Here is a 111,499-nt window from a genome sequence, read left to right as displayed (position 1 = left end):
CACGCACTGTCGGCGATCCATCTCGCGGCGCCCGCCCTGCGGCGTCACCGCATCCGTGTCCTGCTCGCCTCCCCCGTCGTGCGCGACATGGCGGCGAGGATCGCCGCGGCGGACGGCCTCGACATCGGCGCGGAACCCTGGATGCCCAATCACGCGGCGGCGCTGGCCCGGATGGGCGCGGCGCGCATGATGGTTTCCTGCGGCATCTCCGACGGAATCGGCACGACGCTGCTGGAAGCCATGGCCCTTGGCGCCTTCCCGATCGTCTCTGAGAGTTGCTGCGCGCTCGAATGGCTGGAAGCGGAACGGGATGGCTTTGTCGTCTCGCCCCACGATGTCGCCGGCCTGGCCAAGGCGATCGCCCGCGCAGCGGCGGAGGATGCCCTGGTTGATGCCGCAGCGCCGCGCAACCGCGCCACCGTCGAGGCCCGCTGGGACATCGGCGCCAATGGCGGCAGGGCGAAGGCCGCCTATCGCGAGGTGATCGCCGCCGCGCCGGGGAGGAGCGCCGCGTGACCCGTGAACTGGTCTCGATTGTCATCCCGGTCTTCAACGGTGCCGATTTCGTCGCCGAGGCAGTCGAGAGCGCGCTCGCGCAGTCCTGGCCGGAGACGGAGGTCATCGTCGTCGACGACGGGTCGGATGACGGCGGCGCGACGCAGCGCGCCGTTGCGCTCTTCGGCGATTCCGTGCGGCTGATCGCGCAGCCGAACGGCGGTGTCGCCGCCGCGCTCAACACCGGCATCGCCGCCATGCGCGGGGACTGGTTCGCCTGGCTCAGCCATGACGACCTCTACCATCCCGAACGCATCGCTCGGCACGTCACGGCACTGATGGCGCGCCCCGTTCCGATGGTCTCCTTCGGCGATGCCGATCAGATCGACCGGGCCGGCCGCTTTCTCGGGCGCGCCAGGCATACCGACGGCTTCGCGGATGACGGGGAAGTCGGCAACGGAATCTGGGCGGTCCTCGAGGGACGGCTCAACGGCTGCACCATGATCGTTCCCCGCCGCAGTTTGGAGGAAGCCGGCGGCTTCGACCCCGGGCTGCCCACAACGCAGGACTATGCGCTGTGGCATCGCCTCGCGCTGCGCCATCCCTTCCTGCCGGTTCCCGGGGCGCTGGTGCGGCAACGCCAGCACGGCGGCCAGGGCTCCCGCATGGCGCGGCATATCGAGGAAGCGAGCCTGCTCTGGGTGTCGCTGCTCGAACATCTGGAGAGTCTCGGCGGTACGCCGGCCGATCGGCTGAGGCGGCTTCGCAGGGCCGGCGCCACGCTGCGGCACGCACCATATCACGGCGCGCGGCGCTTCCTGGAGGCGCGCCTGCGTTCCGCGATGGGCGCCTTCGGCGCCGACCTGGTGGTGCGCCGGCCGGCCGGGCCCGACGATGTCGCCCGCGCGATGCGGCTTGTCCTGGACGCTGGTCTTCGGCCGGGACGCGTCACGGTCACGGATGAGCGGCACTACAGTGCTCCCGCCCTGTCCGTCGAATGCCCAGGAACGGCAGCGACTGCCACGGTCGTCCGGACCGGGGAGCATCCGAGCGCGGCGCTGCTGCTGGAAGCCGCGCTCGGCAGCGGCGAGGAAAGGCTGTCGGTCATCCTCGACGCACAGGGACTGCCGCCCGGCGCAGAACTCGTGGAAGGCCTGCGCGCCGTCGCAGCGGGCGCGTCGGAAGCCTGGATCGCTCCGCCCGGGCCCGGCCTGTGCGCCGCGGTCTTCGACCGGGATGCGCTGAAGGCGGCATATGCCGGGCCTGCCGCGAATGCTGCCGCCACCGCCGCGGTCTTGGCGCGCCTTGGCCGGACCATCGGGCCATCCGACGTTCCGCCGGCGCCTGCCCTGCCCCGGTCGATTCCGCGCCCCCCGGTGCCTGCCCCGCTTCGCATGCACATCGCTGATCGGCCCGTGCTGGCAAGGATGCCCGATCCGCGACGCCCCACGATCCTGATGCTGCTGCACGACTGGGGCGGAGGAACCCTGCGGTATGTCGAGACGCTCGGGCGCTGGCTCGGTGAGAGGGTGAACCTCCTCTACGGCTGGGGCGTGGACGAGCGGCTGTTCCGGCTCGGCTCGCAGGCGCCGGACATCGCGGAACTGGAATGGGACGTCGCGTCGGAAGGCCTCGACGCGCCGGTCATGGCCTTGCGCGCCCTCGGAGTGGAGCGCGTCCACGTGCTGCACACGATCGGCTTCGACCGCTGGATCGAGGATTTCCTCGATGCCATGGCGGTGCCCTTCGACGTCACCCTCCTCGACTACCACCTCGTGGCGAACGGCGCGCATCTGACGGATGAGGACGGCCGGTTCGTCGGTGACGCGGCATTGGAGGACCCGGACCATCCGGCGCGGCGCCGCGGTCCGCCGCGCCTGCTCCTGCGCAAGGCGGACCGGCGCATCGCCTGCAGCCGCGACCTCGCCTGGCGTGCCGGGCGGCTGTCGGGAGGGCTGCCGATCATCGCGGCCCAGCTGCCGGAGCCGGGCAATCCGCGCAACTTCGCCATCCAGGCGCCGGACCTCGCCGACGGCGAGGCGTTGCGCGTGCTGTGCCTCGGTCGTCTCGCCCCGCACAAGGGCATCGAGGACATCGCGGCGGTCGCCCGGCTGGCCGAGGCGCGGGGCCTGAAGCTGCAGCTGCTCTGCCTCGGCGAAGACCTCGCGCGCCTGCCCGTGTCGCTGCAGAGCAGCGGCACGATCCGCCTCCTCGGAGGCTTTGCGGAGGAGATGCTGAATCCGCTCGTCTGCGAGCTCCGGCCGCATCTGGCCTGGTTGCCGTTTCGCGCGCCCGAGACCCACAGCTTCGCCTTGTCCGACTGCATGCTGCTCGGCCTGCCGATCCTCGCGACCGGAGTCGGCGCGATCCCCGAGCGCGTCGAGGGGCGGCCTTCCACCTGGCTGATGCCCCCCGAGCAGGCCGATCCACGGTCCGTCGTGACGTGGTTCGAAACCCTGGTGCGGGACAGGATGCGTACCGCGCCGCGTTGGCTTCCGACCGGGCATTTGCCGGCATGGGACGAGGATTTCTACGCGCGGAGCTTCCTGAGGTGATCGCAGGCCTGGCCTGATACCAAGGGCCGCGATTCGCGACCGATGGTATCCGGCTTCTCCTGCCCTCAGACGCCGGGCGCAAACCTCCGGCTTGCCTGGCTTCGCCGGACCACCGGCGAGCCGCGTTCGCGGCCTCGGCACGAGTCAGGAACTCGTGCCGCTCGTATGATGCCGACGTAGGCTGGCGCGTGGCCCCGGACGCACTGGCCGCGCACCAGGCGTCGACCGCGGTCAGGCGTCGTTCTCCCTGGCTGCTGCCGGTCCGTCCCCCAGTCGAGCAAGTGCGCGACCGGAAACACGCCCATCGTCCACGACACGTCCGGCTGCGAAGCATGCCGCACGGCATCGCGGGGCCCGGGATGCAGCAGCCGGCGGACCTTTCACCGCAGGAGGGAAACTGTCACGTCGAATTCAATGCCATGACATGTATCGCTGCTACTGCTCGGCCTGATTGCCCGAACTGCGGCGATCGTTCGCGAATCAAGAGGATTTCGAATGTCAGAACAGCACGTCGTATTCGTCGGGATCGACGGCCTGCAGCTGGAACAATTCCTGCTGCTCGGCCTGCAGGGCGAAGCGGAAGCACTCAACAGCCTCGATATCGTCGAGAGCTACACCGGCGGGGCCGAAGGGACCTCCACGGAACAGCCAACGGTCAGCGGCCCCGGCTGGTCCACACTGCTGACGGGCGTCTGGGCCGAACAGCACGGCGTCACCAGCAACAACGGCCAGGCGATCGACGCCGAGGTCGACAGCATCTTCGAGATCATCGACGGTGCGCTTCCCGACGCGACGATCGCCTCGATCGTCCATTGGGACGACATCAACACCGGGCATTTCTCGGCCGATGTGGACGCCGGCATCATCGACTATGCGATGAGCGGCCTGTCTGACCAGGCAGTCACCGACGAGGCGGTGGACCTGATCGACACTGTTGCCCCGGATTTCATGTTCCTGCAGCTCGACGACGTGGACGGGGCTGGGCACAGCTCCGGCTTCGGCGAGGCCTACAACCAGTCGATCATCACCGTCTCCGCGCAGCTGGCCGAGATCCTGGCGGCCGTCGAGGCCCGCGAGGCGGCCAACCCGGATGAGGATTGGCTCGTCATCGTCTCCACCGATCACGGCCGCGACCCGGCGACCGGATCGGGGCATGGCGAGCAGACGGACATGGAGCGGCGGACCTTCATCGCCGCCAATGAGGAACTCGCGACCTTCTCGGACGCCGTGCCCGCGACCTCCGTGCTCACGACGATCCTCGACTTCCTGAACATCTCCTTCACGCTGAACGCGGATGGGCTGCAGAGCGGTTCGCTGCTCGAAGGTGCGGCCGACCCGCTGCCGCCCACCATCGACGCCATCCTCACGCCGGTGGACGGCGCGGCGCGCGTGACCCTCGACACCGACCTGTCGATCCGCTTCAGCGAGGAGGTCCAGATCGGGACGGGCACGATCACCGTCCATCGCGCGGAGGACGACAGCGTCGTCGCCACCGTCGATGTGACCTCGGGCGCGGTCACCGTCAGCGGCGACACGGTCACGATCGGCCTGCCCGTCACGCTGGCGGCGCTGACCGACTACTACGTGAAGATCGACGAGGGCGCCTTCACGGACGGCACCAACGCCTTCTTCGGCATCAGCGATGAGACCACCTGGAACTTCACCACTGAAGCCGATCTGGCCGCGCCGCAGGTCGTCGCGCTGACGCCGGCGGATGACGCGGAGGCGGTTCCGACCGGCGCCGATCTCACCATCCGCTTCGACGAGGACGTGGTCGCGGGTGAGGGCGACATCGTGGTGCGGCGCGCATCGGACGACAGCGTGTTCGAAACCGTCGCCATCACCGATCCGCGCGTCACCATCGACGGCGACACGGTCACGGTCGACCTGGCCGGCACGCTGGAGGCCGGGGCGGAATACTATGTGCAGGTCGATCCCGGCGCCCTGCGCGACACCTCGAACCTGATCACGCTGTTCACCGAGGATTTCGAGAGCGTCGGGCTCGGGCCCTTCGTGAGCCCCACGGAAGGCGGTGGCGATGGCACCGACTTCAGCAGCACCCCGCCGGCGGGCTGGACGCAGGACAACACCACGACCCCTGCGGGCGGTCCCGTGGAGTTCTTCGGCTGGACGGTGATGGACAAGAACTCCTGGATCACCACGGCGGGTGACCAGAGCCGCAGCAGCTTCACGAACGCATCGGGCGCGGTGCTGGTGGCCGATCCTGACGAGTATGACGACGGCAGCGCGGATGTCGGCTCGAACCTCTTCAATGCCTACATCTCCATGCCGACCATCTCGCTCGCGGGCGTCGAGGCGGGCACCGCGACGATCACCTTCGATTCGAGCTGGCGCGCCGAAGGGACCCAGAAGGGCAATATCGAGGTCTCCTACGACGGCGGCGTGACCTGGACCGAGGTTCTGGCGTTCGACTCCGATTCCAGCTCCGCCGACTACAAGCCCAGCGCGACGAACGAGACGGTGAGGGCCCAGCTCGACAACCCGGACGGCGCGAGCGAGGTCATCATCCGGTTCGGCATGATCGAGGCCGGCAACAACTGGTGGTGGGCCATCGACGACATCGTCGTGCAGGGTGAAGGCACCGCTGCCGGCACGACCGGCAACGCCTTCGCCGGCATCACCGACAAGACGAGCTGGACCTTCACCGCGGCCGCGACCGAATCGAAGCTGCTGGAGGGGACGAGCGGCGCCGACAGCCTGACCGGCGGCGACGGCGATGACACCATCGCCGGCCTCGGCGGGGCGGACAGCCTCGCGGGCGGCCTCGGCGACGATACGATGTCCGGCGGCGAGCGCAACGACAGGCTGGATGGCGGTGCCGGCAACGACACGCTGGACGGCGGCATCGGTGCCGACGTGCTGGATGGCGGCGCAGACGACGATGTCCTTCGCGGCGGCAACTGGCACGACCAGCTGCAAGGCGGGCTCGGCAACGACCTGCTGATGGGCGAGAAGGACAATGACAGCCTGAAGGGCGGTGAAGGCCAGGACACGCTGCACGGCGGCCACGGCTTCGACCTGCTGGATGGCGATGAAGGCGACGACCTGCTCTTCGGCGAGGATGCGCCTGACGCGCTTCGCGGTGGCGCCGGCAACGACACGCTGGATGGCGGCGGCAGCGAGGACACCCTCGCGGGCGGCGAGGGCGACGATGTCCTGATCGGCGGCAAGAGCGCGGACATCTTCGTCTTCGGTCCTGGCGGTGGCAACGACATCGTCGTCGATTTCCGGAAGATCGATTCGATCCGCCTCGATGGCGGCCTCAGCCTGGAATCCTCGCGCATCGAGCATGTGGGCGGCGACAGCTGGGTCGACACCGTCCTCGTCTTCGACGACGGCAGCACCGTCACCCTGCTCGACTTCAGGACGACGACGCCCGAACAGTTCCTCGTGGCCTGACCAAATGTGTGGGGCCGCGTCCGCGTGGCCCCACCACCCTCCGGCTGGTGCAGCGGATCCAGCGTCGGCGAGTATCCTGTGCAGCGTGTTCACAGCCGCGCGAAGGAAGGATTCAATCCATCGCCGAGGGCGACAAGCTTGCGACCGCAAGGCCATGACACGACCGGCGATCGGCACATCCATCGTCGCATCGCGGGAGGGGCCTCGCGGCCGGAGCGTCTGAAAGACCAACGCTCTCGCGTCCATTCATGGACAAGCTCGCGAGTTGCCGCCGCACAACACCCCGATCAGTTGCCATGATTCCACCGCGCATGTACGGAAGCGTCAGTTGAACGCAACGACGGGGGAAACGTGCTCGATCTCACAGGCAAGGCGGCGATCGTCTCCGGCGCCGGATCGGTCGGCCCGGGTTGGGGCAACGGCAAGGCCACGGCCGTCCTCTTCGCCCGCCAGGGCGCCGCGGTCTTCTGCATCGACAACAACGCGGAGGCAGCCGCAGAAACGGTCGCGCTGATCACCTCAGAGGGCGGCCGCGCCATCGCGCATACGGCTGACGTCACCAGAAGCGACGAGGTGAAGGCCGCCATCGAGGCCGCCGTTGCGGCCTTCGGGCGGCTCGACATCCTCGTGAACAATGTCGGCGGCTCGCACCCCGGCAGTGCCGAGACGATGAGCGAGGAGGTATGGGACAAGCAGTTCGACATTAACCTGCGGAGCGTCTTCCTCGGCTGCAAGCACGCCCTGCCTCATCTGCGCCGGCAAGAGACGGCGGCGATCGTCAACGTCGCCTCGATCGCCGCGCTCCGAATGAGCGGCGACCGGCCGCACATCGCCTACTCGGCCTCCAAGATGGGCGTGATCGGCCTCTCCAAGTCCGTGGCGATGGACCAGGCGCGCAGCGGCGTGCGCTGCAACACCGTGATCCCCGGGCTGATGCACACGCCGCTGGTCGAGAACCGGCTGCTGCGCCAGCTCGGCGCCAATGACGCGGCGACACTGATCGCCAGGCGCGACGCGCAGGTGCCCACCGGCAAGATGGGCACCGGATGGGACGTGGCGCATGCGGTGCTGTTCCTTGCCTCCGACGAGGCGCGCTACATCACCGGAACCGAGATCATCGTGGATGGCGGCATCAGCGCCATGATGCCGGGGGCGGCATGAGCGGCCGCTTCCCTCCGCTGCCGCGGGAGGCGCTGGACGACGCGCAGCGCGCGGTGTTCGACGCCATCGCTTCCGGTCCGCGCGGCGCCGTCGGCGGGCCCTTCACCGTGCTGCTGCGCGCCCCGGCGATGGCCGATGCCGTGCAGCACCTGGGCGCCAGCCTGCGCTTCGCCGGACTGCTCGACGACCGGTTGCGGGAGATTGCGATCCTCACGGTCTCGCGCCACTGGTCGGCGCAGTACGAATGGTTCGCGCACCACCCGATCGCACTGAAGGCCGGCGTGGATGCGGAGGCGTTGGGGCGCCTGCTGCAGAGGCAGGATCCGCAATTCGCGGATGTGACGGAGCAGCTTGTCTGGCGGATCTCTCAAGCGGTACTCGAGCATGGCCGGCTTGACGATTCCGAGTTCGCTATGGCGCGCGACACCCTCGGCGAAGCGCGGCTTGTCGAACTGCTGGGCGTGCTCGGCTATTATACGCTGCTCTCCTTCATCCTGAATGTCGGGCAGGTGCCGGTGCCATCGCCGCTGCCATTCCCTGAAGCGCCCTGAAGGTCCACCCGGAGGAAACGAAAATGAACTTCACCATGCCGCGCCGGGCTTTGCTCGGCGCCGGGCTCGCGACGTTCGCGGCGCCGCGACTTGCCTCGGCGCAGGGCAGCCTCGCCGGGCGAACCATCACTCTCGTCGTGCCGTCCCCGGCCGGAGGCGGCACCGATTTCAGCGCGCGGCTGGTCGCGGATTCCTTCGGCCGCGCACTCGGCGCCACCATGGTGGTGGAGAACCGTCCCGGCGGGAACGACGTGGTCGGGCTGCAATCCGTCCTGCGCGCTCCGGCGGACGGCACGACGCTGCTCTGTGGCTACTGCGCGACGATGACGGCGCGCCCGGCCATCGGCGGCCTTGGCGATATCGTGCCGACGCGCGACTTCCAGGCGGTCGGCCAGATCACCGACACGCCGCAGCTCTTCGTCACGCACCCGACCGTGCCGGCAACGACGCTGCAGGAATTCATCGCGCTGGCAAAGCGGCGGCCGGGTGAGATGACCTACGCCTCGGCCGGGATCGGCTCGATGCACCACATGGGGACCGAGTACCTCAAGCATCGTGCGGGCATCGACCTGCTGCACGTGCCCTATCGCGGCACGGGCGAGACGATCCGCGACCTCATCGCCGGGCGCATACAGTTCTACATGAACTCGCCGCCGCCGCTGACGCCGCTGGTGCGCGACGGCAAGCTGCGCGCGCTGTGCGTTAGTTCCGACGTGCGGCATCCCGGCCTGCCGGATGTACCCTCCGCTGCCGAGCAGGGCATGCCCAACCTCGGCCTGAACGTCTGGTTCGCGGTTTTCGCGCCGCGTGGCGTGCCGGCGCCGGTGGTACGCCTGCTGTCGGAGAAGCTGAACCAGGTGCTCGCCGACCAGGCGATCCGTGACAGGGCCTTCGCGGCCGGCGCGCTGGTCAGTCCCAGCTCACCGGAGGCACTCTCCGACCGTGTGGTGCGGGAGACGGAATCCTGGACGCGCATCGCGCGCATGGCGGGCATCTCGGTATCCTGACAGTGCCGCAGGCGGTGTCGTCGATCAGGTCTTCGGCAGCAGTCCGAAGCAACCGACGACATCCGCCACGGCACCACCGGGCAGACCCATGACGAAGGCCTCCATCCTGTCATAGGCGATGGAGGGGACACCCTCCTCGGCACCGATGCGCCGCACCAGTTCCATCGCGCGCGCGTGGTCGTAGCTGTAGTCGGCGGCGGTCATGCGCTGGTCCTGGATGAGCTCGCCGCCATCCGCAAGGCGCACGGAGATGACGGCGGAAAGCGTCGGCACATCGGCGTCCGCCACGACTTCCACCGCCTGCATCAGACTGTTCACGTCAGCGTTGTCGTAGTCCTTCATGATGCCCATGGTCGGTGTGCCGCGCAGCAGGGTCGCAGCGATGCAGAAGGGGATGGACATCAGCGTGCCGGAGACGGTGCCGAACGGCCCCTTGCTGTCCATGCCGGCATAGCCGACCTCATAGGGATTCATGCGCACGGCCACGCTGGCGATGGCGCGGCCACCGATGCGATCCTTCAGCCGCAGCGCCGCAGTCACCGGCGTCTGGTTGAAGGCGCAGACCGGGAAGGGCTTGAAGGCCACGCGCATGGTGGACCATTCCTGGCCGAGCTTTGCGGCGAGCCCCGCCGCATCCGGCGCGACACGCGCGAAGGCGCGGATGTAGCCGGCACTGCCCTCGAAGGCATGCGGCGCGGCGATGGCGCCCTGGCGCGCGAGCTCGGCCGCCATCAGCCCGTTCACGCCCGCCTGCCCGACCTGGTAGCGCCATTCGTCGGTGCCGTCCGCGAAGGACTGCAGGATGCCGCCGGCGAAGTGCGCACCGTAGGACAGCGCGGCGGCGATGCGATCGGCCGGCAGCGCCATGGCCTTCGCCACGGCAGCGGCCGCAGCGACCGTGCCATAGATCGGGGAGGCACGCAGGCCGGCGGGCGTGGTGTGGCCGGCATGTGCCTTCTCGAACAGACCACCGGCCTCGTAGCCCGCGACCAGGGCGGGCAGCAGCCGATCCAGCGGCAGGCGTCGCACCTCGAAGAGCGCCGTGAGCAGGGGGATGAGAATGGCGCCGAGATGTGCCGCGCCGCAGGCATCTTCCTGCGCGCGGCCGTGGGAGAGCGCGGCATTGGCCAGCGTCGCGCCGACGATGGTGGTGCGCCGGCCATCGCCCCAGAGCGTCGCTCCGTCCGCCTGCTCGCCTTCCATGGCGATCGCGGCGGCGCGCGCGACCGGTGCGAATTCCGTCGCATGGCAACCCAGCGCGATGCCGTAGCCGTTCAGCAGACAGGCGCGTGCCTTGGCCTCGACCTCGGGCGGGATCGTCGCTGCACCCAGCCCGTCGATGAACTGCGCCAGCGCGCGGGCGAGCGGAACGGTATCGATCATGGCGCGGTTTCCTACCCTAGCTCCTGTGCGCGAGTTCCTCGCGCAGCACACGCTTGAGCACCTTGCCCGAGGGATTGCGCGGCAGCGCGTCGCGAAGTTCAAGCGCCTTCGGCACCTTGAATCCCGCGAGATGCGCCCGGCAATGCGCCTGCACCGCCGCAAGGTCGAGCGTTGCGCCGTCGCGCAGAACCACGACGGCGACGGGCTTCTCCCCCCAGCGCGGGTCAGGCACGCCGATGACCGCCGCCTCGCTGACCTCGGGCATGGCATAGAGGACGCGCTCCACTTCCGAGCTCGCGATGTTCTCGCCGCCGGAAATGATCATGTCCTTCCTGCGGTCGGTGAGGAACAGGAAGCCGTCGGCATCGAGATAACCGACGTCGCCGCTGCGGAACCAGCCGTCCGGATGGAAGGATGCCGCGGTCTTCGCCGCGTCCTGCCAATAGCCCCTGAACACCTTCGGGCCGCGCAGGCAGATCTCGCCCTCCTGGCCGGCCGGCAGCATCTGCCCCGCATCGTCGCGGATGGTGATCTCGACATGCGGCGTGGCGCGGCCGGTGGAGCCGATCTTCGCGATCTCCCATCCCGCCTCCATCAAGGTGTCGCCGCTGCAGGTCTCGGTCAGGCCGTAGGCGTCGATGTAGCGGCCGTTCGGAAAGAGGCCGGTGAAGGCGCGGATGCGGGCCTCCGGCGTCTTCTCGCCGCCGCCGACGCACCAGCGGAGCGAGGACAGGTCGAGCCCATCCGGGTTGCCGTGCTCCAGAGTGCGGGACAGCATCACCGGGGCCATCCACGCGCCGGTCAGTCTCTCATGCGCGATCGCGGCGACGGCGGCGGCGGCGTCGAAGTCCCGCAGGATGCAGAGCGTGCCGCCGACCCAAAGCACGCCGAGGCCCGGCAGGTCGAACGCGCCGACATGGTAAAGTGGGCCGACCACGAGCAGCCGATCTGCCGCCGTCAGGCCGAGTGCGACGACATGCTCCATGCACTTCCAGTAGAAGTTGCCATAGGAATGCATGACGCCCTTCGGCCGGTCCGTCGTGCCGGAGGTGTACATCAGGCGGAACAGATCGTCTTCCTGCCGTGCGACGGGTGATGGTATGGGCAGGCCCGGCGGCACCAGCCGCGTAGGATCCTCCTGCGCATCGGCGTCGAGCAGCACCAGGCCCGGCAGGCCGCCCACCACGGGCGCGAATTCACTGTCGGAGAAGACCAGGCGCGCGCGAGCATTCTCCACGATGTAGGCCACCTCCTCCCGCGCCAGGCGGAAGTTGATGGGCAGGAAGACCGCACCGACGCGGCTGGTGGCGATCGCCAGTTGCACGAAGGCGGCGGAATTCTTCATGAATGCCGCGACGACCTGTCCGGCCTCGATGCCGCGCGATGCGAGGAGCGCGGAAAGCGCCTCGGTCCGTGCCTGGAGGGCGGCGTAGGTGACGCGCTGCGCGCCGTAGACGATCGCCAGCGCGTCCGGCCGCTGCCGTGCGTGGAAAGCAACGAAGGCTGACAGGTTGAGCATTCTCAGCCCCCCTCAGTAGCCGCGCGGCATACCCAGATCGTGCACGGCGATGAAATTCAGCACCATCTCCTCGGAAACCGGCGCGAAGCGGAACAGGCGCGCATCGCGCCACAGGCGCTCGACGTCGAATTCCTTCGCGTAGCCCATGCCGCCCATCGTCTGCATGGCGCGCTCGGTCGCCTGTGCCGCAGCCTGCGCAGCCAGAAGCTTTGCCTGGTTCGCGGCCGAACCGTACGGCTCCCCGAGGTCGCACAGGGCCGCCGCCTTGTGGTTCAGCAGCCGCGCGGCCTCCCCGAGCGCGTGCGCCTGCGCAAGCGGGAACTGCAGACCCTGATAGGACGCGATCGGCTTGCCGCCGAACACCTTCCGTCCCTGCGCATAGGTCACGGCACTGCGGATCGCGAGTTCCACCGTGCCCACCAGCCCAGCGGTGGTGACGATGCGCTCCGTGTTCAGCACGTCGAGCAGCGCGGACCAGCCATCATCGAGCGTGCCGACCAGGTCGTCGGGTTCGACGCGCACCTCGTCGAAGAAGACCGAGGACGATGGCAGCGTATTGGTGCCGAGCTTGTCGATCGGGGTGTGACCGACGCCGGCGCGATCCGGCTCGATCATGAAGAGGCTGATCCCCTGGGTGCGTCGCTGCACCTCCTCGACCTTCCTGGTGCGCGCGACGACGAGCATCTTCGTCGCCTGCGGTACCGCGGTGATCCAGACCTTGCGGCCGTTGAGGCGCCAGCCGTTTCCGTCGACGCGCGCGAAACTGCGCACCTCCAGGCTGTTGGTGCCGGCATCGGGTTCCGTCAGCGCCATGCAGAAGGTGATCTCGCCGCGCAAAAGGCCCGGCAACAGCGCCTTCTTCTGCACCTCGCTGCCGAACTTCGCGATGCTCACGCCGCCGAAGATCGGATTGAGCATGAACATCTGCGCAAGGGTGGACCCCGCGCCGCCAGCCGTCAGGGCCTCGATTGCCAGCGCCAGTTCCAGCATGCCGAGGCCGGAGCCACCATATTCCTCCGGCAGGGTGATGCCGCAGAGGCCGGCGTCGCAGATCGCCGCCCAGGCCTCCGTCGGATAGGCCTTACGCGCATCGAGGTCGCGCCAGTACTCGGGGCCGAAGCGCTCGCCGACCTTGCGGGCGGTCTCGACCAGCAGGCGCTGGTCTTCGGACAGCCGGAACTCCATGGATCAGGTCCTTTCTTCGGCCGGCGGGCGCAGCAGGGCGAGCGGCCTTTCCAGAAGCGCGACGATACGGGCGAGAAAGGCGGCAGCGGCCGCGCCATCGAGCACGCGGTGATCGGCGGAGAGCACCAGCGTCACTTCCCGGCGCAGCGCGGGCGCGCCGTTGGCATCGGGGCGGAACAGCGATTCCACGGCCCCGAGGCCGAGGATCATGGACTGCCCCGGATTGACGATGGGAACGAGGAAGCGCGCGCCGAACATTCCGACATTCGACAGGGATATCGCGCCGCCTTCGAGCTCGTCGGTCGAGAGACGTCCGGCGCGGGCACGGTCCACGAGCGCATTCGCGCGTTCGGCAAGCGTCTCGAGCGGCAAGCGCCCGGCATCGCGGAGCAGCGGAGCGAACAGTCCGCGCGGCGTGTCCACCGCCAGCCCGACGTCGGGCGAGGCGAGGCGTCGCCAGCCATCGCGATCCCACACGCGGTTGAGCGCCGGCGCGGCGAGCAGCGCCCGCCCCATCGCCGCAAGCACGGCATGCGTGACTGTCAGGCGCGGCGCGTCGGGGATCTCGCGCCACTCATCGCGCAGTGCGAGCAGGCGGGAGATCTCGGCGGCGGCGCCGACGTAGAAATGCGGCATCTCCTGCTTGGCCTGGGTGAGACGCCGCGCCGAGGCGGCGCGCACGCGGTCGAGCGGGATGAACTCGCCGAAGGCCGGCGCGACCGTCTGCACCGGGCGCGTCTCGGTCACGTCCCTCGCCTTGATCCGCCCTCGCGGGCCGCTGCCGCTGAGGCTGGCGAGATCGACACCGCGCTCCCGCGCCAGCCGTCGTGCCAGCGGCGTGGCGAGGACGCGTCCAACCGGCGCAATGCGTGGCGGTGCCTCGGTCGATGCCGATTGCGGGTCCGCCGCGGCGAACGGCGCCGGCGCGCCGGCGACGGCGCCGGTCCAGCGCGCCACCGGCGTCCCCACCGCCACCGTGCTCCCGGAAGGGACGAGCAGCTCGATGATCTCGCCCTCGCCGCCTGCCTCGATATCCGTCGCGATCTTCTCCGTCTCCACGACGAAGAGGATGTCACCGGCGGAGACGCGCGCGCCGGGCTGCACGCGCCATTCGGCCAGCAGCCCCTCGGTCATGGTGAGGCCGAGCTTCGGCATCACGATATCGGCGAGCGCCATCATCGCATCATCGCCCGGTGAAGTTCGCGGGCCGCTTCTCGAGGAAGGCGCGGCAGCCCTCATGCGCGTCCGCCGCGTCCAGCACCAGGCCGATCATCGCGTGTTCATGCGCGAGTGCCTGCGGCAGCGGCATCTGCGCGCCCTGTCGCAGCGTGCGCTTCAGCAGCTTGAGGATCAGCGGCGACTTGGAAGCCACGCGCTCGGCGAGCTTCATCGCCTCGACCATCAGCTCCGCCTTCGCCACGACGCGGTTGCACAGGCCGAGTTCCACCGCCTCCTGTGCCGTGATCTGGCTGCCGGTGAACATCATCTCCCGCGCGCGGCAAGGGGCGATCTCGCGGATCAGGCGTTGCGTGCCGCCGGCGCCGGGGAAGAGCCCAAGATTGATCTCCGGCAGGCCAAGCCGCGCCGTGTCCGCAACCAGGCGCATGTCCGTGCAGAGCAGCAACTCCGTCCCGCCACCCAGGGCGAAGCCGTTCACCGCGGCGATGGTGGGCTTGTCGCACGCCTCGACGCGATTGAAGACGCGGTGCAGGTCCTCGCCGAATTCGATGTAATGCGGCAGGCCCTGGCGACTATCGAGGTCGCCGATATCGCCACCCGCAACGAAGGCCTTCTCGCCCGCGCCGGTGATGACGATGACATGCACCGCCCGATCGGATTCCGCGGCGATGAAGGCCGCCTCAAAGGCCTTCAATGTCGCGGCGTCGATCGCGTTCAGCGCGGCCGGGCGGTTGAAGGTGAGCACCGCCACGGCGCCCTTGGTCTCGGAGAGAATCACTTCGTCGGCCATGGGGGGTGTCCTCTAGTCCAGCGTGCGGCGGACGGCAGCGGCAATGCGCGCGGCGTCGGGGCGATACGCGCTCTCCAGTTCCTTCGCGAAGGGCACCGGGGTGAAGGGCGCGCCGACGCGCAGGATTGGGCCGTCCAACTCGTCGAAGCCGATATCGGCCATACGCGCGGCGATCTCCGCACCGACGCCGAAGGCTTCCACGGCTTCCTGCGCGATGACCAGGTGATGAGTGCGCGCGAGGCTCTCGAGCACCGTCGCCTCGTCCCAGGGCTGCAGGCTGCGCAGGTCGATGACCTCGGCTTCGATGCTGTCCCGCGCGAGCGCGGTCGCGGCCTCCGTCGCCCAATGCACCGCGGCGCCGTAGGCGACGATGGTGGCGTCGCGGCCCGGGCGGGCGACCCGCGCGCGGCCGATCTGCAGCGGCGCCGGCGCGTCGTCCACCTCGCCCTTCATGGCGTAGAGCGCCTTGTTCTCCACCATCACCACCGGATCCGGATCGGCGATCGCGGCGCGCAGCAAGGCGTGCGCATCGGCTGGCGTCGCCGGGCAGACCACCTTCAGGCCGGGTATGTGGCAGAGCCATGCCTCCAGGCACTGCGAGTGCTGTGGTCCCGCGGAGAGGCCGCCGCCATGCGGAGTGCGCAGCACCATCGGTACGCCGCGCTGGCCCCCGAACATGAAGCGCGCCTTCGCCGCCTGGTTCACCAGCGCGTCCATGGCCAATGTGATGAAGTCCATGAACATGATCTCGGCGACCGGCTTGAGGCCGGACAATGCGGCACCGACGGCAGCGCCGATGATGCCGGCCTCGGAGATCGGCGTGTCGCGCACGCGATCGGGGCCGAACTTCTCCTGCAGCCCGCGCGTCGCGCCGAAGGGACCGCCGGCGGCGCCGATGTCCTCGCCGAGCAGGATGACGGTGTCATCCTCGGTCATGGACTCGGTCAGTGCGCGATTGACCGCCTGCACCATGCGCAGTTCTGCCATGGCCTATGCTCCCGCTGGTGCGTAGACGCCGGACAGCGCGGCCATCCAATCCGCCGGTGGCGCAGCACGTGCAGCGGCGATGGCGGTGGCGACGGCGTCGCGCGCCTCGGCTTCCGCGACCTCCAGGGTGGCGGCGGGAGTACCGGCGTCGAGCAGTGTGGCGCGGCTCCGGGCGATGGGGTCGTGCTCCGCCATGCGGGCGGCCTCCTCCGGATCGCGGTAGCGCTGGGGGTCGCCTTCGAAATGGCCGCGCCAGCGATGGGTGCGCGCCTCGATCACGCGCGGACCTTCCCCGTGCCGCTGTGCGGCGACCGCATCCTCCGCGGCCGCGGCGACGGCGGACGCGTCATTGCCGTCCACCTCGACATGGCGCACGCCATAGGCGGCCGTCCAGGCGCCGAGCTTCGCCGCAACCTGAGTGTCGCTGCGGCTGAACTCGGCCCAGCCGTTGTTCTCGCACACCATCAGCAGTGGCAGGCGCCAGATTGCCGCCATGTTCAGAGTTTCATGCATCGCGCCCTCGGCCAAGGCACCGTCACCGAAGAAGGCAACTGCCACGCCGTCCGTGCCGCGCGTACGCTGCGCCAGCGCGGCACCGAGCGCGATCGGTGCACCGGCGCCCACGATGCCGTTTGCACCGAGCATGCCACGCTGCAGGTCCGCGACATGCATTGAGCCTCCACGGCCGCCGCAAAGGCCGGTGGATTTCGCCATCACCTCCGCGAAGAAGCCTTCGAGGGATATGCCGCGCGCGATGGCGTGACCATGGCCCCGATGCGTGGAGGCGACCGAATCCTGCGGTCCCAGCGCCGCACAGACGCCAGCCGCCACCGCCTCCTGCCCGACCGACAGGTGGATGAAGCCGGGCACCTCGCCATCCGCAAAAAGACGTGCGAGAGCGAGCTCCGCCTCGCGGATCGTCAACATGGTGCGGAACAGGATGAGCGGGTCGGCCATGCGGGTCATACCTGGAGATAGCGGGCCTGGATCGAGGGATCGGCGCGGAACTGCTCCACGCTCCCGCGCCAGACGATGGTGCCCTTGTCGATCACAGCGACGCGTGTCGCCACGCCGAGACAGAAGCGGCTGTTCTGTTCAGCCAGTACGATGGTGGTGCCCATCTCACGCAGACGATGGATCAGCTCGCCGATCTGCGCGACGATGAGCGGCGCGAGTCCCTCGGAGGGTTCGTCCAACAGCAGCACAGCCGGGTTCCCCATGAGGCTGCGGACGATGGTGAGCATCTGCTGCTCACCGCCTGAAAGCTTCCCCGCCATCCGCTTGCGCAGCGGCACGAGGAGGGGAAACACCTCGAAGGCGCGCTCGATGTTCCAATCTCCGCCGCCGGGGCCCCGCTTCTGCGCGATCTCGAGATTCTCCTCGACCGTATGATCGGGAAAGACCTGGCGGTCTTCTGGCACGAAGCCGATCCCGGCGCGCGCGATGCGGTACGGCTTCGCGCCCGCGAGATCCACCCCACGCAGCAGGACGTGCCCGGCGCGCGGCGGCAGCAGGCCGGCGATCGCCTTGAAGGTCGTGCTCTTGCCGGCGCCATTGCGGCCCATGAGGGCGAGGGTCTCGCCACGCTCAATCTCGAAATGCACATCGAACAGGACCTGGCTCGCGCCGTAGGCCGCATCGAGACCGGCCACCGAGAGTTCCGCGGTCATGCCGCGTCGCCATCCAGCGCGTGCTCGGCGCCGAGATAGGCCTTGATCACTGCGGGGTTGCGGCGGACCTCCTCCGGCGTGCCCTGCGCGAGCACGGCGCCATAGCGAAGCACGCGCACTGTCTCGGCAATCCGGAAGACGATGTCCATGTCGTGCTCGATGAAGACCAGCGTCATGCGCCGCGCCTCCCACAGCCGGTGCACGCGCTCGATCATCCGCCAGCGCTCCTCCGGCCCCATGCCGGCGGTCGGCTCGTCCAGCAGCAGCACTTTGGGGTCGAGCGCTAACGCGAGCGCGATGTCGAGCAGCTTCTGGTCGCCGTGCGAGAGGTGCTTCGAAGTCACGTCGGCCAGGTCGTGAAGTCCGCAAAGCTCCATCACCTCCGCGGCGCGCGCGGCGACGTCCGCCGGAGGGAATGCGCGCAACAGGCTGGCAGTGCAGCCTTCGTGGGTGAGGATCGCCGCGGCCAGGCTCTCCGCAACGGTGAAGCTGGGAAAGAGATTCGCCACCTGGAAGGCGCGGCCGACCCCATGCCGCACGATGTCCTGCCGGTCGAGGCCGGTGACATCCTTCCCATCCAGCAGCACGCGCCCGGAGGTGGGCTTGACGCGGCCGCTGATCAGATGGAAGAGCGTCGTCTTGCCGGCGCCATTCGGGCCGATGATCGCGGACAGCGAGCCCGCGGCAAAGTCGAGCGAGACATTGTCGGTTGCCACCACGCCGCCGAAGGTGCGGCGCAGGCCCTGCAGTTCGAGCCGTCCGCCTCTCATTTGCCGTTGCCCCGTGGACCGGGCAGGCCGCCATAGGTGGCCCAGGACCCCGCTACGAGCCAGCCGGCATCGACCGGCAGGTTGATGCCCGTGATGGCACAGGCTGCGTCGGAGCAGAGGAAACACACGGCTTCGGCGATGTCCTCCGGCGTCACCATGCGCCCGAGAGCGCTGCCGCCTTCGAGCAGGGAGACGACGCGTTCGCCCCTGTCGATCGCCTCCTGCAAGGCGGGCGTGCGGGTGAAACCCGGTGAGACGGCATTCACGCGCACGCCCGAACGCCCCCATTCGGCGGCAAGACACCGCGTCATCTCGATCACCGCCGCCTTGGCCGGCGAATAGGCATGCAGCGGCATCGATCGGATGCCGGCGATGGATGCGATCGTCACGACTGCCCCAGATCCGCGCACTGCCATGCGGCGCCCGAAGGCGACAGCCGAATTCCAGGTGCCGATCTGGTCGATTCGGACAACGTTCTCGACATCGCGTTCCGGCAGCTCCTCGGCCCGCAACGGCCGTTGAATGACCCCGGCGGATGTCACGAGGATGTCCACCGGGCCAAGCTGCGCTTCCACCGCCGCGGCGGCCGCATCGTTCGCGGCCTTCGTCGAGACGTCGAGCGCGAAGGCGATGCCGCCGACCTCCCGCGCCACCGCTTCGGCGCGCGCCAGATCAAGATCTGCCACCGCTACCCTCGCGCCGCGCGCGGCGAGCAGGCGGCAGCATGCCGCGCCGATGCCGCTCGCTCCGCCGGTGACCGCGGCCACCTTGCCGGCGAAGTTCTGCTCGCTCATGTCCGCTTCTCCTGACGCTCACGCCAAGCATCCACGACAAAGTCCAGCAGGCCCTTGCGGAGTCCGAGCACGAGTACGAGCAGAATGCTGCCCATCACCAGCCCATGGTGCTCCGTGATGTTGGTGATGCGGTCGTTCAGTACGAGAAAGATCGCCGTGCCGACCAGCGGCCCCAGGAAGACGGTGATCCCGCCCAGCATGATCATGAAGATCGCCTCGCCTGAGGTGGTCCAGTAGAGGAAGGTCGGAAATGCACCGGAGACGTAGAGGCTCATCAGCACGCCCGCGAGCCCGGCGAAGGTGCCGGCGATGACGAAGGCCGCCAGCCGGTAGCGGAAGATGGACAGGCCGACGAAGGCCGCACGCTCCGGATTGTCGCGCAGCATGCGCAGCGCCGCCCCGAAGGGCGAGCGTACGATCTGCCGCAGCGCCACCACCGAGACGAGCAGGCAGAAGGCCGAGAACATCGCCAGGTGCCGTGCATCTCCGAGGTCGATGCCGAGGAATGGCGGCTTCGGCACGCCACCCATCAGGCCCTGGTCGCCGCCGGTCAGCGACACCCACGAGATCACCAGCGAATGGATCAGCATCTGGAAGGCGAGCGTCAGGAACGCGAAGTAGATCTCGGACAGCCGCACGCAGAGCGTGCCGATCGCCAGCGCGAGTACTGCCGTGAAGGCCATTGCCGCCAGGATCGCGGCGGGCACCGACCAACCGCCTGACTGCATCAGCAGCCCGAAGGCGTAGGCGCCGGATCCGAAGAACGCGGCATGGCCGAAGGAGACGAGGCCCGTGGTGCCGATCAGCAGATTGAGCGACATCGCCAGCAGGCCGAAGATCGCGAAGCGAACTGCGAAGTCATGTACCGAAGAGACGCCGAGGGCGAAGGCCGGCACCGCCAATGCGACGAAGGCGAGCGCCGCGACCAGCACATCCCCGCGCCAGGAGAGCGCCGTCCTCATGCCTGGCTCTTTCCGGCGAGGCCGCTCGGCTTCAGCAGCAGGACCAGCGCCATCATCAGGAACATCATGCCCTCGGTGAAGAGCGGGAAGCCGATCGATCCGAAGGAGCGCGTGAAGCCTATCAGCAGCGCCGCGATCAGGGCGCCCGAGATCGAGCCCATGCCGCCGATGACCGTGACGATGAAGCTCTCGATCAGGATCGAAACGCCGGCGCCCGGCACCACGGACCGGATCGGTGCGGAAAGCGCGCCTGCCAGCCCCGCGAGCAGCGAACCGATGCCGAACACCGCGGCGAAGATCGCCGCAGTGTTGATGCCGAGCGCGCCGACCATGCCGGGATTGACCGCCGCGGCACGCACCGTGCGCCCGAAGCGCGTGCGCCCCATACCGTAGGCGAGCGCCACCGCGATCGTTGCCGTGATGCCGAACAGGATGAGGTAGTAGTAAGGAATGATCCCGCCCGCGATGATCACCGGCGGTTGCCGGAATGCATCGGGCAGGTCCATCTTCAGGAAGTCGCCGCCCCAGATGATCTTCACCAAATCATCGACGATCAGGATGATGGCGTAGCAGACGAGCAACTGCATGAGAACGTCGCTTCCGTAGATGCGGCTGAGCAGGAAGCGTTCCATCAGCAGCCCGACGATGGCGACGCCGAATGCGCCGGCCGCCATCGCCGCCAGGAAGCTGCCCGTCGCGCCGTAGGCGGTCAGCGCGAAGTAGGATCCCAGCATATAGAGCGTGCCATGCGCGAAGTTCACCAGGCCCAGCACGCCGAAGATCAGCGTCAGCCCGGAGGCGACCAGGAACAGCAGCAGCCCGATCGTCAGCCCGGCTGAGACCTGGGTGACGAGGCAGGAGGCCGAGCCGAGGCAGGAAGAGAGTTCGCCGAGGTCCATTGATCGCTCCGGGCAGGCGTGCGCGCCTGCGTCAGGCCCAGCCCTTGGAACGCTTCCAATCCTGCTCGTGGCGGAGGATCGTCGCCCAGTCGGCCTTGGTCATGTTCTCGACGAAGGGATCGGCGGAGATGGTGGTGCCCCAGCCGATCGCGTAGCCGACCAGCGTCTGATCCTCGGCGCGCATCGTCACCTTGCCGTCGGCGCCGAAGGGGCTGTCGATGGTCATGCCCTTGAGCGCGGCAGCGAGCTGGCGCGGATCGGTGCCGCCGACCTTCCTGAGGGCTTCGACCAGCAGGCTCACCGCGGTGGCGGATTGCCAGGCCCAGTTGGTCGGAAAGGTCTGATAGCGGCGGTTGTATTCCTCGGCGAAGGCAAGGTTGCCCGGCACCGCAGGGAAGGTCTTGAGGTAGCGGTTGCCCGAATGCATGCCGCGCGGCAGCGCCTTGATCTGCTGCAGCGTGGTGTAGTCGGCCAGGTTCACGCCGAAGAACTGCGACTGGTTGAACAGGCCGTAGAGCGAGGCCTGCTCGACGAAGGTCACCAGGTCACCGGCCCAGAGGCAGGAATAGATCGCCTGCGGGCGACCCTGCGTCAGACGCGTCACGTTCTCGGTGTAGTCGGGCTGGAAGAGCCGCGGCCAGGTCTCGCCGATCACCTGCACATTGGGTGCGAAGGCCTTCAGGTACTCGACGAACTCGGCCGTGGTGTCGCGGCCATAGGCGTAGTCGGGGGAAACCGTCATCCAGCGCGTCAGGTTGCGTGCCTTGACGATCTCCGCCGCGTAGGCGCCGCCGGCGATCGAGTCATGGATGCCCTGCCGTGCCACGCGGAAGGCATTCCAGAAGCGCTGCCGGGGGTCGGCCGTCAGCGAGGAGGTCTCGGAGTTCAGGTGCAGCGTCAGCGTGCCGGTCTCGCGCACCACCTCATGGACGGCGAAACCACCGGCGGAGGCTTCGGCGTCGAAGATCAGGTCGACGCGGTCGGAGGTGATCATCTCCCGCGCGATGCGGGCCGCTTCCGCGGGCACGCCGCGGCTGTCGCGCACGATCACCTCGATCGGCCGGCCATCGAGCCCGCCGGCGGCGTTGAAGCGCTCGACCTCCATCATCACCGCATTGCGGGAGGAGACGCCGAGCTGCGCCACGCGGCCGGAGAGGATGGTCGGCATGCCGATCTTGATCGGCTGGCGCGCCTGGCCGCGCGCGATCATCGGGAAGCCGGCGATGGCGGCGGCGCCTAGCGCGGCACCGGCCGCCAAGGTGCTGCGGCGGCCGATGCCGCCCCGGTCGTGCTGGGACATTGCTTCCTCCTGTTGGGGCCATGGTGCCTGCCCGGCGCCCTTGGCGGGAGTCTTAGGGCCCTCGCCGCGGCGTGGTCAATGTGAATATGACTTCTGAATCAGGATTCATTTTATGATAGCGCAAACAACCCCCCGCGCGCGGACCGTCAGTCGCGCGCAGCCCCCGAAAGACCGTGCCGGATCAGCTTCGCATAGGCACGCATCAGGCTCTCCGGCGGCGCCTTGACCCGCCCGCCTCCGGCCTGGGCGTAGCGCAGGCTCGTGTAGCTGCGCGCGGCCATCAACAGAAAGACGAGCGGTTCGATCTCGTCCTCCGCGAAGCCCGGCAGCGCGCCGCGCCCCTGGGCACGTTCGAGGGCCTGGCGGTATCCGGCGGCAATGTTGGCGAAGTGCTGGCGGAAGCCGCGCGGCGCATAGACCTCGGCCTCGTTCAGGATGCGCAGGAAGGCGGGGCGCTTCTGCAGGAAGGCGAAGAAGGCGCGGAAGCGCTTCTCTTCCCGCATGAACTCGTCGCGCTCGTCCCGCACCGCCGCAGCGATGTGCGCCAGCATTTCCTCACCCATCGCAGGCAGGAGCTGGTCCAGCAGATCCTGGCGAGAGGCGAAGTAATTGTAGAAAGTGCCCTGCGCGACGCCCGCGAGCGTGGTGATGCGCGAGATGGAGGCGCCGGCATAGCCATGCTTGCCGACGACGCGCGCCGCCGCGTCGAACAGGGCCTGGCGCACCTGCTCGGCCTTCTCCTCCCGGCGCAGGCGAACGCGTCGGGTAGTCGGCTTCGCCGTCGAAGCGGGCGTGGTGCGGGCGGTTCTGGCCATGGCGTGCGGTACGCAGGCTGTCATGCCGGCCGCCCCGCCGTCAAAGACGGGAAGGCCATCACGCCGTCAGTCCGCGCGGATGCCGGCGGTGGCGATGACGCCGCGCCAGGTCTCGGTCTCCGCGCGAATCCAGGCTTCGCTGGCCTCCGGTGTGCCGGTCGCGGGCTCCAGGCCCATGGCGGCGAGGCGCTCGCGCGTCTCCGCCTCGGCCAGTATGGCGTGCAGTTCCGCATTGAGACGCTGGATCGCCGGCGCCGGCGTGCCGCGCGGCGCGAGCAGCCCGTACCATCCGGAGACCTCGAAGCCGGGCAGGCCGCTCGTCGCGATCGGCGCCACGCCGGGCGTCAGCGCACTCGCCTGCGCGGTGGCGACGCCGATGGCACGGATCCGCCCGCCCTCGATGAGCGGCCGTGCGGCCGCAACGCTCGCGAAGACCGCCGCGACGCGCCCCGCGGCAAGCTCGGTGAGTGCAGGCGCCTCACCCCGGAACGGCACGTGCACGATGTCGATGCCAGCCTGGTGCTTGAACAACTCCATCGCGAGGTGGGAGGTCGTGGCATTGCCGGCGGAGCCGTAGCTCAGCGTGCCCGGCTGCCGCCTCGCCGCTGCGATGAAGCCGGCGGCGTCGCGCACCTCCATGGCCGCGGGCACCGTCAGCAGGATGGGAAAGCGGCCAACCATGCCGATGCCGCTGAAGTCGCGCAGCGTGTCGTAGGGCAGGTTCCGGTGCAGCACCGGGTTCACGCTGGCGACGCCCTGGTAGACCAGCACCAGGGTCGATCCGTCGGGTGCGGCGCGGGCCGCTGCCTCCATGCCGATGATGCCGCCGCCGCCAGGGCGGTTCTCCACCACGAAGGACTGGCCGGTGCGTTCCGACAGGCGCCGGGCGAGCAGACGTGCCAGCCCATCCGTCAGGCCGCCCGGTGCGATCGGCACGATGATGCGGACCGGCCGGCCTGCATCCTGCGCTGTCGCCAGTCCCGGCCAGACGCCGAGGGTGGCGATGATGCCGCGCCGCGTCGCGTGCGGTTCACGTGGCATCGATCTGAACTCCCTCGCGACGCACCACCGCGCCCCATTTCTCGATCTCGGCGCGAATGAAGGCGGCGAACTGCTCCGGCGTGCCGTAGGCTGGGACGCCGCCCATTTCCGCGAAGCGGGAAATGGTGGCGGGCGCATCGAGCAGCGCCTTGATCTCCAGGTTCACCGTGCGCAACGCATCGGCGGGCACGCCGGCCGGGGCCATGATGCCGAACCAGGTGTTGACCTCGTACTCCGCGAGTTCCGGCATCGCTTCGCGCATGGCAGGCAGCTCGGGCAGTTGCGGATTCCGCTCGGCGCTCGTGACCGCCAATGCCCGCACGCGCCCGCCACGGATGTGCGGCATCGCGGTGGAGAGGTTGTCGAACATGAACTGGATGTTGCCGCCCAGCAGGTCGAGCATCGCCGGCGCCGAGCCGCGATAGTGCGAGGGCACTGCCTGCGTGTTGGTCAGTTGGAGGAACCAGGCGGCGGAGAGATGCGGTGACTGCCCGACGCCGGCCGTGCCGTAGGTCAGCTTCCCCGGATCGCGCCGCAGCAGCGCAACCAGCTCCGGCACCGTGTTCGCCGGCACCGAAGGATGCACCACCAACACATTCGGCCCGCGGATCATGCAGGAGACCGGCTGGAAGCTCTCCGGCCGGTAGGGCAGGTTGCGGAACAGGGAATAGGCGATGCTGCTCGGGCCGATATTGGTGCTGAGCAGGTTCAGCATGTCGGGTGCGGCGCGCGCGATCTCCGCGGTGGCGATGGTGCCGCCGCCGCCGCCCTTGTTCTCGACCACCACGGTCGCACCCCAGCGCTGCTGGAGATGCGCGGCCAGCATGCGTGCCATGATGTCCGTGGTGCCGCCGGGCGCGGCGTTGACCAGGATGCGCATCTGCCCGGACGGCCGCCAGGATTGCGCCGCGGCCTGGCGCAGCGGCATCAGCGTCGCGAGGGGTGCCGCCAGGACGGCCCGGCGGGATATCGTGCTCATTGGGGTGTTTCCTCCTGCTTCGTCATGCCGGTTGATCCGGCTTCCGCGCCACACTGCCGGCCGGCCAGGCGGTGCCGATGATCACGTCGTCGCCGGCGCCATTGCGGACCCAGACGTCGTAGGCGCCGTCCTTGCGGCGATGGCCTCCGGCGGTGACCCGAGTGTCCTGCAGGACCGGCCGCACGAACCGCACATCGAGCGCGATCGGCATGGCCTGCCCGAAGGCGCGGCGCAGCGATTGCCACACCAGGTTCAGCGACAGCATCCCGTGCGCGATCGGCTTGCCGAAGGGCGTGCCGGCGGCGAAGGCCTCGTCCACGTGCAGCGGGTTGTAGTCGTCGGTGATGGCGGCGTAGGCGAGGATGGCGCTGCGATCCACCATCCTGCTCACCTCGGGCAGGGTGTCCGGCATCATGCGGCCCACAGCACCGTCATGCGGCCGCGAAAGGCGGGGCCTTCCGTGCCGGCGGTGTCCATGCCGAGCGTCACCCGGAAGCGGCCCTTGCGCACTTCCTTCTCAAGGCAGGTGATGGTGGTGGTCAGGTGCTCGCCGACATGCGGCAGGCGCAGCAGGTCGAAATGCTGCGCGGCGTGGACGTTGCCCGGCGGGCGCGGTTGCAGCACCTCGGCATAGGCACGCATGGCGATGGCGGCGACCATGCCGTGCGGCATCGCGCCGCCCAGGTCGTCCTCCGGGAACAGCGCCTGCCAGGCCTGCAGCTTCGCGGCATCGAGCACCGCCTCGCTGCGCCCCATCACCTGGCCGGGGGTGAAGCTCTCGTAGGTGATCATGGCGCCTCCGCGGCGACGGCATGCGGCAGGGCAATGCCATTTGGGCCGGCCGGCGGGTCGAAGCCGATGCACACGGCGTCGTCGATCTGCGGGTCATCCGCCGCCGTGCCACGCAGGTTCACCATGATGCGCGGCCCTTCCTCCAGCGCGACCAACGCGACGACGTAGGGCACCTCCGCCTTGAAGGCCGGCGAAGGCGGGCGATGGACGCGCGTATGGCTGACGATGCGGCCGCGGCCGCTCGCCTTCTCCCACGCCGGGGAGGGCGCGTGGCAGCGTGCGCAGAGCGCGCGCGGCGGGAACTGCGCCGCGCCGCAGGACAGGCAGCGTTGCAGGCGCAGCTCACCCTGCGCGCAGCCTTCCCAGAAGGATGCGGTGTCGGCATTCGGCACGGGCCATGGCTTGTCGGTCATGTCACTGCCTCCCGAGCACCAGCGAGCAATGGGCGGAGAGGATGCCGCCATCGCCATGCACGAAGGCGAGCTCCGCATCACGCACCTGGCGCGCCTCGGCTTCGCCGCGCAATTGGCGCACCGCCTCGACCACGTGGAACAGCCCGCCGGCGGCGCCGGAATGGGCGTAGGACATCAGCCCGCCATGCGTGTTGCACGGCAGGCTTCCGCCGAGGTCGAGCGCGCCGGCGAGCGCCGCCGGCCCGGCCTCGCCCTTCTGGAAGAAGCCGATCGATTCCAGCTCGACCAGCAGCGTGATGGTGAAGCTGTCGTAGATCTCCGCCACGTCGATGTCGGCGGGTGTGACGCCGGCGCGGCCGAAGGCCTGGGCGGCGCTGTCGCGGCAGCCGAACTCCGTCAGGCTGGGCGCGGCGACCAGATGCTCATGCGTGTTCTTCTGCCCGGTGCCGAGCACGGCAATCGCGCGCTTCGCCGTGTCCCTCGCCGCATCCGCCGCGCTGACGACGATCGCCGCGCCGCCATCGGAGATCAGGCAGCAATCGAGCAGGCGCAGCGGCTCCGAGATGAAGCGGCTGGCGAGCACATCGGCCACCGTCATCGGCTTGCGCATCTGCGCCTTGGGGTTGCGCGTCGCATGGGTGCGGCTGGCCACGGCCATCGCCGCCAGGTGTTCCGGCGTGGCGCCGTATTCGTGCATGTAGGCCTGCGCCACCAGGCCATAGAGCGCGGGGATCGTCACGCCGAAGGGGCGTTCGAACTGCGGGTGGCCGACCTCGGCCAGCGCGGCCACGGCCCTGTCGCGCGACAGGCCGCTCAGGCGGTTGTCGCCTGCCACCACCAGCACATGGCGGCAGATGCCGGACTTCACCAGCGCGGCGGCCTGCATCGCCATGACGCAGCCGGTCGCGCCGCCCGCATGGATCGCAGCGGAATAGGCCGGCTGGATCCCGAAATACTCGCAGAAGACCGAGGCGAGCATCAGGTGCGGCTCGGTGAAGGAATAGGCACAGAGCACGCCGTCGATGTCGGAAGGCTTCAGCCCGGCATCCGCCAGCGCGAGCGAGGCCGCCTCCGCATGCAGCCCCATGCAGGTGGAACCGGGCAGTTCGCCGACCGCCGTGTCGGCCGCACCGGTGATGATGGCGCGCTGCTTCATGCACTCGCCTCCTTGGCCATGCGATCCCAGTCGAAGGCCAGTGGCTGCTTGGTCAGGAAGCGCTGCACCGCCTCGTGATGATAGGCGCCGGCGATCGCCATGCCCTGGGCATAGGCCTCGATCTCGCCGAGCGCCCGCTGATCCAGGTTGAAGGACTGGTTCAGCGCGTGCTTCGCCATGCCGAGCGCCGTGGTCGGCGCGTTCCGGAAGCGAGCGGCGAAGGCCATGGCGCGCTCGGCCAGCGCTTCCTGCGGATGGATCTCCAGCACGAAGCCGAGCGACTTCGCTTCCTCCGCATCCACCGTGCGCGCCGTCATCACCAGCTCCTTCGCGCGCTGCAGGCCGAGGATGCGCGGCAGCAGCCAGAAGGCGCCGAGGTCCGGCACCAGGCCGACGCGCGCGAAGACCGCGCAGAAGCGCGCGCGCGGGCTCGCCAGCACGAAGTCCGCCGCGAGCGCCAGCATGAAGCCGGCACCGAAGGCGGCGCCGTCCACCGCGGCGATGACAGGCTTCTCCAGGTTGATCAGCTCCGGCAACCAGACATGCAGGGCGCGGATGCGCTCGCGCGCCGCCTCGACGCTGGATCGCGTCTCGCCCAGCGCGGCGAGGTCGCCGCCGGCACAGAAGGCGCCGCCCGCGCCGGTGATCAACAACGCCTTCACCGCCGCATCTCGCCGCGCGCGCAGCACGACGTCGGCGATCTCCTCCCGCATGGTCACGTCGAGCGCATTGCGCTTGTCCGGGCGGTTCATGGTGAGGACGCCGACGCCGTCCTCCACCCGCCAGGTGATGGCCTGGTAGTCGCTCACAGTCCGAGCCCCCGTGCGATGAGGTTGCGTTGGATCTCCGATGTCCCCTCGCCGATGACGTAGACGAGGGAGTCGCGATGGATGCGCCCGACCGGGTAGTCCCGCATCAGCCCGGCGCCGCCATGGATGCGGATCGCGGCTTCGGAGACGCGCACCGCGCATTCGGAGGCGACGAGCTTCACTTTCGCTGCCGTCGCCGCATCCAGCGTGCCCTGATCCACGCGCCAGGCGCCGTAGTAGACGAGCCAGCGCGCGGCCTCGATCTCGGCCGCCATATCGGCGAGCTTGTGCGCGATGGCCTGGAACTGCCCGATCGGCTTGCCGCGCACCAGGCGCGTCTTCGCGTAGTCCAGCGCCGCTTCCAGCGCCCCCTGCGCCATGCCGAGCGCATTCGCCGCGACGCCGACGCGGTTCTCGACCAGGCTCTCCAGCACCACCGGATAGGTGCCGGTGCGTTCGCCGAGCAGACAGTCATCGGGAACGAAGGCGTCCTCGATGTAGAGCAGCCCGGTATCCGATCCGCGGATGCCTTCCTTCTTCAGCCGGGTGATGGTGATGCCCGGGTTGGGCAACTCCACCAGGAACAGGCTGATCGCATCCGGCGTCAGCTCCGGCCGGGTGCGCGCGGCGAGGGTCAGGAAATCGGCGATCGGCGCATTGGTGATGTAGAGCTTCGATCCCTTGAGCCGCCAGCCGCCCTCGACCTTCTCCGCCCGCGTGCGCATGGCGCGGATGTCGGAGCCGCCATCGGGTTCCGACAACGCGAAGCCGGCGATCTTCTCGCCCGTCAGGCCAGGGCGGAAGAAGCGCTCCTTCTGCGATTCGGTGCCCGCTTTCCAGATCGGCCAGATGCCGAGATGGCTGTGCCCGGACCAGGAGGAGGAGAAGGCCTGGCAGACCCGCGACATTTCCTCCCGCAGGATGCAGTCGGAGACCTTGTCGAAACCCGCGCCGCCATCCTCGGCGGGGTAGCGCACGCCGATCAGGCCGAGCTCGCCGAAGCGGCGGAACAGGTGCTTCGGAAAGATCTCGGTGTCGTCGGCCTCGCGCGCCAACGGGGCGAGTTCGGTCTCGGCGAAGCGGCGCACGGTGTCGCGCAGCGCCTCCTGCTCGGGGGTGAAGGTGAAGTCCATGCTCTCCTCAGGCGGCTGGCAGGATGGCGGCGCCGGTCGGTCGCGCGCCGAGGGCGCGGCCGACCTCCTCGGCCGCCGCGGCGAGCGCGGCACCGAGGCGGCGGGTGGTGGCGCGGCCGAGCCGGGCCGTGAGATCGACGGCCGAGATCGCCATCACCGGCTGCCCCGCACCGTCGCGCACCGCGGCAGAGACGGTGGTGATGCCGGAGACGAAGTTGTTCACGTCCGCCGCGTAGCCGTCGCGCCGCGCCTGCGCGACCTGGCGCAGGAAGGTGGCGAAGGGCGGCAGCGCGTCGGATCGCAGCAGCGCGTAGCGACGCGCCAGTTCCTCCTCCGGCAGGCCGGCATGGGCTGCCATGCAGCGGCCGAGCGCGCCGATCAGCAGCGGCAGGCGCTGGCCGATGTTCATGTGGATGCGGACCATGGCGCTGCCTTCCGCGCGGTCCACCAGCACCACGCGGTCCGGGCCGGCGCGCAGCCATAGCGTCATGGTCACGCCGAAACTGTCGGCCAGCGCCTCCAGATGCGGCCGCACCACGCGCACCGCGCCGACGCCGTCGAGCGCCGAGGCGGCGAGCTCCGCCAGTCCCAGCCCGGGCGAATAGGTCTTCGCCGCAGGATCGAAGGCGACCAGCCCCTCGGCCGCGAGGGTGCGCAGGATGTTGAAGCAGGTGGAGGGGTTGAGCGCGAGCGATCGCGCCACCTCGGTGACGCCCGCCGGGCGGCGGTGCGTGGCGAGGAAACGCAGGATCCGCGTGGCGGCGATGACTGCGCCGACTTCCTTGGCCACCGGGACGTCTTCTCCATAGAGAATAGAATTTTCGTTAGAGAGAACCCTAGGCCGGCGGTCGCACTCTGTCAAAGCCCATGCCCATCGGTCCGAGCCGCGGCATCCGGTGCTGTGCCTCGGTATCGGCCCGGTGGCGCGTCATGTTGCGTTGCAATATGTGCCTTGACGGAAATGGGAAACTCATTAGTTTCCAAGATCGGAAACTGACTGGTTTTCTCATATGGAGCCCGGTATGCCCCTCGCCGCCGCCTTGCCCGCACGCGGGACCCGTCGCGTTGTCGCGGCGCTGGGGCTGCTCGCCCTCGCCGCCTGCGACGACAAGCCGCCTGGTGCGGCCAATGCCGCGCCCGCGCCGCCCCCGCCGACCGAGGTCACCGTCGTCACCCTGCGCCACCAGCCAGCGCCGGTGACCACCGTGCTCCCCGGCCGCACCGCGGCCTACCGGGTCGCCGAGGTTCGCCCGCAGGTCGGCGGCGTGCTGCGCGAACGCCTCTTCACCGAAGGGGAGGAGGTCACGGCCGGGCAGCCGCTGTTCCGCATCGATCCCGCGCCCTTCCAGGCGGCGCTGGAAACCGCCGAGGCGACCCTCGCCCGCGCCGAGGCCGCGGCCCATTCGGCCGAGATCACCGTCAACCGCTACCGCCCGCTGGTGCGCGCACGCGCCGTCAGCCAGCAGGATCTCGACGTCGCGGAAGCCACGCTGCGCCAGGCGGAGGCCGATGTCGCCTCGGCCAGGGCGGCGGTGGACACGGCGCGGATCAATCTCGGCTACACGGTGGTGAACTCGCCGATCGCGGGGCGCACCGGGCGATCGTCCGTCACCGTCGGCGCGCTGGTCACGGCGAGCCAGGCAAGCGCCCTCGTCACCGTCACCCAGCTCGATCCGATCTACGTCGACGTGACGCAGCCGAGCGCCGCCCTGCTGCGCCAGCGCCGCGACGTCGCCGAGGGCGTGCTGCGCCGCGATGCCGCCGACCGCGCATCGGCGGTGCTGATCCTCGAGGACGGCACCGAATACGCCCGCCGCGGGGAGATCCAGTTCTCCGAGGTCATCGTCGACCAGGGCACCGGGTCGGTGACGCTGCGCGCCGTCTTCCCCAACCCGGACGGGTTGCTGATGCCGGGCATGTTCGTCCGGGCCCGCGTCGAGGAGGGTGTGATCGACCAGGCCCTGCTGGTGCCGCAACAGGCCGTGCTCCGCACGCCGCGCGGCGAGCCCATGACCTATGTCGTGAATGCGCAGGGCGTGGTGGAGCAGCGCGTGCTGAAGACCAGCCGCGCCATCGGCACCAACTGGCTGGTGACGGAGGGCCTCGCCGCCGGCGACCGCGTGGTGCTCGAAGGCGTGCTGCGCATCCGGCCCGGCGCGCGGGTGAATGCCTCCGAGGCTCCGGCCCGACCCGGCCAGGTCGCCGACGCGCGCACCGGCGGCTGAGGCACGCGACATGGCCCGCTTCTTCATCGACCGCCCGGTCTTCGCCTGGGTCCTTGCCATCGCCATCATGCTGGCCGGCCTGCTGTCCCTGCGGGCACTGCCGGTCGCGCAGTATCCTTCCATCGCGCCGCCGGCGATCTCCGTCACCGTCACCTATCCCGGCGCTTCGGCCGAGACGGTGCAGAGCACCGTCGTGCAGGTGATCGAGCAGCAGCTCACCGGCATCGACAACCTGCTCTACTTCTCCTCCAATGCCAGCAAGGACGGCAGCGCCACCATCACGCTGACCTTTGCCCAGGGCACCAACCCGGACACGGCGCAGGTGCAGGTGCAGAACAAGGTGCAGCTCGCCGTGCCTCGCCTGCCGCAGACCGTCCAGCAGCAGGGCATCCGCGTCGCCAAGGCGACCAACAACTTCCTGATGGTGGTGGGCTTCGTCTCGTCCGACGGGCGGATGACGAACTCCGACATTTCGGACTTCCTGACGACCAATGTGCAGGACCCGCTGAGCCGCACGCCCGGCGTGGGCGACTACCAGGTCTTCGGGTCGCAATACGCCATGCGCATCTGGCTCGACCCGGCGAAGCTGGTGAATTTCGGCCTGACGCCGGGCGATGTCGCCGATGCGATCCGCGCGCAGAACGTCCAGGTCGCGAGCGGCGAGATGGGCGCGTTGCCCTCGGTCGAGGGCCAGCAGCTCAACGCCACCGTCATCGGCCCGTCCTACCTGCGTTCGCCGGAGGAATTCGGCAGCATCCTGCTGCGCGTGCGCACGGACGGGTCGCAGGTGAGGCTGCGCGACGTTGCCCGCGTCGAGGTCGGCAGCGAGAGCTACGCCATCGGCTCCCTCTACAACGGCCGGCCCGCCGCGGGCATCGGCGTGAAGCTGGCGAGCGGCGCCAATGCGCTCGACACCGCCGCGGCGGTGCGCGCCACCATCGACCGGCTGCGCCCGCTGCTGCCATCGGGGCTCGAGGTGGTCTATCCCTACGACACGACGCCCTTTGTCGTGCTGTCCATCACCAGCGTGGTGCACACGCTGATCGAAGCCATCGGCCTCGTCTTCCTGGTGATGTTCCTGTTCCTGCAGAATTTCCGCGCCACGCTGATCCCGACCATCGCCGTGCCGGTCGTGCTGCTGGGCACCTTCGCGGTGCTGCAGGCGGCGGGCTTCAGCATCAACACGCTGACCATGTTCGGCATGGTGCTGGCGATCGGCCTGCTGGTGGACGACGCCATCGTCGTCGTCGAGAACGTCGAACGCGTGATGGCGGAGGAGCATCTCTCCCCTGTCGAAGCCACGCGCCGCTCGATGGACCAGATCACCGGCGCGCTGATCGGCATCGGCATGGTGCTCTCCGCCGTCTTCCTGCCGATGGCCTTCTTCGGCGGATCAACCGGCGTCATCTACCGCCAGTTCTCCATCACCATCGCGACCGCGATGGGGCTGTCGGTGCTGGTGGCGATCTTCTTCACCCCGGCCCTGTGCGCCACGCTGCTGAAGCCGCACAAGCCCGGCCATGGCACCTGCGGCTTCTTCGGCTGGTTCAACCGCGGCTTCGACCGCGCCAACCGCGGCTATACGCGCGGCGTCGGCGCCAGCCTGCGGCGGCCCTTCCGCATGCTGGTGATCTATGCCGCGCTGCTGGCCGGGCTCGGCGTGATGTTCCTGCGCCTGCCCGGCGGCTTCCTGCCGGATGAGGACCAGGGGATCGCCTTCGTCCAGGTCGTCGCGCCGCCGGGCGCGACCGCCGACCGCACCCAGCGCGCGCTGGACGAGGTGACGCGCTACCTGCTCGAGGAGGAAGGCGGCGTCGTCGCCTCGGTCTTCGCCATCAACGGCTTCAACTTCAGCGGCCGTGGCCAGAATTCCGGCATGGCCTTCGTCAAGCTGCGCGACTGGAGCGAGCGCCCCGGCGCCGCCAACAGCGTGCAGGCGCTGACGGGTCGCATCATGCGGCGCTTCGGCACCTACCGCGACGCGATGATCTTCGGCTTCGCCCCGCCGGCGATCACCGAGCTCGGCAACGCCACCGGCTTCACCTTCCAGCTCCTCGACCAGGGCGGCCGCGGGCATGAGGCACTGATGGCCGCGCGCAACCAGCTCCTCGGCCTCGCCGCGCAGAGCCCGATGCTGGTGGCCGTGCGCCCCAACGGCCTGAACGACGAGGCGCAGTTCCGCCTGGTCATCGACTGGGAACGCGCGAGCGCCCTCGGCCTGTCGGTTTCCGACATCAACACCACGCTCTCCACTGCCTGGGGGTCCACCTACGTCAACGACTTCATGGATCGTGGCCGGGTGAAGCGCGTCTATCTGCAGGGCGAGGCCGGCGCGCGCATGCTGCCGGGCGACCTCGACCGCTGGTTCGTGCGCAACGCGACCGGGCAGATGGTGCCCTTCTCGGCCTTCGGGCACACCGAATGGGTCTACGGCTCGCCGCGGCTCGAACGCTTCAACGGCATCGCCTCGCGCGAGATCGCCGGCGCGCCGGCGCCGGGCTTCACCACCGGCGACGCCATGGCGGAGATGGAACGCCTCGCCGCCCAGCTCCCGCCCGGCTTCACCCATGCCTGGAGCGGCATCTCCTACGAGGAACGCCAGTCCTCCGGGCAGGCGCCGGCGCTCTATGCGCTGTCGCTGCTGGTGGTGTTCCTCTGCCTCGCCGCGCTCTACGAGAGCTGGTCGATCCCGGCCGCGGTGATGATGGTGGTGCCGCTCGGCGTGCTCGGCGCGGTCGGGGCCTCGCTGCTGCGCGGGTTGTCCAACGACATCTACTTCCAGGTCGGGCTGCTCACCACCATCGGGCTGTCGGCCAAGAACGCGATCCTCATCGTCGAATTCGCCAAGGAGAATTTCGACCGCGGGATGGGATTGCTGGAAGCGGCAGTGGACGCCGCGCGCCAGCGGCTGCGGCCGATCGTCATGACCTCGCTCGCCTTCGGCCTCGGCGTGGTGCCGCTCGCCATCTCCACCGGCGCCGGCGCGGGCGGGCAGAACGCCATCGGCATCGGCGTGCTGGGCGGCGTGGCCGCCGGCACGCTGCTCGCCATCACCTTCGTGCCGGTGTTCTTCCTCGTCGTGCTGCGCCTGTTCCGCACCAAGCCGAGGACCACCGAAACCGCCACGCCGGTCCCGCTGCCGGCGGCCGGGGAATGACCATGCATCGCCTTCCGACCCTGACCCTCGCGCTGCTGCTCACCGCCGGCTGCAGCCTGATTCCCGACCGGCCGGCGACCGATGCCTCGGTGCCGGGCGGCTGGCCCGACGGGCCTGCCTACCGTCGCACCGCTGCTGCGCCGGCGCCGGTGGATCCGGTGCGGGACGCCGACGCCATCGGCTGGCGCGACGTCTTCACCGATGCCCGCCTGCACCGTGCCATCGAGGCGGCGCTCGCCGGCAACCGCGACCTGCGCATCGCCGTGCTGAACGTCGCGCTGGCCGAGGCGCAGTTCCGCGTGCAGCGCGCCGACCTCTTCCCGCAGGTCGGCGCCACCGGCAGCCTGGAGGCCAGCCGCACGCCGCTCGCCGTCGGCTCGTCCTCCGTGCCGATCGACAGCACCGCGGGCATCACCCGGCGCATCTACGGCGCGGGCATCGGCTTCAGCGCCTATGAGATCGACCTCTTCGGCCGCGTCCGCAGCCTCAGCGCCGCGGCCTTCGAGCGCTACCTCGGCTATGCCGAGACCCGACGCAGCGCCCAGATCAGCCTGGTGGCGCAGGTGGCCAATGCCTGGCTCGCCGTCGCCGCCGACCAGGAGGCGATCGACCTCACGCAGCGGACGCTCGCCAACCAGCAGGAGGCGCTGTCCATCACCCGCGCCGCCTATGAGGGCGGGACGGCGACGGAACTCGCGCTCCGCCAGGCGCAGACCTCGGTCGAGACCGCGCGCGCCAGCCTGGAACGCTACACGCGCCTCAAGGCGCAGGACGTGAACGCGCTGGCGCTGCTGCTCGGCGGCCCGGTTCCGGAGGACCTGCTGCCCGCCTCCCTCTCCGCCCGTGCTCCGGCGGTGGCGGAAGTCTCGCCCGGCATCTCCTCGGAGATCCTGCTGCGCCGGCCGGACGTGCTGGCGGCGGAGCGCAACCTTTCCGCCGCGAATGCCGAGATCGGCGCCGCCCGTGCCGCCTTCTTCCCGAGCATCACCCTGACCGCCAGCGCCGGCACGGCGAGCGCCGGCCTGTCGCAGCTCTTCGGCGCCGGCAGCGGCACCTGGACCTTCGCGCCGCAGATCAACCTGCCGATCTTCACCGCCGGCGCCCTGCAGGGGAGCCTCGATGCCGCCCGCATCCGCACCGACATCCAGGTCGCAACCTATGAGCGCACGGTGCAGTCCGCCTTCCGCGAAGTGGCGGACGCGCTCGCCGCGCGCGGCACCTACGACCGGCAGATCGCCGCCCAGCGGGCGCTGGTCGCGTCCTACCAGGACGCCTACCGGCTCTCGCTGCTGCGCTTCCGCAGCGGGCTCGACAACTACCAGGCCCCGCTCGATTCCCAGCGCCAGCTCTTCACCGCCCAGCAGGAGCTGATCAGCCTGGAATTGCAGCGACTCCAGAACCGCGTTTCCCTGTACCGTGCCCTCGGGGGCGGCTGGCAGGAGAGGAGCGGGGCCATGGCGCAATCGGGGAGGTCATGAGCGCGACGGCGGAGCTCCTCGCGCGGCGACGGCTGACGGAGGCGGACCGCGCGCGCGTCCTGCGGGAGGCGGCCGAGGCGGTCTTCCTGCGCGACGGCTACGCCGCCGCCCACATGGATGAGGTCGCGCGCGTCGCCGGCATGTCCAAGCGCACGCTCTACCAGCACTACCCGTCCAAGGAGGCGCTGTTCGAGGCGGTGATGCAGGAATGCCTCGCGCCGATCGGCGTCGATCCGGAGATGGAGAACCTGCCGGACCTCGCCGCCGCGCTGCGCGGCATGCTGATGTCCTTCGTACGACAGCTCTTCGAGCCGCGGCAGATCGCCATCTTCCGCCTCGTCATCGCCGAGGTGAAGCGTTCCCCCGAACTGGCGGACGCCTTCCATCGCGCCGGACCGGGGCGGGGGGCGAGTTCCCTCGAGCGCAGGCTCGCCGTCGAGATGGAACGCGGACGCCTGCGCCTGCGCGACGCGCGGCAGGCCGCCCGGATGCTGTTCACCATGGCCCTCGGCGCGGCGCATATGTGGCTGCTGCTCGGCCTGCAGGACGCGCCCGACGAGGCCGCGATGGAGCGGGTGGTCAACGAGGCGGTCGAGGTCTTCCTCCATGGCGCGCTGGCGGCGCCGACGGCCTGACGCGGGCCGGGAGGGTTGCGCATTCGGCGAGGGCGGTGAACCATTCGCTCCATGCCCGATCCCGATGCCTTCGATCCCATCAGCCTCGAGATCCACTGGTCGCGGCTGATCTCCATCGCCGACGAGGCCGCCACCGGCCTGTTGCGCACCGCCTTCTCCACCATCGTGCGCGAGTCCAACGACTTCGCCACCGTGCTGATGGACAGCAACGGCGACAGCGTGTCCGAGAACACCGGCGGGATCGCCTCCTTCTCCTGCATCCTGCCGAAGACGACCAAGACCTTCCTCGAGCGCTTCCCGGCCGAGACCTGGCGACCGGGCGACTGCGTCATCACCAACGACCCCTGGCTAGCGACCGGGCATCTGCCCGATTTCACGGCCGTGACGCCGATCTTCGCCAAAGGCGTGCTGGTCGGCTTCGCGGGCTCGATCTCGCATTCGCCGGATGTCGGCGGATCGCTGTGGTCGGCGGATTGCCGCGAGCTCTTCGAGGAAGGCATCCGCATCCCGCCGTCGCGGCTCTACCGCGAAGGCAAGCGCAACGACGACCTCGTCGAGGTCCTGCTCTCCAATGTCCGCGTGCCGCGGCAGGTGATGGGCGACCTCGAGGCGCAGGTCGTCGCCAACCAGGTCTGTGCGGCCGGGGTGGCGGAATTCCTCGCCGACACCGGCCTGCCAAATCTGCAGGGGCTGTCGACGGCGCTGTCGAAGCGCACCGATGCGGCGATGCGCCGCGCCATCGCGGCGCTGCCCGACGGCACCTGGCGCAGCGTGATCGAAGCGGACGGCTTCGATGAGGCGATCACCCGCATCGCCTGCGAGGTCACCATCCGCGGCGATACCATGCACATCGACTACGCAGGCACCTCGCCGCAGGTCGATCGCGGCATCAACTGCGTGATGAACTACACCCATGCCTATTCGGTCTATCCGGTGAAATGCGCGCTGGATCCCTTCACGCCGCGCAACGAGGGCTCCTACCGCGCCATCGCCGTCGCGGCGCCGGAGGGCAGCATTCTCAACCCGCGCTTCCCCGCGCCCTGTTCCGCGCGGCAGCTCACCGGCCATCTGCTGGCGGGCGCGATCTACAAGGCCCTGGCGCCGGTGATGCCCGACAGGATCATCGCCGAATGCGGCGGCGCGCCGACCATGCGCGCCCTGTTCAGCGGCATGGACCGGGAGGGCGACCGGTTTTCCCAGGTGCTCTTCGCCTCCGGCGGCATGGGCGCCTCGCCGCATCGCGATGGCCTGCCGACCACCGCCTTCCCGACCAATGTCGGCGCGGGCTCGATCGAGGCCTATGAGAGCGTCGCGCCGCTCGTCGTCTGGAAGAAGCAACTGCTGCCGGATTCCGGCGGGGCCGGGAAGTTCCGCGGCGGCCTCGGGCAGGAAGTGGAGATCGAGGTGCGCGCACCCGAGGCGGTGCGCCTCTCCCTGCTGTCCGACCGGCGCGACCATCCGGCGCAGGGCGTGCTCGGCGGCGGGCCGGGCGCTGCCTCGGTGATCGAGCTCGCCGACGGCACCAGGCCACATCCGAAGTCCCGCACCACGGTGGCCACGGGCGCGCGGCTGCGCCTGCACTATGCGGGTGGCGGGGGGTACGGGGATCCGGCGGAGCGCGACCCTGCCGCTCTCTCCGAGGACATCCGCAATGGCTACGTCACGCCCGAGGGCGCAGCGCGGGACTACGGGGGGCGACATGATCGCGGCTGAGGAAAAGGGACGGGGGGAAGGGAACTTCCCCCCGCGCCCCCCAACCTTTTTTGGCATTTGGGAACTGACAGCGGTGGCCAGCACCAATAGACAGAAGAAAGGGATGGGGGTGCGGGGGAAGGTTCTCCTTCCCCCGCGTGCAGCATGACCGCCACCGCCCGCATCGGTGTCGACGTCGGCGGCACCTTCACCGACTTCGTCCTGCACGACCCGGCGCGCAACCTGGTCGCCACCGGCAAGCGCCTGACGACGCCCGACGACCCGTCCGAGGCGATCGTCGGCGGCATCGCCCGCCTGCTGGAGGAAACCGGCCTGCCGCCCGGCGCGCTGCATTCCGTGGTGCACGGCACGACGCTGGTGACCAACACCATCATCGAGCGCACCGGCTGCAAGGTTGGCCTGCTGACGACCGAGGGTTTCCGCGACTCCATCGAGATCGGCAAGGAAACCCGCTACGATCTCTACGACCTCTTCCTCGAAGCCCCGCCGACGCTGGTGCCGCGCCATCTGCGGCTGGAGGTGCCGGGCCGCCTCGACATCCATGGCGAGGAGCTGAAGCCGCTGGACGAGGCCGCGGTGCGCCGCAATGCCGATGCGCTGGTCGCCGAAGGCGTCGAGGCCATCGCCATCGGCTTCATGCATGCCTGGCGCGATGCGCGGCACGAGAAGCGCGCCGCGGAGATCGTCCGCGCCGCGCATCCGGGGATCGCGCTGACGCTCTCCTCCGCCGTGGCACCGGAGATCCGCGAGTTCGAGCGCATCTCCACCGCCTGCGCCAATGCCTACGTCCAGCCGCGCATGCTGCGTTACCTGGACCGGCTGGAAGCGCGGCTGGCGACGCTCGGCGTGACCGGCGCGCTGTATGTGATGCTCTCCGGCGGCGGCATCGCTTCCGTCCAGGAGGCGAAGGACTTCCCGATCCGGCTGATCGAATCCGGGCCGGCGGCCGGCGCCATGGCGGCGTCCTGGCTCGCGCGGCAGGCGGGGCTCGAGCATGTCGTCTCCTACGACATGGGCGGCACCACGGCGAAGATGTGCCTGATCGAGAACGGCGCGCCCGACCGCAAGTTCGAGTTCGAGGCCGGCCGCGTGCGCCGCTTCCAGAAGGGCTCCGGCCTGCCGCTCAAGGTCTCGGTCGTGGACATGATCGAGATCGGCGCCGGCGGCGGTTCCATCGCCCGCGTGGAGGAAGGCTCCGGCCTGATGAAGGTCGGCCCGCGCAGCGCCGGCGCGAAGCCCGGACCGATCTGCTACGGCCGCGGCGGCACCGAGCCGACGGTGACCGATTCCGACCTCGTGCTCGGGCGTCTCGACCCCGCCTACTTCCTGGGTGGCGAGATGGCGCTCGACCTCGATGCGGTGAAGCGCGCGGTGACGGACCGGCTCGCGACGGCGCTGCACGTCACGCCCGACGACGCCGCGCTCGGCATCCGCCGCATCGTCGACGAGACCATGGCGGCGGCGACGCGCATGCACCTCGCGGAGAAGGGCCGCGACCCGCGGCGCTACACGCTGATCGCCTTCGGCGGTGCGGGGCCCGTTCATGCCTGCGAACTGGCGCGGCTGCTCAAGATGCAGCGCGTGGTGGTGCCGCTCGGCGCGGGTGTGGCCTCCGCGCTCGGCTTCCTCGTCGCGCCGCCGGCCACCGACCTGGTGCGCAGCCTGGTGGGGCGGCTGGAACGGCTCGACTGGGGCAAGGTCGCCGCGCTGTACGCGGAGATGGCCGAGGAAGCCCGCACGCTGCTGACCGGTGCCGGCGCCGATCCCGCGACCATCGCCTTCAGACCGGCGGCCGACATGCGTTACGTCGGCCAGGGCTTCGAGATCCCGGTGCCGCTGCCGACGATGACGCCGACGGCGGCCGACCTGCCGGCGATCCGCGAGAGCTTTCTCGCCGCCTATCGCGAGCGCTTCGGCCGCGCGCTGGAGGACCTGCCGGTCGAGGCGCTGACCTGGCGCCTCGCCGCCGCCGCGCCGGGGCGCGACATCGACATGAAGGGCGCCAACGTCGTCGAGGGCCGCGTCGCGGAGCGTGGCACACGGCGTGCTTTGTTCGAGACCGCCGGATGGCAGGACTGCGCGGTGATCGACCGCTACGCCCTCGCCCCCGGCGCGACCTTCGCCGGCCCCGCGCTGGTCGAGGAGCGCGAATCCACCTGTGCCGTCCCGCCGGGCGCGACCGTCACGGTCGACGCCTTCCGCAACCTCGTCATCGACCTGCCCACCCCACAGGAGGCCACGACATGACCGCGCTGCACCGCCGCGCCCTGTTCGCCGCCACGCTTGCCGTGCCCGCGCTGCGCGGCGCCGCCGCGCAGGGCACCTGGCCCACGCGGCCGGTGCAGATGGTCAATCCCTGGCCGGCCGGCGGGTCCTCCGACACCATGACGCGGCTCTTCGCGCAGCGCTTCACCGAGGTCTTCGGCCAGCAATTCGTCGTCGAGAACCGTGCCGGCGCCTCCGGCACCATCGGCCACAACCACGTCGCCCAGCAGCGGCCGGATGGCTACACGCTGCTGTTCGCCACCAACAGCACCTACGCCATCGCGCCGCATCTGCTGCCGCAACTGCCCTACGACAACCGCGCCGCCTTCACCGGCATCAGCCTGGTGGCGCGCACGGCGCAGTCGCTCTGCGTGCATCCCTCCCTGCCGGTCGCGAACATCGCCGAGTTCCTCGCCTATGTGCGCACCCACCCGGGGCAGGTGAACTTCTCCTCGGCGGGGATCGGCGCGACCAGCCATCTGGCGACCGAACTGCTGATGGCGGCGGCGAACCTGGACATGGTCCACGTGCCCTATCGCGGCGGCGCACCCTCCGCCCAGGCGGTGCTGGCGGGGGAGACGAAGGTCTCCTTCATCGATGCCGTCACCGCGCTGCCGCACCGCGCGGCCGGCACGCTGAAGATGCTGGCGGTGTCCACCTCGGCGCGCACGCCGCTCGCACCCGATGTGCCGACGCTGCAGGAAGCCGGCGTGGCGGGCTTCGAATCCTCGACCGACATGGCGCTGATGGCGCCCGCGGGCCTGCCTGCCGCACTGACCGACCGCCTGGCCGAGGCGGTGCGCGCCGCGGTGAACGATCCCGCGTTCCGCCAGCGGATCGTGGCCCAGGGCGCCGATCCGGTCGGCGGCACGCCGGCCGAATTCGCCGTCTATTGGACGCGCGAGAGCGAGAAGTGGGGCACTCTCATCCGCGCGCGCAACATCCGCGCGCCGACCTGATCAGCGCATGGGCGGCGCCGTGCCGCCCATGCCCGCCGGCGGCACCGTCTGCGCGACGGAGGGGCGCGCCTGCGCCGCGTCGAACAGGTCCGACAGGGCAGGCCTTCCCTGACGCCAGTCGAACATCGTGTGGCGCCGCTCGCAATATCCGAACAGCGAAACCAGCGCGAGAAAGGCCGCATCCTCCGCCACGAAGACGCCCGCCGCCACGTCGCGCTCCAGCGCATCCGCGACGCGCACGGCGCGCAACGCCTCGAGGGCGATGACGCCCGGCGAGCGTTCATGAGGAGGCCGCCGCAGTTCCCGGTTCCACACCGCGATGCCGTCCATCATGCCAAGGACACGCCCGTAGGCGGCCAGAGCGCGCGGGCGGTCCGGCCCCGGCAGCAGGCGGCGCGCGGGCTCGACCAGGCTATCCAGCATCATCAGCACCGGCGTCGTCTCGGTGATCGTCGTGCCGTCGTCCAGCACCAGGGTCGGCACCCGGCCCACCGGGTTGAAGGGCAGCAGTGCGGAGAAGGGGTCGCGCAGCGTCGCCTCCTGCACTGCAACACGGTCCTGCAATCCGAGTTCGATCACCGCCATGCGGGCGATGCGGGCATAGGGGGATCCGGCGGCGTGGAACAGGCGCATGGGGGCCACGCTACCACCCCCCGTTGACGCCGCCAGCCCGCCGGGCGAAGCCGGACGCATGACCGACACCCCCGCCCCCTTCGACCCTGTCGCTGCCGGCTGGAAGCCGTTCCGCTGGCACGCCGACGGCTTCCCCACCCTGGTCGGCCCCTTCTGGTCGAAGAAGGAAGGCGACGCCTGGGCCTACGGCCTGCTCGCCGAGGAGAAGCACGGCAACGCGCATGGCATCGTCCATGGCGGCATGCTGGTGACCTTCCTCGACCAGATCCTCGGTGCCACCTGCTGGGAAGCGGCGCACCGCGCGCCGGTGGTGACCATCCAGCTCAATACGCATTTCGTCTCCGCCGCGCGGGCCGGGGATTTCATGGAGGCGCGCGGGGAAGCGGTGCGCGCGACGAAGTCCATGGTCTTCGTCCGCGGCCAGATCACCGTGGGGGACCGCATCGTCGCCACCGCCGACGGGGTGTGGAAGCGGCTGGGCGCGCCCTGACCGCTTCGCTACCCTGTCGGGAACGCCACGGCAGGGAAGGGAAGCGCCATGCGCAGCGCCGTCATCGTCTCCACCGCGCGCACGCCGATCGGGCGTGCCTATCGCGGCGCCTTCAACGACACCAACGCCCAGACGCTCGGCGGGCACGCCGTGCATGCCGCGGTGCAGCGCGCGCGGGTCGATCCGGCCGAGGTCGAGGACGTCATCATGGGCGCGGCCTTGCAGCAGGGTTGCCAGGGATCGAATGTCGGGCGCCAGGTGGCACTCGCCGCCGGCCTGCCGGACACCGTTCCGGGGATGAGCCTCGACCGGCAATGTTCCTCCGGCCTCATGGCCATCGCCACCGCGGCGAAGCAGATCATTCACGATGGGATGCAGGTCGCCGTCGGCGGCGGGCTGGAATCCATCTCCCTGGTGCAGAACGAGAAGGCCAACTGGTTCCGTCGCGCCGACCCGGCGCTGATGCAACGGGTGCCGCAGCTCTACATGTCCATGCTGGAAACCGCTGAGATCGTCGCCGACCGCTACGGCATCAGCCGCGACGCGCAGGATGAATACGCGCTGACGAGCCAGCAGCGCACCGCCGCCGGCCAGGCCCGCGGCGCCTTCGACGATGAGATCGTGCCGCTGCGCTCGGTGATGAAGGTGGCCGACAAGGCCAGCGGCGAGGTGCGCGACGTGCCCACCACCCTGGGGCGCGACGAGGGCAACCGCGCCGATACGACGCTCGAAGGCCTGAAGTCGCTGAAGCCCGTCTTCAAGGATGGCTTGGCCGTGAAGGAAGGCCGCTTCATCACTGCCGGCAATGCGAGCCAGCTCTCCGACGGGGCTTCCGCCGCCGTCCTGATGGAGGAGCGCGAAGCCTCCCGCCGTGGTCTGCAGCCGCTCGGCATCTATCGCGGCATGGCGGTGGCGGGCTGCGATCCGGGAGAAATGGGCATCGGTCCCGTCTTCGCCGTGCCCAGGCTGCTGAAGCAGCACGGGCTGAAGATCGACGACATCGGCCTGTGGGAACTGAATGAGGCCTTCGCCTGCCAGGTGATATACTGCCGCGACCGGCTCGGCATTCCGCAGGACCGGCTGAACGTGGACGGCGGCGCGATCTCGATCGGGCATCCCTATGGCATGTCGGGCGCACGCATGACGGGCCACGCGCTCATCGAAGGCAAGCGGCGCGGGGCGAAGTTCGTGGTGGTGACGATGTGCGTGGGCGGCGGGCAGGGGGCCGCCGGGTTGTTCGAGGTTGCTTGAAGGTCGGGGGAGGAGAACCTCCCCCGATCCCCCTCCCTTCCTTGTCATTTGGGAACTGATGCCGCCGAGCCTTGCTGCGGACCTGTCGGCGGCGAGGCACGGCGGCATGGCGCGCGGGGTTGGTGTGGCGGCTGCGCGCGAAAAAAACGCTCAGACCGATTCAGCCGAAAGGCTGGCCGGTATGACAGCCGCAGGCGGCGCCAAAGGCCAAGGAAGGTTGAGGGGGTGCGGGGGAGAAGTTCTCTTCTCCCCCGCGTTCCGTCAGTACCGGTACTGCTCCGCCTTGAACGGCCCCTGCGGGCTGACGCCGATATACGCCGCCTGCTGCGGCGACATCTTGGTCAGCGTCGCGCCGACCTTCGCGAGGTGCAGCGAGGCCACCTTCTCGTCCAGGTGCTTCGGCAGCACATAGACCTTCTTCTCGTACTTGCCCGGGTTGGTCCACAGCTCGATCTGCGCCAGCGTCTGGTTGGTGAAGGACGCCGACATCACGAAGGAGGGATGGCCGGTCGCGTTGCCGAGGTTCACCAGGCGGCCTTCGGACAGCAGGATGATGCGCTTGCCGTCCGGGAACTCGATCTCGTCCACCTGCGGCTTGATGTTGTCCCACTTGAAGTTGCGCAGCCCGGCGACCTGGATCTCGGAATCGAAGTGGCCGATGTTGCAGACGATGGCGCGATGCTTCATCGCGCGCATGTGGTCGACGGTGATCACGTCCACATTGCCGGTCGCCGTGACGAAGATGTCCGCCTGCGGGGCGGCCTGCTCCATCGTCACCACCTCATAGCCTTCCATCGCGGCCTGCAGGGCACAGATCGGATCGACTTCGCTGACCATGACGCGGCAGCCGGCATTGCGCAGCGACGCCGCCGAGCCCTTGCCCACGTCGCCGAAGCCGCAGACCATGGCGACCTTGCCGGCCATCATCACGTCGGTGCCGCGGCGGATCGCGTCCACCAGCGACTCACGGCAGCCGTACAGGTTGTCGAACTTCGACTTGGTGACGCTGTCGTTCACGTTGATGGCGGGGAAGAGCAGCTTGCCCTCCTTCGCCATGTTGTAGAGGCGGTGCACGCCCGTCGTCGTCTCCTCGGACACGCCGACGATGGACTTGGCGAGCTGCGCGAACCATCCCGGCTTGGCGGCGAGGCATTCCTTGATCAGCGCGAAGAAGACCGTCTCTTCCTCGTTCGTCGCCTTGTCGAGGAAGGCGGTGTCGCCCTGCTCGGCGCGCAGGCCGTAATGGACCAGCAGCGTCATGTCGCCGCCATCGTCCAGCAGCACGTTCGGCGTGCCGCCATCGCCCCATTCCAGCGTGCGCCTCACGTACTGCCAGTACTCCGGCAGCGTTTCGCCCTTCACCGCGAAGACCGGCGTGCCGGTGGCGGCGATGGCCGCGGCGGCGTGGTCCTGGGTCGAGAAGATGTTGCAGGACGACCAGCGCACATCCGCGCCGAGTGCCTTCAGCGTCTCGATCAGCACGGCGGTCTGGATGGTCATGTGCAGGCAGCCGGCGACGCGCGCGCCCTTCAGCGGCTGGGACGGGCCGTATTCGGCGCGCGTCGCCATCAGGCCGGGCATCTCGTCCTCGGCCATCGAGATCTCCTTGCGGCCCCATCCGGCCAGGGAGAGGTCCTTCACGACGAAATCGGCGGCAGCGGACATGCGGGTCTAGCTCTCTTTCACCACGGGTTGGTGGGGCCGGTAGCACGGCCGGGCAGGGGAGGCCAGACTCCTCGATCACTCATAAGGATATCTTTATGCGATCAGTGGCTTTCCTGCGCGGGATCGCCTCGCCTGTCGCATCTTCCGCGCCAGGTCCCCACCGGCAGGGCGATCGGCGGCGGGCCGACAAGGGAGCCCGCGCCCAATCACCCTCCAGAGCGGTCTCCGGTCGCCTTGGCTCACGGGGACCGCTCTAGCTCCTTGTTTTTGCAAGCATCTTCACCGATCAGATGGTCCCGCCCGATCGGGATCTGCTCAAAGGTTCTCGCTTCGGCGGTCGGCAATGATGTTCATGGGGCCGCTGCGCCTGCCGCCGCCATCGCATGGCGCCGCGCTGGGCAAGTGCGGCGACTTCAGCGGCGGGGTCGGCTTCCGGCTGGCAACGGCGCGCCTGGCGCCTGTCCTTGCCTTCGCCCGGCTGACGACGCGCACGCTCGGACCGGCGGCGCAGTGCCCCATCGGTATGGCGCACGGGTCTGGCGGTGCGGCCGCGCACGAACGGCGGCGGCGGCAGCGCAGGAAATCAATCATTGCCGCCGCCCCTATCAGCCCGGCGGGCTCCGCGCGATCCTTAGCGGGACCAGGCCTCCGGTCGGACGCCGGCACCGCGGTTCAGCCCGCCTCGACCACCGCGGTGTGCTCAAGGCGGTAGCCGCCGCCCTCGGTCACCAACAGCCGCGCCTCCGCCGGGTTCGGCTCGATCTTCTGCCGCAGGCGATAGATGTGCGTCTCGAGCGTGTGCGTGGTGACGTTGCTGTTGTAGCCCCACACGTCGTTCAGCAGCACGGTGCGCGGCACCGGCCGGCCCCCCGCCCGGTAGAGGAACTTGAGGATTGCCGCCTCCTTCTCGGTCAGGCGGATCCGCTTGCCCCGGGACGGGTCGTGCAACTGCTTGGCCGAAGGCCGGAACAGGTAGGGGCCGACCTTGAAGATCGCGTCCTCACTGCTGTCGTAGCCGCGCAGCTGGGCGCGCATGCGCGCGAGCAGCTCGTTCAGCCGGAAAGGCTTGGCGATGTAGTCGTTGGCCCCGGCATCGAGGCCGCTGACCACATCCGCCTCGCTGTCCGAGCCCGTCAGCATCACCACCGGCATGCGACGGCCAAGCCGCCGCATCCTGGCGCAGAATTCGCGCCCGTCTCCGTCCGGCAGGCCGATGTCGAGCAGCACGATGTCGAACCGCGCACCATCGGCGGAAAGCCGCGCATCGGCCTCCGCCAAGGACTTCGCTTCGACGGGCGCGAACTCGCCATCCAGCGCCAGCTGCTCCACAAGCGTTGCCAGGAGCGCCGGGTCATCATCCACGATCAGCACCGGGCGCGGACCGGTCATGCTCCATATCCCCTATCATCAATCGGCCCTGCAACATACGAGCGGAAGGCCGATTCCCCACGTCTACTATGGTTTGTAGGCGAGGCGTCTGCCATATGCGAGCGCAGCAGGGGTCATTCTCGCAGCACTGTGACTGCTGTTTCATGCATCGGCGCGCTCGGATCATCCGCATCTGGACGCTCGGGCCACCCGCACCACATGCCGTCGGGCCGAACCGACGCCACGCGCGCGCCACATTCCCGGAGCGCCATGGCCTGAAGAATGGAACGCCAGACGATGACGCCTTCCGGCAGCCCTGCCACAGAGCCCTCTCTCGGCGCACCGCAGCAGGCAGACCCGCGAGTGATGGCGCTCCGTCAGGTGCACCGCGCGATGTCGGAGCTGCGGCGCGGCACCCCCGTCGTCCTGCAAGGGGGTGACACCGCCCTCGTCGTCGCAGCGGCGGAGACGGTGGGCGCGCGGGGCCTGGCGGATCTTGCCGGCGCGGCGCTGGCCCCGGCGGCGCTGCTGCTCGCCCCGGTGCGCGCCGCCGCCGTGCTGCAGCGCCCGGTCCCCCATGCGGCGGAGGAGGATGGCATCGTCGCACTGCGCCTGCTGCCCACCCTGCTCGCACCCGAGGCGCTGCGCAGTCTTGCGGATCCCACCGCCGAGCGTCTTCTGCCCGAGGTGCCCGAACGCGTCGCCGCGCCGCCGCTCGCCCAGGCCGCGATCGCGCTTGCCAAGCTCGGCCGGCTGCTGCCTGCCCTCGTCGCCGCACCGGCGAGCGAGGCGGCGGCGCCGCGGCTCGGGCTGCTGCAGGTGCCGGCAGCGGAGGTGCTCGCCTATCCCGCCGCCGCCGCGACTTCCCTCGCGCGCGTGGCGGAGGCCCGCGTGCCCCTTGAGGACGCGCCGCAAGCCCGGATCATCGCCTTCCGCGCCGCCGATGGCGGCATCGAGCATCTCGCGATCCTCGTCGGCACGCCGGAGAAGACCGCCGCCGAGGGCGGCGCTCCCCTCGTCCGCGCACATTCAGAGTGCTTCACCGGCGATCTGCTGGGGTCGCTGCGATGCGACTGCGGGCCGCAACTCCGCGGCGCCATCAGGCGCATGGCGCAGGACCCGGAAGGCGGAGTGCTGCTCTACCTGGCGCAGGAAGGCCGCGGCATCGGCCTGGTGAACAAGCTGCGCGCCTACACGCTGCAGGACGGCGGGCTCGACACGCTCGATGCGAACCGGGCACTCGGTTACGGGGCGGATGAGCGCAGCTTCCTGGTCGCAGCCACCATGCTGCGCGCGGTCGGCGTCGAACGCGTGCGGTTGCTGACCAACAATCCGGACAAGATCGAAGGCCTGTCCGCCTGCGGGATCGAGGTGTTGGGCCGCGAGGCACACGCTTTCGACCCCAACGGCGTGAACGACGGCTACCTTCGGACCAAGGCGGAACGCTTCGGGCACATCCTCGGGTAGGTGCCGGATCGAGGGGGCGTCGTCCCCTCGTACTCCCCCAGCAGGGGACGCGGTCCCCTGCACCCGCGATGCCGTGATCATGGTTTTCCGGAGGCCTTTTGGCCGACGCTGCCCGATTGCGGATGCACCGCCTCCGCAACGGGATCCACGGCGGGGAGGGGCGCCGGCGGTGCGTGCCCCTCGCGGAGGTGCCGCCGAAGATTTCGGCTTCCGCCCGGCGCCGGAACAGGACGGATCGCGTCGCCCCGCTTTCATCGTGATGGAGGCCTGGATCGGAGCCTCCCGGCACGGGAGCCGCTTCAAGCGTGCGGGGCGCTCTTCGCAGTATATTGACAGCATCCTGTCAAAACGACAGTATGATGTCGTAATGTCCGCCAACACCTTCGACCATCCCGCCAGCCGCCTGGCGCTGGAGGTCTTCCGCCTCAACGGCGCGCTGCTCGCCACCGGCGATGCGCTGGTGGCACCGCTCGGGCTCACCAGCGCGCGCTGGCAGATCCTTGGCGCCGTCGCCGAGGCCGGCGGCGCCCTCACCGTCGCGGGAATCGCCCGCGCCATGGGCTTGGCACGCCAGTCCGTGCAGCGCGTCGCCAACGACCTGGCTGCCGCTGGTCTCGTGGCCTTCGCCGCCAATCCGGGGCATCGGCGTGCGCCGCTGCTGCACCTCACCGATGCCGGGCGCGCAGCCTTCGAAGGCGCCTCGGCACGCTGGGGGCCGCTTGCGGACACGCTGCTTCGCGGAATCCCACCCGCAGAGGCGGACGCCGCCGCCGCGTTGCTGCGCCTGCTCCGCACACGCCTGGACACTCTCCGCAGCGAGGAGCCCGCCCCATGATCCGCCGCCTGCATCCGATCGCCGGAATGACCGCCCTGCTCTGCATCCTGGGCTTCTGGACCGCGACCGCGCTCAGCGAACTCACAGGCAGCGCCGAGGCCATCCGCACGGCCAAGACTGCCATTCTCTGGGGCATGGTCGTGCTGGTCCCGGCCATGGCGATGGCCGGGGGGACGGGCTTCCGCCTCGGCGGCAAGGCGGCGCAGCCGCGCATCGCGGCCAAGCGCCGGCGCATGCCGCTGATCGCGGCGAACGGGCTGCTGATCCTGCTGCCCTCGGCCATCTTTCTTCAGGCGCGGGCGGCGGCCGGCGATTTCGGGACTGGCTTCCTGGTGGTGCAGGCCATCGAGCTGGCCGCCGGTGCCCTCAACATCACGCTGATGGGCCTGATGGTCCGCGATGGGCTGGCGCTGTCCGGCCGCCTTGCGCGGCGGCGCGCAGCATGACCGGCATCGCCCGCGTCACCCCGGACGGCCTGCTCCGCTTCCGCGGCGAGACCCTGCGCTGTGCCCTCGGCGCCGGCGGCATCCGTGCGGACAAGATCGAAGGCGACGGCGCCACGCCGATCGGCCTGCTGCCTGTCCGCCGCATTCTCTGGCGCGCCGATCGCGGGGCGCGCCCGGCCTGCGCACTGCCCGCCGAGCCGATCGCCCCGGAGGATGGCTGGTGCGACGACCCCGGACATCGCGACTACAACCGGCCGGTCCGCCTTCCTCACCCGGCGCGGCACGAACGACTCTGGCGGGATGACACGGTGTACGACGTCATCGGCGTGCTCGGCTGGAACGACGCACCGGTCGTGCCAGGGCGGGGCAGCGCCATCTTCCTGCACGTCGCACGGCCCGGGCTGGGACCGACAGAAGGCTGCGTGGCACTGCCGGAGGGCGAGCTGCGGAGGCTGCTCGCGGCGGGGATGGACGCGCTGGAGATCCTTGGCTGAGAGCCCGCTTGGAAACGCGCCTCGCGGCGCGTTTCCATGTCCGGCACCAGGTATCGGCGGGTCCAGGGTGCACTGCACCCTGGCGGGGTGAGGTTTGGAGAGGGGCAGGGCCCCTCTCCAACCAACAGCGCAACATCATGGTGCGCATGGGGCAGCGCCCCTCCGGCCTTCACACCCCTGCCGCGATGTCTCTCCCCCCCCCTCGCCCCACCCCGTGATCTGGCCTAAGCCCCGCCGCGCATGAAGATCTGCGAGATCACCAACGTCGACTTCTCCCTCCGGCACTTCCTGCTGCCGGTCATGCGCGGCGCCCGTGACCGCGGCCACGAGGTCGTCGGCGTCTGCGCCGAGGGCCCGCTGCTCGAGATCCCCCGCGCCGAGGGCTTCCGCATCGAGCCCGTGCCGATGGCGCGCAGCCTCAACCCGGTCGCCCAGGCCCGCGCCTTTCGCGCCCTGTACGACCTGTTCCGGCGGGAACGCTTCGACCTGGTGCACGCGCACATGCCGATCAGCGGCCTGCTCGCACGGCTCGCGGCCAGGGCCGCCGGCGTTCCGCGCATCGCCTATACCTGCCACGGCTTCCTCTTCAATCAGCCCGGGCCCTGGTGGCGGCGGCAGCTCTCGTTGCGGATGGAGCAGGTCGCCGGCCGCGTCACCGACGTCTTCCTCACCGTCAGCGCGGAGGAAGCCGCCGATGCCCGCCGCCTCGGCATCCATCGCGACGCGACGGCGGTGCTGAACGGACGCGACCCCGCGCTGTTCCATCCTGACGCCGCGGCACGCACCACGCTGCGGGCGGAGCTCGGCGCACGCGCGGAGGATTGCGTCGTCGTCGTGGTCTCCCGCCTGGTGCGCCACAAGGGCCACCCGGAACTGCTGCGCGCGATGGCGGCGACGCCGGCGAACACGGTGCTCTGGGTGGTGGGGGAGCGCCTGGCCTCCGACCATGGGGAGGACCTCGAACCCCTCTTCGCCCAGGCCGAGGCCGCGCTCGGCGGCCGCATCCGGCGCCTCGGCTACCGCCACGACGTCGCGCGCGTGCTCGCCGCCGCCGACGTCTTCTGCCTGCCCTCCCATTTCGAGGGCCTGCCGATGAGCGTCATCGAGGCGATGATGACCGGCCTGCCGGTGGTCGCCACCGACATCCGCGGCCCGCGCGAACAGGTGGTGGACGGCGAAACCGGCCTCATCGTGCCGCCGATGCAGGACGGGCCGCTGGCGGCGGCGCTGTCGCGGCTGGCCGCGGACCCGGCACTGCGGGCGCGGATGGGCGAGGCCGGGCGGGCGCTGGCGCTCGAACGCTTCGACGAGGCGAAGATCATCGGGCGGACGCTCGACCTGCTGGGGTTGTAGAGGGGGGAGAAGGCAACTCCCCCCCTCCCTCAACCTTTCTGGCCCTTGCGGTGCGCGCCGCGAGCGAGGGCGGTCGGCCACCGCTTCAGGCGCGGACGAAGCGCAGCACGTCGGCGTTGAAGCTGTCCGGGTCGACCTGCGCCAGGCCGTGGCTGGCACCCTGGTAGATCCTGAGTTCCGCGTCCGGGACGATCCGCGCCGCCTTTTCGGCGGAGGCGGCGATCGGCACGATCTGGTCGTCATCGCCGTGGATGATCAGGGTCGGCCTGTCGACCTTCCTGAGATCGGCGGTGTAGTCCACCTCCGAGAACTCGCGGATGCAGTCGTACTGGCCCTTGATGCCGCCCTGCATGCCCATCAGCCAGAAGGACTCGCGCAGCCCCTCGCTGACCTGCGCGCCGGGACGGTTGAAGCCGTAGAAGGGCGTCGTCAGGTCGCGGAAGAGCTGCGCCCGGTTGGTCGCCGTGCCCTTGCGGATGCCGTCGAAGGCCTCGATCGGCGTGCCCTCGGGATTGGCGTCTGTCTTCAGCATGATCGGCGGCACGGCGCCGACCAGCACCACCTTGGCGACACGCGCCGTGCCGTGACGGCCGATGTAGTGCACCACCTCCCCGCCACCGGTGGAATGCCCGACCAACACCAGGTTCCGCAGGTCGAGCGTCTCGATCAGCTCGGCCAGGTCGTCGGCGTACTGGTCCATGTTGTTGCCCTGCCAGGGCTGGTCGGAACGGCCATGGCCACGCCGGTCATGGGCGATGACGCGATAGCCGTTCTGCCCGAAGAACAGCATCTGGGCGTCCCAGGCATCGCCGCTGAGGGGCCAGCCATGGGCGAACACGATCGGTTGGCCGCTGCCCCAATCCTTGTAGGCGATCCGCGTGCCGTCCCGGGTGGTGATGAAGTTCATGTCGCGTGCTCCTTGTCGGGTGGATTGAACGGGGGGTGCGGCGGCTTCCGTCGTTGCCGGCAGCGCGCCTGCCGCGATCAGCGCGCCACCGGCGAAAAGCGCATCCCGCCGTGCCAGGGGCGCAGACCGTTCGGGGGGCGGGGCCATTCGTCGGCATCCTTGCAGCAGCGCCCGAGGGATTTTCGAGCGCACACGATTTAATCGCGTACGAGTTATTTGCCTGCTTCGATCCCGATTGTCAAGCGTTGGCGATTCAATCGTGTGCGACTTATATGCTGAGACCAATTCACCCGACCGGGGAAACACCATGCCCGACCCATCGAAGCCCCCAGGCGAGCAGGGGCCGGCCCTCGATGAGATGCTGTGCTTCTCGATCTATTCGACCGGCCACGCCTTCAACCAGTTCTACCGGCCGCTGCTCGACCGGATCGGCCTGACCTATCCGCAGTACCTCGCGATGGTGGCGCTCTGGGCGCGGGACGACCGCACGGTCAAGGAACTGGGCGAGGCCCTGCATCTCGAATCCAACACGCTCACCCCGCTGCTCAAGCGGCTCGAGGGCCTTGGCCACATCCAGCGGTCCCGCGACCCGGAGGATGAGCGCCAGGTCCGTGTTCGGCTCACCGAGCAGGGCCGCGCCCTGCGCGCGGAGGCGAAGCACATCGCCGCCTGCGTCCGCGAGGTCCTCGACATGTCCCTGGACGATCTCGACAGGATCCAGCGGGAGATCGAGAGCATCCGCGGCCGGCTGCTGAACCGCCGGCCCTGACGCAGCCCGCGGCCGCTCCGCACCGGCCCGCCACGCGGCGGACCGATCGCTCCCGCCTTGCTTCCGCCCCGAACCCCAGGCAATCCGCCTCCATGCTCCGTTCTGCGCTCACCGTCGGCGGCTGGACCATGGCGAGCCGCATCCTCGGCTTCGCGCGGGACATGCTGATCGCCTCCCGCCTCGGCGCCGGGCCGGTGGCCGACGCCTTCTTCATCGCGCTGAAGCTGCCCAACCTGTTCCGCCGCCTGTTCGGGGAAGGCGCCTTCAACGCCGCCTTCGTGCCCGCCTTCGCCGGGACCCTCGCCGCGGAGGGCCGCGCGAACGCCCAGGCGCTGGCCGAGCGCATGGGCGCGCTGATGGCGCTGTGGCTCGGCATGCTGGTGCTGCTCGGCATCCTGTTCATGCCGCAGATGATGCGCGTGCTGGCGCCGGGCTTCGTCGAGGATCCGGCGAAGTTCGCCCTCACCGTCGAACTGACGCGCATCACCTTCCCCTACCTGATGCTGATCTGCCTGACGGCGCTGGTGGGCGGCGTGCTGAACGGGCTGGATCGCTTCGCCGCTGCGGCCGCGGCGCCGGTCTTCTTCAACCTGATCTCGATGGCGACGCTGCTGTTCCTGACGCCCTATGTCGCGACGGCCGGCCATGCGCTGGCCTGGGGCGTGCTGGCCTCGGGCGTGGTGCAGCTCGCCATCGTGCTGTGGGCGACGGCGCAGGCGGGCATGGCGCTCAACATCCTGCGCCCGCCGGCGATCACGCCGGAGGTGCGCCAGGTGCTGCGTCGCATGGTGCCGGGCGTGATCGGGGCAGGGGTGGTGCAGCTCAACCTGGCGGTGGACGTCGTCATCGCCTCGCTGCTGCCCTCGGGCGCGATCTCCTTCCTCTACTACGCGGATCGGGTGGCGCAGCTGCCGCTCGGGGTGATCGGCGCGGCGGTCGGGACCGCGCTGCTGCCGCTGCTGTCGCGGCAGTTGCGCGCGGGGCAGCCGCTTTCGGCGCATCGCTCGATGAACCGGGCAGTGGAGATGTCGCTGCTGCTGACGCTGCCGGCGGCGGTCGGGCTGGCCGCCGCCGCCGGGCCGATCATCGCGGCGCTGTTCCAGCGCGGCGCCTTCGGGGCAGTGGAGGCCTCCGCCAGCAGCATGGCGCTGATCGCCTATGCCGTGGGGCTGCCGGCCTTCGTGCTGGTGAAGGTCTTCGCTCCGGGCTTCTTCGCGCGGGGGGACACGGCGACACCGGTGAAGCTGGGGCTCTTCGCCGTGGCGCTGAACCTGGCGCTGAACCTGGTGCTGATGGGGCCGCTGCAGCATGTAGGCGTGGCGCTTTCCACCTCGCTCGCCGCCTGGGCGAATGCGGCGATGCTGCTCTGTCTGCTGACGCGGCGCAGGCACTTCGTCGCGGACCGGCGGGCGCGCCGCGCCGTGCCGCGCATCCTGGCGGCGGCGGCGGCGATGGGCGTGGCGGTGGCGGCGGCGGCATACGCCCTGCCGGCCGCGGCGGATTCGTTGGGTCGCGCGCTGATGGCAGCGGTGCTGATCGGGCTCGGCGGCGCGGTCTTCGCGGGCGGCGGGACCTGGCTCGGCGCCTTCGATCCGCGCGAGGTCCTGCATATGCTGCGGCGGCGGCGGTCAGGCGCGGCCCTCGCCGCGAAGCGGTCCTGACGGCCTGCGCGGGACCCGCCATCCTGATTCCGAAGTCCTGACGACTGCCGACTCGGGACGCTCGCCCTTGTTTTCAGGGGGCTTGCTTGTCCGCTTCGATCGCTCGAGATCCGGCGGACTTCGCGGTCAGGACACCACGAGGAATGCACGTCCGGGTGGCGGTATCGGGTCCCGCCATGCGTGTGGCTGCCGCGCCGGGGGGCATCGGGTCTGGCTGCGAGGGGCATCCCGGCCCCGCATGCCATGGCTGCGCGCCGGCGGTCGAAGCTCCGGCGCGCAGGGATGGTATCGCCGCGCCTTGTCGATGCCGTCCTCGGCAAGCCGTGTCGGCATGGCGCGCGGCGCAGGTGGGGCGGCCGCGCGTGACGGCAGGCCTACGATGCCCTTGAGCAGACAAGGCTGACCGGCACCAGGGACGGTCCGGGCATGGGCCGCCCGGCGCATTCTCAAGCCGATTACGCGGGCCGCGATGGCCGAGGCAGCGACATCCGAGAAGGGCCACCCCCGGGCAGCATCGCTTCAGCGGGGTGTCCCTGGGCGCGCACCAGGGGCGACCATGCCCGGCTGCATCGCCGGGGCCTGCATCGTCTGGTAGCCCTGCGGACGGCGGAAGAGCGACGCGTCCTGCGGCGCATAGACGACGCGGACCGCCTCCATGCGCCCCTGCTGGCCCTGCGCGGCGCCCTGGGCGCGCAGCATCACGCCGTCGGAGGTGATGCAGGCCTCGCCGCTCTGGCCCTGGCCCTGGTAGCGCCAGACGGTGCAGTCGGTGCCGGCGATCTTTTCCGTGCCGCCACGGGTGAAGCGGGCGTTTTCGAGGTCGCGCTGATAGCCCGCGGCCTGCTCCATCGGCACGTCCATGATCATGCGCATTGCTTCCATCACCATGAAGCCGCGCTGGCTCTGATGATCGGCCACCAAGTAGCCGGCGCCTTGCGGCATGTTCATGCGCATCAGGCGCTGCGCCGCGGACCACAGCATCGTCAGCTCGGCCGCCTGGCCCTGGCCGGCGACGCGGTAGGTCACGGCAACGTCGCGGGTGGGGAAGATCTGTGGCCGGTCCTGGGCCTGGGCAGCGACAGGAAGGGCGGCGACGATGGCGGCGGCAATGGCGTGGCGCATGGCGTGGCGCATGGCGGTCTCCTTTGATCCGCAATCTGTGCCCGGAAGTGTGGCGCGAACATGAAGCCGTTCATGGTGGTCGCCCCCGGTTCCGCGCGCCTCCCGATCCCCCACCTTCGCCGATGAGGTCCCCATCACAAAGATGGTTGAGGGGGGTGCGGGGGGAGAAGTTCCCTTCTCCCCCCGGCCTGTCACAAGTTCTTCCCAAAGAACTCCAGCGTCCGCCGCTGTGCCACCGCCGCGTCCTTCGCCGAGAAGGATCCGCGTTCGTCGCAGCCGAACCCGTGCCCTGCACCGGCATAAACATGGACCTCCACTCCCGGCTGCGCCGTGCGGATGGCGTCCACGTCGCTCATCGGGATGGAGGCGTCCGTCTCTCCGAAGTGCATCTGCACCGGGCAGCGCGGCTGTTCGTCCTTCGCCGCGGCGATACCGCCGCCGTACCAGCAGGAGGCCGCGCCGAAGGCGCTGGTGCGCGTCGCGCCGTGCCAGGTGACGGTGCCGCCCCAGCAATATCCGACGATCCCGCGCTTCACGCCGCGCGGCAGAGCCGCGGCGGCGGCCAGGATGTCGAGGACCGTCAGCCCATCCTGGATCCTGCCGCGCAACTCGCGCCCCTGGGCCACGTCCGCGGCCTCGTAGCCGAGCTCGATGCCCGGGGCCACGCGATCGAACAGGGCGGGAGCGATGACGGCATAGCCCTCGGCAGCGAAGCGGTCGGCCACGTTCCGCATGTGGCGGTTCACGCCGAAGATCTCCTGCACCACCACCAGGGCGCGGGCAGCATTCTGCGGCCCGGTGCGATAGGCGGACAGGCGGTGGCCGTCGGCCGCGGTCAGCGAGATCATGGGCATGGGCGTTTTCCTCGGGGGATGATGGGCGTATCCTCCGCGCATGGCCGAGATCGTCAACCTGAACAAGGCGCGCAAGGCGCGCGCGCGGCAGGAAGCGGAGGCGCAGGCCGCCGCCCGCCGCACGAAGCACGGGCGCACCAAGGCCGAGAAGGCGAACGACGTGCGCGCCGAGGCGCGCCGCCAGGCGCTGCTGGACGGGACGAAACGGGAGGAATGAGCCTGTCCCGCCACATCCTCGCGGGCTTCCCTCCCTCGGTCTCGCCATCGTCGCACGCGGTGGAGGCCGATGGCTTCGTCTTCCTGACGGGCCAGTTCCCGCGCGACCTCGACGACCCCGAGGCGCCGCTGCCCGAGGGCATCGCGGCACAGACCGCGCGGACCTTGGGCAACCTCGCCCGCGCCCTGGCCGCGCTTGGCCTGGGGCTTGAGCACCTGGTGTCGGTACGGGTCTACCTGGTGGCCTTCGAGCGCGACTACGCGGCGATGAACGCGGCCTATGCCGCGGCGCTGCCGCCAGGCGAACGGCCGGTGCGCACCTGCATCGGCGTCACCGCGCTGGTGCGCGGCGCGCTGATCGAGATCGAGGCAATCGCGAAGCGGCCCTGATGCGCGGCCGCTCCCGCGCGGCCGATGTCGCAGGCGGGACCGCCATGCGTTGGCGGCTGCCTGTCGTCCGCGGCGTCATCCGGGCTGCGGCCGGCATGGGGCCGGCGGCGCGGCCGTCAGTCGTCGTCGTCGCGCCCGCGGGCCGCGTCGTCGTAGCGCCGCCCGGCCGGCCTGGCGCTGGACGGGCGGCGCCCGTTCCTTTCCCGCCAGCTTTCCTCCCGCACCCAACCGCGGCGACCGTAGCGGTCCTCGATCACCATGCTCTCGACGCGCGTGCAGCGGCCGTTCGAGCAATTGGAGGAGGAGTTCGAGGACTGGCTTTCGGCCCCGGCCGAGAGCGGAGCAAGCCAGATCGCGAAGAGCCCGGTGACGGCGGCGCGGCGGATACGGCGCATGGCGGTATTCCTGGTTGCTGGCCAGGAGAGGTTCGCGAGGCTGGCGGTCCTCCGCGGGGCGGAAAGGTGGCAGCTTCGGGGCGACGTATTTCCGAATGATACCGGCCGGCCTTGCCGAAGGAGGGTGATCGGCGGGCCTCGCGGGGTCAGCGCACGCCGTCCGGGCGGCGGCAGCCTGGGCGATGGGACAGCCGGCGGGACGACCGCGCGCGAGGCGAGGATTCCGCGGCGCGCCGGACGAAGGGCGGCCCGTCATCCGGCCGAGGGTCACGCCCGCTCCGTCAGCCCCTGCGCGAATCCTGCCACCAGCTCCCGGATCCGCCCCGGGTCGCTCTGTTCCATCACGCGCCGCGCGAAGCGCGCGCAGTCGCCGATGTCGAGCCCGCGCACCGCCTGCTTCACCCGCGGGATCGCACTCGCGTTCATCGAGAAGGTGCGCACGCCGAGCCCGAGCAGCAGCGGCGTGAGCTGCGGGTTGCCCGCCATCTCGCCGCAGACGGACACCGGCATGCGCAGGCGAAGCGCCGCCTCGGTGGCGAATTGCACCAGCCGCAGCACCGCCGGGTGCAGCGGATCATAGAGGTGCGCGACGTCCGCCTCGCCGCGATCGACCGCCAGCGTGTACATGGCGAGATCGTTGGTGCCGATGGCGAAGAAATCCGCCTCCAGCGCGATGGCATCGGCGGCCAGGGCGGCGCCCGGCGTCTCGATCATGGCCCCGAGCAGCGGCAGCTTCTCGGGCAGCTTCTCGCCGCGGCGGCGCAGGCGACGGGCGACGCGCTCGTAGATCTCGCGTGCCTGGCGCACCTCCTCGGGCACCGTGACCATCGGCAGCAACAGGCGCACCGCACCATCCGCGCCGCCGGACGCGACGCGCAGCACGGCGGCGAACTGCACCTCCAGCAACTCGGGATGCTTCAGCAGCATGCGCAGCCCGCGCAGGCCGAGCGCCGGGTTGGCGCCGGCATGGGCGGGCACCACGCCCTCGGCCAGCGCTTCCATGTCCTTCTCGCCGCCCCAGTCGAGCACGCGGATCGTCACCGGCTGGCCTTCCATCGCCCCGACGATCTGCGTGTAGGCCTCGACCTGTGCCTCCTCGTCCGGCAGGTCCTCGCGGTTCATGAACAGGAACTCGGTCCGCAACAGGCCGATACCCTGGGCACCGGCCTGGGCGATCAGCGGCAGTTCCTGCGGGATCTCGAGGTTGGCCTGCAGTTCCACCGGCTCGCCGTCGGTGGTCTCGGCCGGCAGGCGGCGCAGCTTGGACAGCTTCGCCCGTTCCTTGGCGAAGGCGGCGAGCTTCTCCTTCGCCGTCGCCAGCGTGGCAGCGGAGGGATGCACCGTCACGACGCCTGCCGTGCCGTCCAGCACCACCTGGTCGCCGCGCTGCGCCGCCTCGGTCAGCCCGTGCGCGCCGAGCACCGAGGGAATCCCCAGCGCCCGCAGCATGATCGCCGTGTGCCCGTCCGCACCGCCTTCCTCCGTCGCCACGCCGGCGATGCGCGAAGGGTCGAGCAGCGCGGCATCGGCCGGCGTCAGCTCCTCGGCGACCAGGATGCAGCCCTCGGGCAGATCCTTCAGGCTGCGGAAGGGCGTCGCCGTCAGGTTGCGCATCAGGCGGCGGGCGATGTCGCGCACCTCGTTGGCACGGCGCGCGAGGCCGGCCTTGTCGTCATCCTTCGCCGCCAGGATGGCGGCGCGGATGTCCTCCGATTCGTCCAGCACCGAGGTTTCGGCGGAGAGCAGCTCGGCCTCGATTCGCTTGCGCGCGCCACGGATGAGCCGGGAATTGCCCAGCATCATCAGGTGCGCGTCGAGCAGCGGCGCGATCTCCTCCTGCGCTTCCTCCGGCAGCACGCCGATGCGCGTCTTGAGCTTGCCGATCTGCTTGCGGGAGAAGGCGACGGCGGCGGCGAGCTTCTGCCGCTCCTCCTCAACCTCCTCGGCCACGATGCGCCGCCGCGGCGCCTCGGCCGGCGGGTCGGAGGTATCGAAGACCGGCCCGATCGCGACCCCCGGGGAGACCGCGATGCCGGAAACGGCGACCTCGCGCGCCTTCGCCTTCGACTTGGCCTTGGGCGTCTCAGTCTTCATGGAAGCCGGCCTCGACCAGGCCGGCGACCGCCTCGAGCGCTTCCTTGGCGTCCCAGCCCTCTGCCTCGATGGTGATCTCGGCGCCCTGCCCGGCGCCGAGCATCATCAGCCCCATGATCGAGCAGGCCGGCACGCTCTCGCCGCCGCGCACCACATTGACGCAGGAGGAGAAGCGCTCGGCCATGGTCACCAGCTTGGCCGCGGCGCGGGCGTGCAGGCCACGGCTGTTGGAGATGACGACGTTGCGTCGCAGCACCATGCCGGAATCACCGGCGTCGCAGCCGCAGCTCTCGGCGGGCGGCACATCCGCGACCACCTTCGCGCCAGGCTCGTCGGGCCATTCGTTCACTGGCCGCCCCCTCCGTTGGGCCGCGGAGGCGCGACGGCCGCGCCGGCCATCACGTCCCGCCCGCAGGCAATATACTTCCGCCCGGCGGCGACCGCATGGTCAACCGCTTCGGCGAGCGGTTCGCTGCCGCGCACTTTCGCAAGCTTGACCAGCAGCGGCAGGTTCACCCCGGCGAGCACCTCGATCGGCCGGCCGCCGCCGGCCATCTGCATCGCCAGGTTGGAGGGCGTGCCGCCGAACATGTCGGTCAGCACCACCACCCCGTCGCCCTGGTCGACGGAGTCGATCGAGCGCCGGATGTCGGCGCGCGTGTGCTCCATGTCGTCCTCGGGGCCGATACAAACAGTCGCCACCGCCTGCTGCGGCCCGACCACGTGTTCCATGGCGTGCCGCAACTCCTCGGCCAGACGGCCGTGGGTGACCAGAACCATGCCGATCATGATGTCTGCGTCAGGGCCTCCCGCCCCGCTTCTCGGCCGGCCCGCACGGGCGCCGGGCCGGCCGAAAGCTCGCGGTGGGAAAGCTCCACCCGCCAGCCTTGCGATTGTAGATGGTGTGCCAGGCGCTCTGCCGCCAGCACGGATCGGTGCTTGCCCCCCGTGCAACCCAGAGCGATCGTCAGGTACTTCTTTCCTTCCTGGGCGTAGCGGGGCAAGAGCGGCCCCAGCATTTCCGTCATGCAGCGCCAGAAGGGCGCGAAATCGGGGTCCGCCTCGATGAAGTCGGCCACCGCCGGGTCCCGTCCCGTCAGCGGCCGTAGTTCATCAACATAGTGCGGGTTACGCAGGAAGCGCAGGTCGAAGACCATGTCCGCCTCGCGCGGCAGACCCTTGGGAAAGGCAAAGGAGACGACCGAGACCCCGAGGCCCGCCCCGGCATCCTGTCCGAAGCGCCTCTCGACCATGCGGCGCAGGTCGGGCAGCGGCAGGTCGGAGGTGTCCACCACCATGTCCGCCGTGTCGCGCAGCGGCGCCATCAGCGCCACCTCCCGCGCAATGCCGTCCGACACCTTGTGGCCGAGCGGCCCCCCCGGAGCCAGCGGATGGCGCCGCCGCGTCTCGGTGTAGCGGCGCAGCAGCACGTCCTCCTCGGCGGTGGCGAAGATGAGCGTCACCGCGATATCGGGACGCATTCGCAACCGCTCCAGCAGCCGGATCGCACCGGCCGGGTCGAAGTCGCGCGTTCGGCTGTCCACCCCGGCGGCGAGCGGCTGTTCGCCGTCGCCCACCAGCGCCTCCAGCACCGACAGCGGCGGATTGTCCACCGTTTCGTAGCCGAGATCCTCGAGCACCCGCAGGATCGAGGCCTTGCCGGCTCCGGAGAGCCCGGTGACCAGCACCACCTGGCGTCGTTCGGGGATTGCCATGTCCATCATGCCGCGAAGGCCCCGGCGCGCTGGGCGAGCCGCCCGAGCGCGGCATCCAGCGCGAAGGCGACCTTGTCGCAGGCCGAGGCCTCGAAGGCATGCAGGGCCACGCGCGGCACACGCGCCGCCCCCCAGACGGAAGGCATCGGCAGACGGTCCATGCCGTCACGCGCCACAAGGTCCACCACCAGCGCCAGTCGAGCCCCCTCGGCCACCGCCACGTCCTGGAATATCCCAAGGCCCCGGACCTCGAGCATCCCCCGCAACGCGGGCGGCGCCGAGACCACGACCCCTTCCACCACCACCTGGTCGTCCGCGACCAGACCCCAGCCCCGGCCGATCAGCCGCAGAACGAGGTCGGACTTGCCGGACCCCGGGGGACCCAGCAGCAGCACAGCCGCACCATCGCGCGATGCGCAACTTCCGTGGACCTGCATCCCAGCCCGGCCATCCCGTTCGGCGGCGGACGATGGCAGAATTGGGGCACGGGGGAAAGCGCCCCCCCAAGGTGGCGCCGCGGCGTTGCCCGCTTGCCACGCCGATGCCACCCTTCGCCGCCATGCCGACCCAGGAACAGATTCGCGCGGCCGCTGCCCGCATCGCCCCCCATATCCGCCGCACGCCGGTCATCCGGCTCGCGCCGGCGGAGACGGGGCTTGAGAACCCGCTCACCCTGAAGCTCGAGCAGCTTCAGGTCACCGGCTCCTTCAAGCCGCGCGGGGCCTTCAACCGCATCCTCTCGGCCGAGGTGCCGAAGGCGGGGGTGGTGGCCGCCTCGGGCGGCAATCACGGCCTCGCGGTGGCCTATGCCGCCAAGGTGCTCGGCATCAAGGCCGAGATCTTCGTCCCCGAGATCACCGCCGAGGTGAAGCGCGCCCGTATCGCCGCCACCGGGGCGACGTTGACCGTGGGCGGCGCCGCCTACGACCAGGCGCGCATCGCGAGCGAGGCCCGCGCCGCCGAAACCGGCGCCCTGCTGGTCCATGCCTATGACCAGGAGGAGGTCCTGGCGGGCCAGGGCACGGTGGGGATGGAACTCGAGGCCGATGCGCCGGACCTGACCCATGTGGTGGTCGCCGCCGGCGGCGGCGGGCTCTATGGCGGCATCGCCTCCTGGTATGCCGGCCGCGCCAACATGGTGATCGCCGAGCCGGAGGAATGCCCGACGCTGTTCTCGGCCGGCATGGTCGGGCGGCCGGTGGACGTGCCCTCGGGTGGGATCGCGGCCGACAGCCTCGGCGCCCGGCGGGTCGGCGAGCTCGCCTTCGGCATCATGATGGCCCAGGGCGGCCGCAGCGTGGCCGTGCAGGACCAGGTGATCCGCAACGCCCAGACATGGCTGTGGGACAGGCTGCGCGTGGTTGCCGAGCCGGGCGGCGCGACGGCGCTTGCCGCCGTGCTCGGGGGCGGCTGGACGCCTCCCAAGGGCGCGCGCATCGGCGTGGTGGTCTGCGGGGCGAACTGCGATCCGGGGTCGGTGGTCGGCTGAGAGGTCGTTCGGGAATGCGCCATCCGGCGCATTCCCGATGCCCGCGCCGGCCGCCGAGGGCCGACGCCCGCACGTTTCGCCGCTGTCGCCCCAGGGCAGGGGTCTTCCGCCGCCCGGACGGCGGGGTTGGCCGTGCCGCGCCGGAGGCGCGCCCGCATGGGCGCCCTCGCGAGGCGATGCCGGCCTCCTGGCGCAAAATGAGCGTCGGCCGGCCGCGGCTCGTTCAGAATGCGCCGGCCGGCGACGCGTCCGGGACGGGAGGTGAGGCTCGATGAGCGACACGAACGCGATGCCTTCCGGCCAGGGCCGCGGCTTCCCGGTGCTCGGCTGGTTGCGGGGCTATGCGCCGGGCTGGCTTGGCGCCGACCTCCTCGCCGGAGTCACGCTGGCGGCCTACGCCATCCCGGTGGCGCTCGCCTATGCGACGCTGGCGGGGCTGCCGCCGCAGGTCGGCATCTACGGCTACCTGCTCGGCGGGCTCGGCTATGCGCTGCTCGGCTCCTCGCGGCATCTCGCGGTCGGGCCGACCTCCGCCATTTCGCTGATGGTGGGGGCGAATGTCGCGGTGATCGCGGCGGGCGATCCGGCGATGCATGCCGCGGTCGCGAGCCTCGCCGCCTTCATGGTCACGACGATCTGCCTGGTGGCGTGGGCCGCGCGGCTCTCCGTCCTGGTGAAGCTGATCAGCGACAGCGTGCTGGTGGGCTTCCGCTTCGGCGCCGGCCTGACCATCGCCATGACGCAGTTGCCGAGCCTCTTCGGCGTGGCGGGCGGAGGGTCGCACATCATCGAGCGGGCCTGGCTGCTGCTCGGACAGCTCGGCGACCTCAACCCCGTGACGCTGGCGCTCGGCGTCGTTGCCGTCGTGCTGCTGGTCGCCGGAGGGCGGCTGCTGCCGGGCAAGCCGGTCAGCCTGGCGGTCGTCGCGCTGTCGATCCTTGTCGTGTCGGTCCTCGGACTGGCGGCGCACGGCGTCGCCGTGACCGGGGAGATCCCGCCCGGGCTGCCGGAGATCGGCCTGCCCACGCTCCGCTTCGGCGACGTGCCGGACCTCTTTCCCGTCGCCGCCGGCTGCGTGCTGCTGGCCTATATCGAAGGCGTCTCGGCTGCGCGCGGATTCGCGGCGAAGCACGGCTACGCGGTCAACGCGCGGCAGGAACTGCTCGGCCTCGGCGGCGCCAACCTGCTGGCGGGGCTCGGCCACGGCTATCCGGTGGCGGGCGGGCTGTCCCAGACCGCGGTGAACGAGAAGGCCGGGGCGAAGTCGCCGCTCTCGCTGGTCTTCGCCTCCGCGGCGCTGGCGCTCTGCCTGCTGTTCCTCACCGGCGCGCTGGCCGACCTGCCCAAGGCGGCGCTCGCCGCCATCGTGCTGACGGCGGTGGCGGGGCTGATCGACGTGCCGGCCATGATCCGGCTCTGGCGCATCAGCCGCTTCGATTTCATCGCCGCGCTCTGCGCCCTGGCGGGCGTGCTGCTGCTCGGCATCCTGCAAGGCGTGCTGCTGGCGGCGCTCGCCTCCGTGCTCATGCTCGTCGCGGAGGGGACCACGCCCTACGTCGCCATCCTCGGGCGCATCCCGGGCACGCAGCTGTTCGGCGACCGCGACCGGCACCCCGAGAACGAAACCGTGCCCGGCGTGCTCATCGTCCGGCCGGAGGCGGCGCTGCTCTACGTCGGGGCGGAGCATGTGCAGGACAGGGTGCTCGCCGCCGCGCTCGCGGCGCCGGATGGGTCGCTTCGGCATGTGGTGTTCGACCTGTCGGCCACGCCCTTCATCGACGTCGCGGGAGCGGAGATGCTGCGCAGCCTGCATGGGGCACTGGCGGGGCAGGGCATCCGCTTGTGGCTGGTCGGCGCCCATGCGCGCGTGCGCGACCTGCTGCGGAATGCCGGGGTGGCGGAGTCGGTGGGCGGGGTGGAGCGCGGCTCCTCGGTGGAATCCGCCGTCGCGGCGATCGAGGCGCAGGACGCGTGAAGGCACCGGAGGGGCGCCGCCCCTCCGGACCTCCCAGCCAAGGGCCGCAAGACCCTTGGCACCCGGAACCGGTGGTCAGCCGCCGGACGGGAAATGCATCACCGAGACGTTCTCGCCGCCGCCGACGATGCGGGCGACATAGCCGGGCGGCGTCGGGGCCGGCACGCCCTGGTGCTCCACGGACTGGTTCTCGCCCGAGCCGGTGATGACGGCGCGCGGCTGCACGGCACCGAACACGGCGGCGGACGGATGCGCGACCGACTGGTTCTCGCCCGAGCCCTCGATCTGCGGGGTGTAGCTTCCCGCGTGCCGGTAGGCCTGCGCGCCGGGCGCGCCGCCCGAGACCGCCACCGCTGCGGCGACGACGATGCGGATGATGCTGTTCGACATGGTCCACTCCTGGGGTCTGGCCGCACGGCCCACGGCTGCACGGCGCGGTTCGCTGTTGAATGGCGCCCCTCGCCGGACCATCCGGCCTTCCCAGGCACCAGGGCCCTTGGGGACGTGTGCGGACCCTACGCAGCGGCAGCCACGGAGACTTGGAGACGGGTTGGAGAAGTCCTGAAGAAAGGACGGATTCATGCTTGACGAAGGCTGTGCTTCATGCCGGCTCGCATCGAGCGCGAGATCCGGAGAGCGGTCGCGCGCCCAGCGCGGATCCCGATCAGGTGAGCCCACCCGATCGGGATCTGCCCTAGAGCGGTTTCCGTTCGCCTTGGCTCACGGCGACCGCTCCAGCCTCTTGTTTTCGCGAGCATCTTTGCCCGATCAGGTGATTCCACCTGATCGGGATCTGCCCTAGGACTCCGTGTGGACTTCCACCGTCCCCTTGCGCACCGCCGTCTTCAGCGCCGCGTGGTCGCGCTCCGCCTGGTCGGCATAGGCGAGGGCGAACGCGCCCATCGCATCGTCGAACTGCGCCCCGGAGCCGAGATAGCCGGCAATCTCCGCCACCTCCGCGCTCTTGGCGTGGGAACGCGCGAGCGACCAGCCTCACAGCCGCGCGTAGAGCAGCATCAGCTCCGCGTCGAAGGTTTCGACCAGCGGCTTGATCTTCGCGTCGCGCAGTTGCCGCACGTAGAACTGCCGCCCGTTCGGCGCCGTCATCCAGCCGAGGAACATGTCCGAGGCTGGCTGCATCAGCCGCTGCCCGATCACCACGCGCTCGCCGTGATGCGCATGGTGGCTCGGGCCGGCATGGGGTTCGAGCACCGAGGCCACCGCTTCCTTGAACTGCAGGAAGAGCGGGTCGTTGGAGGCCGACATCATCAGCACGATCCAGCAGCGCCGGCCGACGCTGCCGACGCCGACCACCTTGATCGCCGCATCGACCACCCGGTAGCGGTCGAGCAGCACGCGACGGTCCTCCGCGAGCGTCTCGCGGTAGGTCGCGAAGACACTGTCCAGGGTCTTGTGGAAATCCGGCGCGCGCGCGCCTTCCGGGTGGAAGATCAGCGGCGGTGTGTCACGGATGGCAGTGCGCCCGCCCACGACGCCGGCAAGCTTCGGGAAGTCGAGCTCCGAGCCGCTGCCGGCGAGCGTCTTCGCAAGCCGCGCCTGCAGCCGTGCCCGGATCGAAGGCGGCACCGTGTCCAGCACGTCCTGCGCCGTCACCCGCGCGTACCAGACCTCGAGCGGGTGCATCTCGGCGTATTCGCGCAGGCGCTTGCGGTAGCTGCGCGCGCAGGCCATCGCTGCCTCCCGCCCCACGGTGTCGGCAAGCCCGTTCGAGCGCGACGCCAGCACGAAGGAGGCAGCCAGGCGCTTCACGTCCCATTCCCAGGGTGCCGGAAGCGTCTCGTCGAAATCGTTGATGTCGAACAGGATGTTGCGCTCGGGCGTGGCGAAGCCGCCGAAATTCATCAGGTGGCAGTCGCCGCAGGCCTGTACGCGCAGCCCGGTCGTCGGCGTCGTCGCCAGGTCCGCCGCCATCACCGCCGCCGAGCCGCGGTAGAAGGCGAAGGGCGATTGCAGCATGCGGCCGTAGCGGATCGGCACCAGTTCCGGCAGGCGGTCGGGGTCGGAGTCCTGGAGCAGTTCCACCGGGTCCCTTCGGTCGGCCAGGCGCTTCCAGGGCGCGTGGGCGGTGCGCGGGACGGTGTTGCGCAGCGCCTTGCCGGCCTCGTTGCGCTCATCAAGGGAGCCGCCATGCGCGGTGGTCGCCGAAGGCGGCGGCGCCGGGGCGGCCTCGGGCGCCGGCTTCGCGGCTGCGGCGGGGCGTGGCTTGGCGTGCTTCTTCATGCGGACTGCTCCCCAGCCATACGCGGGACCAGCATGCGCCGGCCTGTCATCCTATTGCCAACATCAAAGGACCGTGGGGTGGCGGGTGTGTTGATTCGGATCAACCCAACGGCGCGGAACCTCGGCAGGCCGTCGGCGGCGCGGGCCCTGCGCCTGCCCGGCCGGCCTGCTGCCCGAGATCATCCGCCGCGCCCGTGAGGCGGCGCGCAGGACGATGGAGGCGCAGGAGACGCCGCAGCGCCTGGCGACGCTCGCGGTGGTGCCGATGGTCCGTTCGCCCGACGACTGGCCGGCCTCTTTCGTCGCGGAGAACGCCGAGTGGCGCGACATGATCAGGGCACGCAACATCCGCGTTCAGCAGGGCGCTGCAAGCGGCTCCGCGGGACCCCTTGGTCCCGGAGGTCCAGGGGACCCGGTCCCCTGGCGGGGGTCTCGGGGGCGGCGCCCCCGAGCGGAGCCCCGATACCCGCGGGTTCAGCCGCGCGGCAGTTCCTGTTCCACCAGCCGCGCGAAGAGCGAGGAGCCCAGCGGGATCAGGTCGTCGTTGAAGTCGAAGCGTGGGTTGTGCAGCGAGACGGAATACCGTCCGCCATCGCCCTGGCCGATGCCGATGAAGGCGCCGGGGCACTTCTGCAGCATGTAGGAGAAATCCTCCGCCCCCATGCGCGGCGGCCCCTCCCGTTGGACGCGCGCATCGCCGAGCACCGCGGCGGCGGCCTTCTGCGCGCGCAGCGTCTGCTCCGCGTGGTTGATGGTGGGCGGGTAGCCGCGCGTGTAGGCGAGCTCGGCGTGCGTGCCGTGGGCCTCGGCAATCGAGCGCACGATCGCGCCGAGCCGCGCCTCGACCAGGTCCTGCACCTCCGGCCGGAAGGTGCGCACCGTGCCGTTGAGCTCCGCCACTTCAGGGATGACGTTGCCCGCCGAGCCGGCGTGGAACTGGCAGAGGCTGATGACGGCGCTGTCGAGCGGATCCATCGAGCGCGAGACGATCGACTGCGCCGCGACGACGATCTGCGCGCCGACAAGGACCGGGTCGATGCACGCATGCGGGCGGGAGGCGTGGCCCCCCTTGCCGTGCACCGTGATGGCGATGCGGTCGGCGGCGGCGAGCACCGGGCCGGCGACGATGCGTGCCTCGCCGAGCGGCAGCTCGGGCGTGTTGTGCATGGCGTAGACGGCGTCGCAGGGGAAGCGGTCGAACAGGCCTTCCTCGACCATCACGCGGCCGCCGCCGCCGCCTTCCTCGGCCGGCTGGAAGATGAAGTGCACGGTGCCGTCGAAGTTCTTCGTCTCGGCGAGGTAGCGCGCGGCGCCGAGCAGCATGGTGGTGTGGCCGTCATGGCCGCAGGCATGCATCTGGCCGGGGACGGTCGAACGATGCGCGACGTCGCTGGTCTCCTGCATCGGCAGGCAGTCCATGTCGGCGCGCAGGCCGATGCTGCGGCCGGAACCGCCGTTGCGCAGCACGCCCACCAGGCCGGTGCCGGCAATGCCGCGATGCACCTCGATCCCCCAGGCCTGGAGCTGCTGCGCCACCAGGTCGGAGGTGCGGTGCTCCTGGAAGCCGAGCTCCGGATGCGCGTGGATGTCGCGCCGCGTGGCGGTCAGCTCGGGGTGGAATTCGGCGATGCGGTTCAGGATCGGCACGGTGCAGGGCTCCCGTCAGGTACTGGGTTCGGATGGTGGGGCGCGGTGCCCGCGGTCACAGCCCGGCGACGGCCGCTTCGACGGCCGCGCCGAAGCGATCGACGATCATGGCGATGTCGCTCTCGGTGCAGATATAGGGCGGTGCCAGGATGACATGGTCGCCGTACTTCCCGTCGATTGTGCCACCCATCGGGTAGCAGGCGAGCCCCCGCGCGAAGGCTTCCTTCTTCACCTTCTCGTTCACCGCCAGGGCCGGGTCGAACACTGCCTTGGAGGCACGGTCCTTCACCAGCTCCACCGCCCAGAACAGGCCGCGGCCGCGGATGTCCCCGACATGGGCGTGGTTGCCGAGGCGCTCCGTCAGCCCCTGTTCCAGCAATTCGCCCATGGCCTTCACGTTGTCGAGCAGGTTCTCGTCGCGGATCACTTCCTGCACCGCGAGCGCGGCGGCGCATGCGACGGGATGCGCCTGGTAGGTGTGGCCGTGCTTGAAGGTGCCCGAGCCCCTGGTGAGCGCCTCCACCACCCGGCCGGCGACGAGGATGCCGCCGATCGGCTGGTAGCCGCCGCCGAGGCCCTTGGCGATGACCTGGACGTCGGGCGTCACGCCTTCCTGTTCCCAGGCGTGCAACGTGCCGGTGCGGCCCATGCCGGACATCACCTCGTCCAGGATGAGCAGCGCGCCGTGGCGTTCGCACACCGCCTTCATCGCGGGGAAATAGCCGGGCAGCGCGGCGGCGCAGCCGAGGGTCGCGCCGACCACGGTCTCGGCGCAGAAGGCGATCACGTTCTGCGGGCCGAGGCGCTGGAACTCGGCTTCGAGTTCGGCCGCGAGGCGCGCCACGTATTCCGCGTCCGTTTCGCCGTCATGCCGATCGCGATACGGGTAGCAGGGCGAGACATGGCTGAAGGCGTCCGACAGGATCGGCGCATAGGGCGCGCGGCGCATGGCGTTGCCGCCGGCGGCCAGCGCGCCGAGCGTGTTGCCGTGGTAGGATTGCCGCCGCGCGATGAACTTCGTGCGCTGCGGCTGGCCGGCTTCCAGCGCCCATTGGCGGGCGATCTTCAGCGCCGCTTCCATGCCCTCCGAGCCGGACGACACGAAATAGGCATGCGTCAGCCCGCCCGGCGCGTGGCCGACCAGCATGTCGGCGAGGCGTTCGGCGCTCTCGGCCGTGAACAGCGCGGTGTGGGCGTAGCAGAGCCGGTCGATCTGCGCCTTCATCGCCGCCACGACATGCGGGTGGCCATGCCCGAGGCAGGCGACGGCGGCGCCGCCGGAGCCATCGATCACTTCGTGGCCCGAGGCGTCGCGCAGCCAGATGCCGCGGCCGGAGGCGGCGATCGGCGGGGCTTCGCGCAGGTTGCGGTGGACGATGTGGGTCATGGGTGGCTCCTTCGTCGCGCCATCCTGCCGCCTGCCCGCATTTGGGCAATACCCCGAACCGGTTTCCAAAGGCCTTTCGGCCTTTGGTGGGGAGAGCGCGAGAGGGGCAAAGCCCCTCTCGCCCGCTACGGTGCCGTCAGTACGCCCACCACCGCCCCCGTCATGCAGCAGGCGATGGTGCCGGAGATCAGCGACGGCAGCCCGAGCTTCACGATATCCGTCCGTCGTTCCGGGCACATCGCCGTCATGCCGCCCACCATGATCCCGACCGAGCCGAGGTTCGTGAACCCGCACAGCGCATAGGTCAGGATCAGCCGCGAGCGGTCCGACAGCCCCGCCCCGCCCGAGGCGGCGAGCTCGAGGTAGGAGACGAACTCGTTGATGATCATCTTCACGCCGAGGGAGGAGGCGACCGTCGCCGCCTCGCCCACCGGAATGCCCATGGCCCAGGCCACCGGCCACAGCACCCAGCCGGCGATCTTCTGCAGCGTCAGCCCGGTCAGCGGTTCGATCGCCAGGTTCACCAGTGCGACGATGGACACGAAGACGATCAGCGAGGCCATGATGCCGAGCAGCAGGTTCAGCCCGTCCTGCGTGCCCTGCACCAGCGCGTCCATGCTGCTGTCGTAGAGCTTTTCCGGGATGCCCTCACCGCCTTCGGTCGCGATCTCCCCGTCCGCCGGCGGCAGCATCAGCAGGGCGGCGAGGATCGAAGCAGGCGCCGCGATCAGGCTCGCCGTCATCAGCTGGCCGGCCGCATCCGGCACGACCGGGGAGATGATGAGCGCATAGACCACCAGCGTGTTGCCGGAGATCGTGGCGAGCCCAGCCGTCATCACCACGAACATCTCGGATCGCGTCAGCCGCGCCAGCCAGGCGCGGATCATCAGCGGCGCCTCGACCATGCCGACGAAGACATTCGCCGCCACACTGAAGCCGGTGGCGCCGCCGAGGCCGAAGACGCGCTTCAGCACCCCGGCCATGCCGCGCACCACCCAGGGCAGCACGCCCCAGTGGTAGAGCACCGCCGACAGCGCGCCCACCACCAGCACCAGCGGCAGCGCCTGGAAGAACAGGATGAAGGAGGCACCGGGCCGGTTCTCGGCGAAGGGCAGCGGCCCGCCGCCGAGATAGCCGAAGACCAGCGAGGTGCCGGCCCGGGTCGCGGTGGCGAGCGCATCCACCGCATCGCCGAGCAGGAAGAAGGTGGCGCGCACCGGCGGCACGTTCAGCAGCACGGCGGCGAGGGCGAGCTGCAACCCGATGCCGGCCAAGATCACGCGGATGGCGACACCGCGGCGGAAGCCGCCCAGCGCCCAGGCCAGCGCCGCCAGCAGCAGCAGCCCGGCCGCGGACTGGACCTGCAGGGCGCTCACGATTCATCACCTTCGCCCGGGGGTTCCTCCGCCTCGATGTCGAGCAGGGCGGCGGCGCGGGATCCGTCCACCGCGTCCACGCCGCGCAGCTTGCGCGCCACGGCGCGGGTGCGGCGCTGCGCGTCCTCGATCGTGTTGCCCATGGTGCGCACCTGCTTGCCGAGGCGTTGCAGCACCTCGTCCATCTTGCCCATCTCGGCCTTGGTGGCGCCCAGCAATTCGCGGACCATGTCGGCCTTCTCGCCGAGCGCGATGGTCACATGGCCCATCTGTATGGTGCGCAGCATGGCCGGCAGGAGTGAGGGGCCCAGCACCAGCACGCGGTTGGCGCGGCCGATCTCCTCGATGGCGCCGGGGATGCGGGCGATCTCGGCGTAGAGGCCCTCGGTCGGCAAATAGAGCACCGCGAATTCCACCGTCAGCGGCGGGCGGATGTATTTCTGGGCGATCTTCGCCGCTTCCGCGCGCACCCGCAGTTCCAGGGCACGGCGGGCGGATTTCTCGGCCTCGGCCTCGCCGGCCTCGGAGGCCAGCACCAGGCGGTCCCAGTCCTCGGTCGGGAATTTGGCATCGACGGCAAGGAAGACCTCGCGGCCCGCCTCGCTCGGCATGCGGATCGCGAATTCCACCGCCTCGGCGCTGTCCTCCGACAGCTTCTTGTTCTCCTCGTAGGAGCCGGGCGGCAGGATGTCGTCGAGCAGGGCGCGCACCTGCGCCTCGCCCCAGCCGCCGCGCGTCTTCACGTTGGAGAACAGCCGCTTGATGTCGACGATCTGCGTCGTCACCGCCTGCACGTCGGTCATCGCCTTCTGCACCGCGGCGAACTGGTCGATGACGCGCGAAAAGCTCTCGTTCATCTGCTTCTCGACGGCGGATTGGAGCTGCTCGTTCACCGTCCTCTGGATCTCGGCGAGGCGCGCCTCGTTGCCCTCGCGCAGTTCCTTCAGCTTGGCATCCAGCAGGTCGCGGGCGCGGGCGTTCTCGGCGGCGAGCGTCTCCTGCAGTTTCGCCAGGCCCTCGGCGAAGGCGAGGCGGATCTCGGCGATGCCCTGCGTCACGTCGCGGCGCAGCAGGGCGGTGTCGTCCTTGTGCTCGGTCAGCGCCTTCACCACGGCGGTGCGCTGTTCGGCGATGGCATCGCGCGTCGCCTGGGCGTCCTGGGCCAGGCGGTCCGTCAGCAGCGCCGCATCGGCGGCAAGCCGGTCGAGCACCGCCTTCTCCTGCGCCGAGAGGCGGTCCGCGATGCGGCCGATGCCCTCCCCCAGCGCCTTGGTCTGATCGAGCGCGCCGGCGGCGACGCGGTCGCCGATCGCGCCCGCTTCGCGGCCGAGGCCGCGTTCGAATTCCGCAGGCAAGGCGGCGATGCGTTCGCCCTGTCGGTCCAGCGCCGATTGCAGGTCGGTCAGGCGCTGCGCCAGCACCGGGTCGGGTGCCGGGCGCCGCAGCAGCAGCGCGAGCACCAGCACCGCCACGACCGCCAGACCGCCGAGCAGCGCCAGGCTTTCCGTCGCCATGTGAAGTCCCCCGAGTCGAGGCGGCGAGTCTCGCATCGCGGGCCCGGCGCTGGCGAGGCCCGGACGGGTGTCAGGCGGCGGGGACCGGCGCCCCTTCCGCCGGCACCAGCACAAGCCGGCCCGTCGCCACTCCGAAATGGGCGCCGTGCAGCGTCAGCCGGCCGGCGGCGATCGCCTCCTCCACCCAGGGGAAGGTCAGCAGGTTCGTGAGCGAGATGCGGACCGCCTCGTGCTCGGCGACTTCCTGGCGCTCGACGGGGTTGTCGCAACGCAGCGCGACGTCGCGCGCGCGCTGCGCGATGCCCATCCAGCCGGCGACGAAGTCCTGCGCCTCGGGCGGGGCGCCTTGCAGCAGGGCGCGCACGCCGCCGCACAGCGCATGGCCCATGACCACGATGCGCTCCACCTGCAGCACCCGCACGGCGAATTCGACCGCCGCGCTGGTGCCGTGGAACAGCGCGTCCGGCATGTAGGGCGGCACCAGGTTCGCCACGTTGCGCAGGACGAAGAGTTCCCCCGGACCGGCCGAGAAGATCATCTGCGGGTCCACGCGGCTGTCCGAGCAGGCGATGACCATGGTCCGCGGGCGCTGGCCCTTGGCGGCCAGTTCCTCGAAGCGGGCGCGTTGCTGCGGCCAGGTCTCCTGGCGGAAACGGCGATAGCCGGCGATCAGTTCATCCATTGCGCATGTCCTTCAGCCGGAAGGGTGCTGCCCCTCCGGGCCTCCCCGCCAGAGGCCGCGACGCCCTGGAAACCACGGCTTACCGCCGATGGGAAGAGGCGACTGCACCGCCCGATCCCAGCCAGCGGTTTCCAAAGACCTTGCCGACTTCGGGGGGAGGGGCGGCGCCCCTCCCCCTCGTCAGTGCCGGAAGTGCCGCATCCCGGTGAACACCATCGCCAGCCCTGCCTTGTCGGCGGCCGCGATGACCTCCGCATCGCGGATCGACCCGCCCGGCTGGATGACGGCGGTGGCGCCGGCGGAAGCGGCGATCTCCAGCCCATCGGCGAAGGGGAAGAAGGCATCGGAAGCGACGACGGACCCTTCCGCCAGCGGTCGCTCGAGCCCCGCCGCCTTGGCCGCCGCCTCGGACTTCCAGGCGGCGATGCGGGAGGATTCCGCGCGGTTCATCTGCCCCGCGCCGATGCCCACCGTCGCCAGCCCCTTGGCATAGACGATGGCATTCGACTTCACGTGCTTGCAGACGCGAAAGGCGAACAGCAGGTCGGCCATCTCGGCGCGCGACGGTGCGCGCTGCGTCACCACCTTCAGCGAACCCTCGGTCACGCGCCCGGCGTCGCGCGACTGCGCCAGGAAGCCGCCGGCGACGGACTTGAAGGCGAGGCCCGGTGCGGCCGCGTCCGGCAGGCCGCCGGTCAGCAGCAGGCGCAGGTTCTTCTTCCTCGCGAAGACCGCCTTTGCCGCCTCATCCGCATCCGGGGCGATCACCACCTCGGTGAAGATGGCGGTGATCTTCTCCGCCGCCGCCGCATCGAGCGTCCGGTTCGCCGCCACGATGCCGCCGAAGGCCGAGACCGGGTCGCAGAGCAGCGCCGCGTCCCAGGCCTTGGACAGGTCGCCCGCCACCGCCACGCCGCAGGGGTTGGCGTGCTTGACGATGACGATCGCCGGCTTGTCGAACTCCGCCACGCATTCATAGGCGGCGTCGGTGTCGTTCAGGTTGTTGTAGGAGAGCTCCTTGCCCTGCACCTGCGCCGCCGTGGCGATGCCCGGGCGGTTGGAACCATCCACGTAGAAGGCCGCCGCCTGGTGCGGGTTCTCGCCATAGCGCAAGCCCTGGCGCAGCACGCCAGGCAACGACAGGCGCTGCGGGAAGTCCTGGCCTTCCTGCTTCGCGAACCAGCCGGAAATCGCCGCGTCATAGGCCGCCGTGCGCGCATAGGCCGCGGCCGCGAGGCGCCGGCGCGTCGCCAGCGTGGTGCCGCCTCGGGCCTCGATCTCGGACTGGACTTCGGCGAAGTGGGCGGGTTCGGTCAGCACCGCGACGCCGGCGTGGTTCTTGGCGGCGCTGCGGATCATCGCCGGGCCGCCGATGTCGATGTTCTCGATGCAATCGTCGAAGGAGGCGCCCTGCGCGACCGTCGCCTCGAAGGGGTAGAGGTTGACCGCCACGAGGTCGATCGGCGCGAGGCCGTGCTTTTCCATCTGCGCGACATGCTCGGCCATGTCCCGACGGCCGAGCAGGCCGCCATGCACCTGCGGCACCAGCGTCTTCACCCGGCCGTCGAGGATCTCCGGAAAGCCCGTGTGCTCGCTGACATCCTTCACCGGCACGCCGGCGTCGCGCAGCGCCTTGGCGGTGCCGCCGGTGGACAGGATCTCGACCCCCCGCGCGGCGAGGAAACGGCCGAAATCGATCAGGCCCGTCTTGTCCGAGACGGAAAGAAGGGCACGGCGGATGGGGAGGAGGTCGCTCATGGGGCGGCGCATAGACCCGGGCGAGCCGGGCCGCAACCAAGGTCGGGGGAGGAGAACCTCCCCCGATCCCCCTCCCTTCTTTGTCTTGTGGGAACTGACGTCCGAGGTCAGTCCCCAAGTGCCAAAAAAGGTTGAGGGGGGGCCGGGGGGAGAAGTTCCCTTCTCCCCCCGGCTGATCAATGCGCGACGGCCCTTGCCGCTTCCGCGTACCCGGCGCGCCGTTCCGGCGGCACCGGATGCCGCCCGGCGACGCGCTCCAGCAGCATCCGCGCGTCCTCCTGCATCCCCGCCTTCATCGCGGCATCGAGGAACAATTGTTCCAGCACGTCCTGCTGTGCATGGCTGCCGCCCATCCGGTGCATCACGCCGATGGCCGGGCGCATGGCCTCCACCGCCCGGGCGTGGTCGCCCTGGGCGTGGGCGAGCACCGCCTCGCAGACCGGGATCGCGGCGTCCCGCAGGATCGGCGCCACCGTGCCGGGGCCTGTCGCGGCCTGACGCATCCCGTCCAGCATGCGCGCGGCGGCCTGGGTGCGGCCGGTGGCGGCGAGCGCCATCATCCAGTGCGGCAGGGTGAAGGTGGACAGGCAGTCGCCGATCCGCTCCTCGGCCTTGTCGGCGAGCTCCACCCAGCGGTCGCCGACATCGACGCCGTGGCGCTGCAGGCGGAACAGCATCGAGGCCGCGTTCTGCACGTCGATATAGAGGTCCGGCATGGCCTGGGTCAGCGCGCTGGCGTGGTTGCGGAAGCCGCGGTCGTAGAGGGCCAGCACCTCGGCGTGCTCGCCGCGTTCCAGGTGGTACATGGCGCGGTGCCACCAGAGGTGATGCAGCAGGTTGGAGCCGCCGTCCCAGTGCGGCTCCAGCGCCTTGAGCCAGGCGATGCCCTCCCCGCGCCGTCCCTGCATCTCCAGGATGTGGGCGACGCCATGGGTGGCCCAGAGATCGCCGGGGTCGAGCGCGACGGCGGCGCGGCCGGCTTCCTCGGCCACCTGGTAATTGCCGCATTCCTCGTTGGCGAAGCAGCGACAGGCGAGGATGCTGCCGTAGCCCGGGATGGCGGCCGACCAGCGTGGGGAGACAGCGTCGACCGCGCGCAGCATCTGCCCCGCGCGGCCGAGCCAGAAGGCGCAGAAATGGTGCATCCGGAAAGCCAGGATGTCGTGCGGATGCGCCGCCATGATGCCTTCCCAGGCGGCGAGGGCGCGATCCATCTCGCCATCCGCCCACAGGCCGAGCGCGGCCGCATGGGCGCGCTCGCGGTCATTGCCGGCGAGGCGCGCGGCATTGGCCGCGGCTTCCTGCGCGCGCGGCACCAGCGCGGCGTTGTAGGCGAGCATGGCGAAGACGCCCTGCAGCACATGCGCCATCGGCATCCCGGCATCGAGGCCCATCAGCGCCTTGAGCCTCTGCCCGGCATCGGCGCGGTATTTCAGGTAGCCTTCGACCACGTGATCGAAGGCGGCCGCGGCCGCGTCGGAGGCGACAGTGATGGCGAGGCCCTGGGCATCCTGCGGCATGTCGGTCTGTCCTCCTGCATCCCACCCTTCGCCGGGGCGGCGTCTAGGTTCCGGTGCCGGTCGAACCGAAGCCGCCGGCGCCGCGCGCGGTGTCGGGCAGTTCGGCGACTTCGCGCCAGGCGGCGCGGACCACCGGGGCGATGACGGCCTGGGCGATGCGCATGCCGCGCTCTACCGTGAAGGCATCGGCCCCCGCGTTGAGCACGATCACACCCAGTTCGCCGCGGTAGTCCTCGTCGATCGTGCCCGGGCTGTTCGGCAGCATGATGCCGTTCTTCAGCGCCAGGCCCGAACGCGGGCGCACCTGCAGCTCGTAGCCGTGCGGCAGGGCGATGCGCAGCCCGGTCGGCACCAGGGCGCGTCCGCCGGCGGGGATGGTGAGCGGCGCGTCGACGGCGGCGAGCAGGTCCATCCCGGCCGCGCCCTCGGTGGCGTAGGAGGGGAGCGGCAGGCCTTCGGCGTGAGGCAGGCGAACGACCTCGATGACGGGATCACGGGGCATCGGCTTCGGGCCTCCGGTGCTCATCATCTCCGGCCCCGGCGTCCCGTGGTCATCCGGCGCGGTCATGCCAGCGCCTCCGCGATGCGGGCCGCGAGCCGGCGCGCCACCTCTTCCTTCGCCATGCGGGGCCAGTCCTCCACGCCATTCTCGGTCACCAGGTGCACCGCGTTCTCCGCCCCGCCCATGATGTCGCCGGAGACGTCGTTCGCCACGATCCAGTCGCAGCCTTTCCTGGCGCGCTTGGCGACGGCGTTCTCCACGACCTTCTCCGTCTCCGCCGCGAAGCCGACGACCAGGCGCGGGCGCTTCGGGCCGGCGGTGGCGAGCGTCGCCAGGATGTCCGGGTTCAGCGCGAGTTCCAGCGGCGGCGGCGCTTCGCCGGGCACCTTCTTCATCTTCTGGTCGGCGGCGCGGGCGGTGCGCCAGTCGGCGACGGCGGCGGCGCAGATGGCGGCATCGGCCGGCAGGGCGGCTTCGCAGGCGGCGAGCATGTCGCGGGCGCTTTCCACCCGCGCGACCGTCACGCCGGGCGGGTCGGGCTGTGCCACCGGGCCGCAGACCAGCGTGACGCGCGCGCCGAGTGCGGCAAGCGCAGCCGCGATGGAATGTCCCTGCTTCCCGGAGGAGCGGTTGGCGATGTAGCGCACCGGATCGATCGGTTCATGGGTCGGCCCGCTGGTGACCAGCAGGTGCTTCCCGGCCAGTGGCCCGCCGGCCAGCGTCGCGCGGATCGCTTCCAGCAGCGTCGCCGGTTCCATCAGGCGCCCCGGCCCGCTTTCCGGTTCGGCCATGGGGCCGTTCTCCGGCCCCGCAACCAGCACCCCGCGGGCCCGCAACGCCGCCATGTTGGCGCGTGTCGCCGGGTGTTCCCACATGGCCGGGTTCATCGCCGGCGCCACCATCACCTTGGCTCGCGTCGCCAGCAGCACGCAGGTGGCGAGGTCATCCGTCAGCCCCTGCGCCATCTTCGCCAGCAGATCGGCCGAGGCCGGCACCACCGCGACCAGGTCCGGCCAGCGGGCGAGGCGGATATGGCCGATCTCGGCCTCCGCGGCCCAGAGGTCGTCGTGGACGCGCTCGCCGGTGATGGCGGCGAGGGCTTCCTTGGTCACGAAGCGCGCGCCGCCGGCGGTGAGCACGGCCATCACCTGCGCGCCCTCCTTGCGGAGCAGGCGGGTGAGTTCCAGCGCCTTGTAGGCGGCGACGGAGCCGGAGACGATGAGTAGGATGCGGCGGCCGGCAAGCATGGGGCGGACCCTAGCCCGGCGAGGCGATGCAGGCGAGGGGCGGGCGATGGCACCAGAGGCGGAGATGGCGACGGCGCGACCGTGGCTGCGGGCGGAAGGTTTGGCGTTGATGGCCGCGGCGGCCGGTGCCTACGCGGTCCTGGACGGCAACTGGTGGGCGTTCGCGCTGCTGTTCCTGGCGCCCGACCTGACCATGCTCGGCTACCTCGGCGGCCCCAGGCTGGGGGCGGCGCTCTACAATGCGGGGCACAGCACGATCGGCCCGCTGGCGCTCGCCGCGGCGGGCTCCGCGTGGTGGCCGGCGGCGCTGCCGGTCGCGATGATCTGGCTGGCGCATATCGGCTTCGATCGCGCCCTCGGCTACGGGCTGAAGTCCCCCGCGGGGTTCGGCGTCACCCATCTCGGCCGGGTCGGCCGGCGCGCCGAAGCTGCGGGTTGAGGCTCGTGCCTCAGCCCGGCTGGCAGACGAGCGTTGCGGTCATGGTGGCGCAGAGCCGTTCGCCCTGCGGTCCGGTGCAGAAGATGTCGGCCCGTGCCACGCTCAACAGCTTGCCTGCCCGGATCACCTCGGCCCGCGCCATCGCGTCGCCATCGGCCGGACGCAGCAGGTTGAGCTTGAACTCGGCGGTCAGGACGTTGGCGCCCTCGGGCATCAGCGTGTAGGCGGCGAAGCCGCAGGCGGTGTCGGCGAGGGTGGTGAGCGCGCCGGCATGCAGGAAGCCGTTCTGCTGCGTCAGCGCTGGGCGGCGAGGCAAATGCAGCGCACAGCGTCCGGGGGCCACCTCGCCCAGCGAGATGCCGAGATGGGCGAGCATGGGCTGGGCGGCGAAGATGGCGGCGATGCGCTGGGCCGGCATGGGCGCTCCTTCCCTTTTTCGGGGGAGAAGTTCCCTTCTCCCCCCACCCTTCACAACCGCCACCCCGTATGGATCGCCACGATCCCGCCCGACAGGTTCCTGACTTCCACCCGCTCCATGCCTGCCTGGCGCATCATCCCTGCCAGCGTCTCCTGGTCCGGGAACATGCGGATGCTCTCGGCGAGGTATTCGTAGCTCTCGCGGTCCTTCGCGACCTTTTCGCCGATGGCCGGCAGGGCCTTGAAGGACCAGGCGTCGTAGAGCGGCACCAGGGCCGAGATCTCCAGCCGCGAGAATTCCAGGCAGTGGAAGCGTCCGCCCGGGCGCAGCACGCGCCGCGCCTCGCGCAGCACCGCGTCCTTGTCGGTGCAGTTGCGCAGGCCGAAGGCGATCGAGACCTTCTCGACGCTGCGATCGGGCAGCGGGATGTGCTCGGCATCCACGACCATGAAGTCGAGGCCCGCCGCCAGCCCGCGATCCAGCGCGCGCCTCTGCGCGACTTCCAGCATCGCAGGGTTGACATCGGTCAGGATCACCCGCCCCGCGCCGCGCTCCTTCGCGAGGAAGGAGATGTCCCCCGTCCCGCCCGCGAGGTCGAGCAGCGTCTCCCGCGGCGAACAGCCGATGGCGTTGACGAAGATGCGCTTCCACACCCGATGGATGCCGAGCGACATCAGGTCGTTCATCACGTCGTAGCGCGGCGCCACGCTTTCGAAGACCTCCCGCACCAGGCCGGCCTTCTCGGCGCGGGGTACGGTGCGGTAGCCGAAATCGGCGCTGTCCTGGGGGCTGTCGTTCATCGTGCGGCCACCATAGCGTGGCGGCCGGGATAGCGGGAGGGACCATGCCCGAACTGCCGGAAGTCGAGACGGTGATGCGCGGCCTGGCCGCCGTGCTGCAGGGCCACCGCATCACGGAGGTCGAGGTCCGCCGCCACGACCTGCGCTTCCCGTTTCCCGCCGACCTGGCGCGAAGGGTCGAGGGGCGACGCGTGCTCTCCTTCCGACGGCGGGCGAAATACATGCTGATGCGGCTGGAAGGGGGCGAGAGCCTGCTGATCCACCTCGGCATGTCCGGGCGGATGGTGGCGCGCCGCGCCGGCGAGCCGCCGGCATCGCGCATCGGGCCGCAGGGGGCGGTGTCCGACGCGCGGGGCCACAATGCGCCGCCGGAGGCGCACGAGCACCTGGTGCTCGCCACCGACCACGGATGGCGCGTGGGCTTTGTGGACCCGCGCCGCTTCGGCGCCGTGGACCTGGTGCCGACGGCGCAGGAGGACGCGCACCGCCTGCTCCAGGGTCTCGGCCCGGAACCGCTGGAGGGCGCCTTCACCCCCGCCATGCTGTCCGCCGCGCTCGCGGGCAAGCGCACGCCGATCAAGGCGGCGCTTCTGGACCAGGGCGTCGTGGCAGGTCTCGGCAACATTTATGTATGTGAGGCGCTGTACCGCGCCGGCATCTCCCCCCGCCGGCTTGCGCAGACCTGCACGGGCGCGCGGGCCGAGCGGCTGGTGCTGGCGATCAGGGCGGTGCTGACGGAAAGCATCGGCGCCGGCGGATCCTCGCTGCGCGACTATGTCCGCGCGGATGGGGAGCTCGGCCGCTTCCAGGACCGCTTCGCAGTGTATGGGCGGGAGGGCGAGCCCTGTCCGTCCTGCCCCGGCGTGCCGCCCTGCCAGGGCATCCGGCGCATCGTGCAGTCCGGCCGTTCCACCTTCTTCTGCCCCAGGCGGCAGCGTTGAGGGGATCGGCGGGCTGGGCTACAGGCGAAGCACCGAAACACGGCGAGGAACGCGGCGCATGGCCCATGAGATGATCCTGACGGAGACCCAGGGGAAGGTCGCCGTCATCCGGTTGAACCGCCCGCAGGCGCTGAACGCGCTGTGCGACCAGCTGATGACCGAGCTCGGCGACGCGCTGCGCGGCTACGACAAGGACCCCGCCATCGCCGCCATCGTCATCACCGGCAGCGACCGGGCCTTCGCCGCCGGCGCCGACATCAAGGAAATGAAGGACCGCACCTATCCGGCGGTCTATTTCAACGATTTCATCGGCGAGCGCTGGGAGACGGTGCTCGAGATCCAGAAGCCGGTGATCGCCGCGGTCGCTGGCTTCGCGCTCGGCGGCGGTTGCGAGCTCGCCATGATGTGCGACCTGATCATCGCCGCCGACACCGCGAAGTTCGGCCAGCCGGAGATCAACCTCGGCATCATCCCCGGTGCCGGCGGGTCGCAGCGCCTGACGCGCGCCGTCGGCAAGTCCAAGGCGATGGAGATGATCCTGACCGGCCGCATGATGGATGCCGCCGAGGCGGAGCGGTCCAACCTGGTCTGCCGCGTCGTTCCGGCTGCGGAGCTGCTCGCCGAGGCGGTGAAGATCGGCGAGAAGATCGGCGCGCTCTCCGCCCCGTCGGTCGCGATGGCGAAGGAGGCGGTGAACGCCGCCTTCGAGAGCACGCTCAAGGAAGGCGTGCGGACCGAGCGCCGGCTCTTCCTCAGCCTGTTTGCCACCGAGGACCAGAAGGAAGGCATGTCGGCCTTCGCCGAGAAGCGCAAGCCGGCCTTCCGCAACGGCTGATCGCGCGTTTCATGGAATTCGCCGCGCCCTTCGGCTTGACGGGCCGCAGGGCGCGGCATTAGAACCCCCGCCTTCGCTGTGGCCGGTCTGCCGGCCGCGGCCCTTCGAACCATCGTGTATGTGAACCGGAAGCCCCATGGCGAACACCGACTCTGCGCGCAAGCGCATCCGCCAGACCGAGAAGCGCACTGCGCGCAACAAGGCGCGGAAGTCTCGCGTGCGCACCTTCGTGCGCAAGCTGGAGGAGGCGATCGCGTCCGGGGACAAGTCCGCCGCGCAGGAGGCGTTCCGCGCCGCGCAGCCGGAGTTGCAACGCGCCGCGACCAAGGGCACGCTGCATGCGAACACGGTGGCGCGGAAGGTGTCGCGCCTGTCCGCGCGCGTGAAGGCGCTCGGCGCAGCCGCCGTCTGATCGGCGCCGCCTCTGCGGCGGCGTGATTCTGCATATCGATTACTTGGCAACGTGGCAGTCGTCGCGGAGTTCTCCGCGGCGCTGTTGCGCGTTCTTCTTGTCGTCGTACCATCGTCACCTTCGGGCAATTGTGTCTTGCGGCGAATGCCGGGCGCATTAGTCTTGAGCCGACAGGGGGAGTTTCCTCGACCGTCGGCTCCGTGAGGGCAGCGGCGAGGTGCGGACGAAAAGGTCCAGGCATCACGACGTGGCAGGGGGGTCCATGGAGAAGCAAGCCGGTTCTGGTCCCGCGCTCTCCGTCGCTTCCATGGGTGAGGCCTGGGCCCGCATCCGAGGTCGCTTGCGCGAGGAAGTGGGCGAGGTCGAGTACCGCACCTGGCTCCGCCAGATGACGCTTGCCGGCATCGAGGGCGACGAAGCCGTCGTCGTGCTGCCGACGCGATTCCTCTGCGACTGGGTTCGCAGCCACTACGGCGACCGGCTGCGCGCGCTCTGGCAGCAGGAGAATTCCGGCGTGCGGCGCGTGGACGTGCGCGTCGGACCGCAACGCCCCGCCGAGGAAGGCGAGGACGACGCCGCCCCCGCGCGCGAGGCCGCGCCCCGCCGCAACGGCCTGGCCGAACCGCTCGCCGGCCGCAATGGCGCCGCCGTGCGCGCCGCCGATCCGCGCGGCGACTGGTCCGCGCCGCTCGATCCGCGCTTCACCTTCGATACCTTCGTCGTCGGCAAGCCGAACGAATTCGCACATGCCTGCGCGCGCCGCGTGGCGGAGAAGCCGGCCATGCCGGGCTTCAATCCGCTCTTCCTCTATGGCGGCGTGGGCCTCGGCAAGACGCACCTGATGCACGCCGTCGCCTGGGCGATCCGTGGCGGAGAGGGCGGTCGCAACGTCGCCTACATGAGCGCCGAGAAGTTCATGTACCGCTTCATCGCCGCGCTGCGCAGCCAGTCCACGATGGAATTCAAGGAGAGCCTGCGCTCCGTCGACGTGCTGATGGTCGACGACCTGCAATTCCTGATCGGCAAGGACAACACGCAGGAAGAATTCTTCCACACCTTCAACGCGCTGGTCGATGCCGGCAAGCAGATCGTCGTCAGCGCCGACAAGTCGCCGTCCGACCTCAACGGATTGGAGGACCGGCTGCGCACCAGGCTCGGCTGCGGCATGGTCGCCGACATCCACGCCACCACCTACGAGCTGCGCCTGTCCATCCTGGTCGCCAAGGCCGCGGCGGCGGGCGTCGAGGTGCCGAAGAGCGTCATCGAGTTCCTGGCGCACAAGATTACGTCGAACGTGCGGGAGCTGGAAGGCGCGCTGAACCGCCTGATCGCGCACGCCAACCTGTTCGGCCGCGCGGTGACGCTCGACGGCGCGCAGGAAGTGCTGCACGACATCCTGCGTGCCCACGACCGCCGCGTGACGATCGAGGAAATCCAGCGCAAGGTCGCCGAGCACTACAACATCCGGCTGACGGACATGTCTTCCGCCCGCCGTGCGCGCGCGGTGGCGCGACCGCGCCAGGTGGCGATGTATCTTGCCAAGCAGTTGACATCCCGCTCGCTGCCGGAGATCGGGCGGCGCTTCGGCAATCGTGACCACACGACCGTGATGCACGCGGTCTCGCGCATCGCGGAGCTGATGCAGGCGGATGCGGCCTTCGCCGAGGATGTCGAGCTTCTCCGGCGGATGCTCGAGACATGATATCCGGTGGCATGAAGGCCTGATCTGCGGCCCACAGGGCAGGCCTAGCGGCCGCCGCCACCAGCGCAGTGAGCCGGGCGCAGCGTCCGCGCCTCGGGACGTATTGCATCGAGGGGGCCTGCCCCCTCGAGCTCCCCCGGCAGGGGACACGGTCCCCTGCACCCGCGAGAACTCAAGTGTTGGTTCCCAAAGGCCTTAAGCCTTTGGCGGGGAGAGTTTGAGAGGGGCGGAGCCCCTCTCAAGCCGCCAGCCTGGCAGGCGCCCTGCACCGCGCGGTACCGGAGCCGCTCATCCGCATCCTTCCGGCGGGCCCCGCTTTCCCTAGATTTTCCGCGCCCTTCCCCCGGGCTTTCCCGCCTTTCCCCGCCTGACTCGCGCTGATATGGTGCCGCCCCCTCGGCAGGCGGCCGCGCGGGCCGATTCGGCCCCGGCCGCCGGGCGGGGGCTCTGGGGGACAACGCGGTCCCGCGCGGCCCGCGTCGGGCCGGGCGGCGGCCGCCCAAGGATCGGGGCGTCGGGCTGCGATGAAGTTCACGGTGGACCGGGCGGTGCTGCTCAAGGCTCTGGCCCATGTGCAGAGCGTGGTGGAGCGGCGGAACACCATCCCCATCCTCGCCAATGTGCTGATCGATGCGAAGACCGATGGCAGCCTGACGCTGACCGCGACGGACATGGAGATCGCGGTGGTCGAGGAGGTCGCCGGCGTCACCGTCACGCGCGGCGGCCGCACCACGGCGCCGGCGGGTACGCTTTACGAGATCGTGCGCAAGCTGCCGGAGGGCGCGCGCATCGAGCTCGACCATGGCGGCGGCGACGGGCCGCTGACGCTGCGGGCGGGCAAGTACAACACCTCCCTCGCCGTGCTGCCGGTGGACGACTTTCCCTCGATGACGGAAGGCCGCCTGCCGACGAAGTTCGCGATCAAGGCCGGCGTGCTGCGCGACCTGATCGACCGCACGCGCTTCGCCATCAGCACCGAGGAGACGCGCTACTACCTCAACGGCATCTATCTGCATGCCGCGGAGGCCGACGGCACGCCGGTGCTGCGCGCTGTCGCCACCGACGGCCATCGCCTGGCGCGCGTCGAGGAGCCGCTGCCCGAAGGTGCCAAGGGCATGCCCGGCGTCATCGTGCCGCGCAAGACGGTCAACGAGGTACGCAAGCTCGCGGAGGAGATGCAGGACGAGATCGAGATCCGCCTGTCGGACACCAAGATCCGCTTCGACCTCGGCACCGTCTCGCTGACCAGCAAGCTGATCGACGGCACCTTCCCGGAATACGAGCGCGTCATCCCGCGCGGCAACGACAAGAAGCTGACCGTGCCGAAGAAGGATTTCGAGGAGGCCGTCGCGCGCGTCGCCGCCATCAGCAGCGAACGGTCGCGGCCGGTGAAGCTGTCGATCTCGCGCAACAACCTGCTGCTCTCCGCCGCCAGCCCCGACCAGGGGCAGGCGCAGGAGGAGCTGGAGGGCGATGCCGTGAGCTACGAGAGCAGCCCGCTCGAGATCGGCTTCCAGGCGCGCTACCTGACCGACATCACGGCGCAGATCGGGGAGAAGGTGGAGTTCCTGTTCGCCGACGGGGCGGCGCCGACCATCGTCAAGGATGAGGCGAAGCCGGAGGCGCTGTACGTGCTGATGCCGATGCGCGTCTGAAGGAAGGTCGGGGGGTGGGAACTCCCCCCCGAATCCCCCCTCCTTCCTTGTGACCTCTGCGGCTCGCCGGAGGCAAGACGCCCAGCCAGAAAAGGGAGGGGGCCCGGGGGAGGTTCTCCTCCCCCGGAACCCTGCGAGGTTCCGTGCTCCGCCTGGTTCGCCTCCGTCTCACCAATTTCCGCTCCTGGTCCTCGCTCGAGGCGCACTTCACCGCGCCCGTCGTCGCGATCTCCGGGGAGAACGGCGCCGGCAAGACGAACCTGCTGGAAGCCATCTCGCTGCTCGGCCCCGGCCGTGGCCTGCGCGGCGCGCGCATGGCCGAGCTCGGCCGCCGCCTGGACGGTGCCGCGTGCCCCTGGGCTGCCGCCGGGCGGTTCTCGACCCCGCACGGAGAATTCGACCTCGGCACCGGGGTGGACCCCGAGGGCGCCTCGGAGCGCCGCCTTTTCCGCCTGGACGGCCAGCCCGTGCGCACCCAGTCCGACCTTGCCGAGCGCGTCGCCGCGGTCTGGCTGACACCGCAGATGGACCGGCTGTTCCAGGAAGGTGCGACGGGCCGGCGCCGCTTCCTCGACCGCCTGGCCTGGGCGCTGGAACCAGCCCATGCGCGGGAGGTCGCGGCGCACGACAACGCCATGGCCCAGCGCAACCGGCTGCTGGCCGAAGGGCGCGGCGATGCGCGCTGGCTCGCGGGGCTGGAGGACGCGATGGCGCGGCATGCGGTGGCCGCCACCGCCACGCGGCGCGCACTGGTGCTGCGGCTGAACGCGCTGATGGCCGCCGGGACTGCCACGGGCGCCTTTCCTGTGGCGCGGATGGAGCTGCTCTGCCCGATCGCCGCAGCCCTGGCCGAGCAGCCCGCGTTGGCGGTGGAGGACGCGCTGCGGGAAGCGTTCGCTGCCGACCGCAGGCGGGATGCGGCGGCCGGCGGGGCGGCGCGCGGTGCGCACCGGGCCGACATGACGCTGATCCACCTGGCCAAGGACCAGCCGGCCGAACTGTGCTCCACCGGGGAACAGAAGGCGCTGCTGGTCTCGGTGGTGCTGGCCCATGCCGCGCTGATCGCCGAGGCCCGCGGCTTCGCTCCGCTGCTGCTGCTCGACGAGGTCGCCGCGCATCTCGATTCCACCCGGCGGGAGGCGCTGTTCGCCGCCCTTGCCGCGCTGCCCGCGCAGTCCTTCCTGACCGGCACGGAAGCCGAGGCTTTCCGCCCGCTCCAGGGCATCGCGGACATGTTCCGGGCGGGGGGAGGAAAGCTGCTGCCGGAGGGCGAAACCGGGTCGCACTGAGGGGCGAAAAAGCCTATATACGAAGTCAGCTTTCGCCCCCCTTCCAGCCAGGAGTGAGCGCGCCGCATGAGCGAGCCCGCGCGTCCCGAATCCGACGCCTACGACAGCGCCTCCATCACCGTCCTCCGTGGCCTGGAGGCCGTGCGGAAGCGGCCTGGCATGTACATCGGCGACACCGATGACGGTTCCGGCCTGCACCACATGGCGTTCGAGATCATCGACAACGCGGTGGACGAGGCGCAGGCGGGCTTCGCGACCTGCTGCCTCGTCACGCTGAACGGCGACGGCTCCGTCACGGTGCGCGACGACGGGCGCGGCATCCCGGTGGACATCCACCCCGAGGAAGGCGTGAGCGCGGCGGAAGTCGTGCTGACGCGGCTGCACGCGGGCGGCAAGTTCAACCAGAATTCCTACAAGGTCTCGGGTGGCCTGCACGGCGTCGGCGCCGCGGTGGTCAACGCGCTCTCCGAATGGATGGAGGTGCGCATCTGGCGCGACGGGCGCGAACACCGGCTGCGCTTCGAGCACGGCGACACCGTGGTGCCCTGCGAGGTCATCGGGCCGTCGGATCACCCGACCGGCACCGAGGTGACCTTCAAGCCCTCCGCGCTCACCTTCACGAAGACCGAGTTCGATTTCGCCGTGCTGGAACGCCGCCTGCGCGAGCTGGCCTTCCTGAACTCCGGCCTGCGCATCTCGCTCCGCGACGAGCGCAGTCCCGAGGTGCAGGAGACCGAGTTCCACTTCGACGGCGGCCTGGTCGCCTTCGTCGAGTGGCTCGACAAGGGCAAGACGCCGGTGTTCAGCGCGCCGATCAGCGTCGTCTCCAAGGAGCAGGACGGCATCCGCGTGGAGCTCGCGCTGCGCTGGAACGATTCCTATCACGAGACGATGCTCTGCTTCACCAACAACATCCCGCAGCGCGACGGCGGCACGCACATGGCGGGCTTCCGCCAGGCGCTGACGCGCGTGCTGGGCAAGGTGGCGGACGGGCTGGCGAAGAAGGACAAGGTGACGCTCGCCGGCGAGGACATGCGCGAAGGCCTGACCGCCGTGCTGTCGGTGAAGGTGCCGGACCCCAAGTTCAGCAGCCAGACCAAGGAAAAGCTGGTCTCCTCCGAAGTGCAGCCGGTCGTGCAAGTCGCCGTCGCCGACGCGCTGACCCATTGGTTCGAGACGCATCCCAAGGAAGCCAAGGATGTCGTCGGCAAGATCATGGACGCCGCCGCGGCGCGCGAGGCCGCGCGCAAGGCGCGCGAGCTGACGCGGCGCAAGGGCGTGCTCGACGTCTCCTCGCTCCCCGGCAAGCTCGCCGATTGCCAGGAACGCGACCCGACGAAGTGCGAGCTCTTCCTCGTCGAGGGTGATTCGGCAGGCGGTTCCGCCAAGCAGGGCCGCGACCGCGCCTTCCAGGCGATCCTGCCGCTCAAGGGCAAGATCCTGAACGTCGAGCGCGCGCGCTTCGACAAGATGCTGTCCAGCGCCGAGATCGGCACGCTGATCACCGCGCTCGGCACCGGCATCGGCCGCGGCGACATCAGCGAAGGCGGCTTCGACCCCGGCAAGCTGCGCTACCACCGCATCGTCATCATGACCGACGCGGACGTGGACGGCTCCCACATCCGCACGCTGCTGCTGACCTTCTTCTTCCGCCAGATGCCGGAGCTGATCACGCGCGGCCACCTCTACATCGCGCAGCCGCCGCTCTACCGCGCCAAGCGCGGCAGCGAGGAGCGCTACCTCAAGGACGACCGCGCGCTCGAGGACTTCCTGCTCGAGAAGGCGTTGCACGGCGCCTCGATCCGCTTCTTCGACGGGCGGCTGCTGACCGCCGACGACTTGCGTGCCGAACAGGAGTTCCACCGCCAGGCGAGCTCGCGCATCCGCCGGCTCGCCGGCGCCCTGCCGGCCGAGATCGTCGAGCAGGCCGCCGTGGTCGGTGCCCTGACCCTGGATCCGGACCGTGCGCTTTCGGCCGCGCAGGCGCTTGCCGCGCGGCTGGATGCGCTGGCGCCGGAGAATGAGCGGGGCTGGAAGGCGACGGCCGACGCGGCCGGCCTGTCGGTGTTCCGCACCGTGCGCGGCGTTGCCGAGCATCACGCGCTGGAGGCCACCGCGCTGCGCAGTGCGGAGGCGCGCTGGCTCGACGAGCGGCGGGAGCGCCTCGCGCGCGACTTCGGCGCGGAGCCCGCGGTGCTGGTGCTCGGCGCGAACGAGCACGCCGTCCACGGCCCGATGGCCGCCTTCGACCGCCTGATCACGGAGGGCCGCAAGGGCCTCGCCATCCAGCGCTTCAAGGGGCTGGGCGAGATGAACCCCGATCAACTCTGGAAGACCACGCTCGACCCCGCGGCGCGTACGCTGCTCCGGGTGAAGGTGGAGGATGTGGAGGATGCCGAGCAGGTCTTCTCCACCCTGATGGGCGATCTGGTGGAGCCGCGCCGCGACTTCATCGTCGGCAATGCGCTGAAGGTGGCGAACCTCGACGTGTGAGAGGCCGCTCGGACTGGGCCGAATGGCGCAGCCCCGAGTGCAGGCCGATAGCGGAGCGGCTTCCATTCGCCCTCGCTCGCGGAAGCCGCTCCGGCCGCCTGATTCTCGCGAGAATCTTCACCCGACCCGGTGAACCCACCTGATCGGGTTCCGCTATGGCCTTCCCGGACGGTTCCCGATGCCGGCCATCCGGAGGATCGACCCATGTGCGGCCGCTATCGGCTTTCGGGCCGGATGGGGCGCCAAACCACCCGCTCGCCGGCGTCCGGCGCGCGGCGACCGGCGATGACCGCCGCTATGCGGCGCCGTCGATCAGTTCGCCGGTACTGCGCCCGCGGCCCGGCTCCAGCGTCTTGGTGTAGAAGTGCCCCGCCACGGTCTGGCCGCGCACCCGCGCATAGTAGGGGTGCGTGCCCCAGTGCAGGTAGCCGAGGCTCTCGAACAGCGCGATGGCGGTCGCCTGCGTCTCGCGCACATCGAGGTTGATGACGCGGTGGCCCAGCGCCGCCGCTCGCTCCTCCGCCTTTCCCACCATCATGCGCGCCAGGCCGAAGCCGCGGGCATAGGGGGCGACATAGGCGTGGGTCAGCGTCGCGGCGAAGGCCTGCGCCTCGTTGTTGCGGGGCGGGCGGACCAGCAGGGCGGACCCCACCACATGCCCATCCAGCCGGGCGACGAAGAGCTCGCGTTCGGGCACCAGCAGCACGCCGCGGAAATGGCGTTCGAGCGCGGCGCGGCCCTGCGGCTCGACCCAGCCGAAGCCGCCGCCCTCGATGATCGCGGCATCGGTCGCCTCGGCGAGGTCCGCGAGGTCGGCATCCGACAGGCGCTCGACGCGCTCAACCGCCAGGTCGCGCCCGGACTGCGGGGAGGCCGAGTTCACGGCTCCCACCTCAGGAAGTTCGCCAGCATCCGCAGTCCGACCGGTCCGCTCTTTTCCACGTGGAACTGCAGCCCGGCCAGGTTGCCGCGCGCAATGATCGCGGTCACGGGACCGCCATAGTCGGTGGTGGCGATGCAGTCCTCGGCGTCCTCGACCTCATAGGCATAGGAGTGCACGAAATAGACCTGGTCGCCGGGTTTCACCCCGTCCAGCACCGGGTGGTAGCCTTCCTCGAAGGACAGCGCGTTCCAGCCCATCTGCGGCAGAGGCAGCGGGGCGCCGTCGGCGCCGCGCGGGTCCATCGGTGCGACGATGCCCTGGATCCAGCCGAGACCCGGCGTTTCCCCGTGCTCGAGTCCCTTGGTCGCCATGAGCTGCATGCCGACGCAGATGCCGAGGAAGGGCACGCCCATGCCGCGCACCCGGTCCTCCAGCGCCTCGACCACGCCGGGCAGGGCGTCGAGCCCGCGCCGGCAGGCGGCGAAGGCGCCCTGGCCGGGCAGCACGATCCGGTCGGCCTCCCGCAGGTCGGCCGCCGAGGTGACGACACGGATGACGGCCTCGATCTCGTGATCCTCGGCCGCCTTCTCGAAGGCGCGCACCACCGAGGCCAGGTTGCCCGAGCCGGGATCCACCACCGCAACGCGCTGCACCATCGAAGGTCCCCCTTACACCGCCGCGCGCGCCAGGTCCGGCCGGAAGGCGGCAAGGTTGAGGAAGGCCGCGTCCTCGTCCCGTGCCACCAGCATCGCCTCCGGCCGGAAGCCCCTGAGGCCCAGCCACCAGGCTTGCAGGTTTCGTGCCTCGAAGCCGATGAAGAGTTGCACACCGGCCAGCACCACCGGCGCCACGGCCGGCGGCAGCGATGCGCCGAGCGCCACGACCGCCGCGGCATGCAGCGCCGCCAGCGCGAACAATCCCTTCGAGAGGAACCACGGCGTCGGCAGCAGCAGCGCGCCCCAGGAAAAGCCGTCCCGCACCAGTAGGGTCCGCGGCGCCTTCCGTTCGGAGGGCGGCCTCGCCAGCACCATCCAGACTCGCATCCTCAGGCCTCCAGAACGCCCTTGGTCGAGGGGATCGCCCCGCCGGCCCGCGGATCGGGTTCGGTGGCCTCCCGCAGCGCCCGCGCCGCCGCCTTGAAGCAGGCCTCGGCGACATGGTGCGCGTTGGTGCCTGCCTTCAAGGTCATGTGAAGGGTGATGCCGGCGTTGAAGGCGAGGGCGCGGAAGAACTCCTCGAACAGCTCGGTATCCATCTCGCCGACCTTGTCGCGGGCGAAGGGGACCGACCAGGCGAGGAAGGGGCGGCCCGAGATGTCGATGGCGCATTCGGCCAGCGCCTCGTCCATCGGCAGCAGGGCGGCGCCGTAGCGGCGGATGCCGCGCTTCTCCCCAAGGGCCTTGCGCAGGCACTGGCCGATGACGATGCCCACATCCTCGGTGGTGTGGTGGAAATCGATGTGCAGGTCGCCCTTGGCCTCGACCGTCATGTCGAACAGCGCATGGCGGGCGAGGGCGGTCAGCATGTGGTCGAGGAAGCCGATCCCGGTCGTGACCTCGGCGCGGCCGGAACCATCCAGGTCCAGGGCCACGCGGATGGCCGTCTCGGCGGTCTCGCGGGTGATTTCGGCGCGGCGCGGCGGGGTGGTCAGGCCTTCCATGGGGCGCTTCCTACGCCCGGGGGCGGGTTCGCCGCAACTTGCCTGCTCAGGCGTCCGGTTGCCGGGGGGGCTCGGCCAGGATGTCGCGGATCGTCTCCCGCGCCAGGGGCGAGAGCGCGGTGAAGGCGAGGCCGACGCGCCCGCCCTCCGCGACGACGACCCGCACCGGCAGGACGGCGGTACCGAGGACCAGATGCCCCTCATCCCCCGGCGCCGCGATGTCGGAGGGGGCTTCCACCCCGGCGCCGCCTTCCGAAAGGTCCAAGAGGTTCACGGCCAGCTTCCGCGTCGCCAGCTCCAGCCGCGCACCGCACCCGATGGGCCGGCGGTCCTCGCCGCGGCGGTCGGACCTGGCGCGACCTCCGGCCGGGGTGGCGGCCGTGTGCCGCAGGGGGGGCATTTCGGAACGGTTCACGGTTCCCATAGAGACATGGCGAATGTTAACGGGGTGCTAACGGGGCGTCGCCGGCTTGGCATCCGTCGTGCCGGAGCCGCCCGGGCACGGGGAGCACTCCCGGCCGGCGGCGGTGGATCCCCCGTTGAGTCGGGGCCCCGGTCAGCCCAAATACCCGACCATCATGAACTCCCCACAACACGACCCCCTCGGGTGGCACGGCACCACCATCCTCTGCGTGCGCAAGAACGGGCGCGTCGCCATGGCGGGCGACGGCCAGGTCTCGCTCGGCCAGACGGTGGTGAAGGGCAATGCCCGCAAGGTCCGCCGCATCGCCAACGGCAAGGTGCTCGCAGGCTTCGCCGGCGCCACCGCCGATGCCTTCACCCTGCTCGAAAGGCTGGAGGCGAAGCTCGAACGCTTCCCCGACCAGCTCGAACGCGCCTGCGTCGATCTTGCCAAGGATTGGCGCACCGACCGCTACCTGCGCCGCCTCGAAGCCCTGCTGGCGGTGGCCGATTCCAAGCGCAGCCTGCTGCTGACCGGCCAGGGCGACGTGCTGGAGCCGGAGGATGCCATCATCGGCATCGGCTCCGGCGGCAACTACGCGCTCTCCGCCGCGCGGGCGCTGCTGCCGGTGGACGGCATCGAGGCGGAGGAGATCTGCCGCCGCGCCATGAAGATCGCCGCCGACATCTGCGTCTACACCAACGGCAACATCGTTCTTGAAAGCCTCGAAGCGTGAGTGAAGCCGTCAACCTGAGCCCGCGCGAGATCGTCTCCGAGCTCGACCGCCACATCGTCGGCCAGCAGGACGCCAAGCGCGCCGTCGCCATCGCCCTGCGCAACCGCTGGCGCCGCCAGCAGCTTCCGGAAGGGCTGCGCGAGGAGGTGGTGCCCAAGAACATCCTGATGATCGGCCCGACCGGCGTCGGCAAGACCGAGATCGCCCGCCGCCTCGCGAAGCTCGCCAACGCGCCCTTCCTCAAGGTGGAAGCCACCAAGTTCACCGAGGTCGGCTATGTCGGCCGCGACGTCGAGAGCATCGTCCGCGACCTGGTGGAATCCGCCATCACCATGGCGCGCGAGCAGGCGCGCCGCGGCGTGCAGGCCAAGGCCGAACTCGCCGCCGAGGAACGCCTGCTGAACGCCCTGGTGGGCGAGGGTGCCTCGGGCGAGACGCGCATGAAGTTCCGCCGCATGCTGCGCGAAGGCCAACTCGAGACCCGCGAGGTCGAGGTGCAGGTGGCCGATGCCGGCGGCGGCATGCCGATCGGCATGATCGACCTGCCCGGCGCGCAGGGCGCGCAGATGCAGAACATGCAGGAGATGCTCAGCCGCATGTTCGGCGGCCGCCAGAAGCCGCGAAAGATGAGCGTGGCCGAGGCGCGCATCGCGCTGACGAAGGAGGAAGCCGACAAGCTTCTGGACCAGGACGCGCTGGTGCGCGACGCGGTCTCGAACGCGGAGTCCAACGGCATCGTCTTTCTCGACGAGATCGACAAGGTCTGCGCCCGGACGGGCGAGGGCGGCTTCCGTGGCGGCGACGTCTCCCGCGAGGGCGTGCAGCGCGACCTGCTGCCGCTGATCGAGGGCACCACCGTCACGACCAAGCACGGGCCGGTGAAGACGGACCACATCCTCTTCATCGCCTCCGGCGCCTTCCACCTCGCGAAGCCGTCGGACCTGCTGCCGGAACTGCAGGGGCGGCTGCCGATCCGGGTGGAGCTCGCGGCGCTGACGCGCGACGATTTCTGCCGCATCCTGACCGAGCCGGAGCATTCGCTGCTGAAGCAGTACACGGCGCTGCTCGGCACCGAGGGCGTGACGCTCGACTTCGCGCCGGACGCGGTGGAGGCGCTGGCGGACCTCGCCGCGGAGATCAACGCGAGCGTCGAGAACATCGGCGCGCGGCGCCTGGCGACCGTGCTGGAACGGCTGCTGGAGGAAGTGTCCTTCACCGCCTCCGATCGCAGCGGGGAGACAGTGCGGGTGGATGGCGAGATGGTGCGCGGCAAGGTGGCGCCGCTCGCCGGCAGTGCGGATCTGTCGCGCTTCATCCTGTGAGGTCGGCGGACGGCTGAGAGGGTGCTGAGGGAACCGGAGAGGGGCTTTGCCCCTCTCCGGACCTCTCCCCGCCAAAGGCCGAAAGGCCTTTGGAAACCGTCACCTGGTGCTGGGCAGGGCGGGAAGTTCGCAGCGACCAAGCAAGCGCCGCGCCCGGAGCCCGGCGCTCCTTGCGGGCGCTGTGCCCGCGGCGCGCTTCTTCATGCCGGCGCGGCAGTCAAGCCCGGCACCAGGCATCGGCAGGTCCAGGGTGCCCTGCACCCTGGCGGGGTGAGGTTTGGAGAGGGGCCCTGCCCCTCTCCGATCAACAGCGCCAGAAGATCGCGCGCGTGGGGCCGCGCTCCTCCGCCGTCACGCCGCCTTCTTCACCCCGCGCACCGCCTCCGACAGCGCCCGCACCTGGTCCAGCACCTTGCGCACCGTGTCCGGCTTCGCGCGCCCCTGTTCGTCCAGGCTGCCGGCGAGCGCATCCACCAATGCCGTGCCGACCACCGCGCCATCCGCGATGCGCGCGGCCTCGGCGGCCTGTTCCGGTGTGCGGATGCCGAAGCCGATGCAGATCGGCAGTTCGGTGTGCCGGCGCAGGCGCGGGATGGCGGCGGTCAGGTCGGCGCCGCTCGCACTCTTCGTCCCGGTGATGCCGGTGATCGACACGTAGTAGACGAAGCCAGAGGTCGCGGAGAGCACCCGCGGCAGGCGGCTGTCGTCCGTCGTCGGCGCGATCAGGCGGATCAGGTCGAGGCCGTTCGCCTTGGCCTGCGGCTCGATCTCGTCCGCTTCCTCGGGCGGCACGTCCACCACGATCAGCCCATCGACGCCGGAGGCCGCGGCATCGTTGCAGAAGCTGTCGACGCCGTAGGAAAGGATGGGGTTGAAGTAGCCCATCAGCACGATCGGCGTCGCCGCGTTCTCCTTGCGGAAGTCCCGCACCAGGGCGAGCACGCCGGCGAGCGTCGCGCCCGCCTTCAGCGCCCGCAGCCCGCCCTTCTGGATCGACGGTCCGTCGGCCATCGGGTCGGTGAAGGGCACGCCGATCTCGATCACATCCGCCCCCGCGCCAGGCAGGCCGCGCAGGATGGCGAGCGAGGTCGCCGGATCGGGGTCGTAGCCTTCGAGGAAGGTGACGAGCGCGCCGCGCCCTTCGGCCTTCAGCGCGGCGAAGCGCGTCGCGATGCGGCTCACAGCTTGACCCCGAGGTGATGCGCCACGGTGAAGATGTCCTTGTCGCCGCGGCCGGAGAGATTCAGCACCACGATCGCATCCTTCGGCAGGCCGGGGGCGAGCTTCATGACATGCGCGAGTCCATGCGCCGATTCCAGCGCGGGGATGATGCCTTCGAGCTTCGAGCAGAGCTGGAAGGCTTCCAGCGCCTCGTCGTCGGTGGCGGTCACGTAGTTCACGCGGCCGGCCTCGTGCAGCCAGGAGTGCTCGGGCCCGATGCCGGGGTAGTCGAGCCCGGCGCTGATCGAATGCGCCTCCTGGATCTGGCCGTCGCCATCCTGCAGCAGATAGGTGCGGTTGCCGTGCAGCACACCGGGGCGGCCGCGGGTGATGGAGGCCGCATGCTCCTCGGTGTCCACGCCGCGGCCGGCGGCCTCGACGCCGTACATCGCGACCCCCTTGTCGTCGAGGAAGGGGTGGAACAGCCCCATGGCGGAGGACCCGCCGCCCACCGCGCAGACCAGCGCATCGGGCAGCCGCCCTTCGGCAGCGAGGATCTGCTGCTTCGTCTCGTCGCCGATCACGCACTGGAAGTCGCGCACCATCGCCGGATAGGGGTGTGGCCCCGCGACGGTGCCGATGCAGTAGTAGGTGTCCTCCACATTCGCGACCCAGTGGCGCAGCGCCTCGTTCATCGCGTCCTTCAGCGTTGCGGCGCCGGAGGTGACGGATTCCACCTCCGCCCCCAGCAGCTTCATGCGGAACACGTTCGGCTGCTGGCGGGCGACGTCGGTCGCGCCCATGAAGACCGTGCAGGGCAGGTCGAACAGCGCGCAGGCGGTGGCGGTGGCCACGCCATGCTGGCCCGCCCCGGTCTCCGCGATGATGCGCGTCTTGCCCATCTTCTTCGCGAGCAGGATCTGCCCCAGCACCGCGTTGATCTTGTGCGCGCCGGTGTGATTCAGCTCCTCGCGCTTGAAGTAGACCTTCGCACCGCCGAGGTGCGCGGTCATGCGCTCCGCGAGCCAGAGCGGGGAGGGCCGGCCCACATAATCCTTCAGCAGCCGCCGCCACTCCGCCAGGAAGGCGGCATCGTTCTTCGCCGCCTCGTAGGCCTGCTCGACCTCGAGGATGAGCGGCATCAGCGTCTCGGCGACGAAGCGGCCGCCGAACTGGCCGAAACGGCCGCGGCCGTCGGGGCCCTGGCGGAAGGAATTGGGCAGAGGCTGGTTCAAGGTGCTCTCTCGGCGTCCCGGGAAAGAGGGTCGTTTAGCGGAAGGGGCCGCGGGCGGCCATAGGTGTGAAGGAAGGTCGGGGGAGGGGAACCTCCCCCGATCCCCATCCCTTCCTTGGGAATCCGGGGCACTACGGCGCCGCGGGCGCAGCATGACGGTTACCAAAGAAGAAGGGGGGCTCGGGGGGAATTCCTTCCCCCCGACCTTTCCTACCGCACCCGCACGTCGATCACATGCTGCCGCATATGGCCCGCGACCTCGCCCACCGCGCGCCCACGCAGCGCGGCATCGCCCTGCGTCTCGGTGCCCAGCGTCCGGCAGGCCTGGCGGCTCCGCACATAGGCCGCGAGCGTCGCGTCATTCGCGCCGGCGCGGAACAGCGAGATGCCCGAGATGCCCGAGGCGCGTTCCCGCCACAGCCCGTCCGGCCCCTGCTGCCAGACGCAGCGGGTGATGTTCTCGCCCTGCGGGTCGGCGCGCACCGGCCCCGGCGGGTCGTCGAAGCCGTGGCGCGCGTTGCGGTAGGTGTTGACCGTCACGTTCCCGCCCGCCGCGCGCAGGTAGGAGCCGAGATCGTCGCAGGGCGCCTTGCCCGTGCGGTTGTCGCGGTCCGCCACGATGATCAGGATCGGCCGCCGGCCGGTGTCGCGGTTGCCCAGGCGATAGCCGCATTCCGGCGTGACCGCCGCGACGGCGAGGAATCGCGCCGCATTGGCCGGGCGCCCCTGCTGCACCGCCGTATGCGCGGCGAGCAGCACGCCGCCGCCGCCACCTTCGCCGAAGCCCACCAGCCCGACGCGGCGCCGGTCGATCCGCGGATGTTCCGTCGCCTTGTCGAGCGCGCCATAGGCATCGAGCGCGAAATCCAGTGCCGTCACCCAGGCGCGTTCCGACGGCGGCCGCGACACGTCGATGCTGCGGGAGGAATAGTGGTCGAGCACCAGCACCGCCGCACCGGCGCCCTTCAGGGCATTGACGTAGTCGTTGAGCTGCGCGTCGCGCTTGCCCCGCACGTCATGGGAGACGATGACCAGCGGCACGCGCTCGGTTCCCTCGGGCAGCCAGAGTTCGGCGCCCATCGGCTGCCCGCCGGAGCCTGTATAGGTGAAAGGGTCCGGCCGCGGCCCGCTGGCGCAGGCGGCGAGCAACAGGACAAGGAGCAGCGGCAGCAGGCGCATCAGTCGTTCCTCCGGCGGGACGGCGCCACGCTGGGCCGGCGCCCCGGCGTGCGTCAACCCTTCGCGGCGGCAACGAAGGCGCGGATCAGCGCCGGGTCCTTCACCCCCCGCGTGCGTTCGACACCGGAGGAGACATCCACCCCCGGCGCGCCCGCGGTCCGAATCGCCTCCGCCACATTGCCCGCCGTCAGCCCGCCCGCCAGCAGCCAGGGGCGCGGAATGGCGCGGCCGGCCATCAGGCGCCACTCGAAGGGCTGGGCGTTGCCGCCCGGCAGCGGGCCGCCAGGCGGCGGCCGCGCATCGAAGAGGAAGCGGTCCACCACCGGCGCGAAGGCGGCGACGGAGGCGAAGTCGGCTTCCTCCGCGATGCCGAGCGCCTTCATCACCGGCACGCCGAAGCGGGCGCGAATCGCGGCGGCGCGGTCCGGCGTCTCCTCGCCATGGAGCTGGATCAGGCCGAGCGACACCCCGGCGAGCGCGGCCGCGATCTCGTCATCGGTCGGATCGACGAAAAGCCCGACCCGCACCGGGCCGCCGGCATGGCGCGCCGAGAGCGCGCCCGCTTCCGCCGGTGTCACCGCGCGGGGGGAGGGTGGGAAGAAGACGAAGCCGATCAGGTCGGCGCCCGCATCGATGGCGGCGTCGAGGCCCTCGGCACTACGGATGCCGCAGATCTTGACCTCGACCGGCACGGGATCAGCCCGGGATCGAGGCGGCGATGGCGGCCGCCGTGGCGGCCGGATCCGCCGCGCCGGTGATCGGCCGGCCGACGACGATCCAGTCGGCGCCGGCGGCGACCGCCTCGGCCGGGGTGGCGACCCGTGCCTGGTCGCCCACGGCGCTGCCGGCCGGCCGCACGCCCGGCACCACCAGTGCCGGTCCGGGACCGAGTTCCGCCCGGAGCAGCGCCGCTTCCTGCGGACTGCACACCAGCCCGTCGGCGCCGGCGCCGACGGCCATCCTCGCCAGTCGCAGCACCTGCGCGGCGGGCGCGTCCGCCACGCCGGTCGCAGCCAACGCCGCGGCATCCATGCTGGTCAGCACCGTGACGGCGAGCAGCAGCGGGCGGTCCGCACCGGCCTTCTCCGCCTCGGTCCGCGCGGCGGCGAGCATCGCCGGGCCGCCGCCGGCATGCAGCGTGACCATCGCGGGGCGCAGCGGCAGCAGGGAACGCAGCGCGCCCGCCACCGTGTTCGGAATGTCGTGCAGCTTCACATCGAGGAAGACGGGCGCATGCCGCGCGATGGCCGTGACCGCCGGCCCGCCAGCGGCGCAAAACAGCTCGAGCCCCACCTTCAGCAGGCCGCAATGCCCGCTGAGGGAGGCTGCCATGGCCTCCGCCCGTGTGAGGTCGCCGGTGTCGAGCGCCGGGATGACCCGGGCGGCGCTGTCCGAAGGCTTGGCGATCACGTGGCCGGCCCCGCCAGCCGGTCCGCAGCGGCGGCCTTCTCCAGGTCGTGGATGCGGTCGAGTTCCTTCTGCAGGGCCTCCGCGCGCCGCCGTGCCGACCAGCCGCGCCGTCGCGCCGGCAGGTCCGCGATCCAGACGATCGCCGCCCCGAGCAGGAAGGCGAAGGCCGCCGGCACCAGCACCGCGAGGGAGAGCGGCGCCGTCCAGGTGATGTCGAAGGGCCAGAGGCGGAGGTCGACCGCCTGTCGGTTCGACAGCGCGAAGAGCACCACCACGGCGGCCAGCGGGACGAAGAGGATCAGGCGCATGGGCGCCTCCCTATCAGGCCGAGGCCCGCGCCGCCACTCGCCGCTGCGCCGCCGGGCCGGCCTTGTTGATGCGTTCGCGCAGTTCCTTGCCCGGCTTGAAGTAGGGCACCGACTTGGCCGAGACCTCCACCGCTTCCCCGGTACGGGGGTTGCGGCCGGTGCGCGGGTCCCGCGCCTTGGTCGAGAAGGCGCCGAAGCCGCGCAGTTCGACCCTGTCGCCACGGGCCAGCGCGGCCGTGATCTCATCGAAGATCGTGGTGACGATCAACTCCACGTCAGGCTGGCGCAGGTGCGGATTGGCGCCTGCGAGATGCGCGATCAACTCGGATTTCGTCATGCTGGCCTTCCCCCGGGCGCGGCCTGGACCAGCCACGGCGCCATGAGCGCACTAGAGCTATGTTCAGCGCGAAGGCTGCCAAACGGCGCGGGGGGCGTCAACGCCAAGCCATTCCGAAAAAAGGCTTTTCATCACCGATTCGGTGGCGGAGGTGAGCAGGCGCTCCGCCGTGCCGCGAGTCTCGACGTCCCGCACGGGCAGGCCCTCCGGGACCGCGCGCTCGGCGGCGAGCCAGGCGCGCGCTTCCGGTTCGCCGCCTATGGCATCCACCAGCCCTGCTTCCAGCGCCTGGCGGCCGGTGAAGACGCGACCGTCTGCCAGGGCGCGGGCGCGGGTGGGTTCCATGTGACGCCCGGCGGCGACCATGGCGACAAACTGCGCATGCAGATCCTGGATCACGCGCTCCATCGCCGCGCGGCCTTCCTCGGTCAGCGGGCGGAACAGGCTCGGCTGGTCCTTGAGCGGGCCGGAGGTGAAGATCTGCGGCCGCACGCCGAGGCGCTCCAGCAGTTCAGACGCCTCGAAGGATTGCAGCAGGACGCCGATCGAGCCGGTCACGGTCGATTCGCGGGCAATGATGCGATGCGCAGGCAGTGCCGCCATGTAGCCGGCCGAGGCGGCGGTGGCGCCCATCACCGCCACCACCGGCTTGCGCTCGGCGAAGCGGCGCAGGGCGGCGTGCAGCGCCTCGCCACCCGCCATGGTGCCGCCGGGGCTGTCGATGGCGATGATCAGGGCGCGGACCGCGGCGTTCTTCGCCGCCTCCTCCAGCGCCGCGATGACGCGGCGGTCCTCGGTGATGAAGCCGGAGACGGGCAGCCGCAGCACATGGGCCGCGCCGGGCAGCACCTGTCCGCCGCGCAGCCCGGCGAGCACCGCCAGGATGCCGAAGACCGAGAGGATGGCGAGCGCCCGCCACAGCGTCAGGCGGCGGCGCAGCCGGCGGCGGTCGGCGAGGAGGTCGGCATCGAGGGACATTCCGCCTCAATGGCGATCCGCGGCGGGCCGGGCAAGAGGCGAGGGTGCATTGCTTCCGGCACCGACAGGGGAAACGGGTGGCGGCCCCGGCCTCACGGTCGCGACACCGTGATCGGACTGCTGCATCCGGCATGCCCTTCGCCCCGTAAGGCGGTCAGCGGGGTCGTTGGCGGCCTCGCCCTGACATGGAGAGACACCGCCATGACGACCACGCTTCGCCTCGCGCTTGCCGCCTGCGGCATGATCGCAGCCGTCCAGGCTGCCGGCGCCACGACGCTCCTGGGCCTGACCGCCGACAATGCGCTGCTGCGCATCGACAGCGAGACGCGCCGCGCCTCGGCGCCGATGCGCATCACCGGCACCGACGGTCGCGTGCTGGGCATCGACCAGCGCCCGCAGGATGGCCGCCTCTACGGCGTGACCGAGCGCGGCCAGATCGTGGCCATCGACCCCGCCACCGGCCGCGCGACCCAGGTCAGCCGGCTGAACACCGAATTCCAGTCGGGCGGTCGCGCCACGGTGGACTTCAACCCGGTCGCCAATCGCCTGCGCGTCATGGGCGTGAGTGGGGCGAACCTGCGCGTGAACGTCGACACCGGGGAAGCGGTGCGGGACGGCACGCTGAAATACGCAGCGGGCACGCCCTTCGCCGAGACGCCGCCGCGGATCGTCGCGGGCGCCTACACCAACAGCATCGCCGGCATGCAGGCGACGGCGCTCTACACCATCGACACGCTGACGCGGAGCTTCAACCTGCAGGCGCCGCCGAATGACGGCGTGCAGCAGCCGCGCGGCGAGGTGGCACCGACGCTGCCGCCGGGCGTCGCCTTCGACATCCTGGCCGATGGACAGGGTGGCAACACCGGCTTCCTGCTGGCCGGCGCCGCGCTGCATCGCGTGAACCTCGAGACCGGCGCGGCGACCGTGATCGGTACGGTGGCCGGCCTGCCGAACATCGAGGTGATCGACATCGCCGCGATGCGGTGATCGCGCCGGCAGCGCCGACGAGGTCATCTCCTCCTCGCCGCCGCCGGCCCGCGGGGGGAAACGCCCGGGCCGCGCCCGCATCGCGCAGGTCGCGCAGGATGCGGGCGCGGTCGTGTCCAGCCGCGCCAGCGCCGCGGCGCGTCAGAACCCGACCAGGTCGCCGCCCTTCAGCTTCAGCATCGCGCGCGCCTCGGCCGGGGTCGCGATCTCCAGCGACAATTCCTCGAGGATGCGGCGGATCTTCGCCACCTGTTCGGCATTGGACGTCGCCGCCTTGCCCTTGCCGATCCACAAGCTGTCCTCCAGCCCGACGCGGACATTGCCGCCCATCATCCCCGCCATGGTGACGAAGGGCATCTGATGCCGCCCGGCCGCCAGCACGGACCACACATAGTCCTTGCCGAACAGGCGGTCGGCCGTCTCCTTCATGAACATCAGGTTGCGGTGCTCGGCGCCGATGCCGCCGAGGATGCCGAAGATCGTCTGGGTGAACAGCGGCGGCTCCACCACCTTGCGGTCCAGCATGTGCGCCAGGTTGTAGAGGTGGCCGATGTCGTAGCATTCGAACTCGAAGCGCGTGCCGTGCCCCTTGCCCAGGCGCTCGACGATCTGCTCGATGTCCTGGAAGGTGTTGCGGAAGATGAAGTTCGTCGTGCCCTCCAGGTAGGGCTTTTCCCACTCGTGCTTGAAGTGCTTCACGCGCGCGGCGGACGGCGCGATGTTGAAGTTCATCGAGCCCATGTTGAGGCTGCACATCTCGGGCTTGGCCAGCAGCGGCGCGGCGAGCCGCTCGTCCACCGTCATGCCGAGGCCGCCGCCGGTGGTGATGTTGATGACCGCGTCGGTGGACTGCTTGATCACCGGCAGGAACTGCATGAACACCGCCGGATCGGGCGTCGGGCGGCCGTCGATCGGGTCGCGCGCGTGCAGGTGGATGATGGAGGCGCCAGCCTCGGCTGCGGCGATGGACTGCTCGGCGATCTCCTGCGGCGTGATGGGCAGGTGGTCCGACATCGACGGCGTGTGGATCGCGCCGGTGACGGCGCAGGTGATGATGACCTTGGACATGCGGGTTCCTCCGACGCTGGGGGACGATCCTGCCCGTGCGGAAGCCGCGCCGGAAGGGGGGCCGGGCTGGGAGGGCCCTGCCCTCCCCGAAACCCCACCCGCCGGAGGCCGAAGGGCCTCAGGGCCCGTTTGAATGCGCGCCTCGCGGCGCGTTTCCGGGGCCGGCACCGGCCCGCACCCCCACCCCGTCACCCATTCCAGCATACTGACGTGGGTGGCCGGATGGCTGCGTGGCTCCCACCAACCGTTCGTGCATCGGGCCACAAGGGCCTTACGCCTTGGCGGGGAGAGGTCCGGGGAGAGGCGGCGCGCCACTCCGGGTCCCGCCATCAGCGCACCACGCCGAGCGACATCGCCAGCGTGTACTCGTCCGACCGCGCCTCGTAGGTCAGCCCGCGCCGCGTCGCCCAGATGTTCACCTGGTGGTGGATCGGCAGCACCGGCGCATCCTGCATGGCGATCCGCATGGCTTCGCGCCACAGGCGCTGCCGTTCGCCCGCATCCATCGACACCACGGCGCGCGAGTAGATCGCGTCCACCGCCGGGTTGGAATACCCGTGCCGGTTCACCGTGCCCCAGCCCCGGGAGCGGTCCTCCGTCAGCAGCACCGGGGCGAAGATGTTGTTCGGCTCATGGGCCGAGGACTGCCAACCGGTCAGCGCCGCCGAATAGGCCCGCTGGGCGGAGCGCGGGAAGAACATGTTCGACGGGATCGCCTCGACGCGGACGCGGATGCCGATGCGCTGCCAGTACTGCGCGACCGCCTGGAGCACGCGTTCGTCGTTCACGTAGCGGTCGTTCGGGCCGGCGAAGACGAGGGTGAAGCCCTGCCCCCAGCCCGCTTCCGCCAGCAGGGCGCGGGCGCGCGCGGGGTCATGCGGATCTGGCTTCAGCTCGGGATCGGCGACACCGAGGCCCACCGCCTGCATCTGCCCCGCCGGCACGGACTGGCCTTCCATGATGTTCCGCCGGATCGTCTCCCGGTCGATGGCGAGGGAGAGCGCGCGGCGCACGCGCGCATCCTTGAGCGGGTTGCGCTCCATCGGCTGGCCGTCGAGATCCGCGACGCCCGGCGAGGCATCGCGCGAGACGTCGAGCGAGATGTAGATCAGCCGCGTCCCCGGGCTGCGCCAGATGGAGATGTTGGCGTCGCGTTCCAGCATCGCCATGTCGCGCGGCGGCACCAGCTCGATGAGCTGCACGTCGCCGGCGCGCAATGCGGCGACGCGCGCGCTGTCATTGGCGATGACGCGGAAGGTGACGCGGGAGAAGGGGGAAGCCGTGCCGCGCCAGGCGGGGTTGCGTTCCAGCACCACGCGCTCCCCCTGGGTGTAGGAGGCCAGGCGGTACTGGCCCGAGCCGATGGCGGCGCGGCCGGCGTTGAAGTCCTGCGTCGTCGCCTCCCGCGCGATGCGCTCGGGCACGATCATCAGCGGCGGGATGTTCTCCGGCAGCAGCGGCGCGGGGCCGCTCGTCAGCAGGCGGACCGTGCGCGGCCCGACGGCTTCCACCGCGCGCACCTGGTTGGTGTAGATGGTCAGTCGCCCCGGGCTGTTCGGCACGTTGGGCAGCCGGGCGATGGTCGCCGCGACGTCGGCGGCGGTGACCGGCTGGCCATCGGAGAAGCGCGCATCCGGATGCAGGTGGAAGTCCCAGCCCAGCCCGTCGGGCAGCATCTCCCACCGTTCGGCGAGGGCGGCAATGGTGCGGCTCTGCGCGTCGCGCCAGACCAGCGGTTCGAAGACGTGCTGCTGCACCATGAAGGACGGCGAATGCGCGAAGAAGTGCGGGTCGAAACTGGCCGGCGGAGCGCCGAGGGCGATCGTCACCTCCTGCCCCGGCGCCTGCGCCCCGGCGGCGAGCGGGGCAAGCGTGACAAGGGCTGCGAGCAGGGCGCTGCGTCGGTGCATGAACTCCTCCCCCCGTATGGTTGCCAGGAGGCTAGGCCGTGTGATGCGACCGGGTCACGCGCAAAAAAGGATCAGCCCGGCGCGTCGAGGCCCTTGCCGCGCAACGCCGCCGGCGTGCACAGCCGCGCCACCGCTTCGAGCAGCGCCGTGCCGCCCGCCGCGCCGATGAAGGCGGCGCCGGAGAACACCGCGACAGTCTGCGCGCCCTCGGGCAGCGGGCCGACGATGTCGATGCCCGGCACTTCCATCAACTCGCTGATCTGCTGGAAGGCGATCGCCGCCTCGCCGGTCAGCAGCTTCTCCGCCGTGAAGCCCTGCGGGATGACGATCGCCTTGGCGTCGACCTGGTCGGCGATGCCGAGCCGCTCGACAAGCCCGGCGAAGAAGATGCCGCTGGCGCCGGCGCGCGAGTAGCAGAGCGACGGCACCGCCAGCAGCGTTCGCCGCAGCGCCTCGACATCCGAGATGTCGGGCCGCGGCGCACCGGCCTTCACCGCCATCCCGACCCGCGAATGCGCGAGCGCACGCGCCGTCATGCCGTCCAGCACGCCCTCGGCAGAGAGTGCGGCGATCGCCTCGGCGGTCAGCACCGCGGCGTCGGCGCGCTCGCCCGCGCGGATGCGCGCTTCCAGCGTCCTGGTCGGCGCCAGGTCCACCTGCACGGGCGCGCCGAGCGCCGCCTCGAGCGCCGGCGCGGCCTCCCGCAGCAGGCCGGCGAGGGCGAGGGTGGACATCAGTCTCGGCATGGCATCCTCCGGCCGCCGAGGGTGGCCGCATCGGCGCGCCGCGTCCACCGGGCGCTTGACGCTGCGCGGGCCGTGGCGCGAGGTGGCCTGCGAACCCGTGCCCGAGGCCCCCGCAATGACCCTTCGCTTCGCCGAGATCGCCGCACCCCGACCGGACAGGGAAAGCCTGGCCGCCGCGCACGCCGCCATCGATGCGCGGCTCGATGCCGGCGACCGCGCCGGCGCGCTGGCGATGTGGGACGCGGCGCGGCGCAGCTACGAGACCTGGTCCGCGCTGGTGCACCTGAAGTTTGCGCAGGACACCACCGACCAGGCGGCGGTCGCCGACCGCGAATACGCCGATGCGCTCGCCCCCGAGGCGGCGACGCATGAGACCGCGCTGAAACGCCGCCTGCTGGCCGATGGCGACCGCGCGGGGCTAGAGGCGCTGGCCGGGCGGCACGCCGTCGCGCTGTGGGAGACCGACATCACCGCCTTCGACCCTGCCATCGCCGCCGAGACCGAGGAGGAATCACGCCTCTGCGCCCGCTACACCGCGCTGCTCGCCGGCGCGCGGGTGTCGGTGCGAGGGCAGGAGGTGAACCTCGCCGGCCTCACCCCCTTCGCCGAGGATCCGGACCGCGACATCCGCCACGAGGCCGAGGCCGCGCGCTGGTCCTTCTTCGCCGCCAACGGGGAGGAACTGGACTCGATCTACGACCAGCTCGTGCATCTGCGCAGCGGCATGGCGCGCAAGCTCGGCGATGCCGGCTTCACGCCGCTGGCCTATCGCCGCATGCGCCGGCTCGACTACGGGCCGGCGGATGTCGCGCGATACCGGGAAGCGGTGGCGCGGCACGTCACGCCGCTCGTCGCGCGCATCCTCGAACAGCGCCGCGCGACGCATGGCTGGGACCGCCTGCACTACTGGGACGAGGCGCTCATCGACCCCGCCGGAAACCCGAAGCCGGCCGGTGACCACGACACGCTGGTGATGGCCGCGCAGGAGATGTTCGCGCGCATGGACGCGCGCATGTCGGACTTCTACGCCATGATGCGGGAGGGCGGCTTCCTCGACCTGAAGAACCGCCCGGGCAAGGCGGGCGGGGGCTTCTGCACCGCCTTCCCCACCACCGGCGCGCCCTTCATCTTCGCCAACTTCAACGGCACCCACAACGACATCGGCGTCTTCACCCACGAGATGGGCCACGCCTTCCAGTGCTGGGAAAGCCGGCACCAGCCGGGCGTGGACTATCTGTGGCCGACCATGGAGGCGGCGGAGATCCACTCCATGGGCCTCGAATACCTCACGCATCCGCATATGGGGCTGCTGGTGGAGGATGGCGCGGCGGAACGCTACCGGCACATGCACCTGATCTCGGCGCTGGCCTTCCTGCCCTACGGCGTCTGCGTCGATCACTTCCAGCACGAGGTCTACGCCCGTCCGGACGCGACTCCCGCCGAACGCCATGCGATCTGGCAGCGGCTGGAAAGGCTCTACATGCCATGGAGCGACTACGGCGACCTCGCCCATGCCGCGAAGGGCGGGCGCTGGCAGGCGAAGCAGCACATCTACAACTCGCCCTTCTACTATATCGACTACACGCTGGCGCTGTGCTGCGCGCTGCAGTTCTGGCTTTGGGCGCGGCGCGACGCGGCCGGCGCGCTCGATGCCTACGTGGCGCTGTGCGGGCGCGGCGGCTCGATGCCGTTCCAGGGGCTGGTGGCCTCGGCGGGGCTGACCTCCCCCTTCAGCCCGGGGGCGCTGGAGGCGGCGGTGGCGGAGGCTGCCTCGGTGCTGGGCGTCTAATGCCCCGGGTCCGACGTCCGGCGGAGGTTGGCCTCAGGACACCAGCCTTCATTTTCGGTGGCCTGCTCGTCCGCTTCTTTCGTCCGACATCCGGCGGACTTCGCGAGCAGGACACCAGCGTCTCGTTCGCTTCGCACACCTGAGATCCGGCGCGTCTTGCGGGGAACACACTCGGGATCGGGCGGGCGTCGCGCCCTCGAACGCCCCCGCCGGGGGCAGGCTCCCCGGATCTGCGGATTGCCGGTATCGGTTGTCGAGAGGCCAACGGTCCTTGGCGGGGGTGAGGGTGAAGGCCTGGCTCGACCTTCCTGCCGGCCGTCAACCGCGAAATGTGATCGGTAGCCCTGGCCCATGCCCGCGACAATGTTGCATTTCGCTATTGCGAAGCACTCTCAATTGCATATTCTCCGCCCCGTTCCAGCCTGGGGTTCCCCCACTATGTCGTCCTTGTACCAGGCGTCGTCCCTGGGCGCGTCTGCCAACGGTCCTGTGGGTTTCGGTCCGTCCCCGGCCCCGGCCGCGCCCGCGTTCGCGCAGGAGGGGCCGTTGGCCGCAGCGATGGTGGATCTCGCTTCCGGGCACGGGGCCCAGGTCGCCCTGACGGGCGTCGATCACAACCTTCTTCGGCCATGGGCGGAGGTGGCATGAATCCCGAATCAGTCGCGCCCGCTGCGCCTGCCGCTGCGGCCGCGCCCGCAACCCCTGCCGCACCGACCGCCGTGCCCGCCGGGACAGCGGCCCCCTCTCCGCCAGCAACGCCCACGACGCCGCCCCTGCCTGCCGGGACCGCAGACCCCGCTGCGCCGGCAATGCCGGCGGCGACCGCAACGTCCGCGGTGCCGGAAGGGCCCCCGCTCCCCGTGGCGCCGGCCGGCGGCGAAGCGGCCGCCACGGCGGCGCCCGCGCTTCCCGCCACGCCCCTCGGAACTCCGGCCGACGCGCTGGCGCCCGCGGCTTCCATGCCGGGCGCCGAATCCGTCGCGCCGATCGCGGCCGGGGCGCCGCCGATGGCCGGGGCGCCGGTGGAATCCCTCGCCCACGCGCCGGACCTCTCCATCCTCGGCCTGGTGCTGCAGGCCGGGCCGGTGGTGCAGGGCGTGATGGCCGCGCTGGTGCTTGCCTCGATCGTGTGCTGGGCGATCATGATCGAGAAGGCGATCCTGCTCGGCCAGTTGCAGCGCGAGGTCCGCCGCCTCGCCGATGCCGGCGACCCGGCGGCAGCGAACGGGGAGGGGCTCGCGGCCCGCGTGCAGCGCGCCGCGGCGCGCGAATGGGCGGAAGGGCGCGACCACGGCGAGAGCCGCGGCGAATACCGCGAGCGGATCGAGCGCGCGATGCGCGAGACGCTGGCCGGGACGCTCCGCCGGGCGCAGACCGGCACGGCCTTCCTCGCCACCACCGGCGCGGTCGGACCCTTCGTCGGGCTGTTCGGCACGGTCTGGGGCATCATGGGCTCCTTCCAGGGCATCGCGCAGGCGCACGACACCTCGCTCGCCGTGGTGGCGCCGGGCATCGCGGAGGCGCTGCTCGCCACCGCGATCGGCCTGTTCGCCGCGATCCCGGCGGTGATCGGCTATAACCGCATCGCCCGCCGCGTGGCGGGGCTGCGCGCCGATGCGCTCGCCGCCATCGCCGCGACGGGCGCGCGGCTGTCCGGCCGGCCGCCACGTGGCGGCGTGGCTGCCACCCCCCGTGCCGCGGAGTAGGTCCCATGGCATTCTCCATGGGCGGGGACAGCGGCGAGGACGACGACGCCGCGCCGATGTCCGAGATCAACGTCACGCCTTTCGTGGACGTGATGCTGGTGCTGCTCATCATCTTCATGGTCGCGGCGCCGATGATGACCTCCGGCGTGCCGGTGGACCTGCCGCGCAGCGCGGCGCCGCGGGTGTCGAACCCGTCCCCGCCCGTCGTGTTGACCGTTACGCGGGACGGCGCGGTGCATATTGGTGAGGAGCGCGTGGCGGAACCGGCCCTGGCCGCCCGGCTCGCCACGATGAAGGCGGCGAACCCCGAGATCGCGGTCCATGTGCGCGGCGATCGTTCCGTACCCTACGGGGAAGTGCTGCGGATCATGGGCCGCGTGACCGCTGCGGGCATTCCGCGGGTTTCGCTGATCGCGGAGGCCGAGCCCGCCGCCGCCGGCGCACGCTGATCCATGGCCGCGCCTCTCGCGCGGGCCGGGAGGGAGCCGCTGCCCCCTGAACCGAGCCGGGAACCGGGGCAGGATACGCCGCCCTGGGGTCCGCGCCTGGTGGCCTCCGGCGTCGCGCTGCTGCTTCATGGCGGCCTGGCGGGCTTCCTCCTGCTCGTCGCCGTTTCCCCCCGCAGTCCCGCGACGCCGGAGCCGGTTCAGGTCGTCGCCGTGGTGGCCGAGCGCCCGCCCGAGGAGACCCCGGCCGCCGCCCCCGCCGAGCCGGAGCCCGCAGCCGCTCCGCAGGAAACCGCGACGCCGATCGCGGAGACGCCGCCGGAGCCCGCTCCGCCCGAGCCACCGCCGCCCGAACTGCCGCCGCCGGTGCCTGAGCCGACGCCGGAACCTCCGCCGCCCGAACCTCCGCCGCCGGAACCCGAGCCGGTGCCCGAAACTCCGCCGCCGGAGCCGCCGCCCGAGCCGCTGCCGGAACCCGAACCGCTGCCGGAGCCCCCACCCGCGCCACCGCAGCCGCAGCAGCCCCCGCCGCCGGAACCGCGCCCGGCGCCGCCCAGGCCGCGCCCGGCTGTGCGCCCCGCGCCGCCGCGGT

The 111,499-nt window shown here is 70.6% G+C and carries 105 protein-coding genes and 2 pseudogenes (1 of these 107 cut by a window edge); 42 read left to right on the top strand and 65 right to left on the bottom strand.

The genetic code is table 11. The features are described 5' to 3' along the window. From GXW74_RS13805 to GXW74_RS13780, 6 genes are all read left to right on the top strand, one after another. Positions 1-516, top strand: partial view of a glycosyltransferase gene (locus GXW74_RS13805; RefSeq protein WP_211847096.1) — the end only. Its footprint begins 696 nt before the window's first position; the window shows 516 of its 1,212 coding nt (coding positions 697-1,212); its start codon lies off the left edge, out of view; its stop codon occupies positions 514-516. Further along, positions 513-3,050, top strand: coding sequence for a glycosyltransferase (locus GXW74_RS13800; protein WP_211847095.1), 2,538 nt, complete (start codon positions 513-515; stop codon positions 3,048-3,050). Before GXW74_RS13805 ends, GXW74_RS13800 begins: the two co-directional genes overlap by 4 nt. Positions 3,051-3,545: 495 nt before the next feature. Continuing rightward, positions 3,546-6,470, top strand: a complete 2,925-nt coding sequence (locus GXW74_RS13795) for an Ig-like domain-containing protein (RefSeq protein WP_211847094.1) — start codon at positions 3,546-3,548, stop codon at positions 6,468-6,470. 351 nt (positions 6,471-6,821) lie between these two features. Continuing rightward, complete coding sequence (locus GXW74_RS13790; protein WP_211847093.1) at positions 6,822-7,631, top strand: SDR family NAD(P)-dependent oxidoreductase; 810 nt, start codon at positions 6,822-6,824, stop codon at positions 7,629-7,631. Further along, positions 7,628-8,182, top strand: coding sequence for a carboxymuconolactone decarboxylase family protein (locus GXW74_RS13785; RefSeq protein WP_211847092.1), 555 nt, complete (start codon positions 7,628-7,630; stop codon positions 8,180-8,182). The genes GXW74_RS13790 and GXW74_RS13785 overlap by 4 nt, the downstream gene beginning before the upstream one ends. A gap of 23 nt (positions 8,183-8,205) precedes the next feature. Then, on the top strand, positions 8,206-9,189 hold the full coding sequence (locus GXW74_RS13780; RefSeq protein WP_211847091.1) for a Bug family tripartite tricarboxylate transporter substrate binding protein: 984 nt from the start codon (positions 8,206-8,208) through the stop codon (positions 9,187-9,189). Between the two features lie 24 nt (positions 9,190-9,213). On the opposite strand, the gene GXW74_RS13775 is transcribed toward GXW74_RS13780, so the two are convergent. From GXW74_RS13775 to GXW74_RS13665, 23 genes are all read right to left on the bottom strand, one after another. Further along, positions 9,214-10,572 carry an MmgE/PrpD family protein gene (locus GXW74_RS13775; protein ID WP_211847090.1) on the bottom strand — a complete coding sequence of 453 codons (1,359 nt, stop codon included), beginning with the start codon at positions 10,570-10,572 and terminating at the stop codon, positions 9,214-9,216. Between the two features lie 16 nt (positions 10,573-10,588). Next, positions 10,589-12,091: an AMP-binding protein gene (locus GXW74_RS13770; protein ID WP_211847089.1), complete on the bottom strand. Its 1,503-nt coding sequence runs from the start codon at positions 12,089-12,091 to the stop codon at positions 10,589-10,591. Positions 12,092-12,103: 12 nt separating this feature from the next. Then, positions 12,104-13,276 (bottom strand): acyl-CoA dehydrogenase family protein, encoded by a 1,173-nt coding sequence (locus GXW74_RS13765; protein ID WP_211847088.1) that lies wholly within the window; start codon positions 13,274-13,276, stop codon positions 12,104-12,106. A gap of 3 nt (positions 13,277-13,279) precedes the next feature. Then, positions 13,280-14,452, bottom strand: a complete 1,173-nt coding sequence (locus GXW74_RS13760; protein WP_211847087.1) for a dihydrolipoamide acetyltransferase family protein — start codon at positions 14,450-14,452, stop codon at positions 13,280-13,282. Between the two features lie 7 nt (positions 14,453-14,459). Next, a complete protein-coding gene (locus tag GXW74_RS13755; RefSeq protein WP_211847086.1) occupies positions 14,460-15,245 on the bottom strand; it encodes an enoyl-CoA hydratase/isomerase family protein in 786 nt (261 codons plus the stop codon). Positions 15,246-15,257: 12 nt separating this feature from the next. Next, entirely contained in the window at positions 15,258-16,232 is a 975-nt protein-coding gene (locus GXW74_RS13750; RefSeq protein WP_211847085.1) for an alpha-ketoacid dehydrogenase subunit beta, read from the bottom strand. 3 nt (positions 16,233-16,235) lie between these two features. Further along, positions 16,236-17,189, bottom strand: a complete 954-nt coding sequence (locus tag GXW74_RS13745; RefSeq protein WP_211847084.1) for a thiamine pyrophosphate-dependent dehydrogenase E1 component subunit alpha — start codon at positions 17,187-17,189, stop codon at positions 16,236-16,238. A gap of 5 nt (positions 17,190-17,194) precedes the next feature. Next, positions 17,195-17,902, bottom strand: coding sequence for an ABC transporter ATP-binding protein (locus tag GXW74_RS13740; RefSeq protein ID WP_211847083.1), 708 nt, complete (start codon positions 17,900-17,902; stop codon positions 17,195-17,197). Beyond that, positions 17,899-18,672, bottom strand: a complete 774-nt coding sequence (locus GXW74_RS13735; RefSeq protein ID WP_211847082.1) for an ABC transporter ATP-binding protein — start codon at positions 18,670-18,672, stop codon at positions 17,899-17,901. The genes GXW74_RS13740 and GXW74_RS13735 overlap by 4 nt, the downstream gene beginning before the upstream one ends. Beyond that, positions 18,669-19,466: an SDR family NAD(P)-dependent oxidoreductase gene (locus GXW74_RS13730; RefSeq protein ID WP_211847081.1), complete on the bottom strand. Its 798-nt coding sequence runs from the start codon at positions 19,464-19,466 to the stop codon at positions 18,669-18,671. The genes GXW74_RS13735 and GXW74_RS13730 overlap by 4 nt, the downstream gene beginning before the upstream one ends. Next, positions 19,463-20,428, bottom strand: coding sequence for a branched-chain amino acid ABC transporter permease (locus tag GXW74_RS13725; protein ID WP_211847080.1), 966 nt, complete (start codon positions 20,426-20,428; stop codon positions 19,463-19,465). Before GXW74_RS13725 ends, GXW74_RS13730 begins: the two co-directional genes overlap by 4 nt. Next, positions 20,425-21,327 carry a branched-chain amino acid ABC transporter permease gene (locus tag GXW74_RS13720; protein WP_211847079.1) on the bottom strand — a complete coding sequence of 301 codons (903 nt, stop codon included), beginning with the start codon at positions 21,325-21,327 and terminating at the stop codon, positions 20,425-20,427. Before GXW74_RS13720 ends, GXW74_RS13725 begins: the two co-directional genes overlap by 4 nt. A 31-nt stretch (positions 21,328-21,358) precedes the next feature. After that, a complete protein-coding gene (locus GXW74_RS13715; RefSeq protein ID WP_211847078.1) occupies positions 21,359-22,627 on the bottom strand; it encodes an ABC transporter substrate-binding protein in 1,269 nt (422 codons plus the stop codon). A gap of 146 nt (positions 22,628-22,773) precedes the next feature. Continuing rightward, positions 22,774-23,442, bottom strand: a complete 669-nt coding sequence (locus tag GXW74_RS13710) for a TetR/AcrR family transcriptional regulator (RefSeq protein WP_246523321.1) — start codon at positions 23,440-23,442, stop codon at positions 22,774-22,776. A gap of 66 nt (positions 23,443-23,508) precedes the next feature. Further along, a complete protein-coding gene (locus tag GXW74_RS13705; RefSeq protein ID WP_211847076.1) occupies positions 23,509-24,483 on the bottom strand; it encodes a Bug family tripartite tricarboxylate transporter substrate binding protein in 975 nt (324 codons plus the stop codon). Beyond that, positions 24,473-25,462, bottom strand: a complete 990-nt coding sequence (locus tag GXW74_RS13700) for a Bug family tripartite tricarboxylate transporter substrate binding protein (protein ID WP_246523318.1) — start codon at positions 25,460-25,462, stop codon at positions 24,473-24,475. Before GXW74_RS13700 ends, GXW74_RS13705 begins: the two co-directional genes overlap by 11 nt. 22 nt (positions 25,463-25,484) lie before the next feature. Further along, complete coding sequence (locus GXW74_RS13695; protein ID WP_211847075.1) at positions 25,485-25,877, bottom strand: MaoC family dehydratase; 393 nt, start codon at positions 25,875-25,877, stop codon at positions 25,485-25,487. Next, positions 25,874-26,254 (bottom strand): hotdog family protein, encoded by a 381-nt coding sequence (locus GXW74_RS13690; RefSeq protein ID WP_211847074.1) that lies wholly within the window; start codon positions 26,252-26,254, stop codon positions 25,874-25,876. The genes GXW74_RS13695 and GXW74_RS13690 overlap by 4 nt, the downstream gene beginning before the upstream one ends. Then, positions 26,251-26,667: a Zn-ribbon domain-containing OB-fold protein gene (locus tag GXW74_RS13685; protein ID WP_211847073.1), complete on the bottom strand. Its 417-nt coding sequence runs from the start codon at positions 26,665-26,667 to the stop codon at positions 26,251-26,253. The genes GXW74_RS13690 and GXW74_RS13685 overlap by 4 nt, the downstream gene beginning before the upstream one ends. Before the next feature lies 1 nt (position 26,668). Further along, positions 26,669-27,823, bottom strand: coding sequence for a thiolase family protein (locus GXW74_RS13680; RefSeq protein WP_211847072.1), 1,155 nt, complete (start codon positions 27,821-27,823; stop codon positions 26,669-26,671). Further along, positions 27,820-28,632 carry an enoyl-CoA hydratase/isomerase family protein gene (locus GXW74_RS13675; RefSeq protein ID WP_211847071.1) on the bottom strand — a complete coding sequence of 271 codons (813 nt, stop codon included), beginning with the start codon at positions 28,630-28,632 and terminating at the stop codon, positions 27,820-27,822. The genes GXW74_RS13680 and GXW74_RS13675 overlap by 4 nt, the downstream gene beginning before the upstream one ends. After that, entirely contained in the window at positions 28,629-29,765 is a 1,137-nt protein-coding gene (locus GXW74_RS13670) for an acyl-CoA dehydrogenase family protein (protein ID WP_211847070.1), read from the bottom strand. Before GXW74_RS13670 ends, GXW74_RS13675 begins: the two co-directional genes overlap by 4 nt. 7 nt (positions 29,766-29,772) lie before the next feature. Continuing rightward, a complete protein-coding gene (locus GXW74_RS13665) occupies positions 29,773-30,555 on the bottom strand; it encodes an IclR family transcriptional regulator (protein WP_211847069.1) in 783 nt (260 codons plus the stop codon). Positions 30,556-30,787: 232 nt separating this feature from the next. On the opposite strand from GXW74_RS13665, the gene GXW74_RS13660 reads away from it, so the two are divergent. From GXW74_RS13660 to GXW74_RS13630, 7 genes are all read left to right on the top strand, one after another. Further along, positions 30,788-31,990 carry an efflux RND transporter periplasmic adaptor subunit gene (locus GXW74_RS13660; protein ID WP_211847068.1) on the top strand — a complete coding sequence of 401 codons (1,203 nt, stop codon included), beginning with the start codon at positions 30,788-30,790 and terminating at the stop codon, positions 31,988-31,990. A 10-nt stretch (positions 31,991-32,000) separates the two neighbouring features. Next, positions 32,001-35,147: an efflux RND transporter permease subunit gene (locus GXW74_RS13655; RefSeq protein WP_211847067.1), complete on the top strand. Its 3,147-nt coding sequence runs from the start codon at positions 32,001-32,003 to the stop codon at positions 35,145-35,147. A gap of 2 nt (positions 35,148-35,149) precedes the next feature. Beyond that, on the top strand, positions 35,150-36,625 hold the full coding sequence (locus GXW74_RS13650; protein WP_211847066.1) for an efflux transporter outer membrane subunit: 1,476 nt from the start codon (positions 35,150-35,152) through the stop codon (positions 36,623-36,625). After that, a complete protein-coding gene (locus GXW74_RS13645; RefSeq protein WP_211847065.1) occupies positions 36,622-37,260 on the top strand; it encodes a TetR/AcrR family transcriptional regulator in 639 nt (212 codons plus the stop codon). Before GXW74_RS13650 ends, GXW74_RS13645 begins: the two co-directional genes overlap by 4 nt. Before the next feature lie 51 nt (positions 37,261-37,311). Beyond that, a complete protein-coding gene (locus GXW74_RS13640; RefSeq protein ID WP_211847064.1) occupies positions 37,312-38,973 on the top strand; it encodes a hydantoinase B/oxoprolinase family protein in 1,662 nt (553 codons plus the stop codon). A 144-nt stretch (positions 38,974-39,117) separates the two neighbouring features. Continuing rightward, positions 39,118-41,220 carry a hydantoinase/oxoprolinase family protein gene (locus GXW74_RS13635; protein WP_211847063.1) on the top strand — a complete coding sequence of 701 codons (2,103 nt, stop codon included), beginning with the start codon at positions 39,118-39,120 and terminating at the stop codon, positions 41,218-41,220. Next, positions 41,217-42,197, top strand: a complete 981-nt coding sequence (locus GXW74_RS13630; RefSeq protein ID WP_211847062.1) for a Bug family tripartite tricarboxylate transporter substrate binding protein — start codon at positions 41,217-41,219, stop codon at positions 42,195-42,197. The genes GXW74_RS13635 and GXW74_RS13630 overlap by 4 nt, the downstream gene beginning before the upstream one ends. Here GXW74_RS13630 and GXW74_RS13625 read toward each other — a convergent pair whose 3' ends face one another. Next, positions 42,198-42,830, bottom strand: coding sequence for a glutathione S-transferase family protein (locus GXW74_RS13625; RefSeq protein ID WP_246523335.1), 633 nt, complete (start codon positions 42,828-42,830; stop codon positions 42,198-42,200). It lies immediately after the preceding gene. Between the two features lie 58 nt (positions 42,831-42,888). On the opposite strand from GXW74_RS13625, the gene GXW74_RS13620 reads away from it, so the two are divergent. Continuing rightward, positions 42,889-43,320, top strand: a complete 432-nt coding sequence (locus GXW74_RS13620; RefSeq protein WP_211847060.1) for a PaaI family thioesterase — start codon at positions 42,889-42,891, stop codon at positions 43,318-43,320. A 48-nt stretch (positions 43,321-43,368) separates the two neighbouring features. After that, the gene (locus GXW74_RS13615) at positions 43,369-44,571 is read left to right on the top strand and encodes an acetyl-CoA C-acyltransferase (RefSeq protein WP_211847059.1); all 1,203 of its coding nucleotides are present in this window, start codon (positions 43,369-43,371) and stop codon (positions 44,569-44,571) included. Between the two features lie 261 nt (positions 44,572-44,832). Here GXW74_RS13615 and ahcY read toward each other — a convergent pair whose 3' ends face one another. Continuing rightward, positions 44,833-46,236: an adenosylhomocysteinase gene (gene ahcY, locus GXW74_RS13610; RefSeq protein ID WP_211847058.1), complete on the bottom strand. Its 1,404-nt coding sequence runs from the start codon at positions 46,234-46,236 to the stop codon at positions 44,833-44,835. A gap of 672 nt (positions 46,237-46,908) precedes the next feature. Then, positions 46,909-47,625, bottom strand: coding sequence for a response regulator transcription factor (locus tag GXW74_RS13605; RefSeq protein WP_211847057.1), 717 nt, complete (start codon positions 47,623-47,625; stop codon positions 46,909-46,911). A 345-nt stretch (positions 47,626-47,970) separates the two neighbouring features. Between GXW74_RS13605 and GXW74_RS13600 the strand changes: the two genes are divergently transcribed. The 5 genes from GXW74_RS13600 to GXW74_RS13580 all read left to right on the top strand — a co-directional run bounded on the left by GXW74_RS13600 (position 47,971) and on the right by GXW74_RS13580 (position 52,199). Then, the gene (locus GXW74_RS13600; RefSeq protein ID WP_246523314.1) at positions 47,971-49,071 is read left to right on the top strand and encodes a GTP cyclohydrolase II; all 1,101 of its coding nucleotides are present in this window, start codon (positions 47,971-47,973) and stop codon (positions 49,069-49,071) included. A 367-nt stretch (positions 49,072-49,438) separates the two neighbouring features. Continuing rightward, positions 49,439-49,906, top strand: coding sequence for a MarR family winged helix-turn-helix transcriptional regulator (locus GXW74_RS13595; RefSeq protein ID WP_211847055.1), 468 nt, complete (start codon positions 49,439-49,441; stop codon positions 49,904-49,906). Next, positions 49,903-50,352 (top strand): hypothetical protein, encoded by a 450-nt coding sequence (locus GXW74_RS13590; RefSeq protein WP_246523312.1) that lies wholly within the window; start codon positions 49,903-49,905, stop codon positions 50,350-50,352. Before GXW74_RS13595 ends, GXW74_RS13590 begins: the two co-directional genes overlap by 4 nt. Further along, the gene (locus tag GXW74_RS13585; protein ID WP_211847054.1) at positions 50,349-50,846 is read left to right on the top strand and encodes a L,D-transpeptidase family protein; all 498 of its coding nucleotides are present in this window, start codon (positions 50,349-50,351) and stop codon (positions 50,844-50,846) included. Before GXW74_RS13590 ends, GXW74_RS13585 begins: the two co-directional genes overlap by 4 nt. Positions 50,847-51,086: 240 nt before the next feature. Continuing rightward, positions 51,087-52,199 (top strand): glycosyltransferase family 4 protein, encoded by a 1,113-nt coding sequence (locus tag GXW74_RS13580; protein WP_211847053.1) that lies wholly within the window; start codon positions 51,087-51,089, stop codon positions 52,197-52,199. Positions 52,200-52,284: 85 nt separating this feature from the next. On the opposite strand, the gene GXW74_RS13575 is transcribed toward GXW74_RS13580, so the two are convergent. After that, on the bottom strand, positions 52,285-53,106 hold the full coding sequence (locus GXW74_RS13575; protein ID WP_211847052.1) for an alpha/beta fold hydrolase: 822 nt from the start codon (positions 53,104-53,106) through the stop codon (positions 52,285-52,287). A 307-nt stretch (positions 53,107-53,413) separates the two neighbouring features. Here GXW74_RS13575 and GXW74_RS13570 point away from each other — a divergent pair, with 307 nt between their 5' ends. Both GXW74_RS13570 and murJ read left to right on the top strand, forming a co-directional pair. Then, positions 53,414-53,875 (top strand): MarR family winged helix-turn-helix transcriptional regulator, encoded by a 462-nt coding sequence (locus GXW74_RS13570; protein WP_211847051.1) that lies wholly within the window; start codon positions 53,414-53,416, stop codon positions 53,873-53,875. A 92-nt stretch (positions 53,876-53,967) separates the two neighbouring features. Continuing rightward, the gene (murJ, locus tag GXW74_RS13565; protein WP_211847050.1) at positions 53,968-55,536 is read left to right on the top strand and encodes a murein biosynthesis integral membrane protein MurJ; all 1,569 of its coding nucleotides are present in this window, start codon (positions 53,968-53,970) and stop codon (positions 55,534-55,536) included. Positions 55,537-56,055: 519 nt separating this feature from the next. Here the strand turns inward: murJ and GXW74_RS13560 are convergent. After that, positions 56,056-56,670, bottom strand: coding sequence for a DUF4412 domain-containing protein (locus tag GXW74_RS13560; protein ID WP_211847049.1), 615 nt, complete (start codon positions 56,668-56,670; stop codon positions 56,056-56,058). A 179-nt stretch (positions 56,671-56,849) separates the two neighbouring features. Beyond that, positions 56,850-57,506, bottom strand: coding sequence for a dienelactone hydrolase family protein (locus GXW74_RS13555; protein ID WP_408903876.1), 657 nt, complete (start codon positions 57,504-57,506; stop codon positions 56,850-56,852). A gap of 46 nt (positions 57,507-57,552) precedes the next feature. On the opposite strand from GXW74_RS13555, the gene GXW74_RS13550 reads away from it, so the two are divergent. Both GXW74_RS13550 and GXW74_RS13545 read left to right on the top strand, forming a co-directional pair. After that, complete coding sequence (locus tag GXW74_RS13550; protein ID WP_211847047.1) at positions 57,553-57,729, top strand: DUF4169 family protein; 177 nt, start codon at positions 57,553-57,555, stop codon at positions 57,727-57,729. Then, positions 57,726-58,118 (top strand): RidA family protein, encoded by a 393-nt coding sequence (locus GXW74_RS13545; protein ID WP_211847046.1) that lies wholly within the window; start codon positions 57,726-57,728, stop codon positions 58,116-58,118. The genes GXW74_RS13550 and GXW74_RS13545 overlap by 4 nt, the downstream gene beginning before the upstream one ends. Before the next feature lie 116 nt (positions 58,119-58,234). On the opposite strand, the gene GXW74_RS13540 is transcribed toward GXW74_RS13545, so the two are convergent. The 6 genes from GXW74_RS13540 to GXW74_RS13515 form a co-directional block, all read right to left on the bottom strand. Beyond that, positions 58,235-58,513 (bottom strand): hypothetical protein, encoded by a 279-nt coding sequence (locus GXW74_RS13540; protein WP_211847045.1) that lies wholly within the window; start codon positions 58,511-58,513, stop codon positions 58,235-58,237. A 267-nt stretch (positions 58,514-58,780) separates the two neighbouring features. Continuing rightward, positions 58,781-60,607 (bottom strand): phosphoenolpyruvate--protein phosphotransferase, encoded by a 1,827-nt coding sequence (gene ptsP, locus GXW74_RS13535; protein ID WP_211847044.1) that lies wholly within the window; start codon positions 60,605-60,607, stop codon positions 58,781-58,783. Next, on the bottom strand, positions 60,597-60,866 hold the full coding sequence (locus tag GXW74_RS13530) for an HPr family phosphocarrier protein (RefSeq protein ID WP_211847138.1): 270 nt from the start codon (positions 60,864-60,866) through the stop codon (positions 60,597-60,599). Before GXW74_RS13530 ends, ptsP begins: the two co-directional genes overlap by 11 nt. Before the next feature lie 86 nt (positions 60,867-60,952). Then, a complete protein-coding gene (locus tag GXW74_RS13525) occupies positions 60,953-61,396 on the bottom strand; it encodes a PTS sugar transporter subunit IIA (protein ID WP_211847043.1) in 444 nt (147 codons plus the stop codon). Then, on the bottom strand, positions 61,393-62,322 hold the full coding sequence (gene rapZ, locus GXW74_RS13520; RefSeq protein WP_246523310.1) for an RNase adapter RapZ: 930 nt from the start codon (positions 62,320-62,322) through the stop codon (positions 61,393-61,395). The genes GXW74_RS13525 and rapZ overlap by 4 nt, the downstream gene beginning before the upstream one ends. Before the next feature lie 5 nt (positions 62,323-62,327). Next, positions 62,328-62,759, bottom strand: coding sequence for an HPr kinase/phosphorylase (locus GXW74_RS13515; protein ID WP_211847041.1), 432 nt, complete (start codon positions 62,757-62,759; stop codon positions 62,328-62,330). 104 nt (positions 62,760-62,863) lie between these two features. Here GXW74_RS13515 and GXW74_RS13510 point away from each other — a divergent pair, with 104 nt between their 5' ends. Both GXW74_RS13510 and GXW74_RS13505 read left to right on the top strand, forming a co-directional pair. After that, complete coding sequence (locus GXW74_RS13510) at positions 62,864-63,811, top strand: threonine/serine dehydratase (RefSeq protein ID WP_246523308.1); 948 nt, start codon at positions 62,864-62,866, stop codon at positions 63,809-63,811. A 271-nt stretch (positions 63,812-64,082) separates the two neighbouring features. Next, positions 64,083-65,786, top strand: a complete 1,704-nt coding sequence (locus GXW74_RS13505) for a SulP family inorganic anion transporter (RefSeq protein WP_211847040.1) — start codon at positions 64,083-64,085, stop codon at positions 65,784-65,786. A gap of 75 nt (positions 65,787-65,861) precedes the next feature. Here the strand turns inward: GXW74_RS13505 and GXW74_RS13500 are convergent, their stop codons facing one another. The 12 genes and pseudogenes from GXW74_RS13500 to coaBC all read right to left on the bottom strand — a co-directional run bounded on the left by GXW74_RS13500 (position 65,862) and on the right by coaBC (position 79,660). After that, positions 65,862-66,176, bottom strand: coding sequence for a hypothetical protein (locus GXW74_RS13500; RefSeq protein WP_211847039.1), 315 nt, complete (start codon positions 66,174-66,176; stop codon positions 65,862-65,864). Positions 66,177-66,584: 408 nt separating this feature from the next. Beyond that, a pseudogene (locus GXW74_RS13490) lies at positions 66,585-68,027 on the bottom strand (DUF2252 domain-containing protein). Between the two features lie 63 nt (positions 68,028-68,090). Next, complete coding sequence (locus GXW74_RS13485) at positions 68,091-68,375, bottom strand: hypothetical protein (RefSeq protein ID WP_211847036.1); 285 nt, start codon at positions 68,373-68,375, stop codon at positions 68,091-68,093. Positions 68,376-68,501: 126 nt separating this feature from the next. Next, positions 68,502-69,674, bottom strand: a complete 1,173-nt coding sequence (locus GXW74_RS13480; protein WP_211847035.1) for a M20 aminoacylase family protein — start codon at positions 69,672-69,674, stop codon at positions 68,502-68,504. A 55-nt stretch (positions 69,675-69,729) separates the two neighbouring features. Further along, on the bottom strand, positions 69,730-71,061 hold the full coding sequence (locus GXW74_RS13475) for an aspartate aminotransferase family protein (protein ID WP_211847034.1): 1,332 nt from the start codon (positions 71,059-71,061) through the stop codon (positions 69,730-69,732). Between the two features lie 125 nt (positions 71,062-71,186). Further along, on the bottom strand, positions 71,187-72,437 hold the full coding sequence (locus GXW74_RS13470) for a NupC/NupG family nucleoside CNT transporter (protein ID WP_211847033.1): 1,251 nt from the start codon (positions 72,435-72,437) through the stop codon (positions 71,187-71,189). After that, complete coding sequence (gene rmuC / locus GXW74_RS13465) at positions 72,434-73,951, bottom strand: DNA recombination protein RmuC (protein ID WP_211847032.1); 1,518 nt, start codon at positions 73,949-73,951, stop codon at positions 72,434-72,436. The genes GXW74_RS13470 and rmuC overlap by 4 nt, the downstream gene beginning before the upstream one ends. A gap of 70 nt (positions 73,952-74,021) precedes the next feature. Beyond that, on the bottom strand, positions 74,022-74,633 hold the full coding sequence (locus tag GXW74_RS13460; RefSeq protein ID WP_211847031.1) for a carbonic anhydrase: 612 nt from the start codon (positions 74,631-74,633) through the stop codon (positions 74,022-74,024). Positions 74,634-74,813: 180 nt separating this feature from the next. Then, a complete protein-coding gene (gene purH, locus GXW74_RS13455) occupies positions 74,814-76,391 on the bottom strand; it encodes a bifunctional phosphoribosylaminoimidazolecarboxamide formyltransferase/IMP cyclohydrolase (RefSeq protein WP_408903873.1) in 1,578 nt (525 codons plus the stop codon). A gap of 176 nt (positions 76,392-76,567) precedes the next feature. Next, a complete protein-coding gene (locus GXW74_RS13450) occupies positions 76,568-77,911 on the bottom strand; it encodes a tetratricopeptide repeat protein (RefSeq protein ID WP_211847029.1) in 1,344 nt (447 codons plus the stop codon). A gap of 43 nt (positions 77,912-77,954) precedes the next feature. Then, complete coding sequence (gene dut / locus GXW74_RS13445) at positions 77,955-78,413, bottom strand: dUTP diphosphatase (RefSeq protein ID WP_211847136.1); 459 nt, start codon at positions 78,411-78,413, stop codon at positions 77,955-77,957. 62 nt (positions 78,414-78,475) lie between these two features. Continuing rightward, a complete protein-coding gene (coaBC, locus tag GXW74_RS13440; RefSeq protein ID WP_211847028.1) occupies positions 78,476-79,660 on the bottom strand; it encodes a bifunctional phosphopantothenoylcysteine decarboxylase/phosphopantothenate--cysteine ligase CoaBC in 1,185 nt (394 codons plus the stop codon). A 46-nt stretch (positions 79,661-79,706) separates the two neighbouring features. On the opposite strand from coaBC, the gene GXW74_RS13435 reads away from it, so the two are divergent. Beyond that, a complete protein-coding gene (locus GXW74_RS13435; protein WP_211847027.1) occupies positions 79,707-80,099 on the top strand; it encodes a DUF4260 domain-containing protein in 393 nt (130 codons plus the stop codon). Positions 80,100-80,109: 10 nt separating this feature from the next. Here GXW74_RS13435 and GXW74_RS13430 read toward each other — a convergent pair whose 3' ends face one another. Together GXW74_RS13430 and GXW74_RS13425 are read right to left on the bottom strand one after the other, a co-directional pair. Beyond that, entirely contained in the window at positions 80,110-80,517 is a 408-nt protein-coding gene (locus tag GXW74_RS13430) for a PaaI family thioesterase (protein WP_211847026.1), read from the bottom strand. 50 nt (positions 80,518-80,567) lie between these two features. After that, positions 80,568-81,317: a class I SAM-dependent methyltransferase gene (locus tag GXW74_RS13425; protein WP_211847025.1), complete on the bottom strand. Its 750-nt coding sequence runs from the start codon at positions 81,315-81,317 to the stop codon at positions 80,568-80,570. 44 nt (positions 81,318-81,361) lie between these two features. Here GXW74_RS13425 and mutM point away from each other — a divergent pair, with 44 nt between their 5' ends. The 7 genes from mutM to gyrB all read left to right on the top strand — a co-directional run bounded on the left by mutM (position 81,362) and on the right by gyrB (position 90,644). After that, positions 81,362-82,258 (top strand): bifunctional DNA-formamidopyrimidine glycosylase/DNA-(apurinic or apyrimidinic site) lyase, encoded by an 897-nt coding sequence (gene mutM, locus GXW74_RS13420; protein ID WP_211847024.1) that lies wholly within the window; start codon positions 81,362-81,364, stop codon positions 82,256-82,258. Positions 82,259-82,316: 58 nt separating this feature from the next. Then, entirely contained in the window at positions 82,317-83,093 is a 777-nt protein-coding gene (locus tag GXW74_RS13415; protein WP_211847023.1) for an enoyl-CoA hydratase, read from the top strand. 136 nt (positions 83,094-83,229) lie between these two features. After that, a complete protein-coding gene (gene rpsT / locus GXW74_RS13410; RefSeq protein WP_211847022.1) occupies positions 83,230-83,505 on the top strand; it encodes a 30S ribosomal protein S20 in 276 nt (91 codons plus the stop codon). 262 nt (positions 83,506-83,767) lie between these two features. After that, complete coding sequence (gene dnaA / locus GXW74_RS13405) at positions 83,768-85,207, top strand: chromosomal replication initiator protein DnaA (protein WP_211847021.1); 1,440 nt, start codon at positions 83,768-83,770, stop codon at positions 85,205-85,207. A 524-nt stretch (positions 85,208-85,731) separates the two neighbouring features. Next, on the top strand, positions 85,732-86,862 hold the full coding sequence (dnaN, locus tag GXW74_RS13400) for a DNA polymerase III subunit beta (protein WP_211847020.1): 1,131 nt from the start codon (positions 85,732-85,734) through the stop codon (positions 86,860-86,862). 143 nt (positions 86,863-87,005) lie between these two features. Further along, on the top strand, positions 87,006-88,151 hold the full coding sequence (recF, locus tag GXW74_RS13395) for a DNA replication/repair protein RecF (RefSeq protein WP_211847019.1): 1,146 nt from the start codon (positions 87,006-87,008) through the stop codon (positions 88,149-88,151). Positions 88,152-88,217: 66 nt separating this feature from the next. Beyond that, positions 88,218-90,644, top strand: a complete 2,427-nt coding sequence (gene gyrB / locus GXW74_RS13390; protein ID WP_211847018.1) for a DNA topoisomerase (ATP-hydrolyzing) subunit B — start codon at positions 88,218-88,220, stop codon at positions 90,642-90,644. A gap of 295 nt (positions 90,645-90,939) precedes the next feature. Here gyrB and GXW74_RS13385 read toward each other — a convergent pair whose 3' ends face one another. The 5 genes from GXW74_RS13385 to GXW74_RS13365 are packed head-to-tail and all read right to left on the bottom strand — an operon-like array spanning position 90,940 to position 93,587. Then, positions 90,940-91,527: a GNAT family N-acetyltransferase gene (locus GXW74_RS13385; RefSeq protein ID WP_338148229.1), complete on the bottom strand. Its 588-nt coding sequence runs from the start codon at positions 91,525-91,527 to the stop codon at positions 90,940-90,942. Continuing rightward, positions 91,524-92,183: an imidazole glycerol phosphate synthase subunit HisH gene (gene hisH / locus GXW74_RS13380; RefSeq protein WP_211847017.1), complete on the bottom strand. Its 660-nt coding sequence runs from the start codon at positions 92,181-92,183 to the stop codon at positions 91,524-91,526. Before hisH ends, GXW74_RS13385 begins: the two co-directional genes overlap by 4 nt. A 12-nt stretch (positions 92,184-92,195) precedes the next feature. Continuing rightward, the gene (locus GXW74_RS13375; protein WP_211847016.1) at positions 92,196-92,570 is read right to left on the bottom strand and encodes a DUF2628 domain-containing protein; all 375 of its coding nucleotides are present in this window, start codon (positions 92,568-92,570) and stop codon (positions 92,196-92,198) included. A gap of 2 nt (positions 92,571-92,572) precedes the next feature. Continuing rightward, entirely contained in the window at positions 92,573-93,187 is a 615-nt protein-coding gene (gene hisB / locus GXW74_RS13370; protein WP_211847015.1) for an imidazoleglycerol-phosphate dehydratase HisB, read from the bottom strand. 46 nt (positions 93,188-93,233) lie between these two features. Continuing rightward, positions 93,234-93,587: a PilZ domain-containing protein gene (locus GXW74_RS13365; protein ID WP_211847014.1), complete on the bottom strand. Its 354-nt coding sequence runs from the start codon at positions 93,585-93,587 to the stop codon at positions 93,234-93,236. A gap of 178 nt (positions 93,588-93,765) precedes the next feature. Between GXW74_RS13365 and hslV the strand changes: the two genes are divergently transcribed. Continuing rightward, complete coding sequence (gene hslV / locus GXW74_RS13360) at positions 93,766-94,326, top strand: ATP-dependent protease subunit HslV (protein WP_211847013.1); 561 nt, start codon at positions 93,766-93,768, stop codon at positions 94,324-94,326. Next, positions 94,323-95,648, top strand: coding sequence for an ATP-dependent protease ATPase subunit HslU (gene hslU / locus GXW74_RS13355; protein WP_211847012.1), 1,326 nt, complete (start codon positions 94,323-94,325; stop codon positions 95,646-95,648). Before hslV ends, hslU begins: the two co-directional genes overlap by 4 nt. 351 nt (positions 95,649-95,999) lie before the next feature. Here hslU and trpA read toward each other — a convergent pair whose 3' ends face one another. From trpA to sppA, 8 genes are all read right to left on the bottom strand, one after another. Beyond that, positions 96,000-96,830 (bottom strand): tryptophan synthase subunit alpha, encoded by an 831-nt coding sequence (gene trpA / locus GXW74_RS13350; RefSeq protein ID WP_211847011.1) that lies wholly within the window; start codon positions 96,828-96,830, stop codon positions 96,000-96,002. Next, the gene (gene trpB, locus GXW74_RS13345; RefSeq protein WP_211847010.1) at positions 96,827-98,044 is read right to left on the bottom strand and encodes a tryptophan synthase subunit beta; all 1,218 of its coding nucleotides are present in this window, start codon (positions 98,042-98,044) and stop codon (positions 96,827-96,829) included. The genes trpA and trpB overlap by 4 nt, the downstream gene beginning before the upstream one ends. 209 nt (positions 98,045-98,253) lie before the next feature. Continuing rightward, a complete protein-coding gene (locus GXW74_RS13340) occupies positions 98,254-99,222 on the bottom strand; it encodes a dienelactone hydrolase family protein (RefSeq protein ID WP_211847009.1) in 969 nt (322 codons plus the stop codon). Positions 99,223-99,275: 53 nt separating this feature from the next. Then, positions 99,276-99,914 carry a phosphoribosylanthranilate isomerase gene (locus GXW74_RS13335; protein ID WP_211847008.1) on the bottom strand — a complete coding sequence of 213 codons (639 nt, stop codon included), beginning with the start codon at positions 99,912-99,914 and terminating at the stop codon, positions 99,276-99,278. A 4-nt stretch (positions 99,915-99,918) separates the two neighbouring features. Next, positions 99,919-100,632: an orotidine-5'-phosphate decarboxylase gene (pyrF, locus tag GXW74_RS13330; protein ID WP_211847007.1), complete on the bottom strand. Its 714-nt coding sequence runs from the start codon at positions 100,630-100,632 to the stop codon at positions 99,919-99,921. Continuing rightward, positions 100,629-100,940 carry a lipopolysaccharide assembly protein LapA domain-containing protein gene (locus GXW74_RS13325; protein ID WP_211847006.1) on the bottom strand — a complete coding sequence of 104 codons (312 nt, stop codon included), beginning with the start codon at positions 100,938-100,940 and terminating at the stop codon, positions 100,629-100,631. The genes pyrF and GXW74_RS13325 overlap by 4 nt, the downstream gene beginning before the upstream one ends. A 13-nt stretch (positions 100,941-100,953) precedes the next feature. Beyond that, positions 100,954-101,277, bottom strand: a complete 324-nt coding sequence (gene ihfB, locus GXW74_RS13320; RefSeq protein WP_211847005.1) for an integration host factor subunit beta — start codon at positions 101,275-101,277, stop codon at positions 100,954-100,956. Positions 101,278-101,340: 63 nt separating this feature from the next. Beyond that, positions 101,341-102,255 carry a signal peptide peptidase SppA gene (gene sppA / locus GXW74_RS13315; protein WP_211847004.1) on the bottom strand — a complete coding sequence of 305 codons (915 nt, stop codon included), beginning with the start codon at positions 102,253-102,255 and terminating at the stop codon, positions 101,341-101,343. A 201-nt stretch (positions 102,256-102,456) separates the two neighbouring features. Here sppA and GXW74_RS13310 point away from each other — a divergent pair, with 201 nt between their 5' ends. Beyond that, positions 102,457-103,242 (top strand): DUF4394 domain-containing protein, encoded by a 786-nt coding sequence (locus GXW74_RS13310; protein ID WP_211847003.1) that lies wholly within the window; start codon positions 102,457-102,459, stop codon positions 103,240-103,242. 141 nt (positions 103,243-103,383) lie between these two features. Here GXW74_RS13310 and GXW74_RS13305 read toward each other — a convergent pair whose 3' ends face one another. The 3 genes from GXW74_RS13305 to GXW74_RS13295 all read right to left on the bottom strand — a co-directional run bounded on the left by GXW74_RS13305 (position 103,384) and on the right by GXW74_RS13295 (position 106,966). Beyond that, on the bottom strand, positions 103,384-104,310 hold the full coding sequence (locus GXW74_RS13305) for a BKACE family enzyme (RefSeq protein ID WP_211847002.1): 927 nt from the start codon (positions 104,308-104,310) through the stop codon (positions 103,384-103,386). 329 nt (positions 104,311-104,639) lie between these two features. Further along, positions 104,640-106,220 carry an ABC transporter substrate-binding protein gene (locus tag GXW74_RS13300; protein WP_211847001.1) on the bottom strand — a complete coding sequence of 527 codons (1,581 nt, stop codon included), beginning with the start codon at positions 106,218-106,220 and terminating at the stop codon, positions 104,640-104,642. Between the two features lie 71 nt (positions 106,221-106,291). Beyond that, positions 106,292-106,966 carry a substrate-binding domain-containing protein gene (locus GXW74_RS13295; protein ID WP_211847000.1) on the bottom strand — a complete coding sequence of 225 codons (675 nt, stop codon included), beginning with the start codon at positions 106,964-106,966 and terminating at the stop codon, positions 106,292-106,294. A gap of 115 nt (positions 106,967-107,081) precedes the next feature. Between GXW74_RS13295 and GXW74_RS13290 the strand changes: the two genes are divergently transcribed. The 5 genes and pseudogenes from GXW74_RS13290 to GXW74_RS13270 all read left to right on the top strand — a co-directional run. Beyond that, positions 107,082-108,755: a M3 family oligoendopeptidase gene (locus GXW74_RS13290; protein WP_211846999.1), complete on the top strand. Its 1,674-nt coding sequence runs from the start codon at positions 107,082-107,084 to the stop codon at positions 108,753-108,755. A gap of 351 nt (positions 108,756-109,106) precedes the next feature. Further along, entirely contained in the window at positions 109,107-109,403 is a 297-nt protein-coding gene (locus GXW74_RS28770; protein WP_408903872.1) for a hypothetical protein, read from the top strand. Between the two features lie 311 nt (positions 109,404-109,714). After that, complete coding sequence (locus GXW74_RS13280) at positions 109,715-110,461, top strand: MotA/TolQ/ExbB proton channel family protein (RefSeq protein WP_246523306.1); 747 nt, start codon at positions 109,715-109,717, stop codon at positions 110,459-110,461. Positions 110,462-110,466: 5 nt separating this feature from the next. Further along, positions 110,467-110,910, top strand: coding sequence for an ExbD/TolR family protein (locus tag GXW74_RS13275; protein ID WP_211846997.1), 444 nt, complete (start codon positions 110,467-110,469; stop codon positions 110,908-110,910). A 3-nt stretch (positions 110,911-110,913) separates the two neighbouring features. Next, positions 110,914-111,499 (top strand): annotated as a pseudogene (locus GXW74_RS13270) (hypothetical protein); the annotation flags it as partial.

The sequence above is a fragment of the Neoroseomonas eburnea genome (assembly GCF_018129005.1).
Taxonomy (GTDB): Bacteria; Pseudomonadota; Alphaproteobacteria; order Acetobacterales; family Acetobacteraceae; genus Neoroseomonas; species Neoroseomonas eburnea.
The sequence above is the reverse complement of the archived record's forward strand: the minus strand, read 5'-3'. Positions and strand labels throughout refer to the sequence as shown.

Excerpts from the sequence above, each read along its gene's own strand:
- GXW74_RS13795 (WP_211847094.1), top strand. The coding sequence starts at position 3,546 with ATGTCAGAACAGCACGTCGTATTCGTCGGGATCGACGGCCTGCAGCTG.
- GXW74_RS13785 (WP_211847092.1), top strand. The coding sequence starts at position 7,628 with ATGAGCGGCCGCTTCCCTCCGCTGCCGCGGGAGGCGCTGGACGACGCG.
- GXW74_RS13780 (WP_211847091.1), top strand. The coding sequence starts at position 8,206 with ATGAACTTCACCATGCCGCGCCGGGCTTTGCTCGGCGCCGGGCTCGCG.
- GXW74_RS13775 (WP_211847090.1), bottom strand. The coding sequence starts at position 10,572 with ATGATCGATACCGTTCCGCTCGCCCGCGCGCTGGCGCAGTTCATCGAC.
- GXW74_RS13770 (WP_211847089.1), bottom strand. The coding sequence starts at position 12,091 with ATGCTCAACCTGTCAGCCTTCGTTGCTTTCCACGCACGGCAGCGGCCG.
- GXW74_RS13765 (WP_211847088.1), bottom strand. The coding sequence starts at position 13,276 with ATGGAGTTCCGGCTGTCCGAAGACCAGCGCCTGCTGGTCGAGACCGCC.
- GXW74_RS13760 (WP_211847087.1), bottom strand. The coding sequence starts at position 14,452 with ATGGCGCTCGCCGATATCGTGATGCCGAAGCTCGGCCTCACCATGACC.
- GXW74_RS13755 (WP_211847086.1), bottom strand. The coding sequence starts at position 15,245 with ATGGCCGACGAAGTGATTCTCTCCGAGACCAAGGGCGCCGTGGCGGTG.
- GXW74_RS13750 (WP_211847085.1), bottom strand. The coding sequence starts at position 16,232 with ATGGCAGAACTGCGCATGGTGCAGGCGGTCAATCGCGCACTGACCGAG.
- GXW74_RS13745 (WP_211847084.1), bottom strand. The coding sequence starts at position 17,189 with ATGGCCGACCCGCTCATCCTGTTCCGCACCATGTTGACGATCCGCGAG.
- GXW74_RS13740 (WP_211847083.1), bottom strand. The coding sequence starts at position 17,902 with ATGACCGCGGAACTCTCGGTGGCCGGTCTCGATGCGGCCTACGGCGCG.
- GXW74_RS13735 (WP_211847082.1), bottom strand. The coding sequence starts at position 18,672 with ATGAGAGGCGGACGGCTCGAACTGCAGGGCCTGCGCCGCACCTTCGGC.
- GXW74_RS13730 (WP_211847081.1), bottom strand. The coding sequence starts at position 19,466 with ATGAGCGAGCAGAACTTCGCCGGCAAGGTGGCCGCGGTCACCGGCGGA.
- GXW74_RS13725 (WP_211847080.1), bottom strand. The coding sequence starts at position 20,428 with ATGAGGACGGCGCTCTCCTGGCGCGGGGATGTGCTGGTCGCGGCGCTC.
- GXW74_RS13720 (WP_211847079.1), bottom strand. The coding sequence starts at position 21,327 with ATGGACCTCGGCGAACTCTCTTCCTGCCTCGGCTCGGCCTCCTGCCTC.
- GXW74_RS13715 (WP_211847078.1), bottom strand. The coding sequence starts at position 22,627 with ATGTCCCAGCACGACCGGGGCGGCATCGGCCGCCGCAGCACCTTGGCG.
- GXW74_RS13710 (WP_246523321.1), bottom strand. The coding sequence starts at position 23,442 with ATGGCCAGAACCGCCCGCACCACGCCCGCTTCGACGGCGAAGCCGACT.
- GXW74_RS13705 (WP_211847076.1), bottom strand. The coding sequence starts at position 24,483 with ATGCCACGTGAACCGCACGCGACGCGGCGCGGCATCATCGCCACCCTC.
- GXW74_RS13700 (WP_246523318.1), bottom strand. The coding sequence starts at position 25,462 with ATGAGCACGATATCCCGCCGGGCCGTCCTGGCGGCACCCCTCGCGACG.
- GXW74_RS13695 (WP_211847075.1), bottom strand. The coding sequence starts at position 25,877 with ATGATGCCGGACACCCTGCCCGAGGTGAGCAGGATGGTGGATCGCAGC.
- GXW74_RS13690 (WP_211847074.1), bottom strand. The coding sequence starts at position 26,254 with ATGATCACCTACGAGAGCTTCACCCCCGGCCAGGTGATGGGGCGCAGC.
- GXW74_RS13685 (WP_211847073.1), bottom strand. The coding sequence starts at position 26,667 with ATGACCGACAAGCCATGGCCCGTGCCGAATGCCGACACCGCATCCTTC.
- GXW74_RS13680 (WP_211847072.1), bottom strand. The coding sequence starts at position 27,823 with ATGAAGCAGCGCGCCATCATCACCGGTGCGGCCGACACGGCGGTCGGC.
- GXW74_RS13670 (WP_211847070.1), bottom strand. The coding sequence starts at position 29,765 with ATGGACTTCACCTTCACCCCCGAGCAGGAGGCGCTGCGCGACACCGTG.
- GXW74_RS13660 (WP_211847068.1), top strand. The coding sequence starts at position 30,788 with ATGCCCCTCGCCGCCGCCTTGCCCGCACGCGGGACCCGTCGCGTTGTC.
- GXW74_RS13655 (WP_211847067.1), top strand. The coding sequence starts at position 32,001 with ATGGCCCGCTTCTTCATCGACCGCCCGGTCTTCGCCTGGGTCCTTGCC.
- GXW74_RS13650 (WP_211847066.1), top strand. The coding sequence starts at position 35,150 with ATGCATCGCCTTCCGACCCTGACCCTCGCGCTGCTGCTCACCGCCGGC.
- GXW74_RS13645 (WP_211847065.1), top strand. The coding sequence starts at position 36,622 with ATGAGCGCGACGGCGGAGCTCCTCGCGCGGCGACGGCTGACGGAGGCG.
- GXW74_RS13640 (WP_211847064.1), top strand. The coding sequence starts at position 37,312 with ATGCCCGATCCCGATGCCTTCGATCCCATCAGCCTCGAGATCCACTGG.
- GXW74_RS13635 (WP_211847063.1), top strand. The coding sequence starts at position 39,118 with ATGACCGCCACCGCCCGCATCGGTGTCGACGTCGGCGGCACCTTCACC.
- GXW74_RS13630 (WP_211847062.1), top strand. The coding sequence starts at position 41,217 with ATGACCGCGCTGCACCGCCGCGCCCTGTTCGCCGCCACGCTTGCCGTG.
- GXW74_RS13625 (WP_246523335.1), bottom strand. The coding sequence starts at position 42,830 with ATGCGCCTGTTCCACGCCGCCGGATCCCCCTATGCCCGCATCGCCCGC.
- GXW74_RS13620 (WP_211847060.1), top strand. The coding sequence starts at position 42,889 with ATGACCGACACCCCCGCCCCCTTCGACCCTGTCGCTGCCGGCTGGAAG.
- GXW74_RS13615 (WP_211847059.1), top strand. The coding sequence starts at position 43,369 with ATGCGCAGCGCCGTCATCGTCTCCACCGCGCGCACGCCGATCGGGCGT.
- ahcY (WP_211847058.1), bottom strand. The coding sequence starts at position 46,236 with ATGTCCGCTGCCGCCGATTTCGTCGTGAAGGACCTCTCCCTGGCCGGA.
- GXW74_RS13605 (WP_211847057.1), bottom strand. The coding sequence starts at position 47,625 with ATGACCGGTCCGCGCCCGGTGCTGATCGTGGATGATGACCCGGCGCTC.
- GXW74_RS13600 (WP_246523314.1), top strand. The coding sequence starts at position 47,971 with ATGGCGCTCCGTCAGGTGCACCGCGCGATGTCGGAGCTGCGGCGCGGC.
- GXW74_RS13595 (WP_211847055.1), top strand. The coding sequence starts at position 49,439 with ATGTCCGCCAACACCTTCGACCATCCCGCCAGCCGCCTGGCGCTGGAG.
- GXW74_RS13590 (WP_246523312.1), top strand. The coding sequence starts at position 49,903 with ATGATCCGCCGCCTGCATCCGATCGCCGGAATGACCGCCCTGCTCTGC.
- GXW74_RS13585 (WP_211847054.1), top strand. The coding sequence starts at position 50,349 with ATGACCGGCATCGCCCGCGTCACCCCGGACGGCCTGCTCCGCTTCCGC.
- GXW74_RS13580 (WP_211847053.1), top strand. The coding sequence starts at position 51,087 with ATGAAGATCTGCGAGATCACCAACGTCGACTTCTCCCTCCGGCACTTC.
- GXW74_RS13575 (WP_211847052.1), bottom strand. The coding sequence starts at position 53,106 with ATGAACTTCATCACCACCCGGGACGGCACGCGGATCGCCTACAAGGAT.
- GXW74_RS13570 (WP_211847051.1), top strand. The coding sequence starts at position 53,414 with ATGCCCGACCCATCGAAGCCCCCAGGCGAGCAGGGGCCGGCCCTCGAT.
- murJ (WP_211847050.1), top strand. The coding sequence starts at position 53,968 with ATGCTCCGTTCTGCGCTCACCGTCGGCGGCTGGACCATGGCGAGCCGC.
- GXW74_RS13560 (WP_211847049.1), bottom strand. The coding sequence starts at position 56,670 with ATGCGCCACGCCATGCGCCACGCCATTGCCGCCGCCATCGTCGCCGCC.
- GXW74_RS13555 (WP_408903876.1), bottom strand. The coding sequence starts at position 57,506 with ATGATCTCGCTGACCGCGGCCGACGGCCACCGCCTGTCCGCCTATCGC.
- GXW74_RS13550 (WP_211847047.1), top strand. The coding sequence starts at position 57,553 with ATGGCCGAGATCGTCAACCTGAACAAGGCGCGCAAGGCGCGCGCGCGG.
- GXW74_RS13545 (WP_211847046.1), top strand. The coding sequence starts at position 57,726 with ATGAGCCTGTCCCGCCACATCCTCGCGGGCTTCCCTCCCTCGGTCTCG.
- GXW74_RS13540 (WP_211847045.1), bottom strand. The coding sequence starts at position 58,513 with ATGCGCCGTATCCGCCGCGCCGCCGTCACCGGGCTCTTCGCGATCTGG.
- ptsP (WP_211847044.1), bottom strand. The coding sequence starts at position 60,607 with ATGAAGACTGAGACGCCCAAGGCCAAGTCGAAGGCGAAGGCGCGCGAG.
- GXW74_RS13530 (WP_211847138.1), bottom strand. The coding sequence starts at position 60,866 with ATGGTGCTGCGACGCAACGTCGTCATCTCCAACAGCCGTGGCCTGCAC.
- GXW74_RS13525 (WP_211847043.1), bottom strand. The coding sequence starts at position 61,396 with ATGATCGGCATGGTTCTGGTCACCCACGGCCGTCTGGCCGAGGAGTTG.
- rapZ (WP_246523310.1), bottom strand. The coding sequence starts at position 62,322 with ATGGCAATCCCCGAACGACGCCAGGTGGTGCTGGTCACCGGGCTCTCC.
- GXW74_RS13515 (WP_211847041.1), bottom strand. The coding sequence starts at position 62,759 with ATGCAGGTCCACGGAAGTTGCGCATCGCGCGATGGTGCGGCTGTGCTG.
- GXW74_RS13510 (WP_246523308.1), top strand. The coding sequence starts at position 62,864 with ATGCCACCCTTCGCCGCCATGCCGACCCAGGAACAGATTCGCGCGGCC.
- GXW74_RS13505 (WP_211847040.1), top strand. The coding sequence starts at position 64,083 with ATGAGCGACACGAACGCGATGCCTTCCGGCCAGGGCCGCGGCTTCCCG.
- GXW74_RS13500 (WP_211847039.1), bottom strand. The coding sequence starts at position 66,176 with ATGTCGAACAGCATCATCCGCATCGTCGTCGCCGCAGCGGTGGCGGTC.
- GXW74_RS13485 (WP_211847036.1), bottom strand. The coding sequence starts at position 68,375 with ATGTTGCGTGCCCTGATCATGTCGCGCCACTCGGCGTTCTCCGCGACG.
- GXW74_RS13475 (WP_211847034.1), bottom strand. The coding sequence starts at position 71,061 with ATGACCCACATCGTCCACCGCAACCTGCGCGAAGCCCCGCCGATCGCC.
- rmuC (WP_211847032.1), bottom strand. The coding sequence starts at position 73,951 with ATGGCGACGGAAAGCCTGGCGCTGCTCGGCGGTCTGGCGGTCGTGGCG.
- GXW74_RS13460 (WP_211847031.1), bottom strand. The coding sequence starts at position 74,633 with ATGGATGAACTGATCGCCGGCTATCGCCGTTTCCGCCAGGAGACCTGG.
- purH (WP_408903873.1), bottom strand. The coding sequence starts at position 76,391 with ATGAGCGACCTCCTCCCCATCCGCCGTGCCCTTCTTTCCGTCTCGGAC.
- GXW74_RS13450 (WP_211847029.1), bottom strand. The coding sequence starts at position 77,911 with ATGCCGCAGGATGCCCAGGGCCTCGCCATCACTGTCGCCTCCGACGCG.
- dut (WP_211847136.1), bottom strand. The coding sequence starts at position 78,413 with ATGCCCCGTGATCCCGTCATCGAGGTCGTTCGCCTGCCTCACGCCGAA.
- coaBC (WP_211847028.1), bottom strand. The coding sequence starts at position 79,660 with ATGCTTGCCGGCCGCCGCATCCTACTCATCGTCTCCGGCTCCGTCGCC.
- GXW74_RS13435 (WP_211847027.1), top strand. The coding sequence starts at position 79,707 with ATGGCACCAGAGGCGGAGATGGCGACGGCGCGACCGTGGCTGCGGGCG.
- GXW74_RS13430 (WP_211847026.1), bottom strand. The coding sequence starts at position 80,517 with ATGCCGGCCCAGCGCATCGCCGCCATCTTCGCCGCCCAGCCCATGCTC.
- GXW74_RS13425 (WP_211847025.1), bottom strand. The coding sequence starts at position 81,317 with ATGAACGACAGCCCCCAGGACAGCGCCGATTTCGGCTACCGCACCGTA.
- mutM (WP_211847024.1), top strand. The coding sequence starts at position 81,362 with ATGCCCGAACTGCCGGAAGTCGAGACGGTGATGCGCGGCCTGGCCGCC.
- GXW74_RS13415 (WP_211847023.1), top strand. The coding sequence starts at position 82,317 with ATGGCCCATGAGATGATCCTGACGGAGACCCAGGGGAAGGTCGCCGTC.
- rpsT (WP_211847022.1), top strand. The coding sequence starts at position 83,230 with ATGGCGAACACCGACTCTGCGCGCAAGCGCATCCGCCAGACCGAGAAG.
- dnaA (WP_211847021.1), top strand. The coding sequence starts at position 83,768 with ATGGAGAAGCAAGCCGGTTCTGGTCCCGCGCTCTCCGTCGCTTCCATG.
- dnaN (WP_211847020.1), top strand. The coding sequence starts at position 85,732 with ATGAAGTTCACGGTGGACCGGGCGGTGCTGCTCAAGGCTCTGGCCCAT.
- gyrB (WP_211847018.1), top strand. The coding sequence starts at position 88,218 with ATGAGCGAGCCCGCGCGTCCCGAATCCGACGCCTACGACAGCGCCTCC.
- hisH (WP_211847017.1), bottom strand. The coding sequence starts at position 92,183 with ATGGTGCAGCGCGTTGCGGTGGTGGATCCCGGCTCGGGCAACCTGGCC.
- GXW74_RS13375 (WP_211847016.1), bottom strand. The coding sequence starts at position 92,570 with ATGCGAGTCTGGATGGTGCTGGCGAGGCCGCCCTCCGAACGGAAGGCG.
- hisB (WP_211847015.1), bottom strand. The coding sequence starts at position 93,187 with ATGGAAGGCCTGACCACCCCGCCGCGCCGCGCCGAAATCACCCGCGAG.
- GXW74_RS13365 (WP_211847014.1), bottom strand. The coding sequence starts at position 93,587 with ATGCCCCCCCTGCGGCACACGGCCGCCACCCCGGCCGGAGGTCGCGCC.
- hslV (WP_211847013.1), top strand. The coding sequence starts at position 93,766 with ATGAACTCCCCACAACACGACCCCCTCGGGTGGCACGGCACCACCATC.
- GXW74_RS13340 (WP_211847009.1), bottom strand. The coding sequence starts at position 99,222 with ATGCGCCTGCTGCCGCTGCTCCTTGTCCTGTTGCTCGCCGCCTGCGCC.
- GXW74_RS13325 (WP_211847006.1), bottom strand. The coding sequence starts at position 100,940 with ATGCGCCTGATCCTCTTCGTCCCGCTGGCCGCCGTGGTGGTGCTCTTC.
- ihfB (WP_211847005.1), bottom strand. The coding sequence starts at position 101,277 with ATGACGAAATCCGAGTTGATCGCGCATCTCGCAGGCGCCAATCCGCAC.
- sppA (WP_211847004.1), bottom strand. The coding sequence starts at position 102,255 with ATGTCCCTCGATGCCGACCTCCTCGCCGACCGCCGCCGGCTGCGCCGC.
- GXW74_RS13310 (WP_211847003.1), top strand. The coding sequence starts at position 102,457 with ATGACGACCACGCTTCGCCTCGCGCTTGCCGCCTGCGGCATGATCGCA.
- GXW74_RS13305 (WP_211847002.1), bottom strand. The coding sequence starts at position 104,310 with ATGTCCAAGGTCATCATCACCTGCGCCGTCACCGGCGCGATCCACACG.
- GXW74_RS13300 (WP_211847001.1), bottom strand. The coding sequence starts at position 106,220 with ATGCACCGACGCAGCGCCCTGCTCGCAGCCCTTGTCACGCTTGCCCCG.
- GXW74_RS13295 (WP_211847000.1), bottom strand. The coding sequence starts at position 106,966 with ATGCCGAGACTGATGTCCACCCTCGCCCTCGCCGGCCTGCTGCGGGAG.
- GXW74_RS13290 (WP_211846999.1), top strand. The coding sequence starts at position 107,082 with ATGACCCTTCGCTTCGCCGAGATCGCCGCACCCCGACCGGACAGGGAA.
- GXW74_RS28770 (WP_408903872.1), top strand. The coding sequence starts at position 109,107 with ATGCCCGCGACAATGTTGCATTTCGCTATTGCGAAGCACTCTCAATTG.
- GXW74_RS13280 (WP_246523306.1), top strand. The coding sequence starts at position 109,715 with ATGCCGGGCGCCGAATCCGTCGCGCCGATCGCGGCCGGGGCGCCGCCG.
- GXW74_RS13275 (WP_211846997.1), top strand. The coding sequence starts at position 110,467 with ATGGCATTCTCCATGGGCGGGGACAGCGGCGAGGACGACGACGCCGCG.